Origin of the sequence: Streptomyces sp. NPDC057939 (assembly GCF_042887545.1) — a bacterium.
GTDB lineage: Bacteria > Actinomycetota > Actinomycetes > Streptomycetales > Streptomycetaceae > Streptomyces.
The window spans coordinates 1-113,519 of sequence record NZ_JBHVPG010000028.1; the positions used below are offsets into that span (position 1 = coordinate 1).

A 113,519-nucleotide genomic window follows, 5' to 3' on the forward strand; every position below is an offset into this window, starting at 1 on the left:
AGCAGGAGCGCGATCCGCTCCCGGGCCGTCAGCTTGCCCTTCGCGTGCTGCGCCTCGGTCGCCCGATCACTCGGCCCGCGCCGCGCCTCCTCACGGAGGGAGTGCAGCTCGGCCACGCGTCCACGGGCGTCGGTCGGCTCGCTCGAAGTCTGGTCCACAACGGTCATGTACCGACCTTACGAAGTGCGACGGCGAAAACCCTCCGTTGGTTCCACACAGTCTCGGACCCGATCCGCTGTCCGGCCCGAACAGAACCGGCGGGGGATGCATGGACTCCCCCAGTCGGGACCTTGGCCCTTTGTGGAGGTTCTACAAAAGCGCACGGCACACCCCAGGGAAGTTGAAATTTGAACGGAATAGGTCTAGCGTCAGTCTCGTTGAAAGTTCAACGAAGTTCGGAGCAGCCGAACCCGTCGGACACGCCACCAGCAGGATCTTCCGAGGAGGAAGCCATGGGTCTCTTCACCCGCCGTACCGCCCCCACCGCCGTCGCCACGCTCGAAGTGGACCCGGCTCTCGCCGCCCTGACCGGCGACTACGTGATCGACGCCGCGCACAGCAGCATCGGCTTCACCGTGCGGCACGCGATGGTCACCAACGTCCGCGGCAGCTTCACCGAGCACGAGGGCACCCTGCACCTCGACGGGAGCGACCCGTCCCGCTCCACCGCGGTCATCGACGTGAAGATCGCCTCGATCGGCACCGGCATCGCCGACCGCGACGCCCACCTGCGCAGCGGTGACTTCTTCGACGCCGAGGCCTTCCCCGTGATGAGCTTCCACTCCACCTCGGCCGAGACCCTCGGCGGGGACGCCTACCGCATCACCGGCGAGCTGACCATCAAGGACGTCACCCGCCCGCTCTCCATCGACCTGGAGTTCACCGGCTCGGCCACCGACGTCTACGGCAACGAGCGCGTCGGCTTCGAGGGCGGCACCGAGATCCTGCGCTCCGACTGGGGTCTGACCTGGAACGCCGCGCTGGAGGCCGGCGGTGTCATGGTCAGCGACAAGGTGAAGCTGACCTTCGACATCTCGGCGATCAAGCAGGCCTGACCGGCCGCTCGTGACGCCGGCCCGGGGGCGGCTACCAGCCGCCCCCGCCGTCGAACCCGCCGCCCCCGTCGAACCCGCCACCGCCGCCGAAGTCCCCGCCGCCGAAGTCGGACGGGTTGAAGTCGGCCCCGGAGACGTCCCCGCCCTCGAATCCGCTCCCCGCACCGCCGAAGTCCGAGGCGTAGGCGGGGCTGGACATCATCGATCCGAGCATGGTGCCCATCAGCAGGCCGGGCAGGATGCCGCCGCCGAAGTACCCGCCGGCCCAGGGACCGTACGCCGGGCCGGCGTCGTAGTACGGGCGCGGTCCCCGATCGGTGTCGACCGTACGGACCGCGGGGTCCAGGCCGTCACGCAGCCGCACCGCGTCCGCCGCGCAGACCGGGACGGTACGGGCTGCCCCCGCGGGCGGCGCCCACGTGGCGTCCTCGGTGCTCGGTCCGTGCCGCGGGTCGAAGAAGCAGGGCGAGCGGCGCTCGGGCACCGGCTTTCCCTGACGGCGCGCGTCGAGGGAGGCCAGGGCGTACCGTCCGTCCTCCAGGGCCTGGGTCACGCCCTGCACCTCTTCGGGGCGTCGGACCGAAGCCATGATCTGCTTGGCCTTCTCGTAGGAGTCGAGGCCCTGTTCGTAGTCGCGCCGCATGGCGTCGTCGGCGCCCGGTTCGCCCGGGTGGAAGTCGAGGCGCTCCAGCTCCTCGCCGAAGGCCGTGATGTCCTCGTCCACGACGACGGCGAGCCGTTCGACGGCCTCGCGCCGGGCCTCTTCCTTCTTCTTCCGGTTCCGCTTCACCAGCAGGTACCCGCCACCGCCGCCCGCGACGGCGACCGCGCCGAGCGCGATCAGGCCGCCGACCGGGGCTCCGTCGGACGCGCCGGTGGTGCCCCAGGACGCGGGGGCGGAGCCCTTGGCCTGGCTCAGGGCCTGGTCGACGAAGTCGTCGAGCTGGGTGGCCGCGTCCACCGGGGTGCCCGTCTTCACCGCCGCGGTGAGGTTCTGCACCGCGTTCCTCGGCATGACGGCCGGGTCGGCCCCCGCGTTGAAGCCGTCGCCGAGGCGGATCGCGTACAGGCCGGTGATGCCGGTCTCGGCGCGGACCGCGGGAAGCACCTTGTCCTGCGGGAACTGCGCGCCGGCCAGCAGCACGGCGACGAACACCGGCTTGCCGGAGTCCTTGATCTTCGCGGCCAGCGCGTCGGCCTGCGCCGCGGACAGCTGGTCCCGTGCGCCGGGGTCGACGTAGACCGGGCCCTTCTTGAGGGCCTCCCCCACCGCGGCGACCCCGGTGGCGGCCGATGCCTGCGGGGCGGCCACGAGCGCGGTCGTCGACAGGGCCAGCAGCAGACCGGCCAGCAGCGGTCCGAATCGTGCGGATATCAGCCTGGTCCTCATGCGTATGACGCTACCCGAACGGGTTGTTTCACGTGTTAACGGGACATAAGTCCCTCTCCTGCCGGAGTCACCGGCGCCGGCGTCCGCCACGTGACGGCCCACGTCACGGAGGACGACCTCGCCGGGTTGGCGCCCGGCGAGGTGTGGGCCGACGGGCGGGCGATGCCCCCGGGGCGTTCCGCAAGCCGCGGGGCGACGCCTGCCGAACCCGGATCCGACCTACTCCGCCGGCTCCACGCCCGCGTGCAGGAGCCCGAAGGTGTAGGCGTCCTCCAGGGCCTGCCAGGACGCGGCGATCACGTTCGGGGCGACGCCAACGGTCGACCACTCGCGGACCCCGTCCGTGGTGGCGATCAGGACGCGGGTCGTGGACTCCGTGCCGTGCGTGCCCTCCAGGATGCGGACCTTGTAGTCGACCAGCTCGAACTTGGCGAGCTGCGGGTAGAACCGCTCCAGGGCCACCCGCAGCGCCCGGTCCAGGGCGTTGACCGGGCCGTTGCCCTCGGCCGTCGCGACGATCCGCTCGCCCTTGGCCCACAGCTTGACCGTGGCCTCGTTGGCGTGGGTGCCGTCCGGGCGGTCCTCGACGATCGCGCGCCAGGACTCGATGCGGAAGTACTTGCGGGCCCGGCCCTCGACCTCGGCCCGCAGCAGCAGCTCGAAGGAGGCGTCGGCGGCCTCGTAGGTGTAGCCCTGGAGCTCGCGCTCCTTGACCCGCTCGACGACCCGGGCGATCAGCGCGCGGTCGCCGCCCAGGTCGACGCCGAGCTCCTTGCCCTTGAGCTCGATGGAGGCCCGGCCGGCCATGTCGGAGACGAGCATCCGCATGGTGTTGCCGACCCGCTCGGGGTCGATGTGCTGGTACAGGTCGGGGTCGACCTTGATGGCCGAGGCGTGCAGGCCCGCCTTGTGCGCGAAGGCCGAGACGCCGACGTAGGGCTGGTGCGTGGAGGGGGTGAGGTTGACGACCTCGGCGATGGCGTGCGAGATCCGGGTCATCTCGGCGAGGGCGCCCTCCGGGAGGACGGTGCGCCCGTACTTGATCTCCAGCGCGGCCACCACCGGGAACAGGTTGGCGTTGCCGACGCGCTCGCCGTAGCCGTTCGCGGTGCACTGGACGTGGGTGGCGCCCGCGTCGACGGCGGCCAGGGTGTTGGCGACGGCGCAGCCGGTGTCGTCCTGGGCGTGGATGCCGAGCCGGGCGCCGGTGTCGGCGCGCACGGTCGCCACGGTCGCCGAGATCTGCGCGGGCAGCATGCCGCCGTTGGTGTCGCAGAGGATGACGACGTCGGCCCCGGCCTCGTACGAGGCGCGCACCACGGCCTTCGCGTACTCGGGGTTCGCGCGGTAGCCGTCGAAGAAGTGCTCGCAGTCGACGAAGACGCGGCGGCCCTGCTCCACGAGGTGGGAGACGGTGTCCCGGACCATCTCCAGGTTCTCGTCGAGGGTGGTGCGCAGCGCGAGCTCGACGTGCCGGTCGTGGGACTTGGCGACCAGGGTGATGACCGGTGCGCCGGATTCGAGGAGGGCGCGGACCTGCGGGTCCTGCGCGGCGGAGCCACCGGCGCGACGGGTGGCGCCGAAGGCGACCAGCTTGGCGTGCTTGAAGTCGATCTCGGCGCGGGCGCGGGCGAAGAACTCCGTGTCGCGGGGGTTGGCACCGGGCCAGCCGCCCTCGATGAAGCCGACGCCGAAGTCGTCGAGGTGTCGGGCGATCGTCAGCTTGTCCGCGACCGTGAGGTTGATGCCCTCACGCTGGGCGCCGTCGCGCAGCGTGGTGTCGAAGACGTGGAAGCTGTCGTCGGGCCCCGTGCGCGGTTCCGTCGGCTCGGTCGACTCCGTCGCCTCTGTCGTCGTCATGCTGATCTGACTCCTGTCGGATGAGTGGTTCCGGAGACCCGGGATCCACTGCCCCCATCATCGCGCGCCGCCCGGTCCCGGCATGATTTCGGGCCGGGAAACGAAAAGACCCCTCGCGGGTGCGAGAGGTCTGCGCGCGGGTCTGAGGCACGGTGGCCGCTGCCGCGAAGGTCGTCCACGGTTCAGCGGTCACAGAGGACCGGCGCGCTGCTGTCCATAATCATGAGCTGAGCAGGCACGTCCGCAGTGTGCCATACGGCTCGCCGTGCGTGGACGGCGATCTCACGATGCGGGCAGCCCCGCACGGGTGGGCCCCGGGGTCATTCGGGGGCGGGGGCGGGGACGGCAACGGGGACGTCGAGCGTGTCGGTGAGGAACTCCCGGACGTGTTCCAGGATGTCGTCCCGGCCTATCCCGGGCAGGCCGACGGCGACCTGGATGCTGAAGCCGTCGAGGAGGGCCCGGATCCGGGCGGCGTACCGGTCGGGGTCCACCGGACGGAACTCCCCGCGCGAGACGCCCTCGGCGAGGAGGGCGACCAGGTCGCGGTGCCAGGCGCCCTCGATGGCGGCCTGCCGGTCGCGTTCCTGGGGGCCGGCGTTCTGGGAGCGGTTCCAGACCTCCAGCCACAGGGTCCAGTGCGGGTCCCGCGGGCCGTCGGGGACGTAGAGGTCCACGTAGGCCCGCAGGCGGGCGCCGACCGGGTCGCGGCGGGAGAGCAGGGCCCGGCGCTCGGCGCCGAGGGAGGCCTCGCTCCACTCCAGGGTCTGCAGCAGGAGTTCGTCCTTGCTGCGGAAGTAGTAGAGGAGGTGGCCGCTGCTCATGCCGACCTGGCGGCCCAGACCGGCCATGGTCAGGCCCTCCAGGCCGCGCTCGGCGATCGTGGCCATGGCGGCGACGAGTACGTCCTCGCGCGGGGGCGCGTTCTTGCGCGCCGTCCGTACCGGTACTCCACCCGCAACCATGGGCCACTCCTTCGTGAGGTCCGCCGCAGGTCAGACCTTCGGCTGCTGCTGGGTGATGCAGTGGATACCGCCACCCCCGGCGAAAATCGTACGTGCGTCGACCAGCGTCACGGTCCGCTCGGGGAACAGACCGCGGAAGATCTCGGCGGCCTCCTCGTCGCGCGGGTCGTCGAAGGCGCACAGCACGACGCCGCCGTTGCAGAGGTAGTGGTTGATGTACGAGTAGTCGACCCACTCGCCGTCCTCCTCCAGCACCGTCGGCGCCGGGACCTCCACGACCTCCAGCAGCCGCCCCCGCGCGTCGGTGGAGGAGCGCAGGAGGGCGGCGATGGTCTTGCAGCGCTCGTGGTCCGGGTGGGCCGGGTCGGGCTGGGTGTGGACCAGGACGACGCCGGGGCGGGCGAAGGCGGCGACGATGTCGACGTGGCCCTGGGTGCCGTAGGTGCCGTAGTCCCCGGCGAGGCCGTACGGGAGCCAGATCGCCTTCGTGGTGCCGAGGTGGGCGTGGATCTCGTCCTCGACCTGGCGGCGGGTCCAGCCGGGGTTGCGGCCCTCGCCGAGCTGCACGGTGTCGGTGAGGAGCACGGTGCCCTCGCCGTCGACGTGGATGGCGCCGCCCTCGTTGACGAGGCGGGTGCTGTACGTGCGGGTGCCGATGAGGTCGGACACGTGGCGGGCGACCTTGGAGTCGTGGTCCCAGCGGGCCCACTCCTGGGCGCCCCAGCCGTTGAACGTCCAGTCCACGGCGGCCAGTTCGCCCGCGTCGTTGGTGACGAAGGTGGGGCCGATGTCGCGCATCCAGGCGTCGTCGAGCTCGCGCTCGACGAGCTGGACCTCGTCACCGACGACCGCGCGGGCGCTCTCGGCGTCCCCCGGGGAGACGACGAGGGTCACGGGCTCGTACGCGCTGACGGCCCGGGCGACCGCGCCCCAGGCCTGGCGGGCCTCGGCGAGCTCCTGCTCGTTCGTGAAGGTGGGGTTGGGGCCGGGCCAGGCCATCCAGGTGCGCTCGTGCGGTGCCCACTCGGCGGGCATCCGGAATCCGGCGTCGACGGGCTTGGACGGCTGGGCCGGGTGCGTCGGCTGGGTCATGGCGGGGGTCCTCACAGGCTGTGCCGGGCTGACAAGAAGTACGGGCGGTTCAGGGGGACCGATTCGGCCGATTCGGCCGCTTCGGAGCGCAGCGGTTCACCGGCGAGGAGGGGGGCGGCGCCCCGGGCCGGTCCCGCGGCGCCGCGCGACAGCAGTCGATCGCGCTCCGCAGGGGTCGGTCGCACGCCGATCCACCACCTCCCGAGTCGACGGGTTAGAGCATCACTCTAACTCTTCACTTCCTTGCAGGGAACCATTGACCGGATGGCAACACCTGGGTCACATTGAGTGTCGCTCAAACACCAGCGCAACCACCCCCCGCCCTGCCAAGGGAGTCCCCCCATGCCCATCGAACAGCGCGGAGTCGACACCGTCCCCGAGGAGGAACGGACGAGTGGTCCCCGCGACCTCGTCTCGATCCTGCTCGGTTCCAATCTCTGCCTCGGTGTGATCGTCTTCGGCTGGCTGCCGCCGTCCTTCGGCCTGGGGCTGTGGCCCTCGGTCACCGCCGTCGTGACCGGCACCCTCGTCGGCATCGCGTTCACCGCCCCGCTCGCGCTGGTCTCCCTGCGCACCGCGACCAACCTGTCCACCTCCAGCGGCGCCCAGTTCGGCGTCCGCGGCCGGCTGGTCGGTTCGGTGGTGGGGCTGCTGCTCTCGCTCGGATACACCGCCCTGACCCTGTGGATCGGCGGCGACGTGATGGTCGGGGCCCTGTCCCGGCTCACAGGACTGCCCGACACGGGCTTCTCCCGCGCCGCGATGTACGGAGCGCTGGCCGCCTGTACCGTCGTCGGGGCCGTGTTCGGCTACCGGCTGCTGTTGCGCATGAGCAAGATCCTTTCCGTCGCCATGGTGGTCCTGCTGGCCGTCGGCGTCCTCGCGTACGCCCCGGACTTCACCACCGCCGCACCGCCGGAGACCTCGTACCTGCTGGGCTCGTTCTGGCCGACCTGGCTGCTCGCGGCGGTCGCCGCGGGTCTCAGCGGCCCGGTCGCCTTCATCACGCTGCTCGGCGACTACACCCGCTACATCTCCCCGCGCCGGCACAGCCCCCGCAAGGTGTTGTGGGCCACCGCGATCGGCCTCCTCCTCGGCCTGCTGATCCCGCAGCTCTTCGGCACCTACACCGCGCTCGCGGCCCGCGCCGGAGCGGACTACGCCGGGCCGCTCGTGGCCGCCGCGCCGTTCTGGTACCTGGTGCCGCTGCTCGTCGCGGCCGCGGCCGGCTCGATCGGCAACGCGGGCCTGATGCTCTACTCGATGGGCCTGGACCTCGACGCGATCGTCCCGAGGGCCACCCGGACCACGACCACCCTGGTCGCCGCCGCCGTTGCCACCGCCTTCGTGTTCATCGGTTCCTTCGGCTGGAACGCCCAGGCCGCGATGACCTCGTTCGTCCTCGTCCTCACCTCGATCGGCACCCCGTGGGCCGTGATCACGCTGATCGGGTACGTCCGCTGCCGCGGCCGGTACGACGAGAAATCGCTCCAGGTGTTCAACCAGCGGGCCCGCGGCGGCGTCTACTGGTTCAGCGGGGGGTGGAACCCGCGTGCGACGGTGTCCTGGGCACTCGGAGCGGCAACCGGCCTCGCGGCCGTCACCACACCGTTCTACGAGGGCCCCCTGCTGGCCCTCACGGGCGGCGTGGACTGCAGCTTCGTCCTCTCGGGGCTCGTCGGCGGACTCGTCTACGCCGCGCTGACCCCGCGGTCGGCGGACGTGCCCGCCGCGGTCGCGCAGGAGCAAGGGAAGAACGCGGAACAGATATGGACGAGCTCGCAGGCCCTGTGATCATCCGGACCCTCAAGGGGATCGGCGCGGTGGTGTACCTCTTCGGCGACGCCGTCGTCGCGCTGCTGCCGGACGGCTCGGCCCGCGCGGACGCGCGCCGCGCCCGGCGGGCGGAGCGCCGACGGGCCCGCTGACGGCGCCCCTTCGCGCCGCGGAAGCGCAACGACGGAAGGCCCCCGACCGAACCGGTCGGGGGCCTTCCGTGCGAGCGGGCGACGACCGCGCCCGGTACGACTATCCCAGCGGGTGCATCCAGCCGTGCGCGTCGGCGGCGCGGCCGGTCTGCAGGTCGAGGAGCGCCTTGCGGAGCTCCATCGTGACCTCGCCGGGCTCGCCGTTGCCCTGCGTCCAGTTGGCGCGCTCGGATTTGACCGAGCCGACGGGGGTGATCACTGCGGCGGTGCCGCAGGCGAACACCTCGGTCAGGGTGCCGTTCTCGTTGTCGCGCTTCCAGTCCTCGGTGGTGATGCGGCCCTCCTCGGCGGTGTAGCCGAGGTCGCGGGCGATGGTGAGGAGGGAGTCGCGGGTGATGCCGGGAAGCAGCGAGCCGGTGAGTTCGGGGGTGACGATCCGCCGGGTGCCGTCCTCCTCGGTGTACACGAAGTACAGGTTCATGCCGCCCATCTCCTCGATCCAGCGGTGCTCCACCGCGTCGAGCCAGACGACCTGGTCGCAGCCGTGCGAGGCGGCCTGGGCCTGGGCGACGAGGGAGGCCGCGTAGTTGCCGCCGGTCTTCGCGGCGCCGGTGCCGCCCTTGACCGCGCGGACGTACTCCTCGGAGAGCCAGACGGAGACCGGCTTCACGCCGCCGGGGAAGTAGGCGCCCGCCGGGGAGGCGATGACCATGAAGAGGAACTCGTTGGCGGGGCGGACGCCCAGGCCGACCTCGGAGGCGAACATGAAGGGCCGCAGGTAGAGCGAGGCCTCACCGGAATCCGGGACCCAGGCGCGGTCCTGCGCGATGAGGGCGTCGCACGCGGCGATGAACAGCTCGGACGGCAGTTCCGGCATGGCCATGCGGCGGGCGGAGGCCCGGAAGCGATCGGCGTTGGCCTCGGGGCGGAAGGTGGCCACGGTGCCGTCGGGCTGCTTGTAGGCCTTGAGGCCCTCGAAGATCGTCTGCGCGTAGTGCAGGGTCATGTTCGCCGGGTCCATCGACAGCGGCGCGTAAGGGACCAGCTCGGCGTCGTGCCAGCCGCGTCCCTCGGTCCACTTGATCGTCACCATGTGGTCGGTGAAGTGGCGGCCGAAACCGGGGCTGGCCAGGATCGCTTCCCGCTCCGCGTCGGACAGAGGGTTCGAGGAGGGCTTCAGCTCGATCGTGGGCGTCGTCATGAGTGCTTGTCCTTCACCGGTTGGGTAGGGCGGACCGCGCTCACGGCGTACTAGGACGTCCGAGCTTCCCCGTATTCCGCGGCCTCGCGTTCGATTATCGCCCGCGGCCAGGCTTCGGTGAAACGGGGCATGAGCGGCCCAGGGGAGATGGTGGCACCCGGGGCCGCACAGGAAAAGCCGCCGGGTCCGTTGGTAGCGACCCGGCGGCTTCCTGGGATGGAGCTGCCGGGTCAGCCGGCTACGCGTGCGGCGAGGGCGTCGCCGATGGCGTCGGTGGAGCGGAAGGTGCCGTCGCGCTCGGCGAGGTCGGCGGAGACGGCCTCCTCGATGCGCACGGCCCGGTCCTCGTGACCGAGGTGGCGCAGCAGGAGGGCGACCGAGAGGATCGTCGCGGTCGGGTCCGCCTTGCCGGTGCCGGCGATGTCCGGGGCCGAGCCGTGGACGGGCTCGAACATGGACGGGAAGGCGCCGGTCGGGTTGATGTTCCCGGAGGCCGCCAGGCCGATGCCGCCGGTCACGGCCGCGGCCAGGTCGGTGAGGATGTCACCGAAGAGGTTGTCCGTGACGATGACGTCGAAGCGCTCGGGCTGGGTGACGAAGAAGATCGTCGCGGCGTCGACGTGCAGGTAGTCGGTGGTGACCTCGGGGTACTCCTGGCCGACCCTGTCGAAGATGTTCTTCCACATGTGTCCCGCGTACACGAGGACGTTGTTCTTGTGGACCAGCGTCAGCTTCTTGCGGGGGCGGGCGTTGGCCCGCTCGTAGGCGTCGCGGACGACGCGCTCGACGCCGTAGGCGGTGTTGAGGCTGACCTCGGTGGCGACCTCGGCCGGGGTGCCGGTGCGCAGCGAGCCGCCGTTCCCGGTGTACGGGCCCTCGGTGCCCTCGCGGACCACGACGAAGTCGATCTCCGGGCGGCCGGCGAGCGGGGTGGCCGTGTTGGGGAAGAGCTTCGACGGGCGCAGGTTGATGAAGTGGTCGAAGGCGAAGCGGAGCTTCAGCAGCAGACCGCGCTCCAGCACGCCCGACGGGACCGACGGGTCGCCGATGGCGCCCAGGAGGATCGCGTCGTGGTGCTTGAGGGCTTCGAGCTCCGCCTCCGGGAGGGTTTCACCGGTGCGGTGCCAGCGCTGGGCGCCGAGGTCGTATTCCTTGGTCTCCAGCTTCACGTCCTCGGGCAGGACCGCGGTGAGGACCTTGAGGCCCTGAGCCACGACTTCCCGACCGATGCCGTCACCGGGGATCACTGCGAGATTGATGCTGGTCGACATGACGGAACCGTACTCCGCGTCTTAGCCCTCAGACATCTCGCGTCCACCATGTGGACCCGTGTGGACGCGAGACGTCGGTCGGCCGGGGTGTTCGAGGGGGGAAGGGGTGGGCTCAGTGGCCGGTCGAGCCGCCGTTGTCGCGGCGGTCCAGGGCGCGCTGGAGGGCTGCGGCGGCGTTCTTGCGGTCGACGTCGGCCGGGGAGGAGTGGCGGACGCGGCGGGCTGCGGCGGTGGTGGGGGTCATGGTGATCGACTCCTTGAGATCACGGCGTGGCGGGGCCACGGATGAGGGGTTCCTTCAAGGCGCCGGAAGAGGCGGGGAGCAGTGCGCCGCAGGGGTTGCCTGCCAGGGGCGCGCGCTCGCGACCGCCATTCGCTGGATCAGCGAGACGTTCGGCTCCTACAAAGCTAGGGCAGGTCCGGCTGTATGTCTCCGCAATTACTCGGACTTCCTAGTATCTGAGACGCCGAACCCACGAAACGGGCCCCGCCAGACTTCCGTTTTCAAGCCCTCTCAGCCCTGAGTTCCCTGATCAGAGCCCTGACAGCGAGAGTTACCGCCGATTCCGTCGTGGTGACGTATCCCACCTGCCTCACCGGCCCTCCGGGGCCCAACGGGGCGATCTCCACGGCGTCCGTCGCCTCCCTCAGGGAGAGCTCCGGCAGGATCGCCATGCCCAGGCCCCTACCGACCATCGTCAGCACCATCGCGTCGTCCTCGGCCTTGACCGTCGCCGACGGGATCCAGTCCTGGGCGCGCCACCAGTCACGGGTGTAGGAGCCGCAGTTCTCGTCCCAGTCCAGCAGCGGCAACCCCTTGGGGTCCGGGTGTCCGGCCGGGTGGACCAGCGCGTACGCCTCGTGCGCGAGCACCCCGGTCAACAGGCCGGGCGGCACGGAGTCCCCCGGGCCCAGCGTCGCGATGCCCAGGTCGGCGCGGCCGGCGGCCACCTCCCCCGCGGTGCCGGCGCCGAGTTCGCGCACCACCCGCACCTCGGGCCGGATGCCGGGGTGGCGGGCCGTCAGGCGTTCCAGTGCGGGCGGCAGCAGGTGCAGGGCCGCGCTGCGGAACGCGGCGACGCGCAGGACCCCGGCCGGTTCGTCCCGGTCGGGCGCGGCGCGACCGGCGGCGCGCGCCTCCTCGCCGAGGACCTCGTACAGCCGAAGGATGCGCCGCCCGAGGGCGACGGCCCGCTCCCCCGCCGGGGTGGGCGAGGCCCCGGCGCGGCCGCGCTCGAAGAGGAGCGCGCCGATCTTGCCCTCGCTGCCGCGCACGGAGTGCGAGACGGCGGACTGGCCGATGCCGAGACGGGCGGCCGCGGCGGTGAAGCCGCCCGTCTCGGCGACGGCGACCAGGATCCGCAGTTCCTGCGGGAGGAGCTCGGCCACGGGGGCTCTCACCTCGTTCTATGAGCGGTGTTCATGGAGGGGCGGCTGCCATGAACGCAACCCCCTGCCCGGCCCGGGGATTCCTTCGTAGCGTCGGAGCCATGACCACGAAGACCGCTCTCGCCGTCCACCAGACCGCCCGTCCCTCCGGTTTCCCCGTCGCCGGCGACTTCACGTACGCCGCGTACCCGGTCCCGGAACCGGCACCCGGCACCGCCCTGGTGGAGAACCTGCTCCTGTCCGTTGACCCGTACCACCGGGGCCTGATGGACGGCGGTGAGGGCGGTTTCGCGCTGGGCACCCCGTTGGAGGGCCGCTCCGTGGGCCGGGTCGTCGCCTCCCGCGATCCGGGCCTCGTCGAGGGCGACCTCGTCTTCCACCGCGAGGGCTGGCGCACCCACGCCCTGGTCACCCTCGGCTCCGACGGCGCCCGCAAGCTGCCGGACCACGCGGGCGTGCCGCTGGAGGCGTACCTGTCGATCCTGGGCGGCACCGGCCTGACCGCGTACGCCGCCCTGACCCGGACGGCGGCCCTGCGCGAGGGCGAGGACCTCTTCGTGTCCGCCGCCGCCGGCGGGGTCGGCACGGCCACCGGCCACATCGCCCGGCTGCTCGGCGCCCGCCGGATCATCGGCAGCGCCGGCTCACCGGCGAAGGTCCGCCGGCTCACGGAACACCTCGGCTTCGACGCGGCCTTCGACTACCACGACGGCCCCGTCGGCGAGCAGCTGGCGAAGGCCGCGCCGGACGGGATCGACGTCTACGTGGACAACGTCGGCGGGGACCACCTGGAGGGCGCGATCGACGCGCTGCGCGAGTTCGGGCGGATCGCCTGGGTCGGCGCGATCTCGATGTACAACGGCGACCGGGCGCCGGCCGCACCCCGCAACCTCTTCGAGGTCGTACACAAGTCCCTGCGCCTGGAAGGCGTATTGGTACGTCACCACACCAATCTCCAGGAGGAGCTGGAGGATCTGCTGGTCCCCCACCTCCGCAGTGGCCGCGTGGGCACCGACACCACCGTTGTCCAGGGGTTCGAGCACACCGTGGAGGGCTTCCTCGGGATGCTCCGCGGGCAGAACACGGGCAAGATGCTGGTGCGCGTCGACGGCTGACTCCGGCCTTCCGGATGTTCACCGAGTTCTTACCGCACGGTTGTAGACCTTTGGGACGGCTACCGCCACTCTTGCCGTCGACGTGCCGCAGGGGCACCCGAGTTGGAGGCGAGCAGCCAGTGACACCGATCAGCCGCAGAGGGTTCGTGGGCATCGGAGCGGGGCTCGTGGCGGGGGCGACGCTGCCCTCGGTCGGGGCGTCGGCGGCGGCCGCCGCCGCGACCGGCACGATCACCGACGTGAAGCACGTGGTGATCCTCATGCAGGAGAACCGCAGCTTCGACCACTACTTCGGCCGGCTCAAGGGCGTCCGCGGCTTCGCCGACCGCGCCGCCGGCAACATCCCCGGCGGCTGGGGCACCTTCAACCAGCCCAACTGGGGCGGCCGACAGTACCCGTGGAAGCTGTCCGCGACCCCGCCCGCCGGCGGCGCCGACAGCGAGACCCTGGCCCAGTGCACCGGCGACCTGCCCCACAGCTGGACCTCGCAGCACGCCGCCTGGAACAAGGGCCGGATGGACAACTGGGTCACCGGCGTCGGCCAGACCCGGACCCTCGGATACCTGGATCGCGGCGACATACCGTTCCACTACGCGCTCGCCGACCACTACACGATCTGCGACGCCTACTTCTGCTCGGCCCTCAGCGCCACCGGCCCCAACCGGACCTTCCTGTGGAGCGGTGCGATCGACGCCACCAGCAAGGACGGCGGCGAGGAGAGGGGGCTGACCTGGGAGACGTACGCCGAGGCCCTCCAGCGGGCCGGCATGAGCTGGAAGGTGTACCAGAACGCCCAGGACAACTACGGGGACAACGGCCTGGCCTACTTCAAGAAGTTCACGGACGCGGCCCCCGGCGACCCGCTGCACGACCGGGGCATGGCCTCCGTCCCGCGCGTCACGGGCTCCACCCCGGACGACATCGCCGCCGCCATCCGCGCGGACGTCGTCGCGGGCACCCTCCCGCAGGTCTCCTGGGTCGTGGCGAACGAGGCCTTCTCGGAGCACCCGTACGCCCCGCCCGGCGACGGCGCGCACTTCGTGGACCTGGTGTACCGGGCACTCGCCGCCGACCCGGAGGTCTTCGACTCCACCGTCCTGTTCCTCAACTACGACGAGAACGACGGGTTCTTCGACCACGTCCCGCCGCCGGTCGCCCCGCCCGGGACGCCCGGCGAGTACCTCGACGGCCTGCCGATCGGGCTCGGCTTCCGGGTCCCGATGCTCGTGATGTCCCCGTGGACCCGCGGCGGCTGGGTCAGCTCCGAGGTCTTCGACCACACCTCCGTCCTGCGGTTCATGGAGACCTGGACGACGGCCCTCGGCACGCCGGCGACCTGTCCGAACATCAGCGCCTGGCGCCGCAGGGTGACCGGCGACCTGACCGGTGTCTTCGACTTCGCGCGCCCCGTGTACGGAGTCCCCGGCGCCCTCCCCTCGACCGCCAAGGTGATCGGGCAGTCGACCTGCGCCCCGCTCCCCAACCCGACCCCGCAGGACAACGCCCTGCCGACGCAGGAGTCGGGCACGCGTCCGGCGCGCGCCCTGCCCTACCAGGTCAACGGCAACCTGGACCGACTGGAGTTCGGAGCCGCCGGGCAGATCACGGCCCACTTCTCGATGTCCAACCAGGGCGGGCAGGCGAAGCGGCCCGCGCACTTCTCGATCCACCCCCACCAGCACCGGGACACGGCCGCCTGGCAGTACACGGTCGACGCGGGGGCCACCGGCTCCGACTGGTTCCACATCGGCCTCGGGCACGGCTCCGGCAAGTACGACATCTCGATGTACGGCCCGAACCGCTTCCTGCGCCGCTTCATCGGCGACGCCTCCAAGCCCGGCAGGGCGGTCGAGGTCGCGGCCCGCTACGCGGTCGAGCCGGGCACCGGGAAAACGGCGGTGTACTTCAGGATGACCAACGCGTCGGCCTCCCCGGTCACCTTCACCGTCCGGGCGAACGCCTACCGCACGGACGGGCCGTGGACGTACACCGTCCCGGCGAACTCCTCCCGCGAGGACTTCTTCAACGCGGTCGCCTACAGCAAGGGCTGGTACGACTTCACGATCCTCGCGGACAACGACGGCACCTGGTCCCGCCGCTACACCGGCCACATCGAGACGGGCGCGCCCAGCGTCTCGGGGTAGCCCGTGCGGTCCGGCGGCCGGGCGGCCCCGGTACGGCCACGGCCACGGCTAGAGGACGTCGCCGTCGCGCCAGTCGAAGTCGAGCCGCCCGGTCGGGTCCGGCGGGGCCGCGCCCGCCGGCGTCCAGACGTAGGTGGAGCCCTCCTCGTCGGCCAGCCGTTCGGGGCCGGTCGGTCCGAGGACGCCGATCCGGCCGGGGTACGGGCGCCAGCCGCGGCCCTCGTACAGGGCCGCCCCGGCTTCGGACGCCGAGAGGGCGCCCAGCACGTACGCCCCGCCGATCACCCGCTCCAGCTCGGCCATGACCTGCCCGGCGAGCCCGCGCCGACGCCGGTCGGACCGCACGGCCACGGCCTCGACGTAGCCGGTGCGCAGGGCCCGGCCGCCGTGCAGGACCCGCCGCTGCACGACGCTGCCGTGCGCGACGAGTGCGCCGGCGGAACCGGCCGGACCGTTCGGGCCGTTCGGGCCGTTCGGGTCGTGGGTGTCGTGGGGGTCGTCGGGGTCGCCTTCGCGCAGCAGGACGTGCATCCCGCCGAGGGCGTGCTCGAAATCCTCGTCGGCGAAGTCCCCGTCGAAGGCCGCGTCGAGCAGGGCCCGGATCTCGCGCCGTTCACCGGGGCCGAGCCCGGCGGTGTGGGTCAGCGTCAGGGTCACGGTCACTGCTCGTCCTCCAGCGGTCGGCCGGCGGCTCCTGGCGCGCCGCGGGTCCCGCCGGGGGACGGTACCAGCGCCGCCGCGGGTCGTGGCCCGGTGAGCCGGTCGCGCAGCCGTGCGAGTTCGGCGCCGTTCAATCCGGCCGCGCGCAGGTACTCCCCGGCGTCCAGCCACCGGGCGGCGTCACCGGCGAGGGCGTGCACGGTGGTGCCGAGGCCGGTGACGTACTCCTCGATCTCCGCGGGGTCGTACCGCTCGCCCCGCGCCGCGTACCGGGCGCGCACCCTCGGCTCGCTCAGCCCGTGGTCGTCCGCGACCTCCCGCGGGGTCGCGCCGGCCAACCGCAGCAGGACGAGCGCGATGATCCCCGTGCGGTCGCGGCCCAGGCCGCAGTGGAAGGCGACCCCGCCCGGCGCGGCATCCGCGACGGCGCGGGCCACGGCCGCGACCCGGTCGGGGAAGCGCTCCAGGAAAGGCCGGAAATACGCGGGGGTGCCGAATCCCGGAGTGCCCCACCACACGTCCCGGAAGTCCCGGTGCTCGATGCCGTCGAGGGGGATCCGCAGGGTCGTCGTACCGGCCGGTCGCGGGGATTGGTCCACTCCCCGCTCGTCGTCGTTCCGCAGGTCGATGACGGTCCGCACCCCGTGCGCGGCCACCGCGGTCCAGCCCCGGGAGGTCAGTCCGTCGAGGCTGTCGGCCCGTACGAGGCGGCCCGGTCGCAGTGCTCCCGCCCCGCCCGGGTCACGGGCGTTGAAGCAGCCTTCCCAATCCACGAATCGACCGACGTTCGCCACGGTCATAGCCCCCCTGTCAGTACACAACGGACATGAGGTGATGACGTGCCGCTGGCCTCGGGCGGTTGCGCGGACGGAAGATCTGCCCATGTCGCCAGAAACGCAGCAGTGGACGCCCACCCACGGCCGGCCCTACCGGCCCGTCGCCTACCGGCCGGCGCGCATGCCGAGCCGGGAATCCCTCGCGCGGGCCGCGGAACTGAGGGAACGGATGGACGAGCGGCGGACTGTACGCCAGTTCTCCTCCGATCCGGTGCCCGAGCAGGTCGTCCGCGACGCCGTCGCCTGCGCGGCCACCGCCCCTTCCGGCGCGCACCAACAACCGTGGACGTTCGTCCTGGTGAAGGACCCGACCGTCCGCCGGCAGATCCGCGCCGCCGCCGAACAGGAGGAGCAGATCTCCTACGACGGTCGGCTGGGCGACGAATGGCTCGCCGCGCTGCGCCCCATCGGCACGGACGCCGTGAAGACCCACCTGACGGACGCGCCCGCGCTGATCGTGGTGTTCCAACAGCGCTACTGGCTCGGCCCGGACGGCGCGAAGCGCAAGCACTACTACGTGGACGAGTCGGTCGGCATCGCGGTCGGCATGCTGCTCTCCGCCCTCCACCTCAGCGGGCTCTCCGCGCTGATCCACACCCCGAGCCCGATGCGTTTCCTCGGGCACGTCCTGAACCGCCCGGAGAACGAGAAGGCGTTCGCGGTCATCCCGGTGGGTTACCCGGCCGACGACTGCGAGGTGCCGGACCTGGTGCGCAAGTCCCTGGACCAGGTCATGGTCGAGGTCTGAGCGGTTGCCGGCACCGGTACCGGTCGGAGAACCGGAACCGCCCCCGCTCCGGACTTGGGGGTACCGGAGCGGGGGCGGGGTTCAGCGGTGGGCCGTGATCAGCCCATGTGCGGGTAGCCGTACTCGGTCGGCGGGACCAGGGTCTCCTTGATGGAGCGCGTCGAGGTCCAGCGCAGCAGGTTCGAGGCCGCGCCCGCCTTGTCGTTCGTACCCGAGGCGCGGCCGCCGCCGAAGGGCTGCTGGCCGACGACGGCGCCGGTCGACTTGTCGTTGATGTAGAAGTTGCCCGCCGCGAAGCGGAGCTTCTCCGTCGTGTCGGCGGCCGCGTAGCGGTCCTGCGCGATGACGGCGCCGGTCAGGGCGTAGGCCGAGACGGACTCCATCTGCGCCAGCATCTCGTCGTACTTGTCGTCCTCGTAGACGAGGACCGCGAGGATCGGGCCGAAGTACTCGGTCGTGAAGACCTCGTTCTCCGGGTCGGTGCACTCGATGACGGTCGGGCGGACGAAGTAGCCCTCCGCGTCGTCGTAGGTGCCGCCGGCGACGATCGTGCAGGTCGGGTCGGCCTTCGCACGGTCGATCGCGGCCTTGTTCTTCGCGAAGGAACGCTCGTCGATGACCGCGCCGATGAAGTTGTCCAGGTCGCGGACGTCACCCATGGTGATGCCGTCGACCTCGGCCGCGAAGCTCTCCTTGAAGCCGGCGTTCCAGATGGAGGCCGGAACGTAGGCGCGCGAGGAGGCCGAGCACTTCTGGCCCTGGAACTCGAAGGAGCCGCGGGTCAGGGCGGTCTTCAGGATGGCGTGGTCGGCGGAGGGGTGCGCGACGACGAAGTCCTTGCCGCCGGTCTCGCCGACCAGACGCGGGTAGGACTTGTACTTCTCGATGTTGTTGCCGACGGTCTTCCACAGGTACTGGAAGGTCTTGGTCGAGCCGGTGAAGTGGATGCCGGCGAGCTCGGGGTGGTTCAGGGCCACCTCGGAGACGGCGATGCCGTCGCCGGTCACCAGGTTGATGACGCCCTTGGGCAGACCGGCCGCCTCCAGGACCTCCATCAGCAGGACCGCGGAGTGCGTCTGCGTCGGGGACGGCTTCCAGACGACCACGTTGCCCATCAGGGCCGGGGCGGTCGGCAGGTTGCCGGCGATGGCCGTGAAGTTGAACGGCGTGATCGCGTAGACGAAGCCCTCGAGCGGACGGTGGTCGCTGCGGTTCCACACGCCCGCGGAGTTCGCGGCGGGCTGCTCGGCGAGGATCTGCCGGGCGAAGTGGACGTTGAAGCGCCAGAAGTCGACGAGCTCGCAGGGAGTGTCGATCTCCGCCTGCTGGGCGGTCTTGGACTGGCCCAGCATGGTGGACGCGGCCAGCTTCTCGCGCCACGGGCCGGCCAGCAGCTCGGCGGCGCGCAGGATGATCGCGGCACGGTCGTCGAAGTCCATCGCGCGCCAGGCGGGGGCGGCGGCCAGGGCGGCGTCGACGGCCTCCTGGGCGTCGGCCTCGGTGGCGTTGGCGTAGGTGCCGATGACGGACTTGTGGTCGTGCGGCTGGACCACGTCGAAGCGCTCGCCGCCACCCATCCGCTTGACGCCACCGATGGTCATCGGGAGGTCGATCGGGTTCTCGGACAGCTGCTTGAGCTGGATTTCGAGACGCGCGCGCTCGGCGCTGCCGGGGGCGTACGAGTGAACCGGCTCGTTGACGGGCGCGGGGACCTGGGTCACAGCATCCATGGGGCGGGAACTCCTTGAGCTAGGGGGACGGGCCTTGAGCTAGTGGGGTGCCTAGTTCTTGGTGATCATCGAGCGGAGGAAGAACAGCAGGTTGGCCGGCTTCTCCGCGAGGCGGCGCATGAAGTATCCGTACCAGTCCGTGCCGTACGCGGTGTAGACGCGCATCCGGTGGCCCTCGGCGGCGAGCCGCAGGTGCTCCTCGCTGCGGATGCCGTACAGCATCTGGAACTCGTACTCGTCCAGTTTGCGCCCGGCCTGCCGGGCCAGTTCCTGGGCGATGGCGATCAGGCGCGGGTCGTGGGACCCGATCATCGGGTAGCCCTCGCCCTCCATCAGGATCTTCATGATCCGGACGTAGGCCTTGTCGATCTCGGCCTTGTCGAGGTACGCGACCTCGGCGGGCTCCTTGTAGGCGCCCTTCACGATCCGGACGCGGCTGCCCGCGGCGGCCAGTCGGTGGGCGTCGGCCTCCGTGCGGAACAGGTAGGCCTGGATCACGCAGCCCGTCTGCGGGAAGTCCCGGCGCAACTCCTCATGGATGGCGAACATCGAGTCGAGGGTGGTGTGGTCCTCGGCGTCGAGGGTGACGGTGGTGCCGATGGCCGCGGCGGCCTCGACGACCGGGCGGACGTTGGCGAGGGCCAGCTCGTGACCGCCCTCCAGCGCCTGTCCGAACATCGACAGCTTGACCGACATCTCGACCGTCCCGCCCAGGCCGAGCTCGGCCAGCCGCTCGATGAGCAGGAGGTAGGCGTCACGGGCGGCGTGGGACTGCTCGACGGCGGTGATGTCCTCACCGACGACGTCGAGCGTGACCTCCAGGCCCTTCCGCGTGAGTTCCTCGACGATCGGGATGACCTGGTCGACCGTCTCACCGGGGATGAACCGGTTCACCACGGGCTTGGTCACCGGGGCGGCAGAGACGATTCGGCGCATCTTGTCGCTGCGCGAAGCGGCGAGGATCGCGGGACCCAGCACGGGGCACCTCCAACGGGTGGCAGAAGCAGACGTACGGTCCGTTACCGGATGGATCGGGGCCGTAGGGAAAACGCAAGTAAAACCACCGTGAAACCTAAGGATCCCCACGATCCTCGGCCATCGACAGCTGTCACGCATCCGTGGCCCGGATCTCATACATCTGTCTGAAGGACCGGTCGTGGGGTGGGAGAATGTCCGGGTGAAGGACGAGTACCAGGACCTGGTGGACGAGATCTCCGCGCTCCTCGGCGCCCCCGCGACGCTGGAGAACCGGGACTTCCGCCTGATCGCCTTCGGCGCGCACGACAGCGACAGCGAGGGCGGCGAGCTCGTCCTGGACCCCGTCCGGACCCGTTCGATCCTGACCCGGCAGTCGACCTCCGCCGTCCGGTCCTGGTTCGAGGGCTTCGGCATCGCCCGCGCCACGGGCCCCGTGCGGATCCCCGCCGCGCCCGACGCGGGCGTGTTCCGGGGGCGGATCTGCCTGCCGGTGCGCTACCGGGGCATCGTGCAGGGCTACGTGTGGCTCCTCGACCAGGAGGGCCCGGACGCCGCGGCCGCCGGACCCGGGCCGCGGGAGCTGGCGGCCGCCATGGAGGTGGCCCAGCGGATCGGCGTACTGCTCGCGCAGGAGGCCAAGGCGGGCGCCGACCTGTCGCGGGAGTTCCTCGCGGTGCTCACCGCGGGGCGCGGCTGGCAACAGGACATGGCGGTGGCCGCGCTGCGGCTCGCCCTCGGGGCGGGCGGGGAGGGCCCGCACACGGTGGTGTGCGTGTCGCCGTGGGTCGGGGAGCTCCCCCAGTCGGTCCCGGGCGCGGCGGCGGTGTGCGTGGTTCCGGCGCAGGACCAGGAGGCCGGCGGGCGACTCGCGGCGCTGGTCCGGATGCGCGGTACGGACGCCATGGCCCCGGCCCTGACCGCCCTGGGGCGACTGCTGCCGCGCGCGACGGAGCCGACCGGCGCGGTGCAGGTGGCGACCCCCGGCGGCTCCCGGACCGCGAAGCCGGCCACCGCGCCGTCGGGCTCCGCTCCGCCGGTCGGTGCCGCGGCGGGCTCGCGGGCCGGGGGCATGAACGCGGGCGTGTCCGATCCGGTCCGGGCCCTCGCGGAACTGCCGGCGGCCTGGGCGCAGGCCACCGCGGCGGCGCGGGCCGCCACCGCCCAGCCGCGGTTGGGCCCCGTGGCCCAGTGGTCGCGGATCGGCCCGTACCGGATGCTCGCGGCGCTCCCGGCCGGCCCGGCGGACGATCCGGCCGCCCGGACCCTGCTCGGCCCCGCCCACCGCGAACTGGCGCGCACGGCCGAGGTGTTCCTCGACTGCGCCGGCCAGGCGGGCCGCGCGGCGGCGGCCCTCGGGGTGCACCGCCAGACGCTGTACTACCGGCTCGGCAAGGTCGAGCAGCTGACCGGCCTCGACCTCGACGAGGGCGAGGACCGCCTCCTGCTCCACATGGCCCTCAAGGCCTCACGCCTCCACCACTGAACCCGTCCCCGCCGCGAATCGACCGGGCCGCGAATCGGTCGGGCCGCGAGGAACCCCGGGGCCCGTCGTCGGACTCCGTCGCGGGGCGGAGCGAAGTGTGCCGACGGACCCCGGGGGCGCCCCCCATTCCGCTGCGGACCGCGTTCGCCTACCGTCACCCGCAGCGTCGACCTCCGGTCGGCCGAACCTTTCCGCACCGGCCGCGTGCGGTGCGGAGGCGTGATGAAGGCGATCGTCCAGGACCGGTACGGCTCCCCCGACGTGCTGGAGCTGCGGGAGGTCGACCGGCCCGCGGTCGCCGATCACGAGGTGCTGGTACGGGTCCACGCAGCCTCGGTGAACGCCCGCGACTGGCACCTGATGCGCGGGGACCCGTACGTGGCCCGCCTGGTCCTGGGGCTCGGCAGACCCAAGGTCGGGATCCGGGGTACGGACTTCGCGGGCCGGGTGGTGGCCGCGGGCCGCGACGTGACCCGGTGGAGACCCGGCGACGAGGTGTTCGGCGAGGCCGACGGGGCGTTCGCCGAGTACGTGGCCGCCTCGGAGGACGTGGTGGAGCTCAAGCCGGCCGGCCTGGGCTTCGAGGAGGCGGCGGCGCTGCCGCTGGCGGGGAACACGGCCCTGATGGGGCTGCGGGACCGCGGCCGGGTGGGGCCGGGCCAACGGGTCCTGGTCAACGGGGCGTCGGGCGGTGTGGGGACGTTCGCCGTGCAGATCGCGAGGGCGCTCGGCGCGGAGGTGACCGGCGTGTGCAGCACGCGCAACGCGGAACTGGTCCGCTCGCTGGGCGCGGACCACGTCATCGACTACGCCCGGGAGGACTTCGCCCTCGGGGGGCCGCGCTACGACCTCGTCCTCGACCTGGTGGGCAACCGTTCCCTGGCCGACTGCCGGCGCGTGCTGACCCCCACCGGAACGCTCGTCCTGTCCGGCGGCGGGGTGTCCGGGGGCGGCAGCCTGTTCGGTCCGATGGGACTCCTCCTCAAGGGGCAGGCGCTGTCCCGCTTCTCCCGGCACCGGCTCGCCGTGCTCACCGCCGCGCCGGACGGGGAGAACCTCGCGGCGCTGCGCGCGTTCGTGGAGGACGGCCTGGTCACCCCCGTCATCGACCGGACGTACCCGCTGGCCGAGGTGCCGGAGGCGATCCGGTACGTGGAGGTGGAGCACGCGCGCGCGAAGGTCGTCATCACCGTGTGACGTGACACCCCGCCGCCGTCGCATCCCCGTCGGGCCCCGGGACTGCCGGCCCGGCGGGCTCGAACCCCGCTCCCGTCAGGACGCGTTGAACCCCTGCGCCACGCGCCGCATGCCTTCCGTGAACTCCTCCGGGGTGGCGGCGCTCGCGGGGTCGAACAGCCACTGGACCATCAGGCCGTTGAGCAGCGCCTGGTAGACGGCCCCGACCGTACGGACCTCGCGTTCGGTGATGTCCTCCTCCCGGACGCCCGTCATCATCGCGATCAGGCCCTTGCGGCCGTCGCCCTGCGAGGCGGCGAGCAGGGCGCGCAGCTCCGGCATCCGGTCCCGGTCCAGGGCCACTTCGAGGCTGGCAGCCCAGATCGGCGCCGTCTCCTCGCGCCGGTCCAGGACCCCCTCGAACAGCGCCCGGAACCGGTCCGGGAAGTCCGCGTCCTCACCGAGCCCGGTCTGGAAGCCCTCGCCCCACTCCTCCATCAGGACGATGAACGCCTGCGCGAGGAGGGCGTCCTTGGAGCCGTAGTGGTAGCCGATCGACGCCAGGTTGGTCCCGGACGCGCTGACGATGTCGCGCGCCGTGGTGCGCACGAACCCCTTCTCGGCCAGGCACTTCTTGGCGCCTTCGAGCAGATCTTCACGATGTCCCATGCCGCCACGGTAGCAAGACACCCGTCCCAGACAGAAGTTCCAGACAGACGTTCCATACAATCGTCATAGACATTCGTTTATGACGGCTGTACATTCCTGCTCATGACGAACCCCGCCGCCACGGCGCGCCTCGCCGGCCGCCGCGAATGGACCGCCTTCACCGTCCTCCTGCTGCCCCTGCTCCTGGTCGCGATGGACGTGTCCGTCCTCTACTTCGCCATCCCGGCCATCACCCGGGAGCTCGACCCGAGCGCCTCCCAGCAGCTCTGGATCTTCGACAGCTACGCCTTCGCCCTCTCCGGACTGCTGATCACGATGGGCTCCCTGGGCGACCGCATCGGCCGCCGCAGGCTGCTGCTGATCGGCGCGACAGCCTTCGGCCTGGCCTCCGTCGCGGCCGCGTACGCCACCAGTGCCGAGATGCTCATCGCGGCCCGCGTGCTGCTGGGCATCGGCGGCGCGACCCTGATGCCGTCCACGCTGGCCCTCGTGCGCAACCTCTTCCAGGACGACGCGCAGCGCGGCAAGGCCATCGCGATCTGGTCCGGCGCCATGACCGGCGGCATCGCCCTCGGCTCGGTGTTGAGCGGGGTGATGCTGAACCACTTCCACTGGGGTTCGGTCTTCCTCATCAACGTCCCCGCGATGCTGCTCCTGCTGGTCCTGGTCCCGGTACTGGTACCGGAGTTCAAGGACCCGGCCCCCGGCCGCTTCGACCTGCTGGGCGTCCCGCTGTCCATGGCCGCCGTCCTGCCGGTGGTGTACGGGCTGAAGGAGATCGCCGCCGAGGGCTTCGACGCCTTCCGCCTGGGCTGCCTCGCCGTCGGGGCCGTCTTCGGGTACGTCTTCGTCCGCCGCCAGCGCTCCCGGACCGACGCGATGATCGACCGCTCCCTGTTCCGGGGGCGCGGCTTCGGGGCGGGCATCGGGCTCAACGCGATCGCCGCCTTCGCCATGATGGGCTCGGCCTACTTCACCACCCAGTACCTGCAGTCCGTCCTCGGCATGGGCACCCTGGAGGCGGCCCTGTGGAGCCTCGCCCCCTCGCTCCTCATCGGCGCCGCCGCCCCGGCCGGCGCGGCCCTGGCACGCAGGATCCCCCGCGCCCACGTCATCGCCGGCGGGTTCGCCCTCGCGGCGGCCGGGTTCGCGCTGATGGCCCTCACCGGCACCGATTCCCTGTGGCTGCTCCTGACCGCCTCCGGGGTACTGGCCGCCGGCATCGTCACCGTGATGTCCCTGGTCTCCGACATGGCGCTGGCCGCCGCCCCCGCCGAGAAGGCCGGTTCGGCCGCCTCCCTGCTGGAGACGGGTCAGGAGTTCGGCGGGGCGCTCGGCATGGCCCTGCTGGGCAGCCTGGGCACCGCGGTCTACCGCGGCGACCTGGCCGGTACGGACCCGGCCGTGCGGGAGACCCTGGGCGGCGCGGTCTCCACGGCCGGGCAACTCGGCGGCGGGGCGGGCGAACAGCTCCTGGCCCTGGCCCGCGAGGCCTTCGTGCACGGCATGCAATACGCGGCCTGGGGCGGGGCGGCCCTCCTGCTGGGCGCGGCGGTGCTGACACCGGTCCTGCTGCGGGGCGCCGCGGGGAACGCCCCCGCCGACACCGAACCGGCCGGGACTCCCCCGGTACCGGCCCTCTGAGCCGTTCGGGACGGGGGTACGCGCAAGGGCCCGGGGTGTGCACCCCGGGCCCTTGTGTCGCTGGTGGTTCCGCTCAGACGAGGTTGACCGTACGGGCCGAAGCGGCCCCGATCTCGGCCGAGATGGTCGCGAGGACGTCCACCGGGACCTCCGCGTCGACGGTGAGGACGACGAGCGCCTCGCCGCCCTCCTCGGCACGGGCGACCTGCATGCCCGCGATGTTCAGACCGGCCTCGCCGAGCAGCTGCCCGACCTTGCCGACCACGCCGGGACGGTCGGTGTAGCGCAGCACGATCATGTGGTCGGCCAGGGCCAGGTCCACGTCGTACTCGCCGACGCCCACGAGCTTCTGCAGGTGCTTCGGGCCCGCCAGGGTGCCGGAGACCGAGACCTCCTGACCGTCCGACAGGGTGCCGCGGACGGTCACCACGTTGCGGTGGTCCGGGGACTCCGAGCTGGTGGTGAGGCGGACCTCGACACCGCGCTCCTGCGCGAACAGCGGGGCGTTGACGTAGGAGACCGTCTCGTCGACGACGTCCTCGAACACGCCCTTGAGCGCGGACAGTTCCAGCACCTTGACGTCGTGCTGGGTGATCTCGCCGCAGACCTCGACATCGAGGCGGACCGCGACCTCGCCCGCGAGGGCGGTGAAGATGCGGCCGAGCTTCTCGGCGAGCGGCAGACCCGGCCGGACGTCCTCGGCGATGACGCCGCCCTGGACGTTGACCGCGTCGGGAACGAGCTCACCGGCGAGCGCGAGGCGCACCGACTTGGCGACCGAGACACCGGCCTTCTCCTGGGCCTCGTCCGTGGACGCGCCGAGGTGCGGGGTGCAGACGACCTGGTCGAGCTCGAAGAGCGGGGAGTCCGTGCAGGGCTCCTTCGCGTACACGTCGAGGCCGGCTCCGGCGACGCGACCCTCCTTGATGGCCGCGTACAGGGCGGCCTCGTCCACGATCCCGCCGCGCGCGGCGTTGACGATGCGGACGGACGGCTTCACCTTGTGCAGGGCCTCGTCCCCGATGAGACCGAGGGTCTCGGGGGTCTTGGGCAGGTGCACGGTGATGAAGTCGGCGACCTCCAGGAGCTCGTCCAGCGCCAGCATCTTGACGCCCATCTGGGCGGCGCGCGCGGGCTGCACGTAGGGGTCGTACGCGACGATCTTCATGCCGAAGGCCGACATGCGCTGGGCGACCAGGACACCGATGCGGCCGAGGCCGACGACGCCGAGGACCTTCTCGCTGAGCTCGACGCCCGTGTACTTGTTCCGCTTCCACTCGCCGTTCTTCAGGGCGGTGTTGGCCTGCGGGATGTGACGGGCCGTGGCGACGAGCAGGCCGCAGGCGAGCTCGGCGGCGGTCACGATGTTCGAGGTCGGCGCGTTGACGACCATCACGCCGGCCTTGGTGGCGGCGGAGACGTCGACGTTGTCGAGGCCGACACCGGCTCGGGCGACGACCTTCAGCTTCTTGGCGGCCGCGATGGCCTCGGCGTCCACCTTGGTGGCGGAACGGACCAGGATCGCGTCGACATCGACGATCGCGGGCAGCAGCGCGGCGCGGTCGGCGCCGTTCACGTGCCTGATCTCGAAGTCCGGACCGAGCGCGTCCACCGTGGCGGGCGACAGCTCTTCGGCGATGAGTACGACAGGTTTCGAGCTCACGTGGGTCCTCACAAGTCCAGTGCGGACGGCCGTCCCGACGGCCGCAGGCGTGGAGGGGGTAGCCGCGTGGAAGACGCACGACACTGTGGGCCTGACGCGTTGTGTTGAGCAGTGTAGTAGCGGATCCACAGCGGAATTCCGCCTGTACGGAAGGATCACCCGTCCGAGATTGGCCGGGGTGGACAATCCGTGCCGTACGAGGGTTGATTTCCGGCCGAGCCGGTGATGCGCGGCGGGGCCGGAACGCGCGTCCCGGCCCCGCCGCCCACGAGATCAGCTCTCGTCGTTGTCGACCCAGCTCATCAGCTTGCGCAGCTTCTTGCCGGTGGTCTCCAGCAGGTGCGCCTCGTCGGCCTTCTTGTACTCGTTGTACTTGGGCAGGCCCGCCTTGTACTCGGCCATCCAGGTGTTGGCGAACTCGCCGCTCTGGATCTCCGCGAGGACCTTCTTCATCTCGGCCTTGGTGGCGTCGGTGATGACGCGGGGGCCGGTGATGTAGTCGCCCCACTCGGCGGTCTCGGAGACCGACCAGCGCATCTTCTCCAGGCCGCCCTCGTACATGAGGTCCACGATGAGCTTCAGCTCGTGCAGGCACTCGAAGTACGCGATCTCCGGCTGGTAGCCGGCCTCGGTCAGGGTCTCGAAACCGGCCTTGACCAGGGCGGAGGCGCCACCGCAGAGGACGGCCTGCTCACCGAACAGGTCGGTCTCGGTCTCCTCGGTGAAGGTGGTCTTGATGACGCCGGCGCGGGTGCCGCCGATGCCGGCCGCGTACGACAGCGCGAGGGCGAAGGCGGAACCGGTGAAGTCCTGCTCGACGGCGGCGATGCAGGGCACGCCGCGGCCTTCCTCGTACTGGCGGCGGACGAGGTGGCCCGGGCCCTTCGGGGCGACCAGGGCGACGTCGACGTTGGCCGGGGGCTTGATGAAGCCGTAGCGGACGTTGAAGCCGTGGCCGAAGAAGAGCGCGTCGCCCTCCTCGAGGTGCTCCTTGATGGACTCCTCGTAGATCTCGGCCTGGAGCGGGTCCGGGGTGAGGATCATGATGACGTTCGCCCATGCGGCCGCCTCGGCCACCGGGACGACCTTCAGGCCCTGCTCCTCGGCCTTGGCCTTGGACTTCGAGCCCTCCTTGAGGCCGACGACGACGTCGACGCCGGAGTCACGGAGCGACAGCGCGTGGGCGTGGCCCTGGCTGCCGTATCCGATGACAGCGACCTTGCGGCCCTGGATGATGGACAGGTCGGCGTCGTTCTCGTAGAACAGCTCGGCCACTGGGATATCTCCTTGGTGCGCTGATGTTGCACCCACCGTACGGCGGGGAACGGAATCTGAGGTTCTTGGTCTCGCGATGCGAGCGGGAGCGTGTCCGGCCCGTCAGGCGCTGCGGTCGAGCGAGCGCAGGCTGCGGTCCGTGATGGACCGGCCGCCACGCCCTATGGCGATCGTGCCGGACTGGACCAGTTCCTTGATGCCGAAGGGCTCCAGCATCTTGAGCATCGCGCCGAGCTTGTCGGTGCCGCCCGTGGCCTCGATGGTGACGGCGTCCGGGGAGACGTCGACGGTCTTGGCGCGGAACAGCTGGACGATCTCGACGATCTGCGAGCGGGTCTCGTTGTCGGCCCTGACCTTCACCAGAACGAGTTCGCGCTCGATGGCGTTGTGCGACTCCAGCTCGACGATCTTGAGCACGTTGACCAGCTTGTTCAGCTGCTTGGTCACCTGCTCCAGCGGGAGGTCCTCGACGTTCACGACGATGGTGATGCGCGAGATGTCGGGGTGCTCGGTGACGCCGACCGCGAGGGAGTCGATGTTGAACCCGCGGCGGGAGAACAGCGCGGCGATCCGGGCGAGGATGCCGGGCGTGTTCTCGACCAGGACGGAGAGCGTGTGCTTGGACATGTGAGTCGTTCTCTCTCTTCGGCTCTCTCGGCTCAGTCGTCTTCGTTGTCGCCGAAGTCGGGGCGGACGCCCCGGGCTGCCAGGACCTCGTCGTTGGAGGTGCCGGCGGCGACCATCGGCCACACCATGGCGTCCTCGTGGACGATGAAGTCGATGACGACCGTACGGTCGTTGATCGCGTTGGCCTCGGCGATGACCTTGTCCAGGTCGGCCGGGTCCTCGCAGCGCAGCGCGACGCAGCCCATGGCCTCGGACAGCTTGACGAAGTCCGGGACGCGGGTGCCCTGGCGGCGGGTCAGCGACTCGCCGAGCTGGGAGCCGACCGTGTCGTGGCCCGTCTCGTCGCCGTGGAGCACCGTGTTGGAGTAGCGCTGGTTGTAGAACAGCGTTTGCCACTGGCGGACCATGCCCAGGGCGCCGTTGTTGATGATGGCGACCTTGATCGGGATGTTGTTCAGTGCGCAGGTGGCCAGTTCCTGATTGGTCATCTGGAAGCAGCCGTCGCCGTCGATCGCCCAGACCGCACGGTCGGGCATGCCGACCTTGGCGCCCATCGCGGCCGGGACCGCGTAGCCCATGGTTCCGGCGCCGCCGGAGTTCAGCCAGGTGCGGGGCTCCTCGTACTTCACGAAGTGCGAGGCCCACATCTGGTGCTGGCCGACGCCCGCCGTGAAGATCGTGCCCTGCGGGGCGAGGGCGCCGATCCGCTCGATGACGTGCTGCGGGGAGAGCGAGCCGTCCTCGGGCTGGTCGTAGCCGAGCGGGTAGGTCTCGCGCCAGCGGTTGAGGTCCTTCCACCAGGCGCTGTAGTCACCGGCGTTGCCGTCGGTGTGCTCGGCCTGGACCGCCTGGATCAGGTCGGCGATGACCTCGCGGGCGTCGCCCACGATCGGGACGTCGACCTCGCGGTTCTTGCCGATCTCGGCCGGGTCGATGTCCGCGTGGATGACCTTGGCGAAGGGGGCGAAGCTGTCCAGCTTGCCGGTGACGCGGTCGTCGAAGCGGGTGCCGAGGGCGATCAGCAGGTCCGACTTCTGCAGCGCGGTGACGCCGGTGACCGAGCCGTGCATGCCCGGCATGCCGACGTGCAGCGGGTGGCTGTCGGGGAAGGAGCCCAGGGCCATCAGGGTGGTCGAGACCGGGACTCCGGTCAGCTCGGCGAGGACCTTCAGCTCGGCCGTGGCGCCGGACTTCATGACGCCGCCGCCGACGTACAGGACGGGACGCTTGGCCTGACAGATGAGCTTGGCGGCCTCACGGATCTGCTTGGCGTGCGGCTTGGTGACCGGCCGGTAGCCGGGCAGGTCCTGCGTGGGCGGCCAGGAGAAGGTGGTCTTCGCCTGGAGGGCGTCCTTGGCGATGTCGACCAGGACCGGGCCCGGCCGGCCGCTGGCGGCGATGTGGAAGGCCTCGGCGATGGTCTTCGCGATGTCCTCGGCCTTGGTCACCAGGAAGTTGTGCTTGGTGATCGGCATCGTGATGCCGACGATGTCCGCCTCCTGGAAGGCGTCCGTGCCGATCGCCTTGGAGGAGACCTGGCCGGTGATGGCGACGAGCGGGACGGAGTCCATGTGCGCGTCGGCGATCGGGGTGACCAGGTTGGTGGCGCCCGGGCCGGAGGTGGCCATGCAGACGCCGACCTTGCCGGTGGCCTGCGCGTAGCCGGTCGCGGCGTGTCCCGCGCCCTGCTCGTGGCGGACCAGGATGTGACGGACCTTCTTGCTGTCCATCATCGGGTCGTACGCGGGGAGGATGCAGCCACCCGGAATCCCGAAGACGGTGTCGCACCCCACCTCTTCGAGAGAGCGGATGAGGGACTGCGCACCCGTGACGTGCTCAACTGCGGTGGACTGCTGTCCACCCGTACGGGGCCGCGGCTGCGGATGGTGGGCCCCGGTGGCCTGCTCGGTCATCGGCATTCTCTTCTCGAAGCTGAGGGTTTTACGAGGAGCGGGGATCCCCCGGGTCAGAGCCGGGGGCGTGTGCCAGTGCAACAAAAAACCCCTCGTGCCGGGTGGCAAGCGAGGGGAGCGCGTCGGGAGTGTTGAGCGGGGACATGCAGGTCCCAGCTTCAGCCGACGCGCTTTCCAAGTACGAGAATTCGGGTGCGCATGGCATTGACCCTCCCTCCGGCGGGAGGTGGATGTCAAGCGGGTGGGACGGGCGTCTCATTATTTGAGCCTCTACGGATGACCATCGAACCACCGGACGAGCCTCCGGCCAAGGCGGGCTGGGCCGTACCGCCCGGTACTGGGAACGTACCGCGCACGAGCGCGCGCCGCAGCCTGTATTCGTCGAGTGGGCCGGAGAACGCCGTTCCCTGGCCGTGGGTGCACCCCATCGCGCGCAGCGCCATGACCTGCTCGGGCAGGTCCACGCCGTCCGCCACGGACTGCATGCCCAGATCGTTTGCGATCCGCAAGAGTCCGGCAGTGATCTTGTGCAGTCTGGCGGACTCGACCACGCCCTCGACCAGCCCCCGGTCCAGTTTCAGGAGGTCCACGGGCAGGCGCCGGAGGGCGCTGATGGCCGCGTAACCGCTGCCGAAGCCGTCGAGGGCGATGCGTACGCCCAGCCGGTGCAGGGCCGTCAGGCGGCGCTCCAGCTCATCGAAGGGCACTCTGGGGTCGGAGGCCGCCAGTTCGAGGACGAGCGCGCCCGAGGGCAGCCCGTGGCGGGTCAGCAGCGCCTCCACGGACCCGCGCGGCATCGAGCGGTCCAGCAGACGCTGGGCGGTCATCCGGACGGCCACCGGTACGTCGTGTCCGGCGCGGTGCCGCTCGGCGGCCTCCTCCACGGCCTCCGCCAGCAGCCAACGGCCCAGTTCGGCGCTGCGGGCGGCGTCCTGCCCGGGGGCGCCCGCCTCGCTGTGCTCGGCCACCCGCAGGAACTCGGCCGGGGTGAAGAGGATGCCCTGCGCGGAACGCCAGCGGGCCTGCGCGGCCACGGCCGTGACCTCGCCGGTGGCCAGTGAGACCACGGGTTGGTGCAGAAGGGTGAATTCCCCGTCGTGGAGCGCGCTGCGCAGCCGGCCGGCGAGCTCCGCCTTGCGGACCACCTCGGCCTGCATCTGCGGGGCGTACAGCTCGACCCGGTCCTTGCCGCCGGCCTTGGCCCGGTACATGGCGAGGTCCGCGTTGCGCATCAGGTCCGAAGGGGTGATGCCGGGGTCCGCGAAGGCGACGCCGATGCTGGCGGCGACGCGGACCTCGCTCCCGGCGATCCGGTAGGGCTGGGCGAGGGTGGTGCGCAGCCGGTCGGCGATCTCGTGGACCTGGTACTCCCGGGCGCTGCGGTCTCGGCTGCCGTCGCCGAGGATGAGGGCGGCGAACTCGTCACCGCCGAGTCGGGCGGCGGTGTCCCCGGCGCGGACCGAGGCCTGGAGCCGGTGTGCGGCCTCGACGAGCAGTTCGTCGCCGGCCTGGTGGCCGATGGTGTCGTTGACCGCCTTGAAGCCGTCGAGGTCGATGAAGAGCACGGCGGTGCTGTGGTCCCCGGACCGGCGGCCGGTGAGGGCTTGGCGGACCCGGCGGGTGAACAGGGCGCGGTTGGGCAGGTCGGTCAGCGGGTCGTGTTCGGCGCTGTGCTGGAGCTGGGCCTGGAGCCGGACCCGTTCGGTGACGTCCCGGCTGTTGAGGATGAGCCCGCCCTGGTGGCGGTTGACGGTGGATTCCACGTTGAGCCACTCGCCGGTGCCCGATCTGAACCGGCATTCGATGCGCGTGGTGGGTTCCTCCGCCGGTTGGGCGGCGAGGAAGCGGCGCACCTCGTGGACCACCTGACCGAGGTCGTCGGGGTGGATCAGGGTGGCGAGCTCGCTGCCGACCAGCTCCTCCGCCTCGCGGCCGTAGACACCGGCGGCGGCGGGGCTGACGTAGCGCAGGGTGCCGGTGGGAGCGGCGATCATGATGACGTCGCTGGAGCCCTGGACCAGGGAGCGGAAGTGGTTCTCCTTCTGGGCCAGTTCCTGGGTCAGCGCGATGTTGTCGAGGAGCATGATGCCCTGGCGGATGACGAGGGCCAGGACGACGGTGCAGCCGGTGAAGACGACCATGCGGTCGACCTTCCGGCCGTCCACGACGTTGTAGAGGATCCCGAGGGTGCACACCGCCGCGGCGAGGTACGGGGTGAGGGCGGGCAGGGAGCCGGTGATGGGGCGACTGTGCGGCCGCTCGGCGCGCGGGGGCGCGGCCCGGCCGGCCGGTTCGGCCCTGCGGGCGCCCCAGGGCGCGTAGGCGAGCAGCAGGGAGCCGGCGAACCAGCCGGCGTCGAGGATCTCGCCGGAACGGTAGGTCGTGTTCAGCAGCGGCGAGGTGAACAAGGCGTCGCTGAGGACGGTCAGCGCGAGGGCCGCGATGGCCGTGTTGACCGCGGAACGGTTGTTCGCCGAGCGGCGGAAGTGCAGCACCAGGACCATCGACACGAGGGCGATGTCGAGGAGCGGGTACGCGAGCGAGAGCGCGGCGCGCGGCACGCTGCCCGGGGCTCCCGACTGCGCGGTGCGGGCCGCGTTGGCGAGGGCCAGGCTCCAGGACAGGGTCAGGAGCGAACCGCCGATGAGCCAGGAGTCGAGTCCGAGGCAGACCCAGCCGGCCCGGGTGACCGGACGTTTGGCGAGGACGAGGAGGCCCACGATGGCGGGCGGCGCGAAGCAGAGGAAGGCGAAGTCGGCGAGGGAGGGCTCGGGCACCTCCTGGCCGAGGATGACCTCGTACCATCCCCAGACCGCGTTGCCGAGGGCGCCCATGAGCGAGGAGAAGGCGAACATCAGCCAGGCGGGTCGCTCGCGGCGGTCGATCGTCCGCGCGTAGTGGTAGCAGGAGACCGCGGCGAGTAAGCCCGCCGTGCTGAGCCCGAAGTCGCCCATGATCTTGGCGACTTCCTTGGACCCCCAGCCCAGGGCGGCCCCGACGGCGTACCCGCCGCTGACCACCGCGAGGAGGAGCTGCGCCGCCAGCCCCCGGCCGCCGTCCGCCGCGGCGGGGGGCCGGGTCAGGAGCGCCGCCCCCGGGGCGCTCACCGGTCCCCCTCGCCGGCCAGTTTCGGGGCACCCCATCGTCGCCTTCGGCGGCTCTGCCGCGTCGGATCCTTCGTCCATTGGCCGTGCATCGCCCGTCGCCCCCCAAATGGTCCGATCACTCCCCAGCGCCGTACGAACGCGCCGCAGCCCCTTCTTCCGGACGATACACCACTTTCGTCACTCAGCGACATAGCTTCTCTACTCTCCGTCACCATCAGGGGAGTTGTGGCCACTGCCCGCGCGCGGGCGGTCGCGGAGCGTGCGCGCGGGGCGCCTCAGTCCGTGACGAGCACCGTGTTCTCCACCGGCTCACCGGCGGCGAAACGGGTGAGCTGACGGGCCACCAGTCGCTTCGCCCGCGGCTCGAACGCCGAGCTGCTGCCGCCCACATGAGGGGTAATCAGGACGTTCGGGGCGTGCCAGAGCGGGTGGCCGGCGGGCAGCGGTTCGGGATCGGTGACGTCGAGCGCGGCCCGCAGCCGGCCCGATCCGACCTCCGCCAGAAGGGACTTGGTGTCGACGACGGGACCGCGGGAGACGTTGACGAGCAGGGCGCCGTCCTTCATCCGGGCGAGGAAGTCCGCCCCGGCCAGGCCCCGGGTGTCCGCGGTCAGCGGCGTGCAGAGGATCACCACGTCGGCGGCCGGGAGCAGCCGGGGCAGGTCGGCGAGGGCGTGCACCGGACCGTGCGGGGCGGTGCGCGCCGAACGGGCGACGCGGCTGACCGGACCGCATTCGAAGGGGGCCAGCCGGTCCTCGACGGCCGCGCCGATCGATCCGTAGCCGACGATCAGGACCGACTTGTCGGCGAGCGACTCGTAGAAGCCGTCGCGCCACTCCTCCCGGTCCTGGCCGCGCACCATGCGGGGGATGCCCCGCAGGGAGGCGAGGGTCAGGGTGAGCGCCAGTTCGGCGGTGCTGGCCTCGTGGACGCCGCGGGCGTTGCACAGCCGTACGCCGGGGCCGAGGTCGGCGAGGCCGCCGAGCACGTGGTCGATGCCCGCGGTGAGGGTCTGGACGACCCTCAGGTCGGGCATCGCCGCGAGCGGGCGCAGGGTCACCTCCGGGGACTTCATGTACGGCGTGACGTAGAAGACGCAGGCGGCGGGGTCCGCGGGGAACTCGTCCTCGCCGTCCCACCGGCGGTAGCGGAAGGAATCGGGCAGGCCGTCGATCTCCCCGGCGGGGAAGGGGAGCCAGACGTCGGCGGTCGGTGCAGTCATGATCACGAGGCTATGCCAAGGGATCCGGATCAAGCCGTTAGTTTGAGGGCCGGACCGGGAGGGGGACGCAGGGGTGGAGCGCAGGTCGATCGGGTCGGGACCGCTGACGGTGGGAGCCATCGGGCTCGGCTGCATGCCGATGAGCTGGGCCTACGCGCCGTCGCTCCGCCGGGGCGAGGAGTCGCTGCGCACCGTGCACACGGCGCTGGACCTGGGGGCGAACCTGCTGGACACGGCCGATCTGTACGGGCCGTTCACCAACGAGCTGGTCGTCGGACGGGTCCTGCGGGAGCGTCGGGCCGACGCCTTCGTCTCGGCGAAGGTCGGGTTGCGGGCGGGCGATCAGCACGTGGTGGCCGACGGCCGGCCGGGCTACGTGCGGCGGGCCTGCGACGCCTCGCTGCGGCGACTGCGGACCGACGTCATCGACCTGTACCAGCTGCACCGGGTGGACCCGGACGTCCCCGTGGAGGAGACCTGGGGCGCCATGGCGGAGCTGGTGGGGGCGGGCAAGGTGCGGGCGCTGGGGTACTGCGCGCTGGGCGCGGGGGCCGGGCCGGGCACCGGACGGCGCGGTGACCGCGCGTACGGGACGACCCTGCGGCGGCTGGAGCGGGTCCAGCAGGTGTTCCCGGTGACGGCGGTGCAGGCGGAGCTGTCGGTGTGGTCCCCGGAGGCGGCGTGGCAGCTGCTGCCGTGGTGCGCGGCGCGGGGTGTGGGGGTGCTGGCGGCGATGCCGCTGGGCAGCGGGTTCCTGACCGGGACGCTGACACCGGGGCAGGGTTTCGAGGACGCGGACGTGCGGGCCCGGCACCCGCGGTTCACGGCGCACGCGATGGCCTCGAACCAGGTGCTGGTGGCGGGGCTGCGGCGGGTGGCGCTGCGGCACGGGCCGCAGGTCACGGCCGCGCAGGTGGCGCTGGCGTGGGTACTGGCGCAGGGGCCGCACGTGATACCGGTGCCGGGGGCCGAGCGGGCCCGGTGGGCGGCGGAGAACGCGCGGGCGGCGGAGGTGCGGCTGACGGCGGCGGAGCTGTCGGAGATAGCGGCGCTGCCGTCCGCGGTGGGAGCCTGGGACTGAGCGGGCACGGGCGGGCCGGAGGAGGCGGCAGCCCCCTCCGCCGGGCGCGCCCCGCCGACGGGCGCGCCGAGCGCGGCAGGCAGGTGCACTCGATCGGGTGTACGAGCGGTGGAACTTCACGGGCTGCCCCGGCTGTTGGAACAGAGGGAAGGCAAGCGGCCACGGAGGGGAGCAGGGCGATGCGGGACGACGGACGGATGGACGGCGCCGGGGGCGCCGGGAGCGCCGGTGTCAGGGGCGTGAGCGGTCCCCGCGGGCGGCGGCCCGGGCGGTACGAGGTGGGCGGCGCGGGCCGGCGCAACCGCTTGGCCGCGATCGCGCTGGCCGGGTGCGGGGCGCTGTTGGCGGCGGGCTGCTCCTCGTCGGGCGGGGCGCAGGCGGGCGCGGGCGGCTCTCCCCCGGGATCGTCGCCGGCCGGGTCCGCGTCGCCGGGGTCCTCGGCCTCGGCGAAGACCCCGGCGGCTCCCGCGAAGGGCTCCGTGACGGTGACGGGGGAGGTCGCCAAGGGCCTGGAGTCGCCGTGGGGCGTGGCGGCGCTGCCCGGCGGTGACCTGCTGGTCGCCTCCCGGGACAAGGGCACGATCAGCCGGGTCCGGGCCGACACCGGCGCGGTGACGCGGATCGGCGGGGTCCCCGGGGTGGCACCGGGCGGCGAGGGCGGCCTGCTGGGGCTGGCCCTGTCCCCGAAGTTCGCGACGGACCGGTTGGTCTACGCGTACTTCACCACGGAGTCGGACAACCGGATCGCCCGCATGCGCTACGACGAGCAGAAAGCACCCGGGCAGCAACTGGGGGCGCCCGACACGGTGTTCCGGGGCATCCCCAAGGGGGTCATCCACAACGGGGGCCGGATCGCCTTCGGGCCGGACAAGATGCTCTACGCCGGGACTGGTGAGACCGGTGAGACGGGGCTGGCACAGGACAAGAAGTCGCTGGGCGGGAAGATCCTGCGGATGACGCCCGACGGCGAACCGGTCCACGGCAATCCCGAGGCGGACTCCGTCGTCTATTCGTACGGACACCGCAACGTGCAGGGCCTGGCCTGGGACAAGGACAAACGGCTTTGGGCCGCGGAGTTCGGGCAGAACACCTGGGACGAACTGAACCTGATCGAGCCGGGCGGCAACTACGGCTGGCCGGAGGCCGAGGGGAAGGCGTCGAAGCCCGGCTTCCGTGATCCGGTGGCGGTGTGGAGAACGGACGAGGCCTCGCCGAGCGGGATCGCCTGGGCGCAGGGCTCGATCTGGATGGCCGGGTTGAAGGGTCAGCGGTTGTGGCGGATCCCGCTGGACGGAGCCGTGCCGGTCGCGGAGCCGGAGGCCTTCCTGGAGGGGAAGTACGGGCGGCTGCGCACGGTGGTCCCGCTCGGTGGGGACGGTCTGCTGCTGGTAACGAGCGAGACGGACGGGCGGGGTTCGCCGGAGTCGGGCGACGACAGGATCCTGACCCTGAAGGTGCAGTGACCGGACGAGGCCCCGGAGGGGCGGAAGGCACGGTGCGCGGTGTTCAACATGATCGAGGAACTGTTCAACCCCGGTCGCAAGCACACTGACGAGGAGAAGAAGCGCCTGGAGCTGTCCCGGACCGACGTGAACGACGGCGACCCGGGACGGGGCCCGATAGACCTGGACTCCGGAAGGGTTCTCATACGCCCTTCCGAGAGTCCCGGTGACACCGTGACGTAGACCGTCGCTCTCGGACCCTGCCGGTCGGGCCCGCGTTGTCCGGTCCCGTGCGCCGGAGGGCGCCGGGTGCTCCCGGTGCTCCCGGTGCTCCCGGCGGGCGCTAGCCGCGGCCGGCGGGCGTGGTCGCCGGGGCGGGTGGTGTCGGTGGCGCGACGACCGTGAAGAGGCGCAGGCGGTGGGCGAGGGCGGCCGCCTCGCCGCGGCCCGCGACACCCAGCTTGGCCAGGATGTTCGACACGTGCACGCTGGCCGTCTTCGGGGAGATGAAGAGCGCCTGCGCGATCTGCCGGTTGGTGCTGCCGCCCGCGACCAGGCTCAGCACCTCCCGTTCGCGGCCGGTCAGGCCGAGGGCCTCGGCGGGGTCGGTTTCCGCGGCGGGCGGGGCCTGCGGGGTCTCGGCCGCGGCGTCCAGCGGGATCCGGGCGCGCTGCGCGAGCAGGGCCAGGTCCTCGCGCAGCCGTCGGGAGCCGAGCCGGTCGGCGGTGGCGTGGGCGTCGCGCAGCAGGGTGGCGGCCTCGGTCCGGTCCCCGCCCGCGGCCAGCAGGGCCTCGGCGAGCCGGTGGCGGGCCCGGGCCAACAGGTAGGGGCGCTCAAGGGGGCGGACCGCCGCTTCCACGGTGGTCCAGTCGGCGACGGTGTCGGCGGCGTCGGCCCGCAGCAGTTCGGCCCGCACGTACTCGGAGTGGGCGATCCACACGGGCGCCGGGGTCGCCAGGGCGCGGGCGGCCGTGCGCAGCAGGCCCAGGGCGGCGCTCCGGCCCGGTTCGGCGGCGGGCAGGCCGCGCGCGTCGGCCTCGGCCGTGGCGCCGGCCAGCAGGAGGGGCCAGGCGTAGCGGTGTTGGCCGAGCCGGAAGCCGAGGGTGACGGCCTCCTCGATCTCGGAGCGGACGTCGGCGATCCGGCCCTCGCCGGCGGCCACGCCGACGGCGAGGCGGTAGAGCGGGACGCGGTGCTGGGGCTGGGTGTCGTGGGTGCCGAAGTGGGCGTGCGCGGCGGCCAGTTGTTGGGCGGCCTCGGCGAGTTCGCCGCGGGCCAGGGCCAGGTAGGCCAGGCGGGCCGAGGCTGATCCGCGGGGGGCCGCACTCTGGCCGACGCTCAGGGTGCGCCGTGCGGCCTCGGCGGCCTCGTCCCAGCGGCCGAGGCTGTACAGGCTCTCCGCCATGTTCCCGCAGACCCAGGCCTCGGTGTCCATGAGCCTGGATTTCTTGACCAGTTGGGCGCCCCGTTCGGCCAGTTCGACGGCCTCGCGGGACCGGCCCATGCTTTCGAGTTGGGAGGTGAGGTTGATATGGGCCCGTCCCACGATCGGGATGAGACCGAGTTCGGCGGCCCGGTCCTTGACCGCGTGCATCTCGGTGAGTCCGGCGCTGCCGTCGCCGGAGTCGGTGAGGAGGCAGCCGAGGGTGATGCGGGCGTTGAGTTCGGTGTCCTCGGCGCCGACCATGCGCGCGTAGCCGACGGCGCGTTCGGCGGCGGCGAGGTTGCCGGGTCCGGGGTTGTGGAGCATGCCCCAGCCGGCGGCGAGGACGAGGACGTCGGCGTGCACCTGGGACGGGGGCAGCCCCTTGACGAGCTCCTGCGCCTTGGCTATTTCCTCCCAGCCGTCGCCGCGGCCGAGGCCGGCGACGAGCCGGGAGCGTTCGGCCCAGAACCAGGCGGCGCGCAGCGGATCGGCGCCGTCCTCGGCGAGGGCCCGCAGGGCCAGCTTGGTTATCTTCAGGGCGCGTTCGCGTTCGCCTCCGAAGCGGGCGGCGACCGTGGCCTCGGCCAGCAGGTCGAGGCGCTGGAGCGGGGTGGTCTCCGGGTCGCAGCCGCAGGGCGGGTACACGTCGGTGTAGTCGGCCGGGCGCAGGCCCTCGCGGATCTCACCGGGGGTGCTGTCCCACAGGTCCATGGCCCGTTCCAGCAGGCTCAGCTGCTCCGAGTAGGCGTGCCGGCGGCGGGCGGTCACCGAGGCGGCGAGGACGGCGGGCAGGGACTTGGCGGGGTCGTTGGCGGCGTACCAGTAGTTGGCGAGCCGGATGACGCGTTCCTCGGCGCGGACGAGCGTCTCGTCGTCCTCCATCGCCTCGGCGTAGCGCCGGTTGACGCGGGCGCGTTCGCCTGGGAGGAGGTCGTCGCTGACGGCCTCGCGGACCAGGGAGTGGCGGAAGCGGTAGCCGTCGCCGTCGGAGGTGGCAAGGAGGATGTTGGCGCCGACGGCGGCGCGCAGCGCCTCGAAGAGTTCGTCCTCGCCGAGCCGGGCCACGGCGCGCAGCAGCGGGTACTCGACGGTGGATCCGCCTTCGGCGACGATCCGCACCACGCGCTGGGCGGCGTCCGGGAGGACCTCGACGCGGACGAGGAGGAGGTCGCGGAGGGATTCGGTGAGCCCGGTGCGGCAGCCGCTCTGTCGGGAGGCGACGAGTTCCTCGACGAAGAAGGCGTTGCCGTCGGAGCGGTCGAAGACGGAGTCGACGAAGGTCTCGTCGGGCTGCGAGGCGAGGATCCCGACGAGCTGGCGGCGCACCTCGGCGCGGTTGAACCGGGGCAGTTCGATGCGCTGGACGGTGCGGAGCCGGTCCAGTTCGGCGAGGAGCGGGCGCAGCGGGTGGCGGCGGTGGATGTCGTCGGCCCGGTAGGTGGCGACGACGACGAGTCGGCCGTTGCCGAGCGTGCGGAAGAGGTAGGCGAGCAGGTGTCGGGTGGAGGTGTCCGCCCAGTGCAGGTCCTCCAGGACGAGCACGAGGGTGCGGTCGGCGGCGAGGCGTTCCAGCATCCGGGCCGTCAGTTCGAAGAGCCGGGCGGTGCTCTCCTCGTCGTGGGGGCCGCGGGGGGTCTCGCCGAGTTCGGGGAGGATCCGGGCGAGCTCGTCCTCCTGGCCGGCGGCCGCGATGGCGAGTTCTTCGGGCAGCCGGCGGTGCAGGGCGCGCAGGGCCGTCGAGAAAGGGGCGAAGGGAAGTCCCTCCGCCCCGATCTCCACACAGCTTCCGACGGCCACGACCGCACCGCGGCGGGTGGCCTCGCTGATGAACTCCTCGGTCAGCCTGGTCTTGCCGACCCCTGCCTCGCCCCCGATGAGCAGGGCCTGCGGCTCTTGTTCCGCGGCGCGCGTCAGGGCGTCCACGAGTACGGCCAGTTCGTCGGCTCGGCCGACGAACACCGGGCTGACAGATCTGGTCTCCACGCCGCCGAGCATCGCACAGAGCTGCGGCTCGGCGGCACCGGATATCGCTGCGCTCCTCATCACGTATCAGTTCACGTGGTGTGCGGCGCGGGTTACGCGGCGCGGGTGAAGAGGCCGCGGACCGCTCTCACCGGCCCTTCGGGTTCCTGGCTGCGGGAGGAGCCGCGCCGCGCCTTCTTGGCCTCCTGGACCATGCGGTACCGGTCGGCCTCGCGGATGAGGTCGGCGCGGCGGGCGGTGGCCATCTCGTACTCGAACATCTCGTACTCCCTGGTGGTGTTTCTCGGGCACCTCGTTCGGTGTGATCCAAGATTCGCTTCCCAGAGGGGGCCGCCGCATCGGGCGCATGCCGCATCTGTAGGGGGTCGGGGTCCTTAGGCCGCGGCGCCGGGCGCTCCAGGTCGGGTGGAGCGCCCTAAGGGGGTGCCTACTCGGCGGCCGTCGGCATGGGGACGAGCACGTCGAAGTACATGAGGCCGAAGAGCAGCACGCCGAGGAGTCCCAGGGCGACGGCGGCCCAGGACACGGACCGGATCCAGACGGGCAGGACGCGGCCGGGGGCGCCGAAGGCGGGGCGGGCCAGGACGAAGACGGCGATGAGGAGGGCGAGGGTGGACAGGACACCGTTGACCAGTGCGGTCATGTGCCAGGCGTCGCCGTACAGGGCGGCGATCTTCTCCTTGGCGGTGGCCGCGTTGGCCGACTCGATCTGGCCGATGAGCGTCTGGCGTTCGGCGATCACGCGGGAGACCCAGCTGCCGCTGAGGGCGACCAGTCCGAGGCCCGCGGCGACGATCGCGGAGGCCGCGGCGCCGACACCGGCGTGCTCCTGCGGCGCGGAATCGTCCTCGTCCTCGTCGTACGCGGAATCCTCGGCGTGCTCGAAGGCCTCGGCTTCGGACGCGTCGGCGCCGGTGGTGGTTCCGGCGGCCGGGGTGGCTTCGGCGGTGGTGTCGGCGGGGGCGGCGGGGGTACCGGCAGCCGTGTCCGCGTCGGCGTCCGCGGCCACCTCGGGGGCGGTCGGGGCGGGGGTCTTCTTGATGTCCATGCCGCGCACCGTAGGCGGCCTTTCTGAGAGGTTTCTGAGAGGCCGGGGAGGTGTCCGCCCGGAAGGTCCGCAGGTCCCGGGGTCGGGGCCCGCGGCGGGTTGGTCCGCAGGGGGCCGCCCCGGCCGGCGGGGGGCCGTCCGCCGCCGAGGAGCTCCCCGGCGGCGGCCCCTCCCGAGGTCGTCCCCGGAGGTGTCGGGGCCGCGCGGGCGGGCCCGGCCCCGGGGGCGGGTGCGGTCGGACCGGGCCCCGTGGGACGGGGCGGCGGTCGGGGCGGCGGAGTCGCCCGGCGTCCGTTCAGCGGGACAGCGCGGCCGGTTCCTCGCGGTTCGGGTCCTCGCGATCGGGGCCCTGGCCGGCCGGGTCCGGGCTGTCCGGGTCCGGGCGCTGTGCCGGCAGGGTCGCGCGCGTCCGGAGCTCGGGCGCTTCGATGCTGATCCGGGGCAGCCTGCGGTCGAGCCAGCCGGGCAGCCACCAGTTGGCCCCGCCGAGCATGTGCATGAGGGCCGGTACGAGCAGGGTCCGCAGGACGAACGCGTCGAGGGCGACGGCCGCCGCGAGGGCGATGCCGAACATCGCGATGATCCGGTCGCCGCTCAGGACGAAGGCCAGGAACACGGCGATCATGATGACGGCCGCCGAGTTGATGACCCGGCTGGTCTCCGCCAGGCCGACCCGGACGGCCCGCTTGTTGTCGCCGGTTTCGAGCCACTCCTCGTACATCCGGCTGACGAGGAAGACCTGGTAGTCCATGGAGAGCCCGAAGAGCACCGACACCATGATCACCGGGAGGAAGGGTTCGATGGGTCCGGCGCTGCCCAGGCCCAGCAGTTCGCTCCCCCAGCCCCATTGGAAGATCACCACGACGACGCCGAAGGAGGAGGCGACGGCCGCGACGTTCATGGCGGCCGCCTTGAGCGGGATGCCCACGGACCGGAAGGCCAGCAGCAGGAGCAGGCAGCCGAGGGCGATCACGACGCCGACGAACAGCGGCAGCTTCCCGACGATCACTTCGGCGAAGTCGTCGTAGCCGGCCGTCACGCCGCCGACGTGGGTCTGCGCCGAGCTGCCGTGGGAGGCGCGCGGGATGACGTCCCGGCGCAGGGTGTCGACGAGTTCGCTCGTGGCCCGGGCCTGCGGCGCGAAGTCCGGTACGACGGTCAGGACGGCGGTGTCACCGCCGCGGCCCAGGACCGCCGGGCTCACGGAGGCCACCCCGCGGGTGTCCCGTACCGCTTCGGCGATCCGGTCGACGGCGATCCGGTCGCCGGGGCCGTCGAGGCGGGTGACGACGGTGAGGGGGCCGTTGGTGCCGGGGCCGAAGCCGTCGGCGAGCAGGTCGTACGCCTTGCGCGTGGTGGAGCCGGCCGGGTTGTTGCCCTGGTCGGAGGTGCCGAGGTGGAGCCAGAAGGTGGGCAGGGCCAGCGCCACCATGACGGCGGTGGCCACGGCCCCGAGCAGTTTGGGGTGCCGCTCGACGAAGGCCGACCAGCGGGCGGCGAAGCCGCTGGGCTGCTCGGGTCGGGGTCCTTCGGCGGCGAGCCTGCGCCGCTCGCGGCCGGAGAGGGCGCGCGTGCCGATGTAGGAGAGGAGTGCGGGGAGCAGGGTCACCGACGCGGCCACGGTGAGGACGACGGTGAGGGAGGCGGCTATCGCGACGCCGTTGAGGAAGTTCAGCCGCAGCACCAGCATGCCGAGCAGGGCGATGCAGACGGTGGCGCCGGCGAAGACGACGGCCCGGCCCGTGGTGGCGACGGCGTTCTCGCCCGCCTCGTCGACGGTGAGTCCGCGGGCCAGGCCCTTGCGGTGCCGGGTGACGATGAACAGGGCGTAGTCGATGCCGACGCCGAGGCCCACGAGGGTGCCGAGCATCGGGGCGAAGTCGGCGACGGGCATGGCGTGCCCGAGGAGGGTGATGCCGAAGTAGGCGCTGCCGACGCTGACGAGCGCGGTGGCGATGGGCAGCAGGCTCGCGGCGAGGGAGCCGAAGGCGAGGAAGAGGACAACGGCGGCGATGACCACGCCGATGGCCTCGGCGAGGTGGGCGCCGGGGGCCTCGGTCAGGCCGATGGCACGGCCGCCGAGTTCGACCTGGAGGCCGTCGGCCCGGGTGGTGTCGTTCCTCGCGGCGTCGACGACGGCCCGGGCCTGCGCCTTGGGTACGGCATCGGCCGGCCGGTCGAAGGTGACGACGGCGTAGGCGGTGCGCCCGTCGGGACTGATCTGCGCGGCGCTGCCCGGGCCGGGACCGTAGGGGCTCGCGACGGATCCGACGCCGGGGAGGGCGGCGACGGTCTCCAGGGCTCGGGTCATGCGCTGTTCTACGTCGGGGCTGCGCGCCGTCCGGTGGTCCGGGGTCCGCCACACGATGGTGTCGGTGTCCCCGCCCTGGCCCTCGAAGCCCTCGCGGAGCAGGGCGTGGGCCTTGGCGGACTCGGTGCCGGGGACCTCGTAGTCGGTGGAGAACGCGCTCCCGGTGACGCCGGCGGCCGCCGCGGTCCCGCCGAGGGCCAGCAACCAGATCAGGACGGTGACCAGGCGGTGCCGCATGCACCACCGTGCGATTGCTGCCAACGGACGTGCTCCCTGGTGGTTCGGATCTTCACCGGGAGTCGGCCCGACGCAAAGAACGCTTGAACTCGTGCGGACGGCCGCCGTCCGGGGGGTCGCCCCGTCACGTCGGGAAGGTCTACACCTCGACGCCACGATCTCAACGTTTCGTGATCGTTGGCCCGTTTCGTGTGCATCGTCACAGGCCGGCGGGGAAGTGCGGGGCCTCGGTCAGTCGTTCACGGAGCCGTCCGGAACCTCGGCCGGAGGACCGGAGGGGTCATCGGTCGGCATCACGGCCGGGGCGTCGACGCGGTAGCCCGCCACGGAAGGCCACCGGACGGTGAGGACGACCGAGTCCTCCTCCGCGTACCAGGAGTGGTCGACGCCGCGCCCCCACACGACGTAGTCCCCCTGTTCGGCGAGGACCACGGTGCGGCCGGGGAACTCCAGCCGGAACCGGCCGCTGATCAGCACCTGCAGGGCGGTGCGCCGTTCGCCGGTCACCCAGCGCCCGCGCTCCTCGCCCTTGGGGTGGACGCCCCACTTGATCTCGACGTCCTCGCTGTGGCGGGGGTCGCCGGGAGGCTTGAAGTGGCCGAGGAGCCATCCGCGGTCGGAGGCGGCGTCGGGACCGGCCTTGCCCGTGTGGACGGCTTGCTCGACGCTCGCGGGGTGCTCGGGGTTCTCGTTCACGGGGAGGGCGCTCACGCAGGCGAGGTTAATGCAGTTGCCGGGACGCACCCGCGGCTGGTCGGCTGGCCCGATGAGCAAAGTGATGGAACGTGAAGAGTTGCTGGTGGTACGCGCCCTCCACGACGCGCAGATGCGCCGGGACGCGGTGCCCGACGTGGCGGCGGCAAGGGTGGAACGGGTGGGTCCGGTCGTCCGGCAGACCACGCCGGGACCTGGCTGGAACGGGGTGCTGTGGTCCGACCTCGACGAGGGGACGGCGGACGCGGCCATCGCGGCGCAGGTGGCGTTCTTCGCCGCGCGCGGCGGCACCGGCGCGGGGACGGAGTTCGAGTGGAAGTGGTACTCCCACGACCGGCCCGCGGACCTCGGGGAGCGGCTGCGCGCCGCGGGCTTCGTACCGGAGCCGGCGGAGACGCTGCTCGTGGCGCGGGCGGCCGATCTCGCCGCGCTGCCCGTGGAGCCGCCGGAGGGCATCACCCTGCGGGTGGTGAAGGACGCGGCGGGGGTGGAGCTGATGATGGAGGTCCATCACCGGGCCTTCGGCACCGAGCGGCCGAGCATTCGGGAGACGTTGCTGCGACTGCTGCGCGACGAGCCGGGGACGGTCGAGGCCGTGGTGGCGATGGCCGGGGACGAGCCGGTGAGCGCGGCCCGGATGGAGATGCGGCCCGGGTCCTCCTTCGCGGGGCTGTGGGGCGGCGGCACCGACCCCCGGTGGCGCGGCCGGGGCATCTACCGACTGCTGGTGGCCCACCGCGCCCGCGTGGCGGCGGAGCGGGGCATCGAGTACCTCCAGGTGGACGCGTCGGACGACAGCCGGCCGATCCTGGAGCGCCTGGGCTTCGGGGTGTTGGGGGTCACGGTCCCGTACGTGTGGCGGGGCTGAGCCGGCAGGGGCCCTTCCCCGGAGACAGCGGGGGACTGCATGATCGTCTCCATGGAAAGCCGTACGAGCACCGAAGGAACCCCCGCGTCCGCCACGGACCCGGCGGCCGACCCCGTCGTCCGGGGCGTCGAGCGCACCGGCCCGCCCCTCACCGCCGGTGAACGCGAGACCCTGCGGGCGTACCTCGACTTCCACCGGGCCACCCTCGCGATGAAGTGCGAGGGCCTCGGGGACGCGGACCTGCGCCGCCCGGCCTCGCCGCCGTCCACGTTGTCCCTGCTGGGCTTGGTCCGGCACATGGCCGAGGTCGAACGCCAATGGTTCCGCCGCACCCTGGGAGGTGAGGCGGACGTGGCGCACGTGTGGTCCGACCGGCACGACTTCCAGGCCGCCTACGACACGACCGGCGCCACCATGGCGGAGGCCTTCGCCGCCTGGGAGGCCGAGGTGGCGCGTTCCCGGTCGGTCGAGGCCTCGCTGGAGTCCCTCGACGTGACGGCCCACGTCCCGAAGTGGGGGGCGGACGTCTCGGCCCGCGTGGTGATGCTGCACATGATCCACGAGTACGCCCGTCACAACGGCCACGCGGACTTCCTCCGCGAGGCCGTGGACGGCACGGTCGGGGCCTGAGCGTCAGGCGGCGCGCCAGTAGCCCAGGCTGTTGACCCGTTGCTTCGGCAGGGCCAGGTCCTTGCGCAGGTACGCGGTCAGGGCGCGGGTGGTCGCGGTGTCGCAGGCCATCCACACGTAGGCCGACGCGGGGTCCGCGACCAGCCCGGGCAGTTCGGCCCGGACCCGGTCGGCGAGCGCGGTGCCGCCCCGCTCGACCCGCCGGACGTCGTGCCGGCCGCCGTCGACCCGCATCGGCAGGTCGACGTCCGAGGCGTGCTGCGTCTCGAACCAGACCGTGGCAGGGGTCTGCGGGTAGGCGTCCAGCAGGGAGTTGATGGCGGGCAGGGAAGCCGGGTCGCCGATCACCAGCAGCCGCTCGGGCGCCGGGTCGGGCGCGGCGAAACCGGTGCCCTGCACGGTGGCTTCGACGGTGTCACCGGGCTCGGCGCCGCGCGCCCACCGGCTGGCCAACCCGTCGTGCAGGGCGAACTCGAACGCGAAGGTCCCGGTGGCCGGGTCGGGGTCGACGAGGGTGTACGCCCGCTGGTGGGGTCGGCTGCCGCCCTCGAACCAGACCCGGACCCACATGGTGGGGTGGAGGGATTCCCCGGCGGCCGCGAGCAGCCCGCCGTCGGTGAAGCGGATCCGCCGGAAGTGCTCGGTGACCTGCTCGACCTCCGTCACCGTGAACGTGAAGTCCTTGCCCCTGAGCAGCTTGAGGACCACGCCCTCCCAGCCCTTGCCTGCGGCCATGTCCGCCCACCCCTTCACCCGTCGCCCCATTGGTTAGGTCAGCCTAACCCAGCCCTCCGGGCCGGGCCGTGGCCCAGGTCCCGGACCTGCCCTCAGCCCGCCAGGAACTCTTCGACCAACGCCGCCCATTCGGCCGGACGCTCGGCGAACGGCAGGTGTCCGGCGGCCAGTTCCGCGACCCGCGCGCCCGGCAGCGCCGCCGCCAGCTCCCGCTGGAGGGCGGGCGGTACGAGCCGGTCCCCGGTGGTGACGACGACGAGGGCGGGCACGTCGAGCCCGGCGAGGTCACCCCGCAGGTCGGCCGCCCCGACCAGGGCCGCGTGATCGCCGCTCCCGGGCGGAATCGTGGCGGCCATCGCCCGCACCACGCCCTCGACCCCGTCGGGATCGAGGGCCTCCAGCTGCTCCTCGCTGAACGCGAGCGGTACGAGGAGCCGCGCGAGCAGCTCGTCCTCGCCGCGCCGGCCCAGCTCGGCCCACAACCCGGCGAGGGGCCCGAGCCCTCGGCCGGCCCGCGCGAAGGTGGCCGTCAGCACGAGCGCGCTCACTCGCTCCGGGTACCGCGCGGCGATCCGCACGGCCACGTTCCCGCCGAGGGAGTACCCGAGCACGGCGAACCGTTCCAGCCCCTCGGCGTCGGCGGCTGCCACCAGTTGGTCGGCCAGGTCGTCCAGCCGGAGCGGTTCGGTGGCGCGCGGGGTGCCCCCGGTGCCGGGGTAGTCGACGCCGACCACGGTGTGCGCGGCGGCCAACCGGTCCAGGATCGGCCCGAAGTTGTCCGCGACCGACCCGCCGCCGCCGTGGGCCAACAACAGACCGGGACCACCACTTCCCCTGCGAACGGTACGGGCGTAGAGGGGGCGGACGGCGCGGGGCGCTGAGGTGCTCATACCGGACTCTCATTTCTGTAGCGGTCGCTAGGAAAAGAACGGTAATCGATTTCCCTAGCGTCCGCTACAGAATCTTTGCGTGCGCCGGCGCGTACGGTCGTCCGCAGCCGCCGACGCACCACCCACCGCACCCGATCCGCCCACCCTGGAGGGAAGTTGAGCACCGCCCCACCCCCGCTCGGCCCCGGGCCGACCGCCCCGCCCGTCGTCCTCGTCACCGCCGCCGGCACCGCGGCCTCGACCTGGGCGCCGCTGCTGCCCGCCCTCACCGCACGGACCCGGGTGATCGCCCACGAGCGCCCCGGCCTCGGTGCGCGTCCCCCCGCGCCGGGGCCCACCCTGGCGGGCTCCGTCGCGGATCTGGCCTCCCGACTGGACTCCGCCGGGCCGGGCCCGTACGTCCTGGTCGGCCACAGTTGGGGCGGCCTGCTGGTCCAGGTCCTGGCCCGGCGGCAACCGGAGCGGGTGGCCGGGCTGGTGCTGCTGGACCCCGCGCACGAGGAGTTCCGGCCGGCGCTGGTGCGGGCCGCCGATGCCGTGTCCGGGGCGCTGCTCGTACTGCGGCGGGTGCCGGGGGCCCGGACCGTACGGGCCGAGTACGGGTTGGCCGCCCGGCACGCGGTGGAACTACGGCGGCTGCGGGCGACCCGCGCCCTGCCCGACGTACCGGTGACGGTGCTCAGCGCGACGCGCGGGTTGCCCCGACGGCTGCGGGCGCGGTGGACCCGGCTCCAGGCGGGCATCCCGGCCGGGCTGAGCTCGGCCCGGCACGCCGAGGTGCCCGGCGCCGGGCACTACCTCCACGAGGACCGGCCCGAGGAGGTCGTGCGGGCCGTGCTGGACGTGGTCGGCCGGGCCCGGGCCGCCGACGCGGAAGGGCCCCGCACCCCCTGATCGGGGTGCGGGGCCCTTCCGGCCCGGCTCCGGCCGTGCCTCCTGCCGCGGTCGCGGCCGGTGGCACGGCGGTGCCGTGGTGGGCTCAGCCCTCGGAGACGCCCAGGCGCTCCAGGATGAGTTCCTTGACGCGTGCCGCGTCGGCCTGGCCGCGGGTGGTCTTCATGACCGCGCCGACCAGGGCGCCGACGGCGGCGACCTTGCCGCCGCGGATCTTGTCCGCGATGGCCGCGTTGCCCGCGATGGCCTCGTCCACGGCCGCGCCCAGCGCGCCCTCGTCGGAGACGACCTTCAGGCCGCGCTTGTCGACGACCTCGTCCGGGGTGCCCTCGCCGGCGAGGACGCCCTCGATGACCTGACGGGCCAGCTTGTCGTTGAGCGAGCCGTCCGCGACCAGTGCCGCGACCCGGGCCACCTGCGCCGGGGTGATCGGCAGTTCGTCGACGACGACGCCCTGCTCGTTGGCGTTGCGCGCCAGCTCGCCCATCCACCACTTGCGTGCGGCGGCCGAGTCGGCACCCGCCTCGATGGTGGCGACGATGGAGTCCACCGCGCCCGCGTTGAGGATCGACTGCATGTCGTGCTCGCTGACGCCCCACTCCTCGCGGAGCCGGTTGCGGCGCACGCGCGGCATCTCGGGCAGACCGGCGCGCAGTTCCTCGACCCAGGTGCGGGCCGGGGCGACGGGCACGAGGTCCGGCTCCGGGAAGTAGCGGTAGTCCTCGGCGTTGTCCTTGATGCGGCCGGCCGTGGTGGAGCCGTCCTCCTCGTGGAAGTGCCGGGTCTCCTGCACGATCGAGCCGCCCGACGAGAGCACCGCCGCGTGGCGCTGGATCTCGAAGCGGGCCGCCCGCTCGACGGAACGCAGGGAGTTGACGTTCTTGGTCTCCGAGCGGGTGCCGAACTCGGACTCGGGGGTCGGGCGCAGCGACAGGTTGACGTCGCAGCGCATCTGGCCCTTGTCCATGCGGGCCTCGGAGACGCCGAGCGCCTTGATGACCTCGCGCAGCTCGGCGACGTACGCCTTGGCGACCTCGGGGGCCCGCACGCCCGCGCCCTCGATCGGCTTGGTGACGATCTCGATGAGCGGGATGCCGGCGCGGTTGTAGTCCAGCAGGGAGTGGGACGCGCCGTGGATGCGGCCGGTGGCACCGCCGACGTGCAGCGACTTGCCGGTGTCCTCCTCCATGTGGGCGCGCTCGATCTCCACGCGGAAGATCTCGCCGTCCTCCAGCTGTACGTCGAGGAAGCCGTTGAAGGCGATCGGCTCGTCGTACTGGGAGGTCTGGAAGTTCTTCGGCATGTCCGGGTAGAAGTAGTTCTTCCGGGCGAAGCGGCACCACTCGGCGATCTCGCAGTTCAGCGCGAGACCGATCTTGATGGCGGACTCGATGCCGATCTCGTTGACGACCGGGAGCGCGCCGGGCAGACCGAGGCAGACCGGGCAGGTCTGCGAGTTGGGCTCGGCGCCCAGCTCGGTCGAACAGCCGCAGAACATCTTGGTCCTGGTGCCGAGCTCGACATGGACCTCAAGACCCATGACGGGGTCGAACGAGGCGAGAGCGTCCTCGTACGACAGGAGTTCGGTGAAGGTGGTCACGGTGAAACTTTCCCTCTCAGCCCAGCAGGACGTCGTCGTCGCCCAGGCGCTTCAGCTCGCGGTACAGGATCGCGAGGCCGGTGACGATGGCGGCGGCGGACACGGCGGCGTCGATCAGCTTCAGCGTGTCGTGCTCGATGCGGGCCTTCTTGACCTGCTTCAACACGCTCAGGGCGCCGAAGGCCGTCGTACCGATCGACAGGTAGGTGCCGGTCTTGGACTTCTTGAAGCCCTTGGCCTTGGACAGTGCACTGGTGCTCACAGCGACGGTGCCTCCTCAAGCAGCGGGTGACCCCAGCGCTCGATGAAGGCGGCCTCGACGGCGGCACCGACCTTGTACAGCCGGTCGTCCTTCATCGCCGGGGCGATGATCTGGAGCCCGACCGGGAGACCGTCCTCCGGTGCCAGGCCGCAGGGCAGCGACATGGCGGAGTTGCCGGCCAGGTTGGTCGGGATGGTGCACAGGTCCGCGAGGTACATGGCGAGGGGGTCGTCGCTGCGCTCGCCGATGGGGAAGGCGGTGGTCGGGGTCGTCGGGGAGACGATCACGTCGACCTGCTCGAAGGACTTCTCGAAGTCCTTCGTGATGAGCGTGCGGACCTTCTGGGCCGAGCCGTAGTACGCGTCGTAGTAGCCGGAGCTGAGCGCGTACGTGCCGAGGATGATGCGGCGCTTGACCTCGTCGCCGAAGCCGGCCTCGCGGGTCAGGGCGGTGACGTCCTCGGCGGACTTCGTACCGTCGTCGCCGACGCGCAGGCCGTAGCGCATGGCGTCGAAGCGGGCCAGGTTCGAGGAGCACTCGGACGGCGCGATCAGGTAGTACGCGGCCATCGCGAGGTCGAAGGAGGGGCAGTCCAGCTCGACGATCTCGGCGCCGAGCTCCTTGAGGAGCGCGACGGACTCGTTGAAGCGCTGGACGACGCCGGCCTGGTAGCCCTCACCGGAGAACTGCTTGACGACACCGACGCGCATCCCGGCGACGGAGCCGTTGCGGGCCGCCTCGACGACCGGCGGGACCGGCGCGTCGATGGAGGTGGAGTCGAGCGGGTCGTGCCCGGCGATGACCTCGTGCAGCAGGGCCGCGTCCAGGACCGTGCGGGCGCAGGGACCGCCCTGGTCGAGGGAGGAGGAGAACGCCACCATGCCGTAGCGGGAGACGCCGCCGTACGTGGGCTTCACGCCGACGGTGCCGGTGACGGCGGCGGGCTGGCGGATGGAACCGCCGGTGTCCGTGCCGATGGCGAGCGGAGCCTGGAAGGCGGCCAGCGCGGCGGCGGAGCCGCCGCCGGAGCCGCCGGGGATCCGGGTGAGGTCCCACGGGTTGCCGGTCGGGCCGTAGGCGCTGTTCTCGGTGGAGGACCCCATGGCGAACTCGTCCATGTTGGTCTTGCCGAGGATGACGACGTCGGCTTCCTTCAGCTTGCGCGTCAGGGTGGCGTCGTAGGGCGGGATCCAGCCTTCGAGGATCTTCGAACCGACGGTGGTCGGGACCCCGATGGTGGTGAAGATGTCCTTGAGGGCGAGCGGTACGCCGGCCAGCGGGCCGAGTTCCTCGCCCGCCTCGCGCTTGGCGTCGACGGCGCGCGCCTGGGCGAGGGCGCCCTCGCGGTCGACGTGGAGGAAGGCGTGGACCTTCTCGTCGGTCGCCTCGATGCGGGCCAGGTGGGCCTCGGTGACCTCGACGGCCGTGAGTTCGCCGGAGGCGATCTTCGCGGCGGTCTCGGCGGCGGTGAGCTTGATGATGCTCAGGATGTTTTCGGTGGTCATGGTGATTAGTCCTCCCCCAGGATCTGCGGCACCTTGAAACGCTGCTGCTCCTGGGCGGGAGCGCCGGAAAGCGCCTGCTCGGGGGTGAGCGACGGGCGGACCTCGTCCGCGCGCATGACGTTCGTCAGCGGCAGCGGGTGGGAGGTCGGCGGTACGTCTTGGTCGGCTACCTCGGAAACGCGGGCGACCGCGCCGATGATGTCGTCGAGCTGTCCGGCGAAGTGGTCCAGCTCATCGCTGGCCAGCTCAAGACGTGCCAGCCGAGCGAGGTGAACGACCTCCTCGCGCGTAATGCCAGGCATGCGGCGATCCTCTGGGGTTGGAGTTCTGGGCGTAGGGCCCAATCCTAGAGGGCGGCGCTGCCCGGCATCGACTCACATGGTCACCTCACCCGGTCACGGCCACCGCGGCTCCGCGCCACGACGACCGCGGCTCCGCGTCACGGCCACCGCGGCTCCGCGTCACGAGGACTGCGGCTCGGCGGCGGCCGCGGCGGCGGCGAGCTCGGCGTTGATGTCCGCCGGGCGGCGCCAGCCGCGCTCGCCGCGGGCCAGCAGCCACGCGGTGGCCTCCTGTGGCGGCATCGCCGCGGCCACGAGCCAGCCCTGCACCGCGTCACAGCCCAGGTCGCGCAGCCGCTCCCACGTCTCGTCGTCCTCGACGCCCTCCGCGACGACGAGCAGGCCCAGGGAGTGGGCCAGGTCGACGGTGCAACGGACGATCTCCGCGTCCTGGGCGTCGACGGCGAGCCGGGCGACGAAGGAGCGGTCGATCTTCAGCTCGCTGACGGGGAGGCGGCGCAGGTGGACCAGGGAGGAGTAGCCGGTGCCGAAGTCGTCCAGGGACATCTTCACGCCGTGCCCGGTGAGGCCCGCCATGGTGTCGGCGGCCCGTTGCGGGTCCTCCAGCAGGACGTGTTCCGTTATCTCCAGTTGGAGGCCGCTCGCCGGGACGCCGTGTCGGGCGAGGCGGGCCGCGACGGCCCCGGCGAAGCCCGGGGTGTGGACGTCGCGCGGCGACACGTTGACGGCGACGGGCACCTTGAGGCCCTGGGCGCGCCAGCGTGCGACCTGGGCGAGGGCCGTCTCCAGGACGTACTCGGTGAGGTGCGGCATGAGTCCGGACGTCTCGGCGATCGCGATGAACTCGTCCGGGGGGACCCGCCCGCGCTCCGGGTGCACCCAGCGGACGAGGGCCTCCAGGCCGGCGACCTGTCCGTCGAAGCGGACCTTCGGCTGGTAGTGGAGTTCGACCTCGCCGGCGTCCAGGGCGCGCCGCAGGTCTCCGAGGAGTCCCAGGCGGTCGGGGGTGTTGCTGTCCCGCTTGGATTCGTAGACCTCCACCCCGGTGCGGTCGCGCTTCGCCTGGTACATGGCGACGTCGGCCCGGCGCAGCAGTCCTTCCGCGTCCAGGGCGTGGTCGGGGAAGACCGCGAGTCCGGCGCTGGCCTCCAGGACGAGGGTGAGGCCGTCGAGGTCGAGCGGGGAGCTGAGTTCGGCGACGAGGTGGCGGGCGACCCGCTGGGCGCTGGTGGTGGAGTCGGCGACGGGCAGCAGTACGGCGAACTCGTCGCCGCCGAGGCGGGCCACCTCCGCGTCCTGGGGCAGGGCCTGGCGCAGCCGGTCGGCGATCTGGAGCAGCAGCCGGTCCCCGGCGAGGTGGCCGAGGGTGTCGTTGACCGCCCGGAAGCGGTCCAGGTCGATCAGTACGAGCGCGGACCGGGTGCCCAAACGTTCAGCCTCGTCGAGGGCCGACCATGCGCGTTCCAGCAGCCACTGGCGGTTCGGCAGCCCGGTCAGCGGGTCGCGCAGCTGTTCCTCGGCCCGGGCGCGGGCGATCCACAGGGTGGAGTCGAGGGCGATGAGCGGTACGGCGAACAGGGGCAGCAGCACCGGCTGGCTGACGGCGACGACGCAGATCAGCGGGGCGATGCCGAGGAGCGCCGCGGCGACCAGGGCCTGTCGCAGCAGGGCGGTGCGGGCGACGGTGGGCAGCCCGCCGCCGCGCGGGTTGAGCGCGCACCACAGCAGCAGTCGGGTGACCGCGAGGTAGGAGACGGCGACCAGGACGACCTCGGGGACGTCGGCGAGGCCCCAGGTGCCGGGCAGCCAGGGGTCCTCGACGTCGGGCGCGTCGTCGAAGGCGGCCAGGACGAGCGCTCCCGCCCCGATGCCGAGGATGTCGACGCAGCCGTGGAGCAGCCCTTGGCGCCACCGGTGCCGGCGGGCGGCGCCGACCAGGGTGACCACGGCCAGCGAGACGAGTCCGGCGGGGACCCAGCCGTAGAGGAGGAGCACGCCGAGCGTGAGGGCGGCGCCCGAGCCGGTGCCGCCCCACCAGCGGTCCCGGCCGAGGGCGACGAGGTGGCCGACGATGATGCCGGTGAGCAGGGCCAGCGCCCAGCCCACGCGGCCCCCGGGGAACAGGGCTTGACGGTGGGTCAGCGTGGAGACGATGCCGGCGGCGAGGACCACGGCGGCCATGCCGATGACGACCAGGGGCAGTACGGTGCGCCGTTGTCCCCGGTTTCCGCCGCCCGCACCGGTGTCGAGGGGACGGGTCTCCGGTGTCCTGGCACCCAGGACACCGAGCCGGCCCGTCCGCACGGGCGGGGGTTCCCCGCCGAACTCAGGTGACGGGTCGGCGCTTTCGGTGGGTTTCATGCCCGTCCCTCTCACAGCCGGCGATGCCGATGTCACGCGATGGCCCCGATGTCATGCCATCACGGCTGGAAGCGCATCAAGGCAGCCGTGCACGACAGGCGCACCCCACAACAGTAGGACGCGAGAGGCACCCAGGGGCAGCGGTCGGCAGTGGTTGCCCGAATGCGACCCAGCCATCCTCATCAGTACGGTATCCGCCGAACGGGTGAGTTTGGACCAGGCCCCCCGTCACCCGTCCGATGATCCGATAGCCCACCGCGCCACGACCAGGCCTGTACCGGCCGTTTACCACCGGGCGCCGCGCCGGGCGTGCGCCCGCCCGTACGGCCGCACGCCACGCATCCGTTCGCCTCCACCGCTCCCCCGCGGCGGTTCCCGTGTGGGTTACTACTCCGCCGCGGCCCCGTCGTCCAGAGGGAGCGCCGCTTCGCGCGCCGCGTCGGGCCCCTGTTCGAGCAGCACCTCGAAACCGGCGTCGTCCAGGATGGCCAATTTCAGTTGCACGGCCTTGTCGTACTTCGATCCGGGGTTGTCCCCGACGACGACGAAGGAGGTCTTCTTCGACACCGATCCGGTGACCTTGGCGCCCCGGCTCTGCAGGGCCTCCTTGGCGCCGTCGCGGGTGTGGCCCACGAGGGTGCCGGTGACCACCACGGTGAGTCCCTCCAGGGGACGCGGGCCCTGGTCCTCGGCGGAACCCTCCTCCTCCATCCGAACCCCGGCCTCCCGCCACTTGCGGAGGATCTCCTGGTGCCAGTCGACGGCGAACCACTCCTTGAGGGAGGCGGCGATGATCGCTCCGACGCCCTCCGTGGCCGTCAGCTCCTCCTCGGTGGCCTGCTCGATGCGCTCGATGGAACGGAACTCGCGGGCGAGGGCCTCCGCGGCGACCGGGCCGACGTGGCGGATCGACAGGCCGTTGATGATGCGGGCGAGCGGGCGGTCCTTGGCGGCCGCGATGTTCTCCAACATGGCCAGGGCGTTCTTCTTCGGCTCGCCCTTCTGGTTGGCGAAGACCGTGACGATCTTCTCCTCGCCGGTCTTCGGGTCCCTCTTGGGCAGCCCGCTGTCCGCGTCGAGGACGTACGCCTTGATGGGCAGCAGCTGTTCGATGGTGAGGCCGAAGAGGTCGCCCTCGTCCAGCAGCGGGGGCGTGGCCGGCTCCAGCGGACCGGTCAGCGCGGCCGCCGCGACCATGCCGAAGTTCTCGATGTCCAGGCTCTGCCGGCCGCCGAGGTAGAAGAGCCGCTCGCGCAACTGGGCCGGGCAGGTCTGCCCGTTGGGGCACCGGACGTCGATGTCCCCTTCCTTCATCGGCCGCAGCGGCGTCCCGCACTCGGGGCACTCGGCCGGCATGACGAACTCCCGCTCGCTGCCGTCGCGCAGGTCCACCACCGGGCCGAGGATCTCGGGAATGACGTCGCCCGCCTTGCGCAGCACGACGGTGTCGCCGATGAGGACGCCCTTGGCCTTGACGACCTCCTGGTTGTGCAGGGTCGCGAACTCGACCTCGGAGCCCGCCACCGTGACCGGTTCGACCTGCGCGTACGGGGTCACGCGCCCGGTGCGCCCGACACCGACCTTGATGTCGATCAGCTTGCTGTTGACCTCTTCGGGCGCGTACTTCCAGGCGATGGCCCAGCGCGGGGCGCGGGCGGTGGAGCCGAGCCGGCCCTGGAGGGCGATCTCGTCGAGCTTGACGACGACGCCGTCGATCTCGTGCTCCACCGAGTGCCGGTTCTCGCCGAAGCGGGTGATGAACTCCCGCACCTCGGCGAGCGTGGAGACCACCGCGTTGTGCTGGGCGGTCGGCAGCCCCCACTCGCGCAGCAGCTCGTAGGCCTGCGACTGGCGCTCGATGTCGAAGCCCTCGCGGGCGCCGATGCCGTGCACGACCATGTGCAGCGGTCGGCCGGCGGTGACCTTGGGGTCCTTCTGGCGCAGCGATCCGGCCGCCGCGTTGCGCGGGTTGGCGAAGGGCTTGCCCTCCGCCTCGACGAGCCGCGCGTTGAGCTCCTCGAACTTCTCCATCGGGAAGAAGACCTCGCCGCGGATCTCGACGAGGGCCGGGATCCGGTCGCCCTTCAGCCGGTCCGGGATCTCGGCGATGGTGCGGACGTTGGGCGTGATGTCCTCACCGGTGCGGCCGTCGCCGCGGGTGGCCGCCCGGGTGAGGCGGCCGTTCTCATAGGTGAGGTTGACGGCGAGGCCGTCCACCTTGAGTTCGCACAGGTAGTGGTAGTCGGAGGTGTTGGCGTCCCGGGCCACGCGCTCGGCCCAGGCCGCCAGTTCCTCGTCGTCGAAGGCGTTGTCGAGGGAGAGCATCCGCTCCCGGTGCTCGACGGAGGCGAAGTCCGTCGCGTACGCCCCGGCCACCTTCTGGGTGGGCGAGTCGGGAGTGCGGAGCTCCGGGTACTGCTCCTCCAGTGCCTCCAGCGAGCGCAGCAGCTTGTCGAACTCGGCGTCGCTGACGACCGGCTGGTCGTTCACGTAGTACCGGAAGCGGTGCTCCTCGACCTGCTCGGCCAGCAGTGTGTGCTGCTCACGCACCGCCGTCGGTACTGCCGTGTCCTGCTGTTCGGCTGCCATGCCGTGTCCTCCCGTGGCCCGTCTCGACCGTCACTCAGGGTTATCGGCGAGCGACCTCGCCGCCCTGACGCAATGGGCCTGCGCCGCGCGGGCGTAGGCGGGCGAGGCGCCCGCCAGTCCGCACGACGGGGTGACCACGACGGACTCGGCGAGAGTCCCCGGGGCCAGCCCCAGCCTGCGCCAAAGCTTCCTGACACCCATGACGCTACCGCCCGGGTCCGACAACGCGGCGTCGGTGCCCGGCACCACTCCGGCGAAGAGTTTCAGACCGCCCTCGACGGCTTCCCCGAGGGCGTCGTCCTCGCGCTCGGTGAGCAGGGAGAAATCGAACGAGACGCCTGCGGCCCCGGCCCGCCGCAGTAGTCCGAAGGGGACCTCGGGGGCGCAGGAGTGCACGATGACCTCACCGTCGTGGACGGCGAAGAGGTCGCGCAGGGTGCCCTCGACGACCTGCCGGTCGACGGCCCGGTAGGTGCGGTAGCCGCTGGCCGAGCGGATCCGGCCGAGCAGTACGGCGGTGAGCGAGGGCTCGTCGTACTGGAGGACGACCTCGGCGCCGGGGATGCGCTTGCGGACGTCGGCCAGGTGTTCGCGCAGGCCCTCGGCGAGGGAGGCGGCCAGGTCCCGGCAGGCCCCGGCGTCCTGGAGCACGGCCTCGCCGCCGTGCAGTTCGAGGGCGGCGGCGAGCGTCCACGGACCGACGGCCTGGACCTTCAGCTTCCCCCGGTAGCCCTGGGTGAACTCCTCCAGGGCGTCCAGGTCCTCGCCGAGCCAGGAGCGGGCGCGGCGGGTGTCGCGGCCCGGACGGTCGCTGATGCGCCAGCCGCTGGGCTCTACGTGGGCGTACAGGTCGACGAGCAGCCCGAGGGAGCGGCCGATCATGTCCGCGCCGGGCCCGCGGGCGGGCAGCTCGGCGAGGTACGGGAACTCCTCGAAGGAACCGGTGACGGTCTTGGCGGCCTCCCGGGCGTCGCCGCCGGGCAGCGAACCGACGCCGGTGGCGCTCGCGGTCATCGGCCGGGCCTCACGGACAGGTCGTTCACCTCGGCGTCGCGGGGCAGGTCGACGGCCATGACGATGGTGGTGGCGACGGACTCGGCGTCGATCCAGGCGGCGGGGTCGTACTCCTTGCCCTCCTGCGAGTGCACCTTGGCCTGCATGGGGCTGGCGGTGCGGCCCGGGTAGACGGAGGTGACGCGGATGCCGTGCTCCTTCTCCTCCTCGCGCAGGGAGTCGGCGAGGGCCCTGAGGCCGTGCTTGGAGGCGGCGTACGCGCTCCAGTCGGCGTGGGCCTTCAGGCCGGCGCCGGAGTTCACGAAGACGACGGTGGCCTTGGAGGCGCGCAGGGTGGGCAGCAGCAGTCGGGTGACCTCGGCGGGGGCGATCAGGTTGACGTTGAGCTGCTGGTGCCAGGTCTTGGGGCGGAGCTCGCCGACGGGGCCGAGGTCGACGATGCCGGCGATGTGCAGCAGGGAGTCGATGCGCTCCGGGACGGGCTGCTTGGAGAAGGCCCACGACAGTCGGTCGGGATCGGCCAGGTCTCCCACGAGGGTCCGCGCGCCGGGGTGGAGCTCGGCGAGCTGCCGGGCCCGGCCGGCGTCACGGGCGAGGAGGACCAGGTCGTCGCCGCGGGCGTGGAGGCGGGCCGCGACGGCGGCGCCGATGCCGGAGCCGGCACCGGTGATGAGATGAGTAGGCATACGGGCCATGCTCGCACCCCCGAGGGGGCCCCGTGGCCCCCGGCCGGAAGCAGGCGGTGGGGCGGCCGGTGATCGCCCCGGCCCGGCGCCGTCCACGGCCCGGCCCACCGGGTGGGCGGGCGGGCCGGACGGGTGGGCCGGCAGGTCAGAGGCCGGCTGCGGCCCGCATCGCCGCGGCCGTCCCGCGGGCGTCGTAGCCGTCCGGGACGCCCTCGACCAGGAACGTCTCGCCCGAGATGTGGGCGGTGCGCAGCGGCAGGATCTCCTGGTAGGCGGGCGAGGCGTACCAGGCGCGGGCCCGCTCGATGTCCGGGAAGCCGATCATGACGATGGTGCCGGGGAAGGGGCCTTCGAGGACCTCGACCTCGGCGCCGTGGACGAGGAAGCGGCCGTCGAAGGGATCCAGGGTCGACTGGATCTCCTCGATGTAGCGCAGGATGTCCTCGTTCAGGGCCTCGGGCCGTATGTGGGCGATGGCGTACGCGGTCATGGTGCTCTCCCCTGTCAACGGGCCCGCGGTTCCCGGGCCGTCGGTCCCATCCTGCCCCGGGGGGCACCCCCCGTGTCGATGACCGCCCAGGTCATGTCAGGTCGCGGTGACGGCCGCCGCGGGGCGGGAGGGGTCGGCGGATCCGTGCGGCTGGAAGGTGCGGCGGTAGGCGATCGGGGAGACGCCGAGGGCGGCGCGCATGTGCTGGCGCAGGGAATTGGCGGAGCCGAAGCCGGCGCGGTGGGCCACGAGGTCGACCGGCAGGTCGCTGGACTCCAGCAGCTGTCGGGCGATCTCCAGCCGTTGGGTGGTGAGCCACTGCACCGGGGTCATGCCGACCTCGTCGCGGAAGCGCCGGGTGAAGGTGCGCAGGCTCATCCGGGCGTGGGCGGCGAGTTCCGCGAGGGCGATGGGTTCGGCGAGGCGCTCCAGGGCCCAGGCGCGGGTGGCGGTGGTGGTGGCGACGGTGGGTTCGGGGACGGGCCGGTCGATGTACTGGGCCTGGCCGCCGTCCCGCCACGGCGGTACGACGCACATCCGGGCGGCCCGGTTGGTGATGGCGACGCCGTGGTCGCGGCGGACCATGTGCAGGCACAGGTCGACGCCCGCCGAGACGCCGGCCGAGGTCAGGACGTCGCCGTCGTCGACGAAGAGGACCTCCTCGTCGACGAGGACCCGGGGGTAGGCCCGGCGGAATTCGGGGGCGAGGTTCCAGTGGGTCGTGGCGGGGCGGCCGTCGAGGAGACCTGCGGCGGCGAGGACGTAGGAGCCGCTGCAGATGGAGACCAGGCGGGTGCCGGGCCGGATGCGGGCGATCGCCGCGGCCACCTCGGGCGGCAGCGGCCCCCCGAGGGCCAGCTCGGGCATGGCGTGGGTGGGCGGGATGATCACGGTGTCGGCGGCGGCGAGGGCCTCGGGCCCGGCGGCGGGCTGGATGGCGAACCCGGAGTCGCTGGTCACCGGGCCGCCGTCGGCGGTGCAGACGACGACCTCGTACAGGGCGGCGCCGTCGTCGTCGACGGCGCTGCCGAAGACGCGGGAGGGGATCCCCAGCTCGAAGGGCGGGAAGCCGGGCAGGGCGAGTACGGCGACCAGGTGGCGGCCGTCCGCGCCGCTCCGGCCCGCCGGCGTCGCGGGGTGCGTGGGGTCCGTACGCGTCTCGCTCATGGCCAGATCCTGTCACATGGTGGCCGGACGGCCAACACTGCGGAAGGCCGCCGTGTCCGAATGTGGGACGTGCAGCCGGGGAACGCCCCGGTGAGGACGCAATCGGACGGAATGAGGCGGACAGACATGCGCGCGATGGTCGTGAACGAGTGGGGCGGTCCCGAGAACCTGGTCGAGCGGGAGATCGAGCGCCCGGAGCCCGGTCTGGGCGAGGTCCTCGTCCGGGTCCACGCGGCCGGCGTGAACCCGGTCGACTGGAAGACCCGCGCGAGCGGCGCCCTGATCGGCTGGGGCGAGACCCCGATCGTGGGCTGGGACGTCTCCGGCACCGTCGAGGCGGTCGGCCCCGGCGTGACCCTCCACGGCGTGGGCGACGAGGTGTTCGGGATGCCGCTCTTCCCGCGGCAGGCCGGCGGCTACGCCGAGTACGTGGTGGCACCGGCCCGGCACCTCGCCCGCAAGCCCGCCTCCCTGGACCACGTACAGGCGGCCGCGCTGCCGCTGGCGGCGCTCACCGCCTGGCAGGCACTGGTGGACACCGCCGACGTCACGGCGGGGCAGCGGGTCCTGGTGCACGCGGCGGCGGGCGGCGTCGGCCACCTGGCGGTGCAGATCGCCAAGGCGCGCGGCGCGTACGTCATCGGCACCGCGAGCGCGGCCAAGCACGAGCTGCTGCGCGAGCTGGGCGCCGACGAGCTCATCGACTACCGGGAGCAGGACTTCACCGAGGCGGTCGCCGAGGTGGACGTGGTGATCGACGCGCTCGGCGACGGGACCGCCGAGCGCTCCCTGAAGGTCCTGAAGGCCGGCGGCCACCTGATCTCGCTGCCCGGGCCGGACTCCGTCCCCGCGGACGCGGGCACCGCGCGGGCGGTGTGGCTGCTGGTCGAGCCCGACCTGAAGGGCTTGGAGGGCATCGCCGCCCTCGCCGACCGGGGGGTGCTCAAGCCCCTGGTGGACACGGTGCTGCCGCTGGAGCGGGCCGCGGAGGCCCACGAGATCGGCGAGCGGGGCCGGACCACCGGCAAGATCGTCCTGACGGTGGTCTGACCCGAAGGGGCGTACGGCCACTACGAGCCGCCACCGCCCGTCCGGCCGGTACGTCGACCGCGACCCGGCCGGCCGGTACCGGCGGCAACGACCCGCACCGGGCCGCGCGTCAGACCGCGGCCGCGGCCCGGGTCGTCGTCGCGATGGTGGCGGAGCCGACGACGCGGGTGCCGTCGTAGAGCACGATCGCCTGGCCCGGGGCCACGCCGCGGACCGGCTCGGTGAAGGAGACGCGCAGCTCGTCGCCCACGAGCTCGGCGAAGACCTCGGTCTCGCCGCCGTGGGCGCGCAGCTGCGCGGTGTAGGTGCCGGGGGCTGCGGCCGTGGAGCCGCACCAGCGGGGCCGGATCGCGGTGAGGGCGCTGACGTCCAGGGCTTCGACGGGGCCGACGGTGACGGTGTTGTTCACCGGCGAGATGTCGAGGACGTAGCGCGGCTTGCCGTCGGCGGCGGGGTGCCCGATGCGCAGGCCCTTGCGCTGGCCGATGGTGAAGCCGAAGGCTCCCTCGTGGGTGCCGACCTTCTCCCCGGTCTCGTCGACGATGTCGCCCTCGGCCTTGCCGAGGCGGTTCGCGAGGAAGCCCTGGGTGTCGCCGTCGGCGATGAAGCAGATGTCGTGGCTGTCGGGCTTCTTCGCGACGGCCAGGCCCCGCTCCTCGGCCTCGGCGCGGATCTCTTCCTTGGTGGTGAGGGTGTCACCGAGCGGGAAGAGGGCGTGGGCGAGCTGCTTCTCGTCGAGCACGCCCAGGACGTACGACTGGTCCTTGGCCATGTCGGAGGCCCGGTGCAGCTCGCGGGTGCCGTCCTCGTTCAGGACGACGGTCGCGTAGTGGCCGGTGCAGACGGCGTCGAAGCCGAGGGCGAGGGCCTTGTCGAGCAGCGCCGCGAACTTGATCTTCTCGTTGCAGCGCAGGCAGGGGTTCGGGGTGCGACCGGCCTCGTACTCGGAGATGAAGTCCTCGACGACGTCCTCGCGGAAGCGCTCGGCGAGGTCCCACACGTAGAACGGGATGCCGATGACGTCGGCGGCGCGACGGGCGTCCCGGGAGTCCTCGATGGTGCAACAGCCGCGGGCCCCGGTCCGGAAGGACTGCGGGTTCGCGGAGAGCGCCAGGTGGACGCCGGTGACGTCGTGCCCGGCTTCGACCGCGCGGGCGGCGGCGACGGCGGAGTCCACGCCGCCGGACATGGCGGCCAGGACGCGAAGGGGACGGGCGGTGCGCGGCAGGTTCTCAGTCATAGCACCGTCCAGGGTACGGGGAACCGAGCGGGGTCACAGCGCGTTATCGGCTGTGGGGGGTGGATCACATGACGGAGCAGACGGACAAGGGCGGAAAAACGCCGCGCAGGACCCGCAGGGCGGTGCTGTTCGGCGGGCTCGGCGTGCTCGCGGCGGCGGCGGTCGTCGGGCGCGAGGAGATCGGCCGGGCCTGGTGGCTGATGCCGGGGGTGTCCAAGCCCCGCAAGGAGGGCGAGCTCGACCACGCGGGCGCGAACTGGACGGCGGCGTCGCCCGCGAACTGGCGGCTGGCCGACCGGCCCGACGACTACCGGGTGGACCGGATCGTCGTGCATGTCACACAGGGCGGCTTCGCCTCCTCGGTGGACGCGTTCAAGAACCCGTGGCACAAGGCGTCGGCGCACTACATCGTGCGCCAGGACGGGCACATCGAGCAGATGGTGCGCGAGCTGGACGTGGCGTACCACGCGGGCAACCGCTCGATGAACGAGCGCAGCGTCGGCATCGAGCACGTGGGCTTCGTGCACCGGCCGCAGGACTTCACCGACGCCATGTACGCGGCCTCGGCGAAGCTCGCGGCGGACGTCTGCCGCCGCTACGGGATACCCGTCGACCGCAAGCACATCGTGGGCCACTCCGAGGTGCCGGGCGCCGACCACACGGACCCGGGCCGCCACTGGGACTGGGACCGCTACATCCGGATGACCGCCGAGGCACTCGCCGCCACGCCCGAGGGCTGAGCCCGGCCGGGGCCCCGCACCGGGCGGCGGACCGAACCGTTACCCCACGACCCCTGACCGCCGCGCCGGCGCCATCGGACACTTGGGGCGTCGACGGGGGGTCGGCGGAATCGGGGGCGGTAGCGGCATGCGGCGCGAACTCTCACACGTCATCCGGGTCGGCTGGCTGGTGGCGGCCGTCGTGTTCACGCCGGTGTGGCCGCTGATGGGCGACGACGCATCGGCGGTCCCCACCCGCGTGATCGTCCACGGCGGACTCATGACCGTCTTCGGGATCCTGCCCGCCTACGCCCTCGCCGTGCGGAAGGTATGGGACCGGACCCGGCTGCCGCTGTGCGTCCGGCTCGTGTTCACGGCCTTCGCCTGGTCCGCCGTGCTGTCCCTCTTCGTGGGCGTGCTGATCGCGGCCCTGCCGCACGGCTGGGGCGCCCTGGAGTGGGAGCAGCTGCGGCTCAGGACCCTGTGGATCGCCACGTTCCTGGTTCCGGCGAGCCTGTTGACCTGGCTGGCGTTCCTCTGGGCGGACTGGATCCGCGTCCCCGACGCCTGAGTCGGCGTCGAGGGGTTCCGGATCAGCTGAGGCCCGCCGTGCGGGCTCGGGTCACCGCCGGGCCGATGGCGGCGGCGACCGCGGCGACGTCCTCCTTCGTGGAGGTGTGGCCGAGGGAGAACCGCAGCGTTCCGCGGGCCAGTTGCGGGTCGGTGCCGGTGGCCAGCAGGACGTGGCTCGGCTGGGCGACGCCGGCGGTGCAGGCGGAGCCGGTGGAGCACTCGATGCCCTGTGCGTCCAGGAGCAGCAGCAGGGAGTCCCCCTCGCAGCCGGGGAAGCTGAAGTGGGCGTTGGCCGGGAGGCGGTCCTCGGGGTCGCCGCCGAGGACGGCGTCGGGGACGGCGTCGAGCACGGCGCCGATCAGCTCGTCGCGCAGCGCGCCGACCTCCGCCGCGAACCGTTCGCGCCGCTCGGCGGCGAGTACGGCGGCCACCGCGAAGGCGGCGACGGCCGGTACGTCGAGGGTGCCGGAGCGGACGTGTCGTTCCTGCCCGCCGCCGTGGAGCACGGGGACGGGGCTCTGGTCGCGGCCGAGCAGCAGTGCGCCGATGCCGTACGGGCCGCCGATCTTGTGCGCGCTGACGGTCATGGCGGCGAGGCCGCTGTCACCGAAGCGGACGTCGAGCTGCCCGAAGGCCTGGACGGCGTCGGAGTGCAGGGGGATCCCGTGCTCGCGGGCGATGCCGGCCAGTTCGCGGACCGGCATGACGGTGCCGATCTCGTTGTTGGCCCACATGACGGTGGCCAGGGCCACGTCGTCCGGGTCGCGTTCGACGGCCTCCCGGAAGGCTTCCGGGTGCACGCGCCCGTGCCGGTCGACGGGCAGGTACTCGACGCGGGCGCCCTCGTGCTCGGCGAGCCAGTGCACGGCGTCGAGGACGGCGTGGTGCTCGACGGGGCTGGTGAGGACCCGGGTCCGGGCGGGCTCGGCGTCGCGGCGGGCCCAGTACAGGCCCTTGACGGCGAGGTTGTCGGCCTCCGTGCCGCCCGAGGTGAACACCACCTCGCTCGGCCGGGCACCGAGGGCTTCGGCGAGGGCCTCGCGGGCCTCCTCGACGGTGCGGCGGGCGCGGCGGCCGGCGGCGTGGAGGGAGGACGCGTTACCCGTGGCGGCGAACTGCGCGGTCATCGCCGCAGCGGCCTCCGGCAGCATCGGGGTGGTGGCGGCGTGGTCGAGGTAGGCCATGATCCCCCGATTCTACGAGTCCCCGGGGGCCGGGATCCCCAGCGGGCGGGGGCAACCGGACGGCCCCCGCCGGTCCGCGCCGTCGGGGCGGCTACCTCGGGGCCCGTGCGAGCTGCCGGGACTGGGCCACGAGCCGGTCCGCGGAGTCCCAGACCTCGGCGTCCTCCTCCAGGAAGCCGCCGGCCATGTTGCGGGTGGTGATGGAGACGCGCAGCGGCCCGGGGGCGGGACGGCAGCGGATGTGGGTGGTCAGTTCGACGGTCGGGGCCCAGCCGACGAGCCCGAGGTCGAAGGCGGTGGGCGGCAGCGCGTCCACCGCGAGGAGCAGGGAGAACGGGTCGGGGTCGCGGCCGTCGGCCAGTTCGAACCAGGCCCGCATCTCGCCCTTGCCGGAGGGCGCTCCGACGGCCCAGCCGGCGGTCGCCGGGTCGAGCCGCAGCCGGAGGCGGTCGACGATGGCGGAGCTGCCGGGGATGGGGGCGGGTCCGGCCTCGGCGCCGAGGCAGTCCTCGTAGGCGGGGAAGGCGGGCGGCACGGCGGCGGTGTGCACGACGTCGGGCAGCGCGGCGAGGTCGCCGTAGGAGGCGAGGACGCGGATGCGCTCGACCTCGGCGCCGTTCTCGTCGAACTGGAACAGCGAGGCCTGGCCGGTGGAGAGGGTGCGGCCGACGCGGACGACCTGGGTGCGGATGACGGCGGGGCCGGGCACCGAGGACGTCAGGTAGTGCGCGGAGACGGTGAAGGGGTCCGGGTGCGGCAGGGCGGCCGACAGGGCCCGGCCGACCAGGGCCAGCAGGTAGCCGCCGTTGACGGCGGTGATGATCGTCCAGCCGGCGGAGAGTTCCGCGTCGTACACGCCGGGCTCTCCCGCGCGGGGGGAGATGTCGGTGTCGCGGTCGAATTCGCTGTCGCCGATGGAGGCCTGGGCCGCTGCGTATGCCATGGAACGACGGTACACCGGGAGGCTACTAAGCGGTAGCTTTTGTTTTCTTCCCCGGCCCGGGCCGCCCCGCCGTGCCCGTTACGGCTCCTCGGCCACCGACGAGCGCCGGTTCCAGGCCAACGGCGCCCGCCAGTGGTAGCGCATGGCGAGCAGCCGCAGCACGAAGGTGGTGACGATCGCGAGGCCGGTCGTCACCGCGTTCAGCGTCTCGAAGGCGATGAAGAGCGCCACCATGGCCGCGCCCACGACGGCCGGCACGGCGTACATCTCCCGGTCGCGGAGCAGCGACGGCACCTCGTTGGCGAGGACGTCGCGCAGCACGCCGCCGCCGACCGCCGTGGCCAGCCCCAGGGCGGCGGAGGCGGTCAGCCCGAGGCCGTACTCGTAGGCCTTGGTCGTGCCCGTCACGCAGAACAGACCGAGGCCCGCGGCGTCGAACACGTTGATGGCCCGGTTGATCCGCTGGACCTCGGGATGCAGGAAGTAGACGAGCGCGGCGGCGATCAGCGGCGTGACGAAGAAGCTCAGCTCCCCGAAGGCCGCGGGCGGGACGGCGCCGATGCACAGGTCGCGCAACAGGCCGCCGCCCAGGGCGGTGACGAGGGCGAGCACGGCGATGCCGAAGACGTCGAAGTTCTTGCGCACGGCGAGCAGCGCGCCCGCGGTGGCGAAGACAAAAATGCCCGCGAGGTCCAGGGCGTGCTGGATGCCGGGCGGGAAGAGATCGTGGAGCACCCCGCCATTGTCGCCCGGAAACGGAGCGGGGCCCCCGGGACGTGTCCCGGGGGCCCCGCGCTCCGGCGCCGGCGCCGGTCTCGTCCGCTACTCCGGGACCGACACCACCGCGTCCGCCGCGCCGGGCAGAGCCTTGTCGCCCGGAGCCTGGTCCGGGGCGTTCTCGGGGTGGTGGCAGGCGACCTGGTGGCCGGTGGCCAGGGTCAGCATCGGGGGCTCCTGCGTCGTGCAGATCTGCGTGGCCTTCCAGCACCGGGTGTGGAAGCGGCAGCCGCTCGGCGGGGAGATCGGCGAGGGCACGTCGCCCTTGAGCAGGATGCGGCCGCTCTTCGCGCCGCGCCGCCGCGGGTCCGGCACCGGCACGGCCGACAGCAGCGCCTTGGTGTACGGGTGCATCGGGGTCTCGTAGAGCGACTTGCGGTCGGTCAGCTCCACGATCTTGCCGAGGTACATCACCGCGATGCGGTCCGAGACGTGCCGGATGACCGACAGGTCGTGCGCGATGATCACGTACGTGAGGCCGAGCTCCTCCTGGAGGTCGTCCAGCAGGTTGACCACCTGGGCCTGGATCGACACGTCCAGCGCGGACACCGGTTCGTCGGCGACGACGAGCTTCGGGTTCAGGGCCAGGGCCCGGGCGATGCCGATGCGCTGGCGCTGGCCGCCCGAGAACTCGTGCGGGTAGCGGTTGAAGTGCTCGGGGTTGAGGCCCACGAGCGACAGCAGCCGCTGCACCTCCGCCTTGAGCCCGCCCTCCGGGGAAACCCCCTGGAGCTTGAAGGGGGCTCCGACGATGGTGCCGACGGTGTGCCTCGGGTTCAGCGAACCGTACGGGTCCTGGAAGATCATCTGCACGTCGCGGCGCAGCGGTCGCATCCCGGCGACCCCGAGGTGCGTGATGTCGCGCCCCTCGAACTCGACCGTGCCGCCCGTCGGCTCCAGCAGGCGCGTGATCAGCCGGCCCATCGTGGACTTGCCGCAGCCGGACTCACCGACGACGCCGAGCGTCTCGCCGCGGCGGACGTCGAAGTCGATGCCGTCCACGGCCTTGACCGCCCCGGTCTGGCGGCGCAGCAACCCCTTGTTGATGGGGAAGTGCTTGACCAGCCCGGTCACCCGCAGCAGCGGCTCCGCGTCGGATCCCTCGGCGGTGGCCTGCGCGACGCGCCCGGCGGGGTCCTTCGCGGCGTCCTTCTTCATGTCGGTCACAGCTTCGGCGCAATCTCTTCGGTCCAGATCCGGGTCCGCTCGTCCTGCGACATGTGGCAGGCGGACCAGTGCCGGCTGTCGTCCTGGACCAGCTCGGGCCGCTGGGTGCGGGTGATGCCGCCCTTGGGGACGTCGGCGTACGGGCAGCGCGGGTTGAAGGCGCAGCCGCTCGGGATGTTGATCAGGCTGGGGGGTGAGCCCTTGACCGGGATGAGGCGCTCGGTCTGGTCGCGGTCGATGCGCGGCATCGAGCCGAGCAGGCCCCAGGTGTAGGGGTGCCGGGGCTCGTAGAACACCTTCTCGGCGGTGCCGCGCTCGATGCACCGGCCGCCGTACATCACGAGGATCTCGTCGGCCATCTCGGCGACCACGCCCAGGTCGTGCGTGATCATGATGACCGCGGAGCCGAACTCCTTCTGCAGGTCGCGGATCAGGTCCAGGATCTGCGCCTGGACGGTGACGTCCAGGGCGGTGGTCGGCTCGTCCGCGATGAGCAGCTCGGGGTTGTTGACGAGCGCCATGGCGATCATCGCGCGCTGGCGCATGCCGCCGGAGAACTCGTGGGGGTACGCGTCCACGCGCCGGTGGGGCTCGGGGATGCCGACCCGGTCGAGCATCTCGACGGCCCGCTTGCGGGCGGTCTTCTTGTCGACCTTGTGGTGGGTGCGGTACGCCTCGACGATCTGCGCGCCGACCGTGTAGTACGGGTGCATCGCCGAGAGCGGGTCCTGGAAGACCATCGCCATCTTGCGGCCGCGGAGCTTGCGCACGTGGTCGGCGTCGGCCGCGACGAGGTCCTCGCCGTCGAGCCGGACCTCGCCGGAGATGTGCGGGCGGCTGCGGGCGTTGCCGGTGCGGTGCAGTCCCATGATGGCCAGCGAGGTCACCGACTTGCCGGAACCGGACTCGCCCACGATGCCGAGGGTCTTGCCGCGTTCCAGGTCGAAGGAGAGCCCGTCGACGGACTTGACGAGGCCGTCGTCGGTCGGGAAGTGCACCCGCAGGTCGCGTACGGAGAGGTACGCGCCGTCCCGCGGGCCGGCCTGTTCGGGGACGAAGGCGGGTCCGCCGGAGGCGGTGGGGGTGGAGGCGGGGGTCTCGGTCACGTCAGCCTCACGCGCGGGTCGATGACGGCGTACAGCAGGTCCACGATCAGGTTTGCCATCACCACGAAGAGCGCGGCGAGCAGGGTCACTCCCATGATCACGGGGAGGTCGCCGGCGCCGATGGCGGCCACGGCGGCCGTGCCCAGCCCCTGGAAGTTGAAGGTCGTCTCGGTGAGCACCGCGCCGCCGAGGAGTCCACCGAGGTCGAGGCCGAACATGGTGACGATCGGGGTGAGCGTGGACCGCAGGGCGTGCTTGCGGATGACCACGCCCTCCTTGAGGCCCTTGGCGCGGGCGGTGCGGATGTAGTCCTCGCCGAGCACTTCGAGCATGGTCGCCCGGGTGATGCGGGCGTAGGTCGCGGCGAAGAGGAAGGCCAGGGTGATCCAGGGCAGGATCAGGCTGTTGAGCCAGGCCAATGGATCCTCTGTGAGTGGCTGGTAGTTGGAGACGTCCAGCCAGCCGAGGCCGTAGACGAAGATCGCGGGGGCCACCATGCCGGTGAAGAAGATCGGCAGGGAGACGCCGGCGAGGGCGCCGACCATGACGGTCCGGTCGATGGCCGTGCGGCGCTTGAGCGCGGAGACGACGCCCGTGGCCACACCGGCGATCACCCAGATCACGGCCGCCCCGAGGGCGAGCGAGAGGGTGACCGGCATGCGGTCGAGCATGGTTTCCCAGACGGGGGCCTCGGTCTTGAAGGAGTAACCGAAGCAGGGCGCCGCGCAGTGCGTGACATCCGTGCCGCCGTCGTAGTCGCGGCCGACGAAGATGCCCTTGAGGAAGAGCAGGTACTGCTCGGAGATGGGCTTGTCGAAGCCCATCTTCACGCGGATGCCCGCCAGCGCGGTCTCGTTGGTCTCGCGGCCGGCGTACATGAGCGCGGGATCGCTGCCGGTCAGCTTCGGGACCGCGAAGAAGATGCCGAAGGTGACCACGGAGACCACCAGCAGCGTGGCGGCGACGTTGAACAGCCGCCGTATGAGGTAGACGAGCACTGCAGTCGGCCGCCCGGGGCGGGTGGCCGCCGTCCCTCGTGGGGACGGCGGCCACCGCCTGCGGCCTTCACCTGCCCTTCGGACTAGCGCATGTGCGGTGAAGGCACTTACTTGCGTGCTGAGTTGCTATGAACCTGGCCTGCGACTACTTGGCGGCGATGCCCACCGTGGCAAGGTCGATCTTGCCCATGGAGTCGTTGAAGTAGACGTTCGTCAGGCGCGGGTTGTGGTAGACGAAGGCCTTGTCGAAGTTGATCGGCAGGTAGAGCGCCTTCTCCATGACCTTCTTGTTGATCTCCGTGTAGAACGGGGCCGCTGCCTCCGGCGTGGCCGCGGAGGCGGCCTTGTCGAAGAGACCGTTGACCTCGGGGTCGTTCAGCTCGGTGTAGTTGTTGTTGCCGTTCGGCAGGATGAACGAGCCGTCGACCAGGGGCTGGAGGAAGCCGGCGCCGGAGTTGTAGTCGGCACCCCAACCCATGACGATGATGCCGTAGTTCTTCTTCTTCACGTTCTCGGGCGAACCGATCGTGGAGGAGGAGAGCTTGCCGTCGTACTGGTCGATCGTCGCCTTGATGCCGACCTTGGCGAGGGCCGCCTGCAGGGACTCCGCGCTCTTCACCTCGGGCGCGCGGTTGTTGCGCACGGCGATGGTGGTCTCGAAGCCGTCGGGCTTGCCACAGGCCTTGAGGGCCTCCTTGGCCTTGGCCTCCTGCGGCTCGCCCTTCGTCAGGCCGAACGGGTCGAAGGCCTTGTCCGAGCCGGGGATGCCGGGCGGCAGCATGTTGGCGCCGAGGTCACCGCTGGTCGGGCCGCCGCGGGCGGTCTGCAGCGACTTCGGGTCGGCCGCGTAGATGACGGCCTTGCGGCACTCGACGTTGTCGAACGGCGCGACCGACTGCGGGAAGGCGAAGTAGCGGATGTAGCCCGTGAACGGGTTGTCCGCGTTCTTCTTGAGCTTCTCGTCCTTGAGGACCTTGTTCTTGCCGGCCTGCTGCATGCCCGTGCCGTCGACCGCGAGGTCGATGTCACCGGACAGCAGGCGCTGGTCCATGTCGTCCGGGTTGGTCGTCACCGTGAAGGAGACCTTGTCCGGCAGACCCTTGCGGATCGTGTCGGTCTTCGGGTCCCAGTTCTCGTTGCGGACGAAGGTGGCGCCCTTGCCCGCGGTGAAGCTCTCCACCTTGTAAGGGCCGGTGGACAGCGGCTTGTTGGTGTACGTGGCGCCCGTGTCCTTGGCCGCCGGGACCGGCGAGGAGGACGGCATGGCCAGCAGGTAGCTGAAGTCCGAGTTGGCGCTCGCCAGGTTGAAGACGACCGTCTTGTCGTCCGGCGTCTCGACGGACTTCAGACCCATCTTGTTCGGGTCGGTGTCCTTGTACGGGCCGGGGTACTTCTGGCCCTGGTCGAGCAGGTCGATCAGGTACGTCGGACCACCGGACAGCACGTCCTGCGCGAAGACGCGCTCGATGCCGTATTTGATGTCCTTCGAGGTGACCGGCGTGCCGTCCTCGAACTTGACGCCGTCCTTGAGCTTGACGGTGTAGGTCTTGCCGTCGTTGCTGAGCACCGGAAGGGCCTCGGCGAGGTCCGGGACCAGCTTGGTGCCCGCCTCGCCCGGCTTGCTGTCGTACGCGAGCAGCTGGCGCACGTAGAGGCGCTGCATGTTCCACACGAAGCCGTAGTAGGCACGCGCCGGGTCGAGGTAGTCGACGTCCTGCGGCGACCAGAGCTTGAGCTCCCCGCCCTTGGCGTCCGAGGGGTTCACGAGGCCGGTGGTGGCCGCGTTGAACGCGGCTCCGCCGTCACCGCCCTTGCCCTCGGTCTTCTTGCCGTCGCCGTCACCGCCACCGCACGCGGCGGTCAGGGACAGGGCGGCGATCACGGCGGTGATCGCGAGTGCCTGCTTTCTGCGGATCACTATTGTCCAACCTCCATAGGTGGGTGAATCGAGAAGCGGTTCAGCTGCCCTTGGGGTCGAGTGCGTCACGCAGCCCGTCCCCGAAGAGGTTGAACGCCAGGACGGTGATGAAGATCGTGATACCCGGGACCACCATGTACATGGGGTCGTCCTGGTAGATGGGGATGGCGTCGGACAGCATCTTTCCCCAGGAGGCGGTGGGCGGCTTGACGCCGGCACCGAGGAAGCTGAGGGCGGCCTCCGTCAGGATGTTGGTCGGGATGATCAGCGTCGCGTAGACGAGGATCGGCGCGACCAGGTTCGGCAGCAGCTCCTTGATCAGGATGTAGCCGCGGCCGGCGCCCAGACTGCGGGCCGCCTCCACGTACTCGCGCTCCCTCAGGGAGATCGTCTGACCGCGGACGATGCGGCCGATGTACGGCCAGCCGAAGAAGCCGATGACGACGATCAGCACGCCCATGCGGACGCCCGAACCCTCGAAGCCCAACAGGGAGTTGGGGACGACCGAGACCAGCGCGATGGTGAAGAGCAGCTGCGGGAAGGCCAGCAGCAGGTCCATCAGGCGGCTGATGACGCCGTCCACCCAGCCGCCGAGGAAGCCCGCCAGCGCGCCGAGGAAGCTGCCGATGACGACCGACACGAAGGCCGCGAGGAACGCGACGACCAACGAGATGCGGGCGCCGTAGACGATCCGGCTGAACACGTCGCGCCCGTTGGTCGGTTCGACGCCCAGCAGGAACTCGGAGCTCATGCCGCCGAAGGAGCCGATCGGCGTGCCCAGGTCCGGGTCGATCATGTCCTCGTGGAACTCGTTGGGCGGGTGGCCCAACAGGCTCACGATCTGCGGTGCGAACACCGCGATCAGGATCAACAGGATCACGACCACGCCGCCGGTCAGCGCGACCTTGTCACGCTTGAGCCGCATCCAGGCGATGCGGCCGGGCGAACGGCCTTCGATGGCTTTGGCAGGGACGTCGGCTACGGACACGGGTGCGGGTGTTTCCGCGCTCGTGTCGTGCAGTGGTGCCGTCATCGTGGTGGGGACCCCTCTCGGCCGACGGGTGGTCGGCCCATGCCCGCCGCTGTGGCGGCGTTGGTGCGGAGTGGCGCTCGGAGTGCGTGGTACACGCAGAACGCGTGCGGAGTGCAGGGTGCGGAGCAGCTGAAGTGCGGAAAGTGCGGGAAGTGCCGTGCGGAACAACAAGCGAAGTCCACGTGCCGAACCGGGTCCCGCAGGACTGACCGGCTCTTGGGTGGGGAGTCTTCATCGGGCGCTCGACCAGCCGCCAGACCCGCAGATGAATGGATGCGCAACCGTGATCTGACGCATCGGTTCCCGTTATCCGGACTCCGCTGTCGGCTCAGCGGAGCAAGACCGGCCGTTCGGTACCTAACCGGACATCGCGCCCAACTCACTGGAGGAGTGCGCCTATTGGGCGCCCATCGGGGATGAAATCCGGACAAGACGAGAGCCGCCGGGAACCGTGGTTCCCGGCGGCTCGAAGTCCGTCGAAGGGGTCCGTCCCAGAGTGCGGGCAACGTGCCCGAATTCCCTGTAGGCGACCTGGTGAAAGCCCTCCGGGAACGCCCCGGCGGCCTCCGGCGCGCGTCAGTGGACCGCCGCCTGGCCCTCCCGGTCGTAGAACGGGCGGGTCTGCGCGCGCAGCCACATCGCCACCGGGTCGTGCTCGTCCGCCAGCGCGACGGTGCACACGGGCACCCCCTCGGGCACCGCCCCCACCGACTGCCGCATCATCTCCCGTACGGATTCCAGGGCGGGCGCGGAGGCGTCGTAGAGGTCGAGGCCCACCGCCAGGTAGGCCGACCCCAGCGAGGGCTGCACCCAGGCGCGGCGCAGCGAGCGCACGGCCGGCGTGCGGTGCGCGTGGCGGGTCAGCAGCCCGTAGAACTGCGGGAGCTCCAGGGAGGGCTCGGAGAGCCGCAGCGGGCCCGCCGGCATCCGGTCCAGGCCGGTGGCGATCCGGCGCAGGTCTGCCCACGGCACGCCGAGGCCGCCGCCCTGGGCGTGCGGGTTGACCCACAGGCCCCAGCGGTCCGGGTAGAGGGCGCGGGCGATGTCCCGGCCGGTGACCACCTCGTAGCCGCGGTTCCAGCCGCTCGCGGCCAGTTCCTGCGGCGAGGTCACGCAGGGCGCGTAGCCGAGGCCCTCGACCTCCATGCCCCCGTACTGGGCGTCCGGTGAGCCCGGCTGCCCCTGCCACAACAGCATCCACAGCCGGCCCTCCGCGAGGGCGTGCAGCAGTGACTCGTAGCTCTCATAGCGCCCGGGAGTCACCTGGCGCAGCATGTGCTCGACCTGCCCGGCCGCGGCCGTGCCTGACGCACTCACCCGGTACCCCTCTTCGTCCGCCCGTCGTCCACACGTACCAACCAGCTTAAGCGGCGCTACGGGAGGTAGAAGGGGCGTACGCGCTCACGAATCCACTCCGTGACCGGGTCCTCGGCGGCGTCCAGCAGGATCAACTGCACGGTCCAGGGCACCGGTACGCGCGCGAGGGCCCGCCCGAGGGCCTCCAGCGGGGCGCCGCGGAACTCGGGGTCCCATCCCACCAGCCGGACACCCACGTACAGCTCGGGGGCCCCGCCCTCCACGCTGGCCAGGCAGCGGTGGGCGGCCGCGACGACCCCGGTGCCGCGGAACTCCTCGGCGGCGGCGGCCAGGAAGTCGACCGGGTCCTCCTGCCAGTCCGGCTCGAAGAGCCGTACGCGACCCCCGGTGGCCGGTCCGTCGAGCGGGCCGAGGCCGGCGCGGCACAGCTCGGCGACCGCGGCCGGGGGCAGCGGAACGCCGACGGCCCCCTCCGGGTTCACGGCGATGCCGAGCTGCGGGGGCAGGCCGCGGGCGAACTCCACGGCCGGGGCGATCGCGAAGTCCATGCCGGGGCCGGCGCAGAACCGGAACTGGGCCTCGGAGCTGTAGACGGGGACGTACGCCTCCCCGCCGATCACCATCGTCGGCAGGCTGAGGCTGCCCCGGTCCGGGCCGCCTCCCTCGGGCAGCGGTACCCAGACCGCGCTGCGCCCGAGCACCTCCAGGATCCGCTCCCCGGCGTCCGTCTGCCCGAGCGCCGCCCCGAGCACCTGCTCCAACTCGTTCGCCGGCCAGCCGCTGCCCTGCATGTACCCCTGCCCTCCGTGTGGTCCCGCCGATGTGCTGCCGAGGCTATCGGCTGCGGGCGGGCCGGCCGGAGTCAGCCGTGGAACGCGATGGAGGTCACGGCTGCGGCGGAACGGCGGTCGAGGAGCGTCGCGGAGGCGCAGCCCGCGGGCGGGCGCCCGGCCTCGGCCTCCCGGAGCAGCCGGTGGACGGCTCCGCGGTGGCGGGCGAAGGCGTACGCGGACACCCGCCGCCCACGCGCCGCCTGCCCGGACAGGGCCTCCTCGGCGGTGGTGTCGAGCAGCAGCAGGTGCAGGGAGGAGCCCCGGCGGCGGGCCACGGAGGCGAGCAGGCCGCGGACCCAGCTCTGGGTGCCGCAGTCGTGGACCACTACGGAATCGCCGGAGCGCAGCTTGCGCCACAGCCCCCAGTAGTGGGCGGCGCGGACCAGCGGTCGGTACGCGGCGTAGGGCAGCGCGGCCGGCATCCGCCGCTCCCAGCGTTCGCGGGCGTCCTGGGAGTCGATGCCGCCCCCCTCGGCGGCGCGCTTGATCAGCGTGCTCTTGCCGCCGCCGGGCAGACCGGACACCACCACGATGTCCCCCGTCGGCCAGCCGAGCCGCTGCGGGCCGCGCACGGCGGATCCGCGCAGGTCACGGACCGGTCCTACGCCCTCGACGACGACGCGCGGATCCACGCCCGCGCCCCGTTGGGTCGGCACGCCGTCGACTCCGGCGCCTCCGGCGCCTCCTCCGACGGGTTGCGTTGTGGTGACCACTCCGAACCTCCGCACAGCGTCTCCCCCCCGAAACGGGGCCGCACGAGCCCCATGCCCACTGAGTGTAAAGAGACGGTAATCCGGCGCCCCCGGTTCCGCTCTCGGCTTTCTTCCGGGCCCGACGGCCCGGTCCCGGACGTCCCGTGCAATGATGTGCGCCATCTGGACACCAACTGCATACCGGCCGCTTGAATCCGCGCGGGAGAGTCCCGGCAGGGCCGCAAGGCCGTGCCCGGGCGCCGAAGGAGCAAGTACCTCCCTTGAATCTCTCAGGCCCCGTACCGCGTGGATGAGGCAGATCTGAAAAGCGAGCCGCGACACGACCGTCCCCGACGGTCGTCGGAGCGTGCTCCACCCAAGGTGCAAGCCGTGGAGTTGACCCGTACGCGCGGGAACTCCCGGCGAACCTCTCAGGTTCCGATGACAGATGGGGAGGATCGTCCTCGTCATGTCATGCCCTGGGACCCGGGAGCCACACCCATGAGCACTGCCCCCCGCCTGACCGCGCTCGACGCGCTGCACCGTTCGCTCGGTGCGACCATGACCGATTTCGCGGGCTGGGACATGCCGCTGCGGTACGCGAGCGAGCGCGACGAGCACAACGCCGTGCGCACCCGCGCCGGCCTGTTCGACCTGTCCCACATGGGCGAGATCACCCTGACCGGCCCCGAGGCCGTCAAGGTGCTGGACCACGCCCTGGTCGGCAACATCTCGACCGTCGGCGTCGGCCGCGCCCGCTACACGCACATCTGTCAGGAGGACGGCGGGATCCTCGACGACCTGATCGTCTACCGCCTGGGCGAGACCGAGTTCATGGTCGTCGCGAACGCCTCCAACGCCCAGGTCGTGCTGGACGCGATCACCGAGCGCGCCGCCGGCTTCGACGCCGAGGTCCGTGACGACCGTGACGCGTACGCGCTGATCGCCGTCCAGGGCCCGGAGTCCCCCGGCATCCTGAAGTCCCTCACGGACGCCGACCTGGACGGCCTGAAGTACTACGCGGGCCTGCCGGGCACCGTCGCGGGCGTGCCCGCGCTGATCGCGCGCACCGGCTACACCGGCGAGGACGGCTTCGAGCTGTTCGTCGCCCCCGAGCACGCCGTGGAGCTGTGGCAGGCGCTGACCGCCGCGGGCGCGGGCGTCGGCCTGGTCCCGGCCGGTCTGTCCTGCCGCGACACCCTGCGCCTGGAGGCGGGCATGCCGCTGTACGGGCACGAGCTGACCACCTCCCTCACCCCGTTCGACGCGGGTCTGGGCCGGGTCGTGAAGTTCGAGAAGGAGGGCGACTTCGTCGGCCGCGCCGCGCTGGAGGCCGCCGCCGAGAAGGCCGCCGCGAACCCGCCGCGCAAGCTGGTCGGCCTGATCGCCGAGGGCCGCCGCGTCCCGCGCGCCGGTTTCCCGGTCGTCTCCGACGGCAAGGTCATCGGCGAGGTCACCTCGGGCGCCCCGTCCCCGACGCTGGGCAAGCCGATCGCGATGGCGTACGTCGACGCGGCCCACGCCGCACCCGGCACCTCCGGCGTGGGCGTCGACATTCGCGGTACGCATGAGCCGTACGAGGTCGTGGCCCTGCCGTTCTACAAGCGGCAGAAGTAGTCCCGCACACGGCATCGCGGCACGGACAGCCGTACGGACACCCGTACGGCGCCGTCTCGTACCGTCTCACCAACCAAGACCGCTGTTCGTATCCACTCCCCCGCATCCAGGAGAATCAGGTCATGAGCAACCCCCAGCAGCTGCGTTACACCAAGGAGCACGAGTGGCTGTCGGACGCCGTGGACGGCGTCGCGACGGTCGGCATCACGGAGTTCGCGGCCAACGCGCTCGGTGACGTCGTCTACGCCCAGCTCCCCGCGGTCGGCGACACCGTCACCGAGGGCGAGACCTGTGGCGAGCTGGAGTCGACCAAGTCGGTCAGCGACCTGTACTCCCCCGTCTCCGGCGAGGTCGTCGAGGCCAACCAGGACGTCGTCGACGACCCGGCCCTCGTGAACACGGCCCCGTTCGAGGGTGGCTGGCTGTTCAAGGTGCGCCTCTCGGACGAGCCCAAGGACGTGCTCTCGGCCGAGGAGTACGCCGCGCTCACCCACTCCGACAACTGACACCCCAGGGGATCTCGATGTCCGTACTGAACACGCCCCTCCACGAGCTCGACCCCGACGTCGCCGCGGCCGTCGACGCCGAACTCGTGCGCCAGCAGTCCACCCTGGAAATGATCGCGTCGGAGAACTTCGCTCCCGTCGCCGTCATGGAGGCCCAGGGCTCGGTCCTGACCAACAAGTACGCCGAGGGCTACCCCGGCCGCCGCTACTACGGCGGCTGCGAGCACGTCGACGTCGTCGAGCAGATCGCGATCGACCGGATCAAGGCGCTCTTCGGCGCCGAGGCCGCGAACGTGCAGCCGCACTCCGGTGCGCAGGCGAACGCCGCCGCGATGTTCGCGCTGCTGAAGCCGGGCGACACGATCATGGGCCTGAACCTGGCCCACGGCGGTCACCTGACCCACGGCATGAAGATCAACTTCTCCGGCAAGCTCTACAACGTGGTCCCGTACCACGTCGACGAGACCGGCGAGGTCGACATGGCCGAGGTCGAGCGCCTCGCCAAGGAGTCCAAGCCGCAGCTGATCGTCGCCGGCTGGTCCGCGTACCCGCGCCAGCTGGACTTCGCCGCCTTCCGCCGCATCGCGGACGAGGTCGGCGCGTACCTGATGGTCGACATGGCGCACTTCGCCGGTCTGGTCGCCGCGGGCCTGCACCCGAACCCGGTGCCGCACGCCCACGTCGTCACCACCACCACGCACAAGACCCTCGGCGGTCCGCGCGGCGGTGTCATCCTGTCGACGCAGGAGCTGGCCAAGAAGATCAACTCCGCGGTCTTCCCCGGCCAGCAGGGCGGCCCCCTGGAGCACGTGATCGCGGCCAAGGCCGTCTCCTTCAAGATCGCGGCCTCGGAGGGCTTCAAGGAACGCCAGGTGCGCACCCTGGAGGGCGCGCGGATCCTCGCCGCCCGCCTGGTCCAGGACGACGTCAAGGCCGTGGGCGTGGACGTCCTCACCGGCGGCACCGACGTGCACCTGGTCCTGGTGGACCTGCGCAACTCGGAGCTCGACGGGCAGCAGGCCGAGGACCGCCTCCACGAGGTCGGCATCACGGTCAACCGGAACGCCATCCCGAACGACCCGCGGCCGCCGATGGTGACCTCGGGCCTGCGGATCGGCACGCCGGCGCTCGCCACCCGCGGTTTCGACGCCGAGGCGTTCACCGAGGTCGCCGACATCATCGCGCAGGCGCTGAAGCCGGAGTACGACGCCGCGGACCTGAAGGCGCGCGTCTCGGCGCTCGCCGCGAAGTTCCCGCTGTACCCGTCGCTGTAGCCGACGGACGGGGCCCGGCCGTGTTTTCCACAGGGCCGGGCCCTTCTCATGACCAATGTCCTCGGCGGATGCCGCCCATCGCCTCTTAAACGTTCAAAAAGTGGCAAATAGGCTCGCGATAAAGACAACACGCCACGGCATCCCCGTCAGGACGGACACCCTCCCATGGACATGAGCGCAGCGAACCGGAAGGGACTCAGTCTCTTCGCGCTGATCATGATCGGCATCGGCTCGATCTTCGGATCGGGATGGCTCTTCGGTGCCGGTACGGCCGCGCAGGTCGCGGGTCCCGCAGCGCTCGTCGCCTGGGTCATCGGGGCCGTCTTCATCGGCATGATCGCCATGTCCTACGCGGAGGTGGGCGCCGCCTACCCGATCCCCGGCGGCATGGCCCGGTACGGGGCCATCTCGCACGGCCCCGTCCTCGGATTCATCACGGGTTGGGCGGTGTGGATCGCGGTCGCCTCCCTGATCCCCATCGAGTCGATCGCGGCGACCCAGTACATGTCGTCCTGGAGCTTCGGCTGGGCGCGGGACCTGGTGGACACCGGGTCCCACCGACTGACCGGCTTCGGCATGGCCGTGGCGCTGGTGCTCACCGTGGTGCTGTGGCTGTCCTGCTACTGGTCGGTCCAGCTGCTGGCGAAGATCAACGCGGCGCTGACCCTGGTCAAGTTCGCGATCCCGGTGCTCGCCGTCGCCGCGCTGATCGCCTCCGGCTTCCACACCGAGAACTTCTCCGCCCACGGCGGCTTCGCGCCGAACGGCTGGACCGCCGTCCTGACCGCCGTCACCACCTCGGGCGTCGTCTTCGCCTTCAACGGCTTCCAGGCGGTCGTGAACCTCGGCGGGGCCGCCAAGAACCCCGGCCGGGCCATCCCGATCGCCCTGGTCGGCGCGCTGTCCCTGGGCCTGGTCATCTACCTCGCCCTCCAGGCGGCCTTCCTGGGCGCCGTACCGCCGGAGCACCTGGCGCAGGCCGGCGGTTGGTCCGGCGTCAACTTCAACTCGCCGTTCGCCGACCTCGCCAAGCTGCTGATGATCCACTGGGTGGTGGTGATGCTCCAGTTCGGCGCCTTCATCTCCCCCGCCGGCTCCAACATCGCCAACGTGGCCTCGGCCGCCTACATGGTGCAGAACCTCTCCGAGACCGGCTTCTTCCCGAAGCGGCTCAAGGAGACGCACCCCGTGTACGGCACCGCCCGCCCGGCGATGTGGCTGAACCTCGGGTTCTCCGTCCTGCTGCTGGTGACCGTCGGCCACAGCTGGAAGACCCTGGCGCCGGTCATCTCGGCCGCGATGGTCATCTCGTACCTGATCGGCCCCGTCGCGGTCGGCGTCTTCCGCCGCACCAAGCCCGGCCTGCCCCGCCCCTTCCGGCTGCCCGCCGCGAAGGTCCTCTGCCCGCTCACCTTCGTCTTCGCCGCCTGCGCCCTCTACTGGTCCAAGTGGCCGAACACCGGCATCGTCACCGCGCTGACCCTGCTGGCCGCCCCGATCGCCGCCCTCGTCCTGTCCCGCAAGGGCGAGCGGAACCTCTCCCGTCAGTTCGCCCCGGCCTGGTGGATCGTCTTCTTCCTCGGGGCCCTGTCCCTGCTGTCCTGGCTCGGCTCCACCGACTTCGGCGGCCGGGGCACCATCCCCGGCGGGCTGGACATCGCCCTCGTGGCGGCCATGGCCCTCGTCACGTACTTCTGGGCCGTGAACGCCGGCGTCAAGGCCCACCGCGCGGGCCTGCCGGGCCCGGATCCGGTGCTGGACGGCTCCGTCGCCCCGTCGCCGGAACCGGAACGCGAGCCGGTGCACGCCTGACCGCCACGTCCGGCAGCCGAAGCGTTCACCTCCACGCGTTAGGCTCGTCTGCCGGACAAAATCCGCAGATCCGCCCCTTTGATCACCACACCGCTCCGATCACCACACCGCTCCACCTCCTGCCCCCTCCCACCCCACGAGCAGACAAGGGAGTCCGCCAGTGGCCATCTCCGTCTTCGACCTCTTCTCCATCGGTATCGGCCCGTCCTCCTCCCACACGGTCGGCCCGATGCGCGCGGCGCGCATGTTCGTCACGCGGCTGAAGAAGGACGGCGTCCTCGCCCAGACCGCCTCCGTGCGCGCGGAGCTCTTCGGGTCCCTCGGCGCCACCGGCCACGGCCACGGCACGCCCAAGGCGGTGCTGCTCGGCCTGGAGGGACATTCCCCCCGCACGGTGAACGTGGAGACCGCCGACGCCGAGGTCGAGCGCATCCGACAGAGCGGCCGGCTGCGGCTGCTGGGGGCGGAGATAGGCGATGGCCACGAGATCGCCTTCGACGAGCCGAACCAGCTGATCCTGCACCGCCGCCGCTCGCTCCCGTACCACGCGAACGGCATGACGCTCTTCGCCTACGACGAGGCCGGCACCCCCCTCCTGGAGAAGACGTACTACTCGGTCGGCGGCGGCTTCGTCGTCGACGAGGACGCGGTCGGCGAGGACCGGATCAAGCTCGACGACACCGAGCTGAAGTACCCGTTCCGCTCGGGCGACGAGATGCTGCGCCTCGCCAACGAGACGGGCCTGTCGATCTCCTCCCTGATGATGGAGAACGAGAAGGCCTGGCGCACCGAGGAGGAGATCCGCGAGGGCCTCCTGGAGATCTGGCGGGTCATGCAGGCCTGCGTCGCGCGCGGCATGTCCCGCGAGGGCATCCTCCCGGGCGGCCTGCGCGTCAAGCGCCGGGCCGCCTCCACGGCGCGCCAGCTGCGCACCGAGGGCGACCCGATGATGCACCGCAGCGAGTGGACGACCATCTACGCGATGGCGGTCAACGAGGAGAACGCCGCCGGCGGGCGCGTGGTGACCGCCCCCACCAACGGCGCGGCCGGGGTGCTGCCCGCGGTCCTGCACTACTACACGAACTTCGTGCCGGGCGCGGACGAGGACGGCGTGGTGCGCTTCCTGCTGGCGGCGGGCGCGATCGGCATGCTGTTCAAGGAGAACGCCTCGATCTCCGGCGCCGAGGTCGGTTGCCAGGGCGAGGTCGGCTCGGCCTGCTCGATGGCGGCCGGCGCCCTCGCCGAGGTCCTGGGCGGCACCCCGGAGCAGGTCGAGAACGCCGCCGAGATCGGCATGGAGCACAACCTGGGCCTGACCTGCGACCCGGTCGGCGGCCTGGTGCAGATCCCGTGCATCGAGCGCAACGGCATGGCCGCCGTGAAGGCCGTGACCGCCGCGAAGATGGCCATGCGCGGCGACGGCAGCCACAAGGTCTCCCTCGACAAGGTCATCAAGACCATGAAGGAGACCGGCGCGGACATGAAGGTCAAGTACAAGGAGACCGCCCGCGGCGGCCTCGCGGTCAACGTCATCGAGTGCTGACCGGCTCCGCCCGGGGCTGACCGGGCAGCGGTGGCGAAGGGGCCCGGCGCAGGCGCGCCGGGCCCCTTCGCGTCGACGGCCCCCGCGCCTGCGGCTCCACACCAGTACTCATCCGGACATTCCCGGTATGCGAACTTGCCACCGATTCGACGTTTGGATCGAGTTGATCACGCTTGAGGGGGAACAACCCGGTCCGGGCTGGTTCTTGATGATCACCGTGCGCCAGGGTGGTCCCACGACGTCACGTCACACCCGGCGGTCGGCCAACCGCCTTGCAACCATGCCGTTTTGCGTACTGGAGGACTTCACCATGGCAAGCATCCGCAGCATCCGCGTGATGGCGGCGCTCGCATCGCTCCCCCTCGCCGCCGTCTGCTTCACGGGCGTGGCACAGGCCGACAACGGGGCCGGCGCCGCGGGCACCGCCTCGAACGCCGCCCTCGCCGAGATCCTCGGCAGCGGGGTCGGCGGCAGCAACACCGGCAACTCCTCCACCGCACAGCAGGTCGCCTCCGGCTTCGGCGCCTCGAACCAGAACAACGGCGCGCAGGCGAACGGCTCCGGCTTCACCGCCATCGGGCAGTCCAACGCGCACGACTCGCTGGTCTGGAACCCGCTGCCGTAGCGTCCGCGCGGCCCACCGCCGCGCACCGGGAGCCCGCCCTCCTCCGGAGGGCGGGCTCCCGCGCGTACGGAACCGGGGGCGGGGCAGGGGCGTCGCAGGAGGCGGCTACGATCTCGCGTACCGGCGAGGGGGGAAGCGTGGAAACATCGCACTGGGCTTCAAGTCCACATGCCTCGGGGGCGTTTGAGGGCCACAATCCGATCGCTCTGATCGCCGTCGTGCTGGTCGGGCTGGTCGCCGCCGCCGGCCTCCTCGCCTACGCGCTGAACGCCCGCCCGCCCCGCCGCCGCATCGCCGCGGCCTGCACGGCCGGGGCCGTCGGCCTCTACGTGTGGGGCGCCCTGCCGCTGCTGTTCCTCGACGAGAGCGCCACCTTCGACGCCTGCCTGAAGGCGGTCGGGCAGGACCGGATGGCCCGCGTCGACGAGTACCGGGCGACCTTCGTGCCGCTGGGGCTGGAGTGCCACCTCCCCGACGATCCGCACCGCCACGACGCCGCCGTCCCCCCGTACGTCAACCCGGGCGCCGCCCTGCTCCTGCTCGGCGCCCTGGGCGCCGGTGTCTCCGCCCTGATCGGCGTCCGGCTGCCCGCCGTCCCCGAAGAGGGGTCCGGTGGCCCGTCCGGCCCGGGACCTTCGGCGTCCGGTCGGGCCGAGGGGGTCGGCTAGCGTGCCGGAAGGGCCCCGGAAGACCCCGTTCGAGAGGAAGGCTCACCCGTTGACCACCGCCGTCACCGAGCACCGCGTCCTGCCGCTGCGACTGGAGGCGGCTCCCGTGTCCGTCCCCCTCCAGGGGGTCTTCGTGTACCGCACGGACCGGCCGTACGAGCTCGCCGTGGACTTCCGCGGCGCGGGGGTCCACCTGGCGCGCTGGGTGTTCTCCCGGGAACTCCTGCTCGACGGGGAGGCCACCGCCACCGGCGAGGGCGACATACAGGTGTGGCCCCGCCGGCAGCGCTCGGAGCCGCGGGTCTTCCTCGCCTTCAGCAACGGGCTGCAGAACTGCGTGGTCTCCGCCCGCGCCAAGGACGTCCGCGAGCTGTGCCGCCGGATGAGCACCCTGGTCCCGCGCGGGCAGGAACGTCGTCACTACGACCTCGACGCCGAGGTCAGCGCCCTGCTGGCGCACTGACCGGCCGCCGGGTGGAGCCGGGGTCGCCGGCCGGCCCGGAGGTCCGGAAACGGGGCAGCGCAGCCGTGCAACCGTAGGAGCCCGGCGGGTGTCCTACCCGATGACACCCTTGTCCCCGTCTCTGAAGAATCGGGGGGACGTCATGCGTCACCTGCTTCGTCCTCGTCGTCGGCGGATCGTGGCCCTGGCCACGGGTGCGCTGCTCACCGCCGGGCTCGCGCTCGCCGGTCCGGCCACCGCCGCCTCCGCCGCCGCTTCCACCACCAAGACCCAGACCCCGCTCGTCGTGAACGCCCGCTGGGGCGGGCACTGCACCTTCGACCGGATCGTGATCGACATCCAGGGCCACGTCCCGACGGTCAACGTCAGTCCCGTTTCCAAGCTGGTCTACGACGGGTCGGGCAAGCCCGTGCCGCTGGCCGGGAAGTACTTCCTGGAGATCCGCCTGAACCCCGCCGCCGGACACGACGACGCGGGTCAGAACGTCTACCGGGGCCCCCGGCTGCAGAAGATCTACCTGCCCAAGCTCAAGGGCATCGCCATGACCGGCGACTACGAGGGGTACGTGACCTTCGGCGCCGCCTTCGACACCAAGCCGGCCTACGGCGTCACCGTCCTGCACAACCCGGAGCGGGTCGTGGTGGACGTATCGCACCCCAACACCTGCTGACCCGACGGGACGGCGAACGGTCGGGGGCCCGGGGTGTGTCACACACCCCGGGCCCCCTGCCGTTCCCGACGGCGCACGCCCCCGACGGCGGCTCGGCGGTACCCGGGGGCGGGGAGGTCCGAGCGGCTGCCCCCGCCCCGCTCCCCACACCGACCCCACCCGTCACCGACCGCCATCGGACCGCAGCCGCACGGGTCACCACCGCCGGCGGGGCCGGGTTGTTACCGGTCGGCGCGGCCGACTACTGTCAGCGGGCCTTGGTGTTCGGGAAACCGGTGGGAAACCGGTGCGGCCCTCGCCACTGTGATCGGGAAGTCCGGCTCCATTCCTGCGGGAAGCCACTGGGTTCCGCGCGGGAGACCGCACGGCCCCGGGAAGGCGGAGTCAGGGCATCAGTACCCGTGAGCCAGGAGACCGGCCGGGGCGCGTCGTCCATCCACGAGGTGCTGGAGAGGTCTCTCTACTCATGCATATAGCCGAGGGGTTCCTGCCCCCTTTGCACGCGGTCGCCTGGGGCGCCGCATCCGCTCCCTTCGTCGTCCACGGCGTCCGCGCCCTCACCCGCGAGGTGAAGGCCAACCCCGAGAGCACCCTGCTGCTCGGGGCGTCCGGAGCATTCACATTCGTCCTTTCCGCCCTGAAGATCCCTTCGGTGACGGGTAGTTGCTCGCACCCCACCGGCACCGGTCTGGGAGCCATCCTCTTCAGGCCGCCGATCATGGCGGTCCTCGGCACGATCACCCTGCTGTTCCAGGCCCTGCTGCTGGCGCACGGCGGTCTCACCACGCTCGGCGCCAACGTCTTCTCGATGGCCATCGCCGGCCCCTGGGCGGGCTACGGGGTCTACCGGCTGCTGAAGAAGTTCGACGTGCCGCTGATGGTGACCGTCTTCTTCGGCGCCTTCTTCGCCGACCTCGTCACCTACTGCGTGACCTCCGTCCAGCTCGCCATGGCCTTCCCGGACCCGTCCGGCGGTTTCGTCGGCGCCCTGGAGAAGTTCGCGGGCATCTTCGCCCTCACCCAGATCCCGCTCGCGGTCAGCGAGGGCCTGCTGACGGTCCTCGTGGTGCGGCTGCTGATGCAGTCCAGCAAGTCCGACCTGGTGCGCCTGGGCGTCGCCCGGCTGACCGGTGGCAGCAAGACGAAGCAGGAGGCGGAGGTCCGATGACCAGGAACGCGAAGATCAACACTCTGCTGCTGCTCATGGTGGCGGCGCTGGCCGTGCTCCCGCTCGCGCTGGGACTCGGGGACGGCAAGGAGGAGCCGTTCGCGGGCGCCGACGCGCAGGCGGAGGCGGCCATCACCGAACTGAAGCCGGACTACGAGCCCTGGTTCTCCCCGCTGTACGAACCCCCCTCGGGCGAGATCGAGTCGGCCCTGTTCGCCCTCCAGGCGGCGCTCGGCGCGGGCGTGCTCGCGTACTACTTCGGCGTGCGCAAGGGGCGCCGCCAGGGTGCGGCGCTCGCGGCCGCCGGGAGCGGCGACGGGGCCGGCACCGAGGCAGGGACCGGCGACGGGGGCGGTACGGGCGCCGGAACCGGTTCGGCGGCCGCGGCCGGCGCGGAGCGCTAGCGCGGTGCTGCCGATCGACGTGGCGGCGCACAGCAGTCGCTGGCGCCGCCGCCATCCGCTGGAGAAGGCCCTGCTGGGGCTGGGGCTGACGGTCACCGCCGTGTGTCTGCCGCCCTGGCCCGGCGGGCCGCTGGTCGCCGCGGCGACCCTGGTGGTGCTGCTCGGCCCCGCCGGGGTCGCCGGGCGGCAGTTGTGGCGGGCCTTCCGGGTGCCGCTCGGCTTCTGCTGCACGGGTGCGCTGCCGCTGCTGGTGTCCCTGGGCGGGCCCGCCGGCTTCGTCTCCCTCGCCCCCGACGGGCCCCGGCACGCCGCCGAGCTGCTCCTGCGCACCTCGGCGGCCTCGCTCGGGGTGCTGCTGTTCGCCTTCACCACCCCGGTGTCGGACGTGCTGCCCCGGCTGGTGCGGGCCGGCGTACCGGCCCCCGTCGTGGACGTGGCCCTCGTCATGTACCGGATCGGGTTCCTGCTGCTCGACTCGATGGCCCAGGTCCGCCGCGCCCAGGCGGCCCGCCTCGGGCACACGAACCGGGCCGCGGTGTGGCGCTCGCTGGCCGGGCTCGCGGCGACCGCGTTCGTCCGGGCCTTCGACCGCGCCGGACGGCTCCAGGAGGGGCTGGCCGGGCGCGGCTACGACGGCGCGCTGCGGGTGCTCGTCCCCGAGGCGGCCCTGTCCCGGCGGTTCCTGGCGGCGTCCGCCGCCCTGCTGGCCTCCCTGGTCGGCCTGACCCTCGTCCTGAAGGAGCTGTATCCGTGACCCCGTTGGTGGAGCTGGTCGGCGCGGGCTACGCCTACGAGGACGGCCCCGCCGTCCTGTCCGGCGTGGACTTCGGCATCGCGCCGGGCCGCGCGCTGGTCCTGTTGGGCCGCAACGGCAGCGGCAAGACCACCCTGATGCGGCTGCTCAGCGGGGGCCTGCGGCCCGGCTCGGGCGCGCTGCGCCTCGACGGCGAGGTGGTGACGTACGACCGGACCGGCCTGACCCGGCTGCGCACGTCTGTGCAGCTCGTGGTCCAGGACCCCGACGACCAGCTGTTCGCGGCCTCCGTCGAGCAGGACGTGTCCTTCGGTCCGATGAACCTGGGGCTGGCCGCGCCGGAGGTCCGCGAGCGGGTCGACTCGGCGCTGGCCGCGCTCGACATCACCGCGCTGCGGGACCGCCCCACGCATCTGCTCTCCTATGGGCAGCGCAAGCGCGCCGCCATCGCGGGAGCGGTCGCGATGGCCCCGCGCGTGCTGATCCTGGACGAGCCGACGGCCGGCCTGGACCCGGACGGCCAGGAGCGGCTGCTGGACGTCCTGGCGGGTCTGCGGCGGGCGGGGACGACGGTGGTGATGGCCACCCACGACGTGGACCTCGCGGTCCGCTGGGCCGACGACGCGGCCGTACTCACCCCGACGGGCATCCGCACCGGTCCGGCGACGGCCCTGCTCTCGGACCCGGACCTGCTGGCCGCGGCGGGCCTTCGCCAGGCCTGGTCGCCGGCCGTGACGGCCTTCCTGCGCGCCCGGGGCCTGCTCGACGAGGACTCCCCCGGCCCGCGCGTCCCGGAGGCCCTGGCCGCCTGGCGCTAGACCCGGTCGGCCCGCGGGCCGACCGGGTCCGTCGACGGGGCCCGCGGGCGCGGACCGGGCAGCCCGCCGGTCGCGCGTACCTAGGATGGCGGCATGTCGCTCCCGCACGCCATCCTCACCGCCCTGCTCGAAAGGCCCTCGTCGGGCCTGGAGCTGACCCGGCGGTTCGACCGGTCGATCGGGTACTTCTGGTCCGCGACCCATCAGCAGATCTACCGGGAGCTGGGCCGGCTGGAGGAGGCCGGGCTGATCCGTGCGCTGCCCGGGGAGGTGCCGCTCCGGGGCCGGAAGAAGGAGTACGAGGTACTGCCCGCCGGCAGCGCGGAGCTGGCCCGGTGGGTCGGCGAGAGCCAGGACCCCAAACCGATGCGGGATCCGCTGCTGCTGCGCATCAGGGCGGCGGGCGTCGTGGGACCGCAGGGGCTGCTGCCCGAGCTGCGGCGCCACCTTGAGTTGCACCGGGGGCAGTTGGAGACCTACGAGGCCATCGAGGCGAAGGACTTCCCGCCGGGCCGCGACGCCGTCGAGGACCGGCTGCGCCGACTCGTGCTGCACGGGGGCATCGCCCTGGAGACGTTCTGGCTGCGCTGGTTGGAGGAGGCGCTGGCCGAGGTCGACGGCATGACCCCGCCGGAGGAACCGCGGGAGGGCGGGGACCGGGCCTGAAGCGCCCCCGTCGCGGGGGACGGGGGCGGGGCGCGGGCCGGGTCGGCCTGCGGGCCGGCTCGCCGCGCGTGGGCCTACTTGTTGAGGGAGGCCCAGAACTCGTCGAAGCTGAGCAGCTTGTCGCCGTTCGCGTCCTTGGAGGCGATGACGGCGTCGGCGACCGCGCCGGTGACGAACGCGTCGCCCATGGCCTTCATGGCCGCGCTGTACTCGTCGGCCGTGACGAAGCCGTCGCCGTCCGCGTCGAACCTGCCGAACGTCGCCCGTGCGCTCTCGATGTCCGCCACTGGGTCCACCCCTTCTCGGTGCTTGTTGACCGGCTCAGGGTAGCGGCCGCCGGGCCCGCCCCGTCCCTCGGGTCCCGTTCGGTCGGCAGAAACAAATTCAATTACCCTTCCGTAACGCGGAAGTGATAATTCCGGCCAACAAATCCGGCCCCCACTTGTCACGCTCCGGGATCACGGCATAACGTACAGACATTGCCGCCACACCGGGAGCGCAGGGCTCCCAGGGACAAGCGGCAACAAGGGCGATCACACAGGTGACGATCACAGCTGACGCATCATTCGAAGTTCTGCCCTTCACCCGCACCTGCCGCCATATCTGGGAAGACGGCGACCATGTGCTCATCGGAGTGAGTCCTGGCAACAGCTACTTCAGTGCCGAGCGCGTGTCCAGTCTTGCCCGATGGGCCACGACCCGCTTCGCGCAGGTCGACTTCGTCTACGCGGACCTCCACGTCGACCGGATGTTCGCCGCCTTCGGCTACACCCCGGAGCATGCGGAGAAGCGTGCGGCGAAAGAAATAAAGGCGGTTCGGAGAAGGATCCTCAAAGGCGTTGAGGAATCAGGACCTCAACAGGCCGAGATTCGAGTGAGGGCACTTTCGGAGTTCCAGTCGAACCCCGTCTACCAACTTCTGCACCGCCGCGTTCTCCATTTCCTGGAGACCGATGACACGTTCCGCAAGGGTTGCGAGGAAATGGCCCTCCATTTCGTCGGATCCAAGTTGCCGGAGGGTGAATCCATCACGGACGCGCAGTTGCAGGTCTGTTTCGATTACATGGCGGCGGAGCTGCCCTTCTTCGTGGACACCCCGAGCATTCTCGACGTGCCGTCCTCCGTGGCGGCGTACCACGTCAAGATGCCGATGACGGACCTCCTCTTCGCCCGGGGCGGGGGTCTGCGCGCCACCCGCAACCAGGCCTACGCCGTCGTGCGCCCCGAGGCCGTCGACGCCACGGACGACGGGCCGGCGGACGCCGCGCCCACGACCACCACCGCACCGCGGGGCACGGCACCTCAGAGCACCGTGAACCACGCGACCACCGAGAGGACCGTCGATGAGCGTCGAGCAGCTTGAGGGCCGGGACGGCCGGGAGCGGCAGCGGCCGCTCCTCGACTTCCCGCTCTCGCGGCGCGGTGACGTACTGCCCGAGGAGTGCTCCTGGCTCCGCGAGAAGGCGCCGGTCGCAGCGGTCCGCACCCTGACCGGGGATCCGGCCTGGCTGGTGAGCAGCTACGCGCTGGCCAAGCAGGTGCTGGAGGACGAGCGCTTCAGCCTCAAGGACACCGCGAACGCCGGGGTGCCCCGGCAGTACGCCCTGACGATCCCGCCCGAGGTCGTCAACAACATGGGCAACATCAACAGCGCGGGCCTGCGCAACGCGGTCATGAAGGCGCTCAACCCGCGCCAGAAGGGCCTTCAGGAGCACCTGCGCGCCCGGGCCGGCGAGCTCATCGACCTGATCGTCGCCGAGGGCGGCCCGGCGGACCTCCGGGCGGGGTTCGCCGACCCCTTCTCGGCGGCCCTGCACTGCCAGGTGCTGGGGGTTCCGTTCGAGGACTGGCGCCGCCTGATGTCGGGCCTGGACGTCGCGTTCATGACCGCCCGCGAGCCGTTCGCCGACTCCGCGCTCAACTGGTACAAGGACGTCGGCTACTTCGCCGGACAGTTGCAGGCGCAGCTCGCGCTGCCGGCCGAGGAGCGTACGGGGCTCCTCGGACGGTTCGCGGACCTGAAGGAGGCCGATCCCGAGTCGGCGCACCTGACGGACGACATGTTCGCGACGGTCGCCGTGTCCCTGTTCGGCGCGGGCGCGGTGTCCACGTCGGCGTTCCTGGTCCTCGCGGTGCTCGCGCTGCTCCAGAGGCCGGAGCTGATCGGGTACCTGCGCGAGCACCCGGAGCGGATGGGCAGGGCGGTCGACGAGCTGCTGCGCTGGAACCTGTCCGTCGGTGACGGGCTGCCGCGCATCGCGCTGGAGGACGTCCGGGTCGGCGACGTCCTGGTGCGGGAGGGCGAGCTGGTCCTGGTCCTGCTGGAGGGCGCCAACTTCGACCCGGAGGCCTTCGAGAACCCGGACGAACTGGACCTGGAGCGGGAGAGCCCCAACGCCCACCTCGCCTTCGGCGCCGGGCGGCACTTCTGCCCGGCCTCGGCGCTGGGCCGGGCGCACGCCGAGATCGCGCTGGAGGTGCTGGTCGAGCGGCTGCCGCAGCTGCGGCTCGCGGTCCCGGCGGAGAACCTCGTCTGGCGGACGGGGTTCATCAAGCGGCTGCCCGAGCGGCTGCCCGTGGCCTGGTGACCGCGGGCCGGGCGTGAGCCGAGGGGCGTCCGGCGGGGCGCCCCTCGTTGATCCGGTGTCCCGGGAGCTGTGCGAGCTCCCGGGGCGCCGTCATGCCCGGCCGCGCTCCGCGGCGGCAGCGCCCCGGTCCGGCGTACGGTCCCGGTCGTGGGCCGGCCGGGCCCGCGGTCCGGTCGCCGGTTGGCGGTCCGGTCGCCGGTTAGCGGAAGATCCCGGTGTGGCCGAGCGAGTAGCGCCCGGGCTGCGGGTAGACGGCGAGTCCGTGCGGGCCGTCGCCGACCGGGATGCGGGCCAGCTGCTTGCCGGTCGCGGTGTCGATCGCGTAGACCTCGGAGTTGTAGCGGCCGGACAGCCACAGCACCTTGCCGTCGGCGGAGACCCCGCCCATGTCCGGGCTGCCGCCGTCCGGCAGCTCCCACTTCTTGGTGAGCCGGTTCTGCTTGAAGTCGAAGACGGAGATGCTGCCCTCGCCCCGGTTGGGGATGTACATCTCCTTGGAGTCACGACTGATGTACAGGCCGTGGCATCCCTTTCCGGTGGGCAGCAGTTTGGGGGTGTCGAACTTGTCGCCGCTGAGCACCCACACGCCGTGCGCCATCATGTCCGCGACGTAGAAGGTCTTCCCGTCGGGCGACACCTTGACGTCCTGCGGCATCGCTCCCTCGAACGGCAGTTTCTGCTGGCCGATGACCTCCATCTTCTCGGTGTCGACCTTGAGGAGTTCGCCGGAGAACTCGCAGCTCACGATGAAGTAGCGGCCGTCGGCGGAGAAGTCCGCGTGATTGACGCCGAAACAGGTCACCGGGACGGTTTTCACGCGGTTCATGGTGTGCGGGTCGCGGAACACCAACTCGCGGTCCAGGGAGGCCATCACGATGGCGTACTTGCCGTTCGGCGTGAAGTAGAGGTTGTACGGGTCGTGCACCTCGACCTCCTTGCCGGACTCGCCCGTGGCCGGGTTGATCGGGGTGAGCGTGTGGCCGCGGTTGTTGTTGACCCACAGGGTCTTCATGTCCCAGGAGGGCACCACGTGCTGGGGCTGGACGCCGACCGGGATGGTGTCGATGACCTTGTAGGTGGCCGGGTCGATGACGGACACCGTGTTGGAGTTGGTGTTCGGCACGTAGACGCGCGGCGGGAAGTCCTTGACCACCGGGGAGAGGTTGTTGGGCCGATCGGCCGCGTACACGTCGTTGGGGTCCAGGACCGGCGGCATCCCCGGGAGCCCCGGGGGCGCGACCGGTACGACCTTGGCCGGGCGGGCCGGCCCGTTGGAGCCGAGTGCCGCGGGCTCGCCCTTCCCGCCGGTTCCTCCGCAGCCGGCCAGGGCGGCGAGGACCAGTCCGGCGAGGAGCGCGGTGGCCTTCCGTGGAAGGCGGTTCGTGGTCATGGGGTCAGCAGCTCCGTGGTGGTCACCGCGCGCAGCTCGCGGCGCGCGAGTTCTTCGAGGAGGGGCGGCATCGCGTCGACCGTGTCCGCGTAGCCGAAGTGCAGGCTCACCACCGATCCGCCTTGGATCGTCCCGGTGACGTTGCGGATGACGGCCGCGGCGCCGGGCGAGGTGAAGTCGAGGGAGTCCACGTCGTACGAGAGGACGTGCGGGTAGCCCGCCCGCTGGGCCAGCGTGCGCACGAGCGCGGTCGCGTACTGGGTCTGCGAGGGGCGGAACCAGGTCCCGATGGAACCGGTGAGGCGCTTGAGGCGCTGGGCGCAGCCGGTGATCTCCGCCAGGGCCTCCGCCTCGGACATGTCGTTGATCGCGAGGTGGCGCTGGGTGTGGTTGCCGAGCTCGTGGCCGCCGTCCAGGACGCGGCGGGCCATGTCGGGGTGGTCGTCGAGCCAACTGCCGATGGCCAGCACGGTGACCCGGGCTCCGGCCCGCTCGGCCTCGGCGAGCACGGAGCGGGCGATGGCGGGGTCCCCGTTGCCGTGGAAGGTGAGGGCGACCCGGCGCCGGTCTCGCGCGCCGTGCTCGATCTCGACGGGCTGCCCGGCGAACCGGCGGGGGGCCGGCGCGGGGGCGGCCGGGGCGGGTTCGGCCGTCGCGCCGCCGGTGGCCTTCGGCGGGGCGGCGGGGGCGGGCCCCCGGTCGGCGGTCGGCCCGGTCCCGCAGCCGGCGGTGAGTCCGGCCAGCGTGGCGAGGCCCGCGCGCAGGGCCGCCCGGCGGCCTGATGGTGAGAACACCTGCCCATTTAAGGGGTGGATGACCCGGAAGGTAATGATTGACCCAATTCGGGACCTTCGCGGGCCGGGTTTCCGAGCCCCGCCGTCCACTATGTGATCAACGATTCACGCAGAGCAGTCGATACTTATTCATGGATTACGAGGTGAGTGGCCCATCTCACCTAGGATTTAGATGGAAACTCTTAGGATATGCACACTTATGTCCAACTTAGGACTTTTGGTGTTCGGGCCCTCGTCTGCCATAGTCGCCATCACGGCTTCCCATTGACCCGAGCGAAGTCGCCCGCCGAGGATCACACCCCCTTCGATCCTCGGCACACCCATGAAACCCCCGCATCGCCCCACCACGGCGCCAGGGGGTTTCAGGCGTTCCGGGCCCGTTCGGAGCGCGGCCCCGGCGACAAGCGGTTGACCCGACCGCGGGCGGCGGATCCAATGACCGTCATGAGCGCGAACCATCCGCCCCGCCCCGCGTCCCCGACCGGCTCACCCGTCCGGCTGGGCGCCCTCGCCCCACTGACCCGGCCCGGCTGGGTCGCGGCGGGCCGTCACCTGCTCGCGGGGCTCGACCTGGCCGTCCGCGAGGTCAACGCCTCCGGGGGGATCCACGGCCGGCCGCTGGAGCTGCTGGTCCGGGACACCGCGGCCGATCCGGAGCGGGCCGCGGCGGCCGTGACGGAACTCGCCCTCCTGGGCGTGGCCGCCGTGGTGGGCGAGTACCACAGCGTCGTCGCCCGCGCCGCCGCCGCCCGGGCCGACGCCCTCGGCGTACCGTTCCTCTGCTCGTCGGCGGTCCTCGACGCGCTCACCGAGGAACCGACGGAGCGGGTGGCGCGGCTGGCACCCGCCCAGTCCCGCGGCTGGCGGATCTACGGGGACTTCCTCCTCGGCACGGGCCGGCGGCGGATCGCCGTGGCGACCCAGCCGAGCGTCTACTGGGCCACCGGCACCCGCGTACTGCGGGACCACCTCGCTCCGCACGGCGTCGTCGTCATCGAGCTCGACGCGAACGCGCCGTCCCCAGGGGCCCTGTGCGACGCGCTGGTCGACCACGGCGCGACGGCGCTCCTCCTGCTCGCCGGCCTTCCGGAGCCGGCGGCGTCGATCGTCAGGGCCGTACGGGGTGACCGGCGCCTGGCCGGAATGCTGATCGGCGCTCCGGCCGGACAGCCGGAGTTCGCCGAATGGGCCGCGCTGCTCGGCGAGGACGGAGCCGGCATCCCGTTCCTGCGCTACCTGCCCGAACACCTCGGCCCGCTCGGCGAACGGGTCGGGGCGGAGCTCCGCGAGCTGCTGGGCGAAGCCCCCTCCTTCGTCGCCTTCGAGGGCTGGGACACCGTCGCCGTCCTCGCGGAGGCGCTGCGCTCCCACGGCACGGACCGGGCGGCCGTCGCCGCGTCCTGGTCGCGCGTGGCCGTCGAGGGGACCCGCGGGCGGATCCGGTTCTCCCGCGTACCGGGCATCGGCGTGCGGCAGTGGGCCTGGGCGCCGATCCAGGTCGCCGATCGCGACCCGGCGGAACCCGACCGCTTCCGGACCCTCCACGCCGTCCGGGGCCGCCCGCAGGACGGCTCAGCGGTCGGCGACGCGCATCTCGAACCAGGTGATCTTGCCGCGCGGCAGTAGGTCGGCGCCCCAGCGGTCGGACAGCTTGTCGACGAGGAAGAGCCCCCGACCCGTGGTGTCCAACTCGTGCACCGGCATCAGGCAGGGCAACCCGCGCGAGGGGTCGCGCACCTCGACGCGGATCCAGCCGCGCCGACGGAGCATACGTAAACCGAAGGAACGGGCCCCGGTGTGGCGCACCGCGTTGCCGACGAGCTCCGAGACCAGCAGGACGGTGTGCTCGGCTATCTGGGGCGAGAGGCCCCAGAAGCGGATCACCACGCTCTGGGTGAGCCGTCGGGCCGTGCCGGCCGATTCGGGCATGGAGGGCAGGGTCACCTCCGCCTCGGCCGGATTCCCGTACAACTCCAGCGCTTTGAGGCCCTGTTCGTCCTCAAGCGCCGCCGTGAGCCGTACGGCCGAAGCGCTACTGATGCGCTGCCGCGGCTGCTCAACACCCTCCAGGCCCGCCATGCACCCATCATGGACGGCCGGTGTGCCCGTCCGGGCCGTTCCGCAGGAAAACACCCCCCGGAACCTTCGATTCCGGGAGGGTGCATCGGCATATGCGCAGGGCAATCAGGGGCCTGCGATACCCACTTGAACTGCGGTGACAACGTGTCGCGCGACGGTCACACCGAGTGGATCACCGTTTCTCCTTAAGGCTGCCTTAAGGCCTGGCTAATCCACCCCCATGGAGGAGGCCCGCCGCAGGAGCCTTCCGCTCACACGAACTTGGCCTTGCCCGGACCCTCCTCGACGAAGCTGCGCATGCCGCGCTCGCGGTCCTCGGTGGCGAACAGGCCCGCGAACCAGTTGCGTTCGATGGTCAGGCCGGTGTCGATGTCGGCCTCCAGGCCCGCGTCCACGCACTCCTTCGCGGCGCGCAGCGCGAGCGCCGGGCCCTGCGCCAGCTTGGCCGCCCACGCGTGTGCCTGCTCGTACACCTCGGCGGCGGGCACGATCCGGTCCACCAGGCCGAGGGCGAGGGCCTCTTCGGCCTTCACCATCCGGCCGGTGAAGATCAGGTCCTTGGCCTTGGACGGGCCGATCAGCCGGGACAGCCGCTGGGTGCCGCCCGCGCCCGGGATCAGGCCGAGCAGGATCTCCGGCTGGCCGAGCTTGGCGTTGTCGGCGGCGATCCGGTAGTCGGCGCACAGCGCGAGTTCGCAGCCGCCGCCGAGCGCGTAACCGGTGACGGCCGCGACGACGGGCTTGGGGATCCGGGCGACCGCGGTGAAGGCCTCCTGGAGACCGCGGGACCGGGCGACCATGGCCGCGTGGTCCATGACCTGCATCTCCTTGATGTCCGCGCCGGCCGCGAACACCTTCTCCCCGCCGTAGAGGACGACCGCGCGCACGTCGGCGCGGTCGGTGGCCTCCACCGCGAGCTCGCGGAGCCGGTCCTGGGTGGCGATGTCCAGGGCGTTCATGGGCGGTCGGTCCAGCAGGATGGTGCCGACGCCTTCGGAGACTTCGAGAGAGATGGTCATACGGGTCAGGTTAGCGGCGGTTAACCACAAGTGGCCCGGTGCCGTGGGTCACAGCACCGGGCCACTTCGATCACTCGCGGGATCGTCCTACTTGATCCACTCCGCCCAGTCCATGTTCCAGCCGTTCAGGCCGTTGTCCGGGGCGATCTGCTTGTCCTTGGAGTTCTTCACGACGACCACGTCGCCGATCAGCGACTCGTTGAAGAACCAGGCGGCCGGGGTGCTGTCGTCACCGGCGCCGCGGACGTCGCGCAGGCCGACGCAGCCGTGGCTGACGTTCTCCGAGCCGAAGGTGCCCGAGGAGGCCCAGTAGTTGCCGTGGACGAAGGTGCCCGACTGCGACAGCCGCATCGCGTGCGGGACGTCGGAGATGTCGTACTCGCCGCCGAAGCCGACGGTGGCGCCGTTCATCCGGGTCACCTTGTACTTCTCGCTGATGACCATCTGCCCGTTGTAGGTGGTCGTCGCCGGGGCGCCCGCGGTGATCGGGATGTTCTTGAGCACCTGGCCGTCGCGGACGACCTCCATCTGCTTGGAGCTCGCGTCGACCGTGGTCACCTGGGAGCGGCCGACGGTGAAGGTGACCGTGCGGGTCTGCTTGCCGTAGACCCCCGGGCGGCCCTCGACCCCGTCGAGGGCGAGCTTCACGGTGACCTTCGTGCCGGCGGCCCAGTACTTCTCCGGGCGGAAGTCGAGCCGGTCGTTGCCGAACCAGTGGCCCTCGACGGGGACGGACGGCTCGGCGGTGACCGTGATGGCCTTCTCGACGGCCTCGGGGTTGGTGATCCCACGGGTGAAGTTGATCGACACCGGCATGCCCACGCCGACGGTCGAACCGTCCTCGGGCGTGTAGTGGCCGACGAACGTGTTGACGGGGGTCAGGGTGGAGAAGGTGGTGTCCTTGGCGGACTCGCGTCCCGCCTCGTCCTTCGCGACCGCGTGCACCTTGTACTCGGTGGCCGAGGCCAGGTGGCGGTTGGGCTCCCAGCTCGCGCCGTCCGCGGCGAGCTTGCCCTCGACCGCGTTGCCCTTGGTGTCGGCGACGGTCACCGTGGTGAGCTTGCCGCCCGTGCTCGTTATCTTCAGGACGCCGCTCGTGGCGACCTCCTTGGCCCCGTCGTCCGGCTTGACGTTGACCACGGCCTTGGACGCCTCGGTGCCGGTCTTGCCGCCGCCCCCGGATCCGCCGCCCTTCCCGTCGCCGCCCCCGCTGTTGCCCCCGCCGCTGCACGCGCTGGTCAACAGCAGGGCCGCTCCCAGCAGGAGGGCCGGCAGGCCGGTGCGGACGCGGCCGCGTATCGGCTGCAGGTTCACTCGTGTACTCCCCATGTCCCCCGCGCGCGGGCAGTCGCGCGCATGTCGACAGGTAATCACAGGGGAACAACACGAAAAGGCACGGTCTTGTCACCGTTCCGTCCCAAGTGCCCGGGTGGCGCGGGCCCCCTGACGTCAGTCCTCGGTGCCGGGTTTGACGCCCCACACGTAGACGACGTCGCCCTCCCGCAGCAGGTCCCACAGCCGCTTCGCGTCCGGCACCGAGAGGTTCACGCAGCCCGCCGAGCCGCCGTGTTCGAAGAGCGGGCCGGGACGGCCGTGCAGGGCCTGGCCCTTGTCGAAGAACTGGGCGTACGGCATGGGGGCGTTGTCGTAAAGGGTCGACCTGTGGTCCTTGCTGCGCCAGTAGACCTCGTGGAGGCCGGGGCGGGTCTCCTCGTCGTCGCGGCCGGTGCGGACGGGCACGGGCGGGAACACGATCCGGCGGCCGCTCTGCACCCACAGCAGCTGGCGCGCCAGGTCGACGCACGTCACCCGGTGGCTCCGGACGGGGCACTCCCCGGCGGCGTTCGGGTTCGCGCGGGCGGCGACGGCGACGGCGGTGCGGTGGGTGACCAGGCCCGCGTAACCGTCGGCGGGGGTGATCCCGTGCTCGCGCTGGAAGGCGCGGACGGCGAGGCAGTCGGCCTGCGACTGCGTCCCGTCGACCGGCAGGCGCAGCTGGGCCTCCAGCTCCCGCTGGTAGGGGCCGGTGCCGGCCGTGCAGGCCCGCTCGGGCGTCGGGTCCGGTTCGGCCGCGGCGGCGGGGGCGGGGGCGGCGAGCGCGAGCGCCGCCCACAGGAGCGCGGTTCCGGCTGCCGTGACCGCCGCCTGACGTGTAGCCATCCGGGCCTCCTCCGGCCCGCCGGCCGGGCCACCACGCTCCACCCAACCCGCGCCGGCGGCGGTGCGCCCGCGCGGGTGCGCCGCCGGAGTGAGGGGATCACTCCGGCGGCGCACCGGGCGGGGTCGTAGGGGTCGTCCTACTCGGGTCCGCCCCGGCCGCCGTCCTTGCCGGGCTTGCCGCCCTTGCCCGGCTTGCCCTTGCCGTGGTCGTCGCGCTCGTTGCGGACCGTGACCACGAGCCGTGAGCCCGGGGTCGTGGCGTCCAGCTTCAGCGGGCCGGTGACCCGGTCGCGGGGCAGCACGTAGCCCTCGGGGACGTCCGTCTCCACCAGGTAGTACCAGCCCTCGGAAAGCCGGTCGAAGTCACAGACCCCGTTGCGGTCGGTGGCGCAGCCCGGCCCGGTCTTCCGGTCGGGGTTGATGCCGCGGGTCTGCAGGCCCCTGGTGTTGTTGGTCTCCTTCCACACCTCGAACACCGCTCCGCGCAGCGGCCGCTTCGTCTTCGCGTCCTTCTTCAGGACCCGGATCGAGCCGCTGTGCCGCTCCTTCTTGCTGTTGGTCACGTTGAGGACGATGCCCTCCGCGACGTCGTCCTCGTCCAGGTCGAAGGCCGTCACCGGGTCGCGGGAGGTCTCGTAGCCGGGCGGTACGGCGGTCTCCCGCCAGTAGTACGTCTCGCCGATGGGCAGCTCGACCGTGCAGGTGCCCTCCGCGTCGGTGACGCAGACCGTGTCGAGCCGCTCGTCCGGGTCCTGGCCGCCGGTCTGCAGCCCGGGCCGGTCGTTGGTCTCGCGCCACAGCTCGAAGCGGGCGCCCGGCAGGGCGGCTCCGGTGTCCTTGTCGGACTTCCAGAGGACGACCTTCGCGTTGTCCGGCGTGGTGCTGCGCTCGTTGTCGACCTGGTACTGGACGCCGCCCGAGGCGTTCTCCCGGGTCAGCGTCAGCGGGAAGACGTTGTCGACGGGCAGGACGTACCCGGCCGGGGCCGCGGTCTCGCGCCAGTAGTAGGTGCCGAGTTCGGCGCCCTCGCGAGCGCAGACGCCGCCCGCCGGCGTGACGCATTCGGTGATCCGGGTGTCGGCTCCCGGACCGGCGATCTGCAGACCCGGGACGTTGTTGGTCTCGCGCCACAGCTCGAACACGGCGCCGGCCAGCGGCTCGCCCTCCTCGTCCCGCTTGAGGACGGAGACGGAGCCGGTCACCGGGACCGTGGTGCGGGTGTTGACGGCCCGCGCGCGGGCCGTGCGCCCGTTGGCGGCGTCCTCCGGCGTCAGGGTCAGCGGGAAGACGGGGTTCGCGGGGAGGTCGTAGCCGGCCGGAGCGGCCGTCTCCCGCCAGTAGTACGTCCCCGGCATCAGGTTCGCCCTGGAGCACTGACCGTCCGCGGGGGTGGTGCAGTCGGACACCTTCGTGTCCGGGGTGTCGCCGTCCGGCTGGAGACCGGTCCGGTCGTTGGTCTCGTGCCACAGCTCGAAGCGGGCGCCCGCGAGTCCGTTGCCCGCCTCGTCCACCTTGGTGACGGCGACCTCACCGGTCACCGGGGGCGTCGTCCCGCAGTCGGGGAGGTCGCCGGTGAAGGGGTAGGCGTGGAACTCCTGGCCGCCGCCCCCGACCGTGGCGCTGCCGTGGGTGACGGAGCCCGTGGTGAAGAAGCGGCCGTTGATGCCGGGCAGGGTGACGGTGGTCTCGGAGGCCCGGTTGCCGATCAGGAAGCTGCCCTGGAACTGGCCGCTGCCGGTCAGGTTCACCGTCGTGGCGTCCGGGAAGTTCCACAGCAGCCGCTCGCGGTAGGTGTTCAGGTCCGGGGAACCCGAATCGACGAGGGTCCCGCTGTAGGTGTTGATGGTGGTCGTGCCGGTGCCGAGGACGTTGACCAGGATGGTCGCCCCGGCCGGGATCTGCGTGAAACGGATGCCCTGGGCGCCGCCCGTGCCGCTGACCAGGTCGGCCTGCACGTTGAAGACCTGGAGCGGGGACCGGTTGTCACCGGTGAACAGCGTCTCGAAGCCGCTGTTGACGGCGGTGCCCGTCGGCGGGCGCGGACTGCCGTCGACCTTGGCGTAGCACTGGGAGGCAGCGGCGAGGCGCTCGCGCAGGCCCGCGTACGGGGCGACGGCGGCCGGGTCGCGGGTCGTGGTGCCGGTGACGGCGCCGGCTCCGGTGAGGGCGCCCGCGTACCGGACGACGCCCCGGTCGGCGATCAGGGTCTCCCCCGCTGCGACGGCGACGTCGGCGCCGGTGGTGAGGAAGTCGGCGCCGTCGGGCGGCGGGACGAGCGAGCCGGCCCCGACGATGCCGACGTTGTAGCGGCTGTCCCCGCCGGCCTGCTTGTCCTGGTCGAAACCGCCGAGGACGACGAGCCGGCCCTCGGCCTCCGAGGCGGACCCGCGGACGCGGAACTCGCCGCCGGCGAAGATGTTGACGGCGTTGTCGCGGCCCTTGATGGTGCCGTCGCTGCCGATCTGCGGGAACGGGCTCGGGCAGCTCCCCGGTACGCAGGGGCCGAGCCCGCCGGGCAGGGGGGCGCGCAGCGCGCCGGCCGCCGGCGGGAGTGCGCCGGGACCCGCGGCGAGTGCCGTGGGAGCGACGGTGGCCAGTGCGGCCCCGATCGCCAACCCGAGGGTCCAGTTCCTTGCTGACATGACGCTCCGTCCGTCTCCGCGCTGTGGGCCCTGTCAGGCTGCGGGCGGGCTTCGGCGCGGCGGACGGACGACACCGGCGACTACGGCATTCCGGTCCGACAATCACTCGGTTGCTGCGTCCGGACGGGTGGCCGGCCCGCGGCCGGTGACCGCGGGTCGGGGGCCGGTGGCCGGGGCCGTCAGGTGAGGGAGGATCCGGCGACCCAGTCGGCCCAGGACATGTTCCAGCCGCCCAGGCCGTTGCTCGGGGACACCGTCTTGTCCTGGGAGTTCACGACCTCCACCACGTCCCCGACCAGCGTGCGGTCGAAGAACCAGCCGGCCGGGGTGTCGGAGCCCCCGCCCTTGTCGTCGCGCAGGCCCACGCAGCCGTGGCTGACGTTGGTTGAGCCGAAGGTGTCCGGGCTGGCCCAGTAGTTCCCGTGGAGGAAGGTGCCGGAGTTGGTGAGCCGCATGGCGTGCGGGACGTCCGGGATGTCGTACTCGCCCTTGCCGTCCTCACTGGTGAAGCCGACGGTGGCGCCGTTCATGCGGGTGACGTCGAACATCTCCATCACCACCATCTTCCCGTTGTAGGTGGTGTTCTCGGGGGCCCCCGCGGTGATCGGGATCGTGGAGAGCAGCTGCCCGTCCCGGCGGACCTGCATGGTGTGCGCCTCGGCGTCCACCACGGTGGTCTGGGAGCGGCCGACCGTGAAGCGGACCGTCTTCTCCTGGATGCCGTAGGAGCCGGGGGCGCCCTCGACGTCGCGCAGGTCCATCCTGACGGTCACCTCGGTGCCGGGCTTCCAGTACTCCTTGGGCCGGAAGTCGAGGCGTTCGTTGCCGAACCAGTGGCCGGCGACCTCGACGGGCGGGTTCGAGGTGACGGTGATGGCCCGTTCCACGTCCGTGCGTTCCTTGATGGCCCGGCTGAACTTGAACGAGACGATCATGCCGGTGCCGACGGTGGAACGGTTCTCGGGCTTGAAGTAGCCGATGAAACGTTCCTCGGGGACGTAGGTGGTGAAGGTGGTGTGGCGGGCCTGGCGGCGGTTGTGGCCGTCGAGGGCGACCGCGTCCACGGTGTACTTGGCGGCGAGCGAGAGGCGTCCGGCCTTCGGGTCGGGGCTCCAGCTGAGGCCGTCGGCGGCGATGCTGCCGGGGACCTTCTCCTCCTGGGCGTCCTCGACCTTGGTGACCACGACCCGCTCCAGGCGCCCCTCGGGGACGGTCACCCTGAGCGGGCCCTCGGCCGGGACCCCCTTCGCGTTGTCGTCGGGGGTGATCCGGATGGCCTCGGCCGGCGGCTTGGGTCTGCCGGGCAACTGCACCTCCACCGGGGACTTGCCGTCCTCGGTGCATCCCGTCAGCCCACCCAGCAGGACCGCACATGCCGCCAGCGCGGCCCACCCCGCCCCTGCCCGCCTCGTCAAAAGAGTCACGAAGGGTCCAACGACCGGCCCCCTCCGGGGGAAACGTGAGGGCGGGGCACGTTCCGGGCAGAACAGTCAGGGCAGAACAGTGTGAAGGCACCAGACGGGGGCGGGCCCAGGCCGGGACGCCGGGGCCGTGATCCCCTGCCCCCATCGGTACCCAGGAGCCGTGGAGGCGGGCATTGTCTAGCGCAGCCGAACAAGAGGCGGTGGATGCCGCCGAGGGCACCGCGAACGCGGTGAACACGCGGGAGCTGGTGCACACGAGGGTGTTGCGGGCGTCAGCGCGCCCGGGGCCGCCCGTGTGGCCCGGGTCCTCGCACCCCCTCGGGGCCCGCCACCACGCCGGCCCCGGCGGGGTCGCCGGTACCAACTTCGCCCTGTGGGCGCAGGGCGCGGAGGCGGTGGAGGTCTGTCTGTTCGACGAGGCCGGCACCGAGACCCGCTGCTCCCTGACCGAGCTCACGCACGAGATCTGGCACGGGTTCCTGCCCGGCGTGCGGCCCGGACAGCGGTACGGGTTCCGGGTGCACGGCCGCTGGGACCCGTGGACGGGAGCCCGCCACAATCCGGCCAAGCTGCTCCTGGACCCCTACGCGCGGGCCGTCGACGGGGACTTCACGCTCCCGCCGGAGGTGTACGGGCACGTCCGGGACTGGCCGCAGCAGTACATCGCGGACACCGTGCGCGACGACCGGGACTCGGCTCCGTTCGTCCCGAAGGGGGTGGTCGTCCACGATGACGACGACTGGGCGGACGACGTCCGGCCGAAGACCCCCTGGGCCGACTCGGTGATCTACGAGCTGCACGTGCGCGGCTTCACGATGCGCCATCCGGGTGTTCCCGAGGAACTGCGCGGCACCTACGCCGGCCTCGCCCATCCGGCGGCGATCGAACACCTCTCGAAGCTCGGCGTGACGGCGGTCGAGCTGCTGCCCGTGCACCAGTTCGCCCACGAGGACCACCTGCTGCGCCGGGGGCTGCGCAACTACTGGGGCTACAACTCGGTCGGCTACTTCGCCCCGCACGCCGGCTACTCGTCCAGCGGGACGACCGGTCAGCAGGTCGGCGAGTTCAAGCGGATGGTGCGCGCCCTGCACGCGGCGGGGATCGAGGTCATCCTCGACGTGGTCTACAACCACACGGCGGAGGCCGGCGAGCTGGGCCCGACCCTGTCGCTGCGCGGGATCGACAACCGGGGCTACTACCGGCTCCAGTCCGACCAGCGCCGGTACTCCGACTACACGGGCTGCGGGAACACCCTGCACGCCGGGCGTCCGCACGTGCTGCGCCTGATCACGGACTCGCTGCGCTATTGGGTCACCGAAATGGGGGTGGACGGCTTCCGCTTCGACCTGGCGGCGGCGCTGGCCCGGTCCATGCACGACGTGGACATGCTGTCGCCGTTCCTCGCGGTGATCGCACAGGACCCGGTGCTGCGCCGGGTGAAGCTGATCGCGGAGCCGTGGGACGTGGGCTCGGGCGGCTACCAGGTGGGGGCGTTCCCCCCGCTGTGGACGGAGTGGAACGACCGCTACCGCGATGCCGTCCGGGACTTCTGGCGGGGCGCGCTGCCCGACGTCCGCGACCTCGGGTACCGGCTGTCGGGCTCCAGCGACCTGTACGCGTGGGGCGGGCGGCGGCCGTACGCCTCGGTGAACTTCGTGACGGCGCACGACGGCTTCACCCTGCGGGACCTGGTGACCTACGAGCGCAAGCACAACGAGGCGAACGGGGAGGAGGGGCGCGACGGCACCAACGACAACCGGTCGTGGAACTGCGGGGCGGAGGGCGAGAGCGACGACGAGCGGATCGGGTCGCTGCGCCGGCGCCAGCTGCGCAACCTGCTCACCACGCTGCTGCTGTCGACCGGGGTGCCGATGCTGGTCGCGGGCGATGAGTTCGGTCGGACCCAGGGCGGCAACAACAACGCCTACTGCCAGGACAACGAGACGGGCTGGGTGGACTGGTCGCTGCTGGAGGACCCCTCCTGGAACGAGCTGTTCGCCCTGACCCGGCGGCTGATCTCGCTGCGCCAGGCCCATCCGGTGCTGCGGCGCAGGGCCTTCTTCTCCGGCCGGGCGCAGGGCGCCGACGGGCTGCGCGACCTGGCCTGGTTCACCCCGCGGGGCGCGGAGATGACGGAGCGGGACTGGTACGCGCCGGCCGCCGCGGTGGGGCTGTACCTGTCGGGGCGGGACATCCCGGGCCGCGACGAGCGGGGCCGCCAGGTGACGGACGACAGTTTCCTGGCCCTGCTGCACGCCGGTGACCGGCCGGTGGAGTGGCTGCTGCCGGGGGCGCCGTGGGCGGAGGTGTACGAGCTGGTGCTGGACACCTCGCGGGAGTCGCAGGCCGCGCCGCCCTCGACCCGGCACCGCGGCGGGGAGACCCTCACCGTGCCGGCCCGGTCGGTGATGCTGCTGCGCGTGCTGACGTGACGGGGGCCGGGCCGGGGCGGGGTGGGGGCACGACCCCGGCTGCTACCCCGGCCCCGGCTCCGGTCCTGACGCCCGATCAGTGGCGGGGTGCGACGGAGCCGGGAACGCAGCGGCCGCGGTCAGCGGGTCTCGACCTGGATCAGCATCCGCTTGAGGAGGGCGGCGAGCGCGGCGCGGTCGGCGTCGTCGAGGGGTTCGATCATCCGCGCCTCGGCGATGCCGCGCCAGCGCATGGCGTCGGTCCAGCGCCGGTGCCCCTCACCGGTGAGCTCGACGTCGACCCGGCGGCGGTCCGCGGCCGCGCGCAGGCGCCGGACCAGGCCCGACTTCTCCAGGGTGTCGAGGCGTCCGGTCATGCCGGCCGGCGAAAGGAGCAGTTCGGCGGCGAGTTCGGAGGAGGGGGCCCGCCAGGGGGCGCCGCGGGAGGCGAGGCGGTGCATCGTCTCGAACTCGAAGGACTGGAGCCCGGTCTCGGCGAGGGCCCGTTCCTTGCCGTGCGCGACGTGCTTGGCGAGCAGTTGGATCCGCGTGATGACGGCCTCGGTGGGCACGTCGAAGGGGACCTTGCCGCTCCAGCGCGCGATGTGGCGGTCGACGGAGTCGTCCGCGGGGGCCGCCGGCTCCGACCGGTCGGAGCCCGGGCGGAGGGCGGGGTCAGTGGTCCCGTGCGGTGCCGGGGTCGCGCCCGTCTCTGTGCCCATGTCGGCATTATGACCCGGGCCGCGGCGGCCTCGTCCCCACCCCCGGGCGAAAACATTTCGCTGGTGAATTCTTCGCCGGCGAAATAATCTTCGCGACATGACCCCGACCCTCCTGCGGCTCCTCGCGGGCCGCACGTGCGCCGCCTTCGCCACGGCGCTGATCCCCACCACGCTCACCCTCGCGGTGATGCGCACCGGTTCGGCCGGCGACCTGGGACTGGTCCTCGCCGCCGAGATGCTGCCGATGCTGCTCCTGCTGCCCGTCGCGGGGGTGGCGGCCGACCGGTTCCCCGCCCGGCGGGTCGTGCTCGCCGCCGACCTGGTGCGGGCCGCCGCCCAGCTGGCCACGGGGGCGCTCCTGCTGTCCGGCCCCGTACGGATACCCGAGCTGGCGGCACTGGCGGCGGTGACCGGCGCCGCCGTCGCCTTCGGCACCCCCTCCGCGCGGACCCTCGTCGCGGCCGTCGTCGCCGGCCCCGGCCGGCTGCGCGCCAACTCCCGGCTGATGGTGGCCCAGGGTCTCGCCGCCATCGCGGGGCCGGCCGCCGCGGGCGCGCTGATGCTGACCGCCGGGGCGGGCTGGTCCTCGCTGGTGACCGGCGTCCTGTTCGCGGCCTCCGCCCTCACCCTGGGCGGGCTGCGGATCCCGGCCGGGGAACGCGCCGGGGTACGGCCCGGGTTCGCGACCGAGCTGCGCGCCGGCTGGGCGGAGACCCGTCGGCACCCGTGGTTTCTGGCCAACGTCATGGCGCACGGCGTCTGGCACCTGACCGCCGGGGTACTGCTGACCCTCGGCCCGCTGATCGCCGTGGAGTCCCTGGGCGGCGAGGCCTCCTGGGTGATCGTCGCCCAGGCCGGTACGGCCGGCCTGCTCGCGGGCGCCTGGGCGGCCGGTCGACTGCCCGTGCGCCGGCCGCTGGTGTGGGTCGCGGTGGCCTCGGCGGCCATCGCCCCGGCCCTGGCCGCCTTCGCGTTCCGGCTGCCCGTGGCGGTGTGCGCGGTCGCGTACTTCGCCGGCATGGGCGGCGTCGGGCTGCTGAGTCCGCTGTGGGAGACGGAGATCCAGCGACGGGTGCCGACCGAGGCCCTGGGGCGGGTCGGCTCCTTCGACTCCCTGATCTCCTTCGCGGCCCGGCCGCTCGGTCTGGCGGTGGCGGCGCCGCTCGCCGCCGCCACCGGAACCACGGATCCGCTGCTGGTCGCGGCGGTGCTCGTGGCCGCCGCGAACCTGTCCGTACTACTGCTTCCGGACGTAAGGGCGGATCCGGAGCGGAAGCCTTCGCTCGCCCTGCGATGATGTGGCCTTCATACGAACACGCGTGCTTCGCGCACGTGTGCCATCGAAGGGTTCAGGGGTACGCATGGCGAGAGTCGGGACCGCGCTGCTGGAGCTGCGCGGGGCGCAGAAGTCGGCGAAGGGGGTGTCCCTCTACTCCCGTTTCGTGAACCGGCCCGCCGGGCGGTACCTGGCCGCCGGATCGTACGCGCTGGGCCTCACTCCCAACCAGGTGACGCTGATCAGCGCCGCCTTCAGCTTCGCCGCCGTGGCGGCCGTGGCGCTGGTCGCACCCTCCTGGGGGCTGGGTATCGCCGTGTGGGCGGCCCTCGCGGTCGGCTTCGCCTTCGACTCCGCCGACGGGCAGCTGGCCCGGCTGCGCGGCGGCGGCAGCGCGGCCGGCGAGTGGCTCGACCACGTCGTGGACTGCGCGAAGCTGACGGCGCTGCACACCTGCGTGCTGATCGCCTTCCACCGCTTCCCCGAGGCCTACGGGACGGAATCGGAGGGCTGGCTGCTGGTGCCGCTCGGATTCCAGTTCGCCGCGATCGTCACCTTCTTCGGCGGGCTGCTGACCGAGAAGCTCAAGCCCAAGCCGGCCCCGGGCAGCCCCGCCGCCGCGCCGTCGACCCTGCGCGCGGTGGCGTTGCTGCCCGTGGACTACGGGGTGTTCTGCCTGGTGTTCCTGCTGCTCGGCGGCGGCACGCTGTTCCGCTGGGCGTACGCGGCACTCGGCGTGGTCGCCGTCCTGTTCCTGCTGGCGTTCCTGACCAAGTGGTTCCGGGAGCTCAGCGCCGTTCGGCGGTGAGCGCCTCCGGCCCCGCGAGGGGCTGGGCCAGGGCGTCCAGGGCCCGGCGCAGCTGGGTGCTGGACGTGTGGACGGTGTAGGGGAAGTAGACGACGTCGACCCCGTGGGCGGCGAAGTCCTTCTCCAGCCGGTCGCCCTTGGGCGTGCCCCGCCAGTCGTCACCCTTGAAGATCACGTCGAAGCGGACCTGCTTCCAGGTCTCCACCTTGTCCGGGACCGTCTCGACGAAGGCCGCGTCGACGTACTTGACGCTGCGGACGATCTCCAGCCGTTCGACCAGGGGAATCATCGGTCGACGGCCCTTGGCGAGTTCGGCCATCTCGTCGGAGACCACTCCGGCCACCAGGTAGTCGCACTGACTCCGGGCGTGCCGAAGGATGTTCAGATGTCCGATATGGAACAGGTCGTAGGCGCCGGGCGCGTACCCGACCCGGTACGGTCTGCGCGCGGACGGCCCAGGCTCGGACATATCGTGCTCCATCATCAATTACCCCCCAGCGGCCACACCCCCGGGTGTGGCGGATTAGCAGACAATAGCGTGCACGTTCCGCACCCTGTCGGTGAACGAATAGGGTGACGTGCGCATCATCCAGGGGAGAAGGGGACGTTCAGTGTCCAATTCCGGTCACCGGCGCCTGCTGCTGGTTTCCACCAACTACGCCCCCGAGCACGCGGGCATAGGCCCGTACGCCACCCAGATCGCGGAGCACTGGGCGAGTATCGGCCACGAGACCCACGTCCTGGCGGGCATGCCGCACTACCCGGCGTGGTCGGTCGAGCCGGAGTACAAGGGGGCGCTCCGGCGCACGGAGGGGCGCGCGGGTGTCACCGTGCACCGGCGTGCGCACACCGTGCCCCAGCGGCAGACCGCCGTGAAGCGCGCCCTTTTTGAAGGATCGATTCTGCTGCACGGCGCCGTGGCCCCGCCCCGGATGCCGAAGCCGGACGCGGTCCTCGCGCAGATGCCCAGTCTGGCCGGCGGCGTCCTCGCCGCGCGGCTGGCGGCCCGCTGGAAGGTTCCGTACGTCCCCGTCGTCCAGGACCTGATGGGGGCCGCTGCGGCGCAGAGCGGGATCAGCGGCGGCGACAAGGCCGCGGCGATCGCGGGGCGCGCCGAGGCGTACGCCCTGAAGCGGGCCACCCTGGTCGGCGTGATCCACGAGACCTTCGTGGACCGGGTCGTCGGCATGGGCGTGGACCCGAAGCGGATCCGCCTCGTACCCAACTGGTCGCACGTACCGCAGCCCACCAAGCCGCGCGGAGAGACCCGCCGTCACCTGGGCTGGGCGCCCGGCCAGACGGTGGTCCTGCACTCCGGGAACATGGGCCTGAAGCAGGGGCTGGAGGTCCTCGTCGGCGCCGCCCGACGGGACCCGTCCGTCCGCTTCGTCCTGATGGGCGACGGCAGTCAGCGAGCGGCCCTGGCCACCCTCGCGGCGGACGTTCCGAATCTCGACATCATCCCCCCTGCCGCTGACGGCGAGTTCCCCGATATTCTCGCCGCGGCGGACGTGCTCGCGGTCACGCAGCACGCGGCCGTGCTGGACATGAGCGTTCCGTCCAAACTCACCTCCTACTTCCAGGCCGGCCGGCCCGTCGTCGCCTCCGTCGCGGCGGGGGGCGGAACCGCCCAGGAAGTGGCACGTTCGGGCGCAGGGGTGCTCGTACCGCCGGAGGATCCCGACGCGCTGTTGAAGGCCGTACGGGCTCTGGCGGAGGACCCCGAGGGCGCGGACGCGCTGGGCGCTGCCGGGCCCGTCCACGTGGCGGCCCACCTGAGCCGGGAAGCGGGCCTCGCCCGCATCGACGCACTGATAGACGAAGCACTTGGGGGCACCCAGCCGTGATCGAGACGAACCGCCCAGCAGCGGCCCCGGCCGAGGACGAACCCGATCTCCTCAGGGACCAGTTCAAGCAGCTCCTGCGCTACCGCCGACTCATCGGCGCCGGCGTGGGCATCGGCCTGCTGGGCGGCGTCTACCTCGGCATATCCACCGCCGACACCTACGTGGCGACCGCCGACGTGGTGCTGCGCGCCCCGACCGACGACCCGTTCAACCCGAGCCTCGCGCCCGACAAGGCGATCAACATCGGCTCCGAGCGCCAGGTCGCGCTCTCCAGCTCCATCGCCGAGGCGGCCAAGAAGAGCCTCAAGATTCCCGACCAGGACTTCGCGTCCCTGCGCAGCGGCCTCCAGGTGACCAACCCGCCGCAGACCATGGTGCTCCGCTTCACCTACACCGCGTCCTCCCCCAAGGAGGCCGCCCGCCGCGCCAACGCGATGACGCAGGCCTACCTGCTCAAGCGGCAGGAAGCCCTCGACGCCACCCGCGACAAGATGGTCAAGGGCTACAAGGAACAGCGCGACCCGGTCGCCAAGCAGCTCGACGAGCTCTCCAAGGAGATCGCCCGGATGCCCGCGGGCGCCGCGCGCGACGCCGCGACCTCCTCCAAGACCGACCTGCAGAGCGAGGTCGGCGGCTACAACGGCAAGATCACCAAGCTGGAGGCCCTGGACATGACCCCGGGCCGGGTCACCAGCGCGGCGACGGCGCCGACCGGCCCCGACGGCCCCGGCATCTTCATGTCGCTCGCGCTGGGCGCGGCCGTGGGCCTGGCCCTCGGCCTGCTCGCCGCCTGGGTCCGGCTCGTCTTCGACCCGGCGCCGCGTTCCGAGGGTGACGTCTCGCGGGCCCTGCGGGCGCCCGTACTGGGTTCCCTGCCCCGGGACAAGACGGGCGGCGGGCCGCTCCTCGCGGCCGGTGAGGCCGACCCGAGGCTCGCCGAGGAGTACCGATCGGTGGCGTTCCGGCTCGCCTACGACTCGCGCTTCGCCGACCGGCGTCGACTCCTCGTCGTCGCCCCGCGCGGCAGCAGCGAGACCGCCGCCGCGGTGGCCGTGAACCTGGCCGCCTCCTTCGCGGAGACCGGCAAGGACGTCCTGCTCATCGAGGCCGACCTGCGCACCCCGGTGCTGGCCAGCCAGCTGCCCACCGACGCCGGCGGCCGGCCCCGATGGAGCCAGATGCCGGGCGGTCCCTCCGCCGGCGGGCACGGCGAGTCCGACTGGCCCGACGGACGGCAGCTCGTCGTGGACGCCGGGGAATCGGGCGCCTTCGACCTGATCCCGGGCGAGCAGGTCCGCAACGTGCCGCGCGCGCTGACCTCCCCGCGCGCCACCCGGCTGATCTCCGAGGCCGACTCCCCCAACTCGACCGTCGTGGTGCTCGCCCCGCCCGTGCTCTCGTACGCCGACGCCCTCGCGCTCGTCGACCGCGTCGACGGAGTGCTGGTGGTCTGCGACCCGCGCGCCGTGCACCGCACCGACCTGTCCCGGATCCGTGAGCTCATCAGCGGCGCCGGCGGAACGGTGCTGGGCGCCGTACTGCACACCCCGCTGCCGACCGAGAAGCGCGGCCGAGGCAAGGCCAAGGGGAAGGGCGCGCCCGCCCCGGCGACCGCGCCCCCCGCGCCGGCGAAGTCCGCGCCGCAGCCCCTCACCCGTGAGCCCGCCGAACCCGAGCAGCACATCCCGGGCGACGGCACCGACACCGTCGCCCTGCGCACGGTGCGCACGGGCCGGCGGTGAGCCGGCGGGGCCTCGCCGCGGTCTCCTCGGTCCTGGACCAGGCCGCCTCCAGCGCCACGAACATCCTGGTGCTGGTGCTGGCCGCCCGGCTGTCCTCGGCGTCCGGCTTCGCGGACTTCTCGATGGTGTACGTGGCCTTCAGCGTGCTCCTCGGGCTGAACATGGCCTACGTCGGGCAGACCGTCGTCCTGGAGAAGGGCGAGCGCCTCGGCGCGGTCTGCCGTTCCTCGGTCCTGTTCACGGCCGCCGCCTCGGCGGCGGCCGGACTGGTCCTCGCCGCGGTGGGCCCGGCCCTGCCCGGCGCCGCCGGCGCGGCCTTCCTCGCGCTGGGCGCCGTACTGCCCCTGGTCCTCGTCCAGGACGGGCTGCGCTACTGCTTCTCCGCCCTGCGGGTGCCCGAACGGGCCCTGGCCGCCGACACGCTGCGGCTGGTCTGCGTCGTCGCCGCGCTGGCAGTGCAGCCGTCGGGCGCGTCCCCGGCACGGCTGGTGCTCGTGTGGGGGCTCTCCGCGCTCCCGGCGCTGGCGCTCGGCCTGTGGCTGCTGCGGCCCTTCGTGCGCGGGGTGCGCGGTGACCTGCGTCCCTACCTGCGCCGCGGGCACCTGGGGCAACGGTTCGTGGTGGAGTTCGCCGTGGGCAACGGCTCCAGCCAGCTCGCGGTCCTCGGGCTCGGCGTCTTCGCCACCCCTCTGGCCGTCGGCG

101 protein-coding genes, 1 pseudogene and 2 riboswitches (1 of these 104 running past the window's edge) are annotated in these 113,519 nt (G+C 72.1%); of the genes and pseudogenes, 41 read left to right on the forward strand and 61 right to left on the reverse strand.

All coding sequences use genetic code 11. From position 1 onward, the window contains the following. A pseudogene (locus ACFVS6_RS26485) lies at positions 1-167 on the reverse strand (methylmalonyl-CoA carboxyltransferase); the annotation flags it as partial. A gap of 285 nt (positions 168-452) precedes the next feature. Between ACFVS6_RS26485 and ACFVS6_RS26490 the strand changes: the two are divergent. Next, positions 453-1,055, forward strand: a complete 603-nt coding sequence (locus ACFVS6_RS26490) for a YceI family protein (protein ID WP_389707544.1) — start codon at positions 453-455, stop codon at positions 1,053-1,055. Positions 1,056-1,086: 31 nt separating this feature from the next. On the opposite strand, the gene ACFVS6_RS26495 is transcribed toward ACFVS6_RS26490, so the two are convergent. The 5 genes from ACFVS6_RS26495 to ACFVS6_RS26515 form a co-directional block, all read right to left on the reverse strand. Next, positions 1,087-2,445: a hypothetical protein gene (locus ACFVS6_RS26495; protein ID WP_389707546.1), complete on the reverse strand. Its 1,359-nt coding sequence runs from the start codon at positions 2,443-2,445 to the stop codon at positions 1,087-1,089. Positions 2,446-2,664: 219 nt separating this feature from the next. Further along, positions 2,665-4,305 (reverse strand): citramalate synthase, encoded by a 1,641-nt coding sequence (gene cimA, locus ACFVS6_RS26500; RefSeq protein ID WP_389707548.1) that lies wholly within the window; start codon positions 4,303-4,305, stop codon positions 2,665-2,667. Positions 4,306-4,625: 320 nt separating this feature from the next. Further along, positions 4,626-5,270, reverse strand: a complete 645-nt coding sequence (locus ACFVS6_RS26505) for a TetR/AcrR family transcriptional regulator (protein WP_389707550.1) — start codon at positions 5,268-5,270, stop codon at positions 4,626-4,628. Positions 5,271-5,300: 30 nt separating this feature from the next. Then, positions 5,301-6,362, reverse strand: a complete 1,062-nt coding sequence (locus tag ACFVS6_RS26510; RefSeq protein WP_389707552.1) for an agmatine/peptidylarginine deiminase — start codon at positions 6,360-6,362, stop codon at positions 5,301-5,303. Positions 6,363-6,373: 11 nt separating this feature from the next. Next, positions 6,374-6,547 (reverse strand): hypothetical protein, encoded by a 174-nt coding sequence (locus ACFVS6_RS26515; protein WP_389707554.1) that lies wholly within the window; start codon positions 6,545-6,547, stop codon positions 6,374-6,376. A gap of 157 nt (positions 6,548-6,704) precedes the next feature. Here ACFVS6_RS26515 and ACFVS6_RS26520 point away from each other — a divergent pair, with 157 nt between their 5' ends. Both ACFVS6_RS26520 and ACFVS6_RS26525 read left to right on the forward strand, forming a co-directional pair. Continuing rightward, entirely contained in the window at positions 6,705-8,156 is a 1,452-nt protein-coding gene (locus ACFVS6_RS26520) for a cytosine permease (RefSeq protein ID WP_389707556.1), read from the forward strand. Beyond that, complete coding sequence (locus ACFVS6_RS26525; RefSeq protein WP_389707558.1) at positions 8,132-8,290, forward strand: hypothetical protein; 159 nt, start codon at positions 8,132-8,134, stop codon at positions 8,288-8,290. Before ACFVS6_RS26520 ends, ACFVS6_RS26525 begins: the two co-directional genes overlap by 25 nt. 100 nt (positions 8,291-8,390) lie before the next feature. Here the strand turns inward: ACFVS6_RS26525 and ACFVS6_RS26530 are convergent, their stop codons facing one another. The 4 genes from ACFVS6_RS26530 to ACFVS6_RS26545 form a co-directional block, all read right to left on the reverse strand. Then, positions 8,391-9,491 carry a branched-chain amino acid aminotransferase gene (locus ACFVS6_RS26530; protein ID WP_389707560.1) on the reverse strand — a complete coding sequence of 367 codons (1,101 nt, stop codon included), beginning with the start codon at positions 9,489-9,491 and terminating at the stop codon, positions 8,391-8,393. Positions 9,492-9,721: 230 nt separating this feature from the next. After that, positions 9,722-10,762, reverse strand: a complete 1,041-nt coding sequence (locus tag ACFVS6_RS26535) for a 3-isopropylmalate dehydrogenase (RefSeq protein ID WP_389707562.1) — start codon at positions 10,760-10,762, stop codon at positions 9,722-9,724. 112 nt (positions 10,763-10,874) lie between these two features. Further along, entirely contained in the window at positions 10,875-11,006 is a 132-nt protein-coding gene (locus tag ACFVS6_RS26540) for a hypothetical protein (RefSeq protein WP_389707564.1), read from the reverse strand. 260 nt (positions 11,007-11,266) lie between these two features. Beyond that, a complete protein-coding gene (locus ACFVS6_RS26545; protein WP_389707566.1) occupies positions 11,267-12,151 on the reverse strand; it encodes a LysR family transcriptional regulator in 885 nt (294 codons plus the stop codon). Between the two features lie 101 nt (positions 12,152-12,252). On the opposite strand from ACFVS6_RS26545, the gene ACFVS6_RS26550 reads away from it, so the two are divergent. Together ACFVS6_RS26550 and ACFVS6_RS26555 are read left to right on the forward strand one after the other, a co-directional pair. After that, positions 12,253-13,266: an NADP-dependent oxidoreductase gene (locus ACFVS6_RS26550; RefSeq protein WP_389707568.1), complete on the forward strand. Its 1,014-nt coding sequence runs from the start codon at positions 12,253-12,255 to the stop codon at positions 13,264-13,266. A gap of 119 nt (positions 13,267-13,385) precedes the next feature. Then, positions 13,386-15,410: a phosphocholine-specific phospholipase C gene (locus ACFVS6_RS26555; protein WP_389707570.1), complete on the forward strand. Its 2,025-nt coding sequence runs from the start codon at positions 13,386-13,388 to the stop codon at positions 15,408-15,410. A gap of 48 nt (positions 15,411-15,458) precedes the next feature. On the opposite strand, the gene ACFVS6_RS26560 is transcribed toward ACFVS6_RS26555, so the two are convergent. Both ACFVS6_RS26560 and ACFVS6_RS26565 read right to left on the reverse strand, forming a co-directional pair. Further along, the gene (locus ACFVS6_RS26560; RefSeq protein WP_389707709.1) at positions 15,459-16,067 is read right to left on the reverse strand and encodes a GNAT family N-acetyltransferase; all 609 of its coding nucleotides are present in this window, start codon (positions 16,065-16,067) and stop codon (positions 15,459-15,461) included. 2 nt (positions 16,068-16,069) lie between these two features. Beyond that, complete coding sequence (locus tag ACFVS6_RS26565; protein ID WP_389707572.1) at positions 16,070-16,870, reverse strand: tyrosine-protein phosphatase; 801 nt, start codon at positions 16,868-16,870, stop codon at positions 16,070-16,072. Between the two features lie 82 nt (positions 16,871-16,952). Between ACFVS6_RS26565 and ACFVS6_RS26570 the strand changes: the two genes are divergently transcribed. After that, a complete protein-coding gene (locus ACFVS6_RS26570) occupies positions 16,953-17,654 on the forward strand; it encodes a nitroreductase family protein (protein ID WP_389707574.1) in 702 nt (233 codons plus the stop codon). 98 nt (positions 17,655-17,752) lie between these two features. On the opposite strand, the gene pruA is transcribed toward ACFVS6_RS26570, so the two are convergent. Together pruA and ACFVS6_RS26580 are read right to left on the reverse strand one after the other, a co-directional pair. Beyond that, positions 17,753-19,384, reverse strand: coding sequence for an L-glutamate gamma-semialdehyde dehydrogenase (gene pruA, locus ACFVS6_RS26575; protein ID WP_389707576.1), 1,632 nt, complete (start codon positions 19,382-19,384; stop codon positions 17,753-17,755). 51 nt (positions 19,385-19,435) lie between these two features. Further along, positions 19,436-20,362 carry a proline dehydrogenase family protein gene (locus tag ACFVS6_RS26580; RefSeq protein ID WP_389707577.1) on the reverse strand — a complete coding sequence of 309 codons (927 nt, stop codon included), beginning with the start codon at positions 20,360-20,362 and terminating at the stop codon, positions 19,436-19,438. Between the two features lie 178 nt (positions 20,363-20,540). On the opposite strand from ACFVS6_RS26580, the gene ACFVS6_RS26585 reads away from it, so the two are divergent. Together ACFVS6_RS26585 and ACFVS6_RS26590 are read left to right on the forward strand one after the other, a co-directional pair. Further along, the gene (locus ACFVS6_RS26585; protein WP_389707578.1) at positions 20,541-21,845 is read left to right on the forward strand and encodes a PucR family transcriptional regulator; all 1,305 of its coding nucleotides are present in this window, start codon (positions 20,541-20,543) and stop codon (positions 21,843-21,845) included. 222 nt (positions 21,846-22,067) lie between these two features. Then, entirely contained in the window at positions 22,068-23,042 is a 975-nt protein-coding gene (locus tag ACFVS6_RS26590; RefSeq protein WP_389707580.1) for an NAD(P)-dependent alcohol dehydrogenase, read from the forward strand. Positions 23,043-23,117: 75 nt separating this feature from the next. Here ACFVS6_RS26590 and ACFVS6_RS26595 read toward each other — a convergent pair whose 3' ends face one another. After that, entirely contained in the window at positions 23,118-23,690 is a 573-nt protein-coding gene (locus tag ACFVS6_RS26595) for a TetR/AcrR family transcriptional regulator (RefSeq protein WP_389707581.1), read from the reverse strand. Between the two features lie 102 nt (positions 23,691-23,792). Between ACFVS6_RS26595 and ACFVS6_RS26600 the strand changes: the two genes are divergently transcribed. Continuing rightward, complete coding sequence (locus ACFVS6_RS26600) at positions 23,793-25,334, forward strand: MFS transporter (protein ID WP_389707583.1); 1,542 nt, start codon at positions 23,793-23,795, stop codon at positions 25,332-25,334. A gap of 73 nt (positions 25,335-25,407) precedes the next feature. Here the strand turns inward: ACFVS6_RS26600 and serA are convergent, their stop codons facing one another. From serA to ACFVS6_RS26630, 6 genes are all read right to left on the reverse strand, one after another. Then, a complete protein-coding gene (gene serA / locus ACFVS6_RS26605) occupies positions 25,408-26,997 on the reverse strand; it encodes a phosphoglycerate dehydrogenase (RefSeq protein ID WP_389707585.1) in 1,590 nt (529 codons plus the stop codon). Between the two features lie 273 nt (positions 26,998-27,270). Next, positions 27,271-28,272: a ketol-acid reductoisomerase gene (gene ilvC, locus ACFVS6_RS26610; protein ID WP_281206934.1), complete on the reverse strand. Its 1,002-nt coding sequence runs from the start codon at positions 28,270-28,272 to the stop codon at positions 27,271-27,273. Positions 28,273-28,374: 102 nt separating this feature from the next. Beyond that, positions 28,375-28,899 carry an acetolactate synthase small subunit gene (ilvN, locus tag ACFVS6_RS26615; protein ID WP_281206935.1) on the reverse strand — a complete coding sequence of 175 codons (525 nt, stop codon included), beginning with the start codon at positions 28,897-28,899 and terminating at the stop codon, positions 28,375-28,377. A gap of 32 nt (positions 28,900-28,931) precedes the next feature. Beyond that, on the reverse strand, positions 28,932-30,818 hold the full coding sequence (locus tag ACFVS6_RS26620; protein WP_389707588.1) for an acetolactate synthase large subunit: 1,887 nt from the start codon (positions 30,816-30,818) through the stop codon (positions 28,932-28,934). 227 nt (positions 30,819-31,045) lie between these two features. Then, positions 31,046-33,919, reverse strand: coding sequence for a putative bifunctional diguanylate cyclase/phosphodiesterase (locus tag ACFVS6_RS26625; RefSeq protein WP_389707590.1), 2,874 nt, complete (start codon positions 33,917-33,919; stop codon positions 31,046-31,048). Between the two features lie 275 nt (positions 33,920-34,194). After that, positions 34,195-35,142, reverse strand: coding sequence for a 2-hydroxyacid dehydrogenase (locus ACFVS6_RS26630; protein ID WP_389707592.1), 948 nt, complete (start codon positions 35,140-35,142; stop codon positions 34,195-34,197). 73 nt (positions 35,143-35,215) lie between these two features. Between ACFVS6_RS26630 and ACFVS6_RS26635 the strand changes: the two genes are divergently transcribed. The 3 genes from ACFVS6_RS26635 (at position 35,216) to ACFVS6_RS26645 (ending at position 37,908) form a co-directional block, all read left to right on the forward strand. Then, the gene (locus ACFVS6_RS26635; protein ID WP_389707594.1) at positions 35,216-36,223 is read left to right on the forward strand and encodes an aldo/keto reductase; all 1,008 of its coding nucleotides are present in this window, start codon (positions 35,216-35,218) and stop codon (positions 36,221-36,223) included. A gap of 179 nt (positions 36,224-36,402) precedes the next feature. Beyond that, the gene (locus tag ACFVS6_RS26640; protein ID WP_389707595.1) at positions 36,403-37,686 is read left to right on the forward strand and encodes a PQQ-dependent sugar dehydrogenase; all 1,284 of its coding nucleotides are present in this window, start codon (positions 36,403-36,405) and stop codon (positions 37,684-37,686) included. A gap of 48 nt (positions 37,687-37,734) precedes the next feature. Then, positions 37,735-37,908: a DUF6191 domain-containing protein gene (locus tag ACFVS6_RS26645; RefSeq protein ID WP_389707597.1), complete on the forward strand. Its 174-nt coding sequence runs from the start codon at positions 37,735-37,737 to the stop codon at positions 37,906-37,908. Positions 37,909-38,008: 100 nt separating this feature from the next. Here the strand turns inward: ACFVS6_RS26645 and ACFVS6_RS26650 are convergent, their stop codons facing one another. The 5 genes from ACFVS6_RS26650 to ACFVS6_RS26670 form a co-directional block, all read right to left on the reverse strand. Then, positions 38,009-41,086, reverse strand: a complete 3,078-nt coding sequence (locus tag ACFVS6_RS26650; protein WP_389707711.1) for an AAA family ATPase — start codon at positions 41,084-41,086, stop codon at positions 38,009-38,011. 80 nt (positions 41,087-41,166) lie between these two features. Further along, positions 41,167-41,334 carry a hypothetical protein gene (locus ACFVS6_RS26655; RefSeq protein ID WP_389707599.1) on the reverse strand — a complete coding sequence of 56 codons (168 nt, stop codon included), beginning with the start codon at positions 41,332-41,334 and terminating at the stop codon, positions 41,167-41,169. Between the two features lie 167 nt (positions 41,335-41,501). Beyond that, positions 41,502-42,122: a hypothetical protein gene (locus ACFVS6_RS26660; RefSeq protein WP_389707601.1), complete on the reverse strand. Its 621-nt coding sequence runs from the start codon at positions 42,120-42,122 to the stop codon at positions 41,502-41,504. Between the two features lie 295 nt (positions 42,123-42,417). Next, positions 42,418-44,694: an MMPL family transporter gene (locus tag ACFVS6_RS26665; RefSeq protein ID WP_389707603.1), complete on the reverse strand. Its 2,277-nt coding sequence runs from the start codon at positions 44,692-44,694 to the stop codon at positions 42,418-42,420. A 207-nt stretch (positions 44,695-44,901) separates the two neighbouring features. Continuing rightward, the gene (locus ACFVS6_RS26670) at positions 44,902-45,366 is read right to left on the reverse strand and encodes a signal peptidase I (RefSeq protein ID WP_389707713.1); all 465 of its coding nucleotides are present in this window, start codon (positions 45,364-45,366) and stop codon (positions 44,902-44,904) included. Positions 45,367-45,436: 70 nt separating this feature from the next. On the opposite strand from ACFVS6_RS26670, the gene ACFVS6_RS26675 reads away from it, so the two are divergent. Then, a complete protein-coding gene (locus ACFVS6_RS26675) occupies positions 45,437-46,252 on the forward strand; it encodes a GNAT family N-acetyltransferase (RefSeq protein WP_389707605.1) in 816 nt (271 codons plus the stop codon). Between the two features lie 51 nt (positions 46,253-46,303). Continuing rightward, positions 46,304-46,882: a DinB family protein gene (locus ACFVS6_RS26680; protein ID WP_389707606.1), complete on the forward strand. Its 579-nt coding sequence runs from the start codon at positions 46,304-46,306 to the stop codon at positions 46,880-46,882. A 3-nt stretch (positions 46,883-46,885) separates the two neighbouring features. Here ACFVS6_RS26680 and ACFVS6_RS26685 read toward each other — a convergent pair whose 3' ends face one another. After that, the gene (locus tag ACFVS6_RS26685; protein ID WP_389707608.1) at positions 46,886-47,617 is read right to left on the reverse strand and encodes a siderophore-interacting protein; all 732 of its coding nucleotides are present in this window, start codon (positions 47,615-47,617) and stop codon (positions 46,886-46,888) included. A 92-nt stretch (positions 47,618-47,709) separates the two neighbouring features. Further along, positions 47,710-48,507: an alpha/beta fold hydrolase gene (locus ACFVS6_RS26690; protein WP_389707610.1), complete on the reverse strand. Its 798-nt coding sequence runs from the start codon at positions 48,505-48,507 to the stop codon at positions 47,710-47,712. Between the two features lie 156 nt (positions 48,508-48,663). Here ACFVS6_RS26690 and ACFVS6_RS26695 point away from each other — a divergent pair, with 156 nt between their 5' ends. Next, complete coding sequence (locus tag ACFVS6_RS26695; protein WP_389707612.1) at positions 48,664-49,401, forward strand: alpha/beta fold hydrolase; 738 nt, start codon at positions 48,664-48,666, stop codon at positions 49,399-49,401. Positions 49,402-49,486: 85 nt separating this feature from the next. Here the strand turns inward: ACFVS6_RS26695 and gatB are convergent, their stop codons facing one another. The 10 genes from gatB to ACFVS6_RS26745 all read right to left on the reverse strand — a co-directional run bounded on the left by gatB (position 49,487) and on the right by ACFVS6_RS26745 (position 61,377). Then, entirely contained in the window at positions 49,487-51,001 is a 1,515-nt protein-coding gene (gene gatB, locus ACFVS6_RS26700) for an Asp-tRNA(Asn)/Glu-tRNA(Gln) amidotransferase subunit GatB (RefSeq protein ID WP_389707614.1), read from the reverse strand. 16 nt (positions 51,002-51,017) lie between these two features. Beyond that, positions 51,018-51,263: a hypothetical protein gene (locus ACFVS6_RS26705; protein WP_389707616.1), complete on the reverse strand. Its 246-nt coding sequence runs from the start codon at positions 51,261-51,263 to the stop codon at positions 51,018-51,020. Further along, positions 51,260-52,768 (reverse strand): Asp-tRNA(Asn)/Glu-tRNA(Gln) amidotransferase subunit GatA, encoded by a 1,509-nt coding sequence (gene gatA, locus ACFVS6_RS26710; RefSeq protein WP_389707618.1) that lies wholly within the window; start codon positions 52,766-52,768, stop codon positions 51,260-51,262. Before gatA ends, ACFVS6_RS26705 begins: the two co-directional genes overlap by 4 nt. A gap of 5 nt (positions 52,769-52,773) precedes the next feature. Continuing rightward, complete coding sequence (gene gatC, locus ACFVS6_RS26715; RefSeq protein ID WP_281206952.1) at positions 52,774-53,070, reverse strand: Asp-tRNA(Asn)/Glu-tRNA(Gln) amidotransferase subunit GatC; 297 nt, start codon at positions 53,068-53,070, stop codon at positions 52,774-52,776. A gap of 159 nt (positions 53,071-53,229) precedes the next feature. Further along, complete coding sequence (locus ACFVS6_RS26720; RefSeq protein WP_389707620.1) at positions 53,230-55,431, reverse strand: putative bifunctional diguanylate cyclase/phosphodiesterase; 2,202 nt, start codon at positions 55,429-55,431, stop codon at positions 53,230-53,232. 387 nt (positions 55,432-55,818) lie between these two features. Further along, the gene (gene ligA, locus ACFVS6_RS26725; RefSeq protein ID WP_389707622.1) at positions 55,819-58,020 is read right to left on the reverse strand and encodes an NAD-dependent DNA ligase LigA; all 2,202 of its coding nucleotides are present in this window, start codon (positions 58,018-58,020) and stop codon (positions 55,819-55,821) included. 30 nt (positions 58,021-58,050) lie between these two features. Then, positions 58,051-59,034, reverse strand: a complete 984-nt coding sequence (locus ACFVS6_RS26730; protein ID WP_389707624.1) for a methionine synthase — start codon at positions 59,032-59,034, stop codon at positions 58,051-58,053. Further along, the gene (locus tag ACFVS6_RS26735) at positions 59,031-59,720 is read right to left on the reverse strand and encodes an SDR family oxidoreductase (RefSeq protein WP_389707626.1); all 690 of its coding nucleotides are present in this window, start codon (positions 59,718-59,720) and stop codon (positions 59,031-59,033) included. The genes ACFVS6_RS26730 and ACFVS6_RS26735 overlap by 4 nt, the downstream gene beginning before the upstream one ends. Positions 59,721-59,865: 145 nt before the next feature. After that, positions 59,866-60,210 (reverse strand): DUF1330 domain-containing protein, encoded by a 345-nt coding sequence (locus ACFVS6_RS26740; protein WP_389707628.1) that lies wholly within the window; start codon positions 60,208-60,210, stop codon positions 59,866-59,868. 96 nt (positions 60,211-60,306) lie between these two features. Beyond that, complete coding sequence (locus ACFVS6_RS26745) at positions 60,307-61,377, reverse strand: GlxA family transcriptional regulator (RefSeq protein WP_389707630.1); 1,071 nt, start codon at positions 61,375-61,377, stop codon at positions 60,307-60,309. Between the two features lie 126 nt (positions 61,378-61,503). Between ACFVS6_RS26745 and ACFVS6_RS26750 the strand changes: the two genes are divergently transcribed. Further along, positions 61,504-62,427: an NADP-dependent oxidoreductase gene (locus ACFVS6_RS26750; RefSeq protein WP_389707632.1), complete on the forward strand. Its 924-nt coding sequence runs from the start codon at positions 61,504-61,506 to the stop codon at positions 62,425-62,427. A 109-nt stretch (positions 62,428-62,536) separates the two neighbouring features. Here the strand turns inward: ACFVS6_RS26750 and mnmA are convergent, their stop codons facing one another. Continuing rightward, positions 62,537-63,667, reverse strand: a complete 1,131-nt coding sequence (gene mnmA, locus ACFVS6_RS26755; RefSeq protein ID WP_389707634.1) for a tRNA 2-thiouridine(34) synthase MnmA — start codon at positions 63,665-63,667, stop codon at positions 62,537-62,539. Between the two features lie 68 nt (positions 63,668-63,735). On the opposite strand from mnmA, the gene ACFVS6_RS26760 reads away from it, so the two are divergent. Both ACFVS6_RS26760 and ACFVS6_RS26765 read left to right on the forward strand, forming a co-directional pair. Then, on the forward strand, positions 63,736-64,407 hold the full coding sequence (locus ACFVS6_RS26760) for an N-acetylmuramoyl-L-alanine amidase (protein WP_389707636.1): 672 nt from the start codon (positions 63,736-63,738) through the stop codon (positions 64,405-64,407). Positions 64,408-64,534: 127 nt separating this feature from the next. Next, entirely contained in the window at positions 64,535-64,957 is a 423-nt protein-coding gene (locus ACFVS6_RS26765) for a hypothetical protein (protein ID WP_389707638.1), read from the forward strand. Between the two features lie 22 nt (positions 64,958-64,979). On the opposite strand, the gene ACFVS6_RS26770 is transcribed toward ACFVS6_RS26765, so the two are convergent. From ACFVS6_RS26770 to ACFVS6_RS26820, 11 genes are all read right to left on the reverse strand, one after another. After that, positions 64,980-66,143 (reverse strand): cysteine desulfurase family protein, encoded by a 1,164-nt coding sequence (locus tag ACFVS6_RS26770; RefSeq protein ID WP_389707640.1) that lies wholly within the window; start codon positions 66,141-66,143, stop codon positions 64,980-64,982. Between the two features lie 91 nt (positions 66,144-66,234). Further along, a complete protein-coding gene (locus ACFVS6_RS26775) occupies positions 66,235-67,086 on the reverse strand; it encodes a thioesterase family protein (RefSeq protein ID WP_389707642.1) in 852 nt (283 codons plus the stop codon). 78 nt (positions 67,087-67,164) lie between these two features. Beyond that, positions 67,165-67,821, reverse strand: a complete 657-nt coding sequence (locus ACFVS6_RS26780; RefSeq protein WP_281208049.1) for a trimeric intracellular cation channel family protein — start codon at positions 67,819-67,821, stop codon at positions 67,165-67,167. A gap of 87 nt (positions 67,822-67,908) precedes the next feature. Continuing rightward, on the reverse strand, positions 67,909-69,021 hold the full coding sequence (locus tag ACFVS6_RS26785) for an ABC transporter ATP-binding protein (protein ID WP_389707715.1): 1,113 nt from the start codon (positions 69,019-69,021) through the stop codon (positions 67,909-67,911). Between the two features lie 5 nt (positions 69,022-69,026). Next, positions 69,027-70,034 (reverse strand): ABC transporter ATP-binding protein, encoded by a 1,008-nt coding sequence (locus ACFVS6_RS26790; RefSeq protein WP_281208082.1) that lies wholly within the window; start codon positions 70,032-70,034, stop codon positions 69,027-69,029. A 98-nt stretch (positions 70,035-70,132) separates the two neighbouring features. Beyond that, entirely contained in the window at positions 70,133-71,134 is a 1,002-nt protein-coding gene (locus ACFVS6_RS26795) for an ABC transporter permease (RefSeq protein ID WP_281208050.1), read from the reverse strand. A 145-nt stretch (positions 71,135-71,279) separates the two neighbouring features. Further along, positions 71,280-73,052 (reverse strand): ABC transporter substrate-binding protein, encoded by a 1,773-nt coding sequence (locus ACFVS6_RS26800; protein ID WP_389707645.1) that lies wholly within the window; start codon positions 73,050-73,052, stop codon positions 71,280-71,282. Positions 73,053-73,092: 40 nt separating this feature from the next. Beyond that, positions 73,093-74,085, reverse strand: coding sequence for an ABC transporter permease (locus ACFVS6_RS26805; RefSeq protein ID WP_281208051.1), 993 nt, complete (start codon positions 74,083-74,085; stop codon positions 73,093-73,095). A 576-nt stretch (positions 74,086-74,661) separates the two neighbouring features. Next, positions 74,662-75,402, reverse strand: coding sequence for an enhanced serine sensitivity protein SseB C-terminal domain-containing protein (locus ACFVS6_RS26810; RefSeq protein ID WP_281208052.1), 741 nt, complete (start codon positions 75,400-75,402; stop codon positions 74,662-74,664). A 56-nt stretch (positions 75,403-75,458) separates the two neighbouring features. Then, positions 75,459-76,193 (reverse strand): enhanced serine sensitivity protein SseB, encoded by a 735-nt coding sequence (locus ACFVS6_RS26815; RefSeq protein ID WP_389707648.1) that lies wholly within the window; start codon positions 76,191-76,193, stop codon positions 75,459-75,461. 71 nt (positions 76,194-76,264) lie between these two features. Next, positions 76,265-76,891, reverse strand: a complete 627-nt coding sequence (locus tag ACFVS6_RS26820) for an AAA family ATPase (RefSeq protein WP_389707650.1) — start codon at positions 76,889-76,891, stop codon at positions 76,265-76,267. A gap of 246 nt (positions 76,892-77,137) precedes the next feature. Then, positions 77,138-77,242, forward strand: a riboswitch (glycine riboswitch). 186 nt (positions 77,243-77,428) lie between these two features. Here ACFVS6_RS26820 and gcvT point away from each other — a divergent pair. The 14 genes from gcvT (at position 77,429) to ACFVS6_RS26890 (ending at position 89,915) form a co-directional block, all read left to right on the forward strand. Then, positions 77,429-78,544 (forward strand): glycine cleavage system aminomethyltransferase GcvT, encoded by a 1,116-nt coding sequence (gcvT, locus tag ACFVS6_RS26825; protein WP_389707652.1) that lies wholly within the window; start codon positions 77,429-77,431, stop codon positions 78,542-78,544. Positions 78,545-78,666: 122 nt separating this feature from the next. Continuing rightward, positions 78,667-79,050 (forward strand): glycine cleavage system protein GcvH, encoded by a 384-nt coding sequence (gene gcvH / locus ACFVS6_RS26830; RefSeq protein WP_281208055.1) that lies wholly within the window; start codon positions 78,667-78,669, stop codon positions 79,048-79,050. Between the two features lie 17 nt (positions 79,051-79,067). Beyond that, positions 79,068-80,324, forward strand: coding sequence for a serine hydroxymethyltransferase (glyA, locus tag ACFVS6_RS26835; RefSeq protein WP_389707654.1), 1,257 nt, complete (start codon positions 79,068-79,070; stop codon positions 80,322-80,324). Positions 80,325-80,489: 165 nt separating this feature from the next. Continuing rightward, a complete protein-coding gene (locus ACFVS6_RS26840) occupies positions 80,490-82,136 on the forward strand; it encodes an APC family permease (RefSeq protein ID WP_389707656.1) in 1,647 nt (548 codons plus the stop codon). Between the two features lie 160 nt (positions 82,137-82,296). Further along, positions 82,297-83,679, forward strand: a complete 1,383-nt coding sequence (locus ACFVS6_RS26845; protein WP_389707658.1) for an L-serine ammonia-lyase — start codon at positions 82,297-82,299, stop codon at positions 83,677-83,679. Between the two features lie 310 nt (positions 83,680-83,989). Continuing rightward, positions 83,990-84,304: a hypothetical protein gene (locus tag ACFVS6_RS26850; RefSeq protein WP_389707660.1), complete on the forward strand. Its 315-nt coding sequence runs from the start codon at positions 83,990-83,992 to the stop codon at positions 84,302-84,304. Between the two features lie 218 nt (positions 84,305-84,522). Then, a complete protein-coding gene (locus ACFVS6_RS26855; RefSeq protein ID WP_389707662.1) occupies positions 84,523-84,972 on the forward strand; it encodes a hypothetical protein in 450 nt (149 codons plus the stop codon). Between the two features lie 49 nt (positions 84,973-85,021). After that, positions 85,022-85,435, forward strand: a complete 414-nt coding sequence (locus ACFVS6_RS26860) for an SsgA family sporulation/cell division regulator (protein WP_389707664.1) — start codon at positions 85,022-85,024, stop codon at positions 85,433-85,435. Between the two features lie 142 nt (positions 85,436-85,577). Next, positions 85,578-86,105 (forward strand): hypothetical protein, encoded by a 528-nt coding sequence (locus tag ACFVS6_RS26865; RefSeq protein ID WP_389707666.1) that lies wholly within the window; start codon positions 85,578-85,580, stop codon positions 86,103-86,105. A 241-nt stretch (positions 86,106-86,346) separates the two neighbouring features. Then, positions 86,347-86,543: riboswitch (cobalamin riboswitch) on the forward strand. 28 nt (positions 86,544-86,571) lie between these two features. Beyond that, positions 86,572-87,273: an energy-coupling factor ABC transporter permease gene (locus tag ACFVS6_RS26870; RefSeq protein WP_389707668.1), complete on the forward strand. Its 702-nt coding sequence runs from the start codon at positions 86,572-86,574 to the stop codon at positions 87,271-87,273. Further along, positions 87,270-87,677 (forward strand): energy-coupling factor ABC transporter substrate-binding protein, encoded by a 408-nt coding sequence (locus ACFVS6_RS26875; RefSeq protein ID WP_389707670.1) that lies wholly within the window; start codon positions 87,270-87,272, stop codon positions 87,675-87,677. The genes ACFVS6_RS26870 and ACFVS6_RS26875 overlap by 4 nt, the downstream gene beginning before the upstream one ends. A 4-nt stretch (positions 87,678-87,681) precedes the next feature. Then, the gene (gene cbiQ / locus ACFVS6_RS26880) at positions 87,682-88,431 is read left to right on the forward strand and encodes a cobalt ECF transporter T component CbiQ (RefSeq protein ID WP_389707672.1); all 750 of its coding nucleotides are present in this window, start codon (positions 87,682-87,684) and stop codon (positions 88,429-88,431) included. Beyond that, positions 88,428-89,249, forward strand: a complete 822-nt coding sequence (locus ACFVS6_RS26885) for an energy-coupling factor ABC transporter ATP-binding protein (protein ID WP_389707674.1) — start codon at positions 88,428-88,430, stop codon at positions 89,247-89,249. Before cbiQ ends, ACFVS6_RS26885 begins: the two co-directional genes overlap by 4 nt. A gap of 93 nt (positions 89,250-89,342) precedes the next feature. Continuing rightward, a complete protein-coding gene (locus ACFVS6_RS26890) occupies positions 89,343-89,915 on the forward strand; it encodes a PadR family transcriptional regulator (protein WP_389707676.1) in 573 nt (190 codons plus the stop codon). A gap of 74 nt (positions 89,916-89,989) precedes the next feature. Here the strand turns inward: ACFVS6_RS26890 and ACFVS6_RS26895 are convergent, their stop codons facing one another. After that, positions 89,990-90,202, reverse strand: coding sequence for an EF-hand domain-containing protein (locus tag ACFVS6_RS26895; protein ID WP_281208070.1), 213 nt, complete (start codon positions 90,200-90,202; stop codon positions 89,990-89,992). A gap of 254 nt (positions 90,203-90,456) precedes the next feature. Between ACFVS6_RS26895 and ACFVS6_RS26900 the strand changes: the two genes are divergently transcribed. Then, complete coding sequence (locus tag ACFVS6_RS26900; RefSeq protein WP_389707678.1) at positions 90,457-91,278, forward strand: tRNA-dependent cyclodipeptide synthase; 822 nt, start codon at positions 90,457-90,459, stop codon at positions 91,276-91,278. Further along, complete coding sequence (locus ACFVS6_RS26905; RefSeq protein WP_389707680.1) at positions 91,259-92,503, forward strand: cytochrome P450; 1,245 nt, start codon at positions 91,259-91,261, stop codon at positions 92,501-92,503. Before ACFVS6_RS26900 ends, ACFVS6_RS26905 begins: the two co-directional genes overlap by 20 nt. A gap of 199 nt (positions 92,504-92,702) precedes the next feature. Here ACFVS6_RS26905 and ACFVS6_RS26910 read toward each other — a convergent pair whose 3' ends face one another. Both ACFVS6_RS26910 and ACFVS6_RS26915 read right to left on the reverse strand, forming a co-directional pair. After that, a complete protein-coding gene (locus tag ACFVS6_RS26910; RefSeq protein WP_389707682.1) occupies positions 92,703-93,893 on the reverse strand; it encodes a YncE family protein in 1,191 nt (396 codons plus the stop codon). After that, positions 93,890-94,687 carry a polysaccharide deacetylase family protein gene (locus tag ACFVS6_RS26915; RefSeq protein ID WP_389707684.1) on the reverse strand — a complete coding sequence of 266 codons (798 nt, stop codon included), beginning with the start codon at positions 94,685-94,687 and terminating at the stop codon, positions 93,890-93,892. The genes ACFVS6_RS26910 and ACFVS6_RS26915 overlap by 4 nt, the downstream gene beginning before the upstream one ends. Before the next feature lie 444 nt (positions 94,688-95,131). On the opposite strand from ACFVS6_RS26915, the gene ACFVS6_RS26920 reads away from it, so the two are divergent. Beyond that, positions 95,132-96,313 carry an ABC transporter substrate-binding protein gene (locus ACFVS6_RS26920; protein WP_389707686.1) on the forward strand — a complete coding sequence of 394 codons (1,182 nt, stop codon included), beginning with the start codon at positions 95,132-95,134 and terminating at the stop codon, positions 96,311-96,313. On the opposite strand, the gene ACFVS6_RS26925 is transcribed toward ACFVS6_RS26920, so the two are convergent. The 6 genes from ACFVS6_RS26925 to ACFVS6_RS26950 all read right to left on the reverse strand — a co-directional run bounded on the left by ACFVS6_RS26925 (position 96,260) and on the right by ACFVS6_RS26950 (position 104,002). Continuing rightward, positions 96,260-96,871, reverse strand: a complete 612-nt coding sequence (locus ACFVS6_RS26925; protein ID WP_389707688.1) for an ATP-binding protein — start codon at positions 96,869-96,871, stop codon at positions 96,260-96,262. The genes ACFVS6_RS26920 and ACFVS6_RS26925 overlap by 54 nt on opposite strands. Before the next feature lie 146 nt (positions 96,872-97,017). Next, entirely contained in the window at positions 97,018-97,785 is a 768-nt protein-coding gene (locus ACFVS6_RS26930) for an enoyl-CoA hydratase-related protein (protein ID WP_319192626.1), read from the reverse strand. Between the two features lie 87 nt (positions 97,786-97,872). Continuing rightward, positions 97,873-99,114, reverse strand: a complete 1,242-nt coding sequence (locus tag ACFVS6_RS26935) for an Ig-like domain-containing protein (RefSeq protein WP_281208078.1) — start codon at positions 99,112-99,114, stop codon at positions 97,873-97,875. Between the two features lie 120 nt (positions 99,115-99,234). Then, positions 99,235-99,945, reverse strand: a complete 711-nt coding sequence (locus ACFVS6_RS26940) for a L,D-transpeptidase family protein (RefSeq protein WP_389707691.1) — start codon at positions 99,943-99,945, stop codon at positions 99,235-99,237. Between the two features lie 137 nt (positions 99,946-100,082). After that, positions 100,083-102,587 (reverse strand): SpaA isopeptide-forming pilin-related protein, encoded by a 2,505-nt coding sequence (locus tag ACFVS6_RS26945; protein WP_389707693.1) that lies wholly within the window; start codon positions 102,585-102,587, stop codon positions 100,083-100,085. Between the two features lie 179 nt (positions 102,588-102,766). Further along, positions 102,767-104,002, reverse strand: coding sequence for an Ig-like domain-containing protein (locus ACFVS6_RS26950; RefSeq protein ID WP_389707717.1), 1,236 nt, complete (start codon positions 104,000-104,002; stop codon positions 102,767-102,769). A gap of 182 nt (positions 104,003-104,184) precedes the next feature. On the opposite strand from ACFVS6_RS26950, the gene glgX reads away from it, so the two are divergent. Further along, on the forward strand, positions 104,185-106,443 hold the full coding sequence (gene glgX, locus ACFVS6_RS26955) for a glycogen debranching protein GlgX (RefSeq protein ID WP_389707695.1): 2,259 nt from the start codon (positions 104,185-104,187) through the stop codon (positions 106,441-106,443). Positions 106,444-106,562: 119 nt separating this feature from the next. Here glgX and ACFVS6_RS26960 read toward each other — a convergent pair whose 3' ends face one another. Beyond that, entirely contained in the window at positions 106,563-107,144 is a 582-nt protein-coding gene (locus tag ACFVS6_RS26960) for a MarR family transcriptional regulator (RefSeq protein ID WP_389707697.1), read from the reverse strand. Positions 107,145-107,241: 97 nt separating this feature from the next. On the opposite strand from ACFVS6_RS26960, the gene ACFVS6_RS26965 reads away from it, so the two are divergent. Further along, positions 107,242-108,441, forward strand: coding sequence for an MFS transporter (locus tag ACFVS6_RS26965; protein ID WP_389707699.1), 1,200 nt, complete (start codon positions 107,242-107,244; stop codon positions 108,439-108,441). A gap of 64 nt (positions 108,442-108,505) precedes the next feature. Next, on the forward strand, positions 108,506-109,228 hold the full coding sequence (locus ACFVS6_RS26970; RefSeq protein ID WP_389707701.1) for a CDP-alcohol phosphatidyltransferase family protein: 723 nt from the start codon (positions 108,506-108,508) through the stop codon (positions 109,226-109,228). Here ACFVS6_RS26970 and ACFVS6_RS26975 read toward each other — a convergent pair. Beyond that, positions 109,209-109,697: an adenylyltransferase/cytidyltransferase family protein gene (locus ACFVS6_RS26975; protein ID WP_389707703.1), complete on the reverse strand. Its 489-nt coding sequence runs from the start codon at positions 109,695-109,697 to the stop codon at positions 109,209-109,211. The genes ACFVS6_RS26970 and ACFVS6_RS26975 overlap by 20 nt on opposite strands. 172 nt (positions 109,698-109,869) lie before the next feature. Here ACFVS6_RS26975 and ACFVS6_RS26980 point away from each other — a divergent pair, with 172 nt between their 5' ends. The 3 genes in view from ACFVS6_RS26980 to ACFVS6_RS26990 are tightly spaced (each overlapping or abutting the next) and all read left to right on the forward strand, a layout consistent with a single transcriptional unit that may run on beyond the window. Then, positions 109,870-111,075, forward strand: a complete 1,206-nt coding sequence (locus ACFVS6_RS26980) for a glycosyltransferase (protein WP_389707720.1) — start codon at positions 109,870-109,872, stop codon at positions 111,073-111,075. Next, a complete protein-coding gene (locus ACFVS6_RS26985; protein WP_389707705.1) occupies positions 111,072-112,817 on the forward strand; it encodes a lipopolysaccharide biosynthesis protein in 1,746 nt (581 codons plus the stop codon). The genes ACFVS6_RS26980 and ACFVS6_RS26985 overlap by 4 nt, the downstream gene beginning before the upstream one ends. Further along, positions 112,814-113,519, forward strand: the 5' portion of a protein-coding gene (locus ACFVS6_RS26990) for a hypothetical protein (protein ID WP_389707707.1). The gene runs 536 nt beyond the window's last position; the window shows 706 of its 1,242 coding nt (coding positions 1-706); the start codon lies at positions 112,814-112,816; the stop codon falls past the right edge of the window. Before ACFVS6_RS26985 ends, ACFVS6_RS26990 begins: the two co-directional genes overlap by 4 nt.

What these genes read in the sequence shown, in the direction of transcription:
- ACFVS6_RS26940 (WP_389707691.1), bottom strand. Translation starts at nt 99,945, where the DNA reads ATGGCTACACGTCAGGCGGCGGTCACGGCAGCCGGAACCGCGCTCCTG.
- ACFVS6_RS26935 (WP_281208078.1), bottom strand. Translation starts at nt 99,114, where the DNA reads ATGGGGAGTACACGAGTGAACCTGCAGCCGATACGCGGCCGCGTCCGC.
- gatC (WP_281206952.1), bottom strand. Translation starts at nt 53,070, where the DNA reads ATGCCTGGCATTACGCGCGAGGAGGTCGTTCACCTCGCTCGGCTGGCA.
- ACFVS6_RS26525 (WP_389707558.1), top strand. Translation starts at nt 8,132, where the DNA reads ATGGACGAGCTCGCAGGCCCTGTGATCATCCGGACCCTCAAGGGGATC.
- ACFVS6_RS26960 (WP_389707697.1), bottom strand. Translation starts at nt 107,144, where the DNA reads ATGGGCACAGAGACGGGCGCGACCCCGGCACCGCACGGGACCACTGAC.
- ACFVS6_RS26785 (WP_389707715.1), bottom strand. Translation starts at nt 69,021, where the DNA reads ATGAAGAAGGACGCCGCGAAGGACCCCGCCGGGCGCGTCGCGCAGGCC.
- gcvH (WP_281208055.1), top strand. Translation starts at nt 78,667, where the DNA reads ATGAGCAACCCCCAGCAGCTGCGTTACACCAAGGAGCACGAGTGGCTG.
- ACFVS6_RS26675 (WP_389707605.1), top strand. Translation starts at nt 45,437, where the DNA reads ATGAGCAAAGTGATGGAACGTGAAGAGTTGCTGGTGGTACGCGCCCTC.
- ACFVS6_RS26660 (WP_389707601.1), bottom strand. Translation starts at nt 42,122, where the DNA reads ATGGACATCAAGAAGACCCCCGCCCCGACCGCCCCCGAGGTGGCCGCG.
- ACFVS6_RS26745 (WP_389707630.1), bottom strand. Translation starts at nt 61,377, where the DNA reads ATGAGCGAGACGCGTACGGACCCCACGCACCCCGCGACGCCGGCGGGC.
- mnmA (WP_389707634.1), bottom strand. Translation starts at nt 63,667, where the DNA reads ATGACTGAGAACCTGCCGCGCACCGCCCGTCCCCTTCGCGTCCTGGCC.
- ACFVS6_RS26565 (WP_389707572.1), bottom strand. Translation starts at nt 16,870, where the DNA reads ATGACCGTGGCGAACGTCGGTCGATTCGTGGATTGGGAAGGCTGCTTC.
- gcvT (WP_389707652.1), top strand. Translation starts at nt 77,429, where the DNA reads ATGAGCACTGCCCCCCGCCTGACCGCGCTCGACGCGCTGCACCGTTCG.
- ACFVS6_RS26770 (WP_389707640.1), bottom strand. Translation starts at nt 66,143, where the DNA reads ATGGCCTACCTCGACCACGCCGCCACCACCCCGATGCTGCCGGAGGCC.
- ACFVS6_RS26530 (WP_389707560.1), bottom strand. Translation starts at nt 9,491, where the DNA reads ATGACGACGCCCACGATCGAGCTGAAGCCCTCCTCGAACCCTCTGTCC.
- ACFVS6_RS26890 (WP_389707676.1), top strand. Translation starts at nt 89,343, where the DNA reads ATGTCGCTCCCGCACGCCATCCTCACCGCCCTGCTCGAAAGGCCCTCG.
- ACFVS6_RS26730 (WP_389707624.1), bottom strand. Translation starts at nt 59,034, where the DNA reads ATGACCGCGAGCGCCACCGGCGTCGGTTCGCTGCCCGGCGGCGACGCC.
- ACFVS6_RS26760 (WP_389707636.1), top strand. Translation starts at nt 63,736, where the DNA reads ATGACGGAGCAGACGGACAAGGGCGGAAAAACGCCGCGCAGGACCCGC.
- ligA (WP_389707622.1), bottom strand. Translation starts at nt 58,020, where the DNA reads ATGGCAGCCGAACAGCAGGACACGGCAGTACCGACGGCGGTGCGTGAG.
- pruA (WP_389707576.1), bottom strand. Translation starts at nt 19,384, where the DNA reads ATGGATGCTGTGACCCAGGTCCCCGCGCCCGTCAACGAGCCGGTTCAC.
- ACFVS6_RS26870 (WP_389707668.1), top strand. Translation starts at nt 86,572, where the DNA reads ATGCATATAGCCGAGGGGTTCCTGCCCCCTTTGCACGCGGTCGCCTGG.
- ACFVS6_RS26590 (WP_389707580.1), top strand. Translation starts at nt 22,068, where the DNA reads ATGAAGGCGATCGTCCAGGACCGGTACGGCTCCCCCGACGTGCTGGAG.
- ACFVS6_RS26805 (WP_281208051.1), bottom strand. Translation starts at nt 74,085, where the DNA reads ATGACGGCACCACTGCACGACACGAGCGCGGAAACACCCGCACCCGTG.
- ACFVS6_RS26865 (WP_389707666.1), top strand. Translation starts at nt 85,578, where the DNA reads ATGCGTCACCTGCTTCGTCCTCGTCGTCGGCGGATCGTGGCCCTGGCC.
- ACFVS6_RS26930 (WP_319192626.1), bottom strand. Translation starts at nt 97,785, where the DNA reads ATGACCATCTCTCTCGAAGTCTCCGAAGGCGTCGGCACCATCCTGCTG.
- ilvN (WP_281206935.1), bottom strand. Translation starts at nt 28,899, where the DNA reads ATGTCCAAGCACACGCTCTCCGTCCTGGTCGAGAACACGCCCGGCATC.
- ACFVS6_RS26815 (WP_389707648.1), bottom strand. Translation starts at nt 76,193, where the DNA reads ATGCAGGGCAGCGGCTGGCCGGCGAACGAGTTGGAGCAGGTGCTCGGG.
- ACFVS6_RS26505 (WP_389707550.1), bottom strand. Translation starts at nt 5,270, where the DNA reads ATGGTTGCGGGTGGAGTACCGGTACGGACGGCGCGCAAGAACGCGCCC.
- ACFVS6_RS26750 (WP_389707632.1), top strand. Translation starts at nt 61,504, where the DNA reads ATGCGCGCGATGGTCGTGAACGAGTGGGGCGGTCCCGAGAACCTGGTC.
- ACFVS6_RS26650 (WP_389707711.1), bottom strand. Translation starts at nt 41,086, where the DNA reads ATGCTCGGCGGCGTGGAGACCAGATCTGTCAGCCCGGTGTTCGTCGGC.
- ACFVS6_RS26905 (WP_389707680.1), top strand. Translation starts at nt 91,259, where the DNA reads ATGAGCGTCGAGCAGCTTGAGGGCCGGGACGGCCGGGAGCGGCAGCGG.
- ACFVS6_RS26720 (WP_389707620.1), bottom strand. Translation starts at nt 55,431, where the DNA reads ATGAAACCCACCGAAAGCGCCGACCCGTCACCTGAGTTCGGCGGGGAA.
- ACFVS6_RS26910 (WP_389707682.1), bottom strand. Translation starts at nt 93,893, where the DNA reads ATGACCACGAACCGCCTTCCACGGAAGGCCACCGCGCTCCTCGCCGGA.
- ACFVS6_RS26655 (WP_389707599.1), bottom strand. Translation starts at nt 41,334, where the DNA reads ATGTTCGAGTACGAGATGGCCACCGCCCGCCGCGCCGACCTCATCCGC.
- ACFVS6_RS26520 (WP_389707556.1), top strand. Translation starts at nt 6,705, where the DNA reads ATGCCCATCGAACAGCGCGGAGTCGACACCGTCCCCGAGGAGGAACGG.
- glyA (WP_389707654.1), top strand. Translation starts at nt 79,068, where the DNA reads ATGTCCGTACTGAACACGCCCCTCCACGAGCTCGACCCCGACGTCGCC.
- ACFVS6_RS26630 (WP_389707592.1), bottom strand. Translation starts at nt 35,142, where the DNA reads ATGACTGCACCGACCGCCGACGTCTGGCTCCCCTTCCCCGCCGGGGAG.
- ACFVS6_RS26875 (WP_389707670.1), top strand. Translation starts at nt 87,270, where the DNA reads ATGACCAGGAACGCGAAGATCAACACTCTGCTGCTGCTCATGGTGGCG.
- ACFVS6_RS26535 (WP_389707562.1), bottom strand. Translation starts at nt 10,762, where the DNA reads ATGTCGACCAGCATCAATCTCGCAGTGATCCCCGGTGACGGCATCGGT.
- ACFVS6_RS26975 (WP_389707703.1), bottom strand. Translation starts at nt 109,697, where the DNA reads ATGTCCGAGCCTGGGCCGTCCGCGCGCAGACCGTACCGGGTCGGGTAC.
- ACFVS6_RS26600 (WP_389707583.1), top strand. Translation starts at nt 23,793, where the DNA reads ATGACGAACCCCGCCGCCACGGCGCGCCTCGCCGGCCGCCGCGAATGG.
- ACFVS6_RS26495 (WP_389707546.1), bottom strand. Translation starts at nt 2,445, where the DNA reads ATGAGGACCAGGCTGATATCCGCACGATTCGGACCGCTGCTGGCCGGT.
- ACFVS6_RS26510 (WP_389707552.1), bottom strand. Translation starts at nt 6,362, where the DNA reads ATGACCCAGCCGACGCACCCGGCCCAGCCGTCCAAGCCCGTCGACGCC.
- ACFVS6_RS26735 (WP_389707626.1), bottom strand. Translation starts at nt 59,720, where the DNA reads ATGCCTACTCATCTCATCACCGGTGCCGGCTCCGGCATCGGCGCCGCC.
- ACFVS6_RS26690 (WP_389707610.1), bottom strand. Translation starts at nt 48,507, where the DNA reads ATGAGCACCTCAGCGCCCCGCGCCGTCCGCCCCCTCTACGCCCGTACC.
- ACFVS6_RS26540 (WP_389707564.1), bottom strand. Translation starts at nt 11,006, where the DNA reads ATGACCCCCACCACCGCCGCAGCCCGCCGCGTCCGCCACTCCTCCCCG.
- ACFVS6_RS26970 (WP_389707701.1), top strand. Translation starts at nt 108,506, where the DNA reads ATGGCGAGAGTCGGGACCGCGCTGCTGGAGCTGCGCGGGGCGCAGAAG.
- ACFVS6_RS26685 (WP_389707608.1), bottom strand. Translation starts at nt 47,617, where the DNA reads ATGGCCGCAGGCAAGGGCTGGGAGGGCGTGGTCCTCAAGCTGCTCAGG.
- ACFVS6_RS26945 (WP_389707693.1), bottom strand. Translation starts at nt 102,587, where the DNA reads ATGTCAGCAAGGAACTGGACCCTCGGGTTGGCGATCGGGGCCGCACTG.
- gatA (WP_389707618.1), bottom strand. Translation starts at nt 52,768, where the DNA reads ATGACCACCGAAAACATCCTGAGCATCATCAAGCTCACCGCCGCCGAG.
- ACFVS6_RS26680 (WP_389707606.1), top strand. Translation starts at nt 46,304, where the DNA reads ATGGAAAGCCGTACGAGCACCGAAGGAACCCCCGCGTCCGCCACGGAC.
- ACFVS6_RS26645 (WP_389707597.1), top strand. Translation starts at nt 37,735, where the DNA reads ATGATCGAGGAACTGTTCAACCCCGGTCGCAAGCACACTGACGAGGAG.
- ACFVS6_RS26965 (WP_389707699.1), top strand. Translation starts at nt 107,242, where the DNA reads ATGACCCCGACCCTCCTGCGGCTCCTCGCGGGCCGCACGTGCGCCGCC.
- ACFVS6_RS26765 (WP_389707638.1), top strand. Translation starts at nt 64,535, where the DNA reads ATGCGGCGCGAACTCTCACACGTCATCCGGGTCGGCTGGCTGGTGGCG.
- ACFVS6_RS26570 (WP_389707574.1), top strand. Translation starts at nt 16,953, where the DNA reads ATGTCGCCAGAAACGCAGCAGTGGACGCCCACCCACGGCCGGCCCTAC.
- ACFVS6_RS26490 (WP_389707544.1), top strand. Translation starts at nt 453, where the DNA reads ATGGGTCTCTTCACCCGCCGTACCGCCCCCACCGCCGTCGCCACGCTC.
- ACFVS6_RS26595 (WP_389707581.1), bottom strand. Translation starts at nt 23,690, where the DNA reads ATGGGACATCGTGAAGATCTGCTCGAAGGCGCCAAGAAGTGCCTGGCC.
- ACFVS6_RS26775 (WP_389707642.1), bottom strand. Translation starts at nt 67,086, where the DNA reads ATGGCATACGCAGCGGCCCAGGCCTCCATCGGCGACAGCGAATTCGAC.
- cimA (WP_389707548.1), bottom strand. Translation starts at nt 4,305, where the DNA reads ATGACGACGACAGAGGCGACGGAGTCGACCGAGCCGACGGAACCGCGC.
- ACFVS6_RS26850 (WP_389707660.1), top strand. Translation starts at nt 83,990, where the DNA reads ATGGCAAGCATCCGCAGCATCCGCGTGATGGCGGCGCTCGCATCGCTC.
- ACFVS6_RS26640 (WP_389707595.1), top strand. Translation starts at nt 36,403, where the DNA reads ATGCGGGACGACGGACGGATGGACGGCGCCGGGGGCGCCGGGAGCGCC.
- ACFVS6_RS26740 (WP_389707628.1), bottom strand. Translation starts at nt 60,210, where the DNA reads ATGACCGCGTACGCCATCGCCCACATACGGCCCGAGGCCCTGAACGAG.
- ACFVS6_RS26840 (WP_389707656.1), top strand. Translation starts at nt 80,490, where the DNA reads ATGGACATGAGCGCAGCGAACCGGAAGGGACTCAGTCTCTTCGCGCTG.
- ACFVS6_RS26620 (WP_389707588.1), bottom strand. Translation starts at nt 30,818, where the DNA reads ATGCCGATGACCGAGCAGGCCACCGGGGCCCACCATCCGCAGCCGCGG.
- ACFVS6_RS26550 (WP_389707568.1), top strand. Translation starts at nt 12,253, where the DNA reads ATGACCACGAAGACCGCTCTCGCCGTCCACCAGACCGCCCGTCCCTCC.
- ACFVS6_RS26920 (WP_389707686.1), top strand. Translation starts at nt 95,132, where the DNA reads ATGAGCGCGAACCATCCGCCCCGCCCCGCGTCCCCGACCGGCTCACCC.